Source organism: Rhizobacter koreensis, from assembly GCF_013366375.1.
Taxonomy (GTDB): Bacteria; Pseudomonadota; Gammaproteobacteria; order Burkholderiales; family Burkholderiaceae_C; genus Schlegelella_A; species Schlegelella_A koreensis.
Window position 1 is genome coordinate 1 of the sequence record NZ_JABWMJ010000013.1, and the last position, 112,855, is coordinate 112,855.

Here is a 112,855-nt window from a genome sequence, read left to right on the forward strand (position 1 = left end):
GCTTGCGCGTCTTCTTGGTCGACAGATTCAAACCCAGGCCCAACTGCTTCATGGCTTCAGCGCGCTTGGCGATCATGGGCCTCAATCATGCAAGCTGCGGGCCGGTTTTGCAGAGCTTCCCTAGGGGGTACGCGCCCCAACGGATCACAGTTCTATGTGGTTTCATCCGGCCCTGCCCCTGTGTGTTAGTGACGATCAAGCCTCCCCCGTCTAGCGAAGGCCAACGCACGCATTACAGAGTCTGTAGCGGCTCAAGAGTCAAGGGGGTGGTGCGAGCTTGCTGCGAACTCGTACCGCAAGATGGACGCGACGTCCTCCCGCGACCTCATGAGCGCCGCGGTTAGTACGACAGCATCGGCGTGACCGTGACCGGCACGACCGGCTCGCGAGCGTAAAGACGATGATTGAGCCCCGGCGGCACCATCGAAGCGCCTCTTCGTGCCAGCCAGAGCGAACAGCGGCACCAAGACAAGCACGACGGTGATCATTGCGTAGGGCCGCTCGTCAATGCGCTCGAGCATTCGGCTGCCGATAGCGCGCCCTGCTGCGCACGTGCGGGACGCACCGTGACCGACCCTGATGCAGCTCAGCTCAGTCTCAAGCACAGCGCACCGGCAAGCGAATCGAGACGGCTCTGGACGCGATCGGCATGACCGCGTGCCGGAGACTGCGGCCGAGAAGCAGGAACCTGAACCGGCCCAGCCGTAACCCGGCACCAGCAAGTTGATGACGGGCATCGCAGGCGCGGGGGTGCTGCCGAGGCGATCAACTATATGACGTGCAACGATCGGACCTGGACGGTTAACGCGCTGACACAGGTGTCGATCGCCACGGGTGGCTGGCCCACGTCGAAGAAGGCTGGCTCACGCTGACGAGCGGGATTCCGAACATGGACTCGGCCAGGCGATCGCGGTCACCGAGGGCGAGTCTGATCGGGCAGTGTCCCTAGGCTGCGATGGTCGTGATCCTGTTCGCGCTTGTCGAGGTCATCTATGCATTCTCGCTTCATCGTGCGCGCAAGGCCGTTCGCGGGCTGCTGGCGGTGGCGGCCGGGACTGCAAGTGTCGACCGAGGCACCGATCACTGGCTAGAACTCCCCGTGGCGACGTGCACCGTAGACACGATGTTCGCCGACACAATCAACGTAACGGGTCGTTCGTCTACTGCGCGACAGCGCAAGCGAACCACTCGGCGCTCGCCCGCATCATCAACCCGTAATTTACCATGTGAGCGCGTGCCCGCCGCGGCGCGGGAGTGTGCTTGTCGGGGCGGCGCCTACCTCGGGCAGCAAGGTCCATTGCTCAGGGCGCCCGCGCTGAACAAGACGGGCACTATGACGTGATTGAGCCGAAGGACTTGGCGAGCCGGTCGGGCTCGGCGATTGCTGCGTCAAGCATCGCTGTGATCGAGCGCTGTGTTTGCTTGCTTTTCTGCTGCTGCGGCGCCGATGGATTGCGGTGCCGCGTGCAGGTTCCCGAGAAGTCGCCTGCATGCGAGCGCTTGTGGAGTTCAAGCAACAGACTCCGACTGAGGAAGCGCTCCCGGTCTCTTGTACATCATTCCGTGGTTACGCAAAGGCATAAGCTCCATGGTCAAAGAGGAAGTGTTTGACGTGCTCGTTATCGGCGCCGGCTCCGGGGGCTACATCGCCTCAATCCGCGCGGGACAGCTCGGTCTGAAGGTTGGATGTGCCGAAGCAAACCCCTACGCCGATCCGACCGGCGAGCCGAGGCCAGGAGGGACGTGTTTGAACGTGGGATGCATTCCCTCAAAGGCGCTGCTCTCCTCGAGCGAAGAGTTCGAGAAGATCCAGAGGCACGCGGGGGTTCATGGCATCCGGGCTGCCGGGGCAACGATCGACGTGCCTACGATGATCTCCCGCAAGGATGCGATCGTCACGAAGATGGCGAAGGGGATCGAGTATCTCTTCCGCAAGAATGCCGTTGCTTTCCTGAAGGGGTACGCCACCATCCTGAGCGGAAGCGCGGGCGAGTTTCGCGTATCAATCTCCAGGGACCAACAGACGCAACAGGTCACGGCGCGCCACTTGGTGATCGCGACGGGCTCGCTGCCTCGGCAGCTGCCCGGCATCACGATCGACAACGTTGACGTCTGCGACAACGCCGGCGCACTGAGTTTCCAGTCGGTGCCGCCGCGCTTGACCATCATCGGAGGCGGCGTCGTCGGACTCGAATTGGGTTCCGTCTGGCGGCGTCTGGGTTCTACCGTCACGGTGATCGAAGCATTGCCGGAGTTGCTGCCCATGTGCGATGTCGAAGTTGCGCAGGAGATGCACAAGCTGCTCGCGGCGCAGGGCCTCGACTTTCGACTGGGAGCGCGCGTGACCGGTGTCGAGCGAAACCAAGACGGCGCACTGCAGCTGAGGTATGTCGATCCGAGCGGAGCCCCGCATGTGCTTGGCTGCGACAAACTCGTCGTCGCAGTCGGTCGTGTTCCGATATCCGGCGCGATCGGACTCGAACGTATAGGCGTGAAGACCACCGAGCGCGGCTTCGTGGACGTCGATCAGCACTGCAGGACCTCGGTCGAGGGGGTTTACGCGATCGGGGACGTCGTGCGTGGCCCGATGCTCGCGCACAAGGCCGAGGACGAAGGCGTGATGGTGATGGAGCGCATCGCCGGCCAGGCAGGCCACGTCAACTACGATGCGATCCCCTCGATCATCTATACGAGCCCCGAGGTGGCTTGGGTCGGCCGCACCGAGCAGGAGCTCAAGGCAGCCGGTACCGCCTACCGGGCGGGCAAGTTTCCCTTCAGCGCCAACGGCCGCGCGCTCGGAAACGGCGACACGTCCGGATTCGTGAAAGTCCTGGCGGACGCGAAGTCGGACATCGTGCTGGGCGTGCACATCGTAAGCACGTATGCGTCCGAGATGATCGGCGAGGCGACGATGGCTATCGAGTTCAAGGCCGCGGCAGAGGACATCGGCCGAATCAGCCATGCGCATCCCACCTTGTACGAGGCCCTGCGGGAAGCTGCGCTCGCCGCGGGTACGGGGGCGCTCAATCTTTGAGTCCGGTGAGCCGTGGCATCGGCATCCGCAAACGGGAGCGTCGCATGAGCACTTCGGATCCGTCCCAAAGCGACTGCCGGTCCCAGCGCAGATGGTTGGCGGTCTTCGCATTTCTGCTCGCGGTTCTGGCTGCTGCAGACTTCTCGCTCCTCGCGGCCCGACAAGCGGCCTTCGGAGACTTGGACGGCCAACGTTGGGCGAGTGCGTGGAAGTGTCCCGCGGAGGAGCTTCGCCAAGAAGGCATCACGCCACGGCAATGCCAGCTGATGGCGGCACGCGCGGAGGCATTGATTGTTTCGTTGCCTGCGCCGCAGCGCGTCATCGTCATGTACGTGGCGCTGATCGCGGCTGTCGTCGCGGTCGCCAGTGCTCTGATCGCCATGGCGATGCTGCGCGGCCGAAGACGGAGCCAGCCCGCATTGCTGGCGGCATCGGGCATCATGCTGGCTACGGACGTCGTGTTGCTCGGGCTGCTCACGCCGTACGGATCGATGATCCTCGCCGACGAGTGGGCGCGCCTGGTGGGCTGGGCGATCGCCTATGCCGCGCTTTCGGGAGCGCTGCTGGGCATGCGAGCGCAGGCAGAGGTGTCGCCGAGCTCGGGGGCGCGGGCGCTTCCGGCCCTTCACTTGGCGATCGCGGTCTCCGTCGTATTCCTCCTGCTCGAGAGCCGGTGGTTCCTGTCGTTGCCGTGGGGCTACCTGCGCGTGTTTCCAACCCAGTTGCACAAGAACGTCGGTATCACCGTCGGGCTCGCGCTGATCCTCATGGCGCTCATCAGCTGGCGCAGCCCGCGGTCCGAAGCACTGTCGCCGCGGTGGGTAGGGACGTTGGCGAAGCTCGCGCACGCTGCAATGTACGTCGCGATGTTCGGCGCATGCGCCAGTGGGTACCTGTCCTCCGCATTCAGCGGCTGGCCGACTCGGCTGTGGTGGATGGTGGACCTACCCGCGTGGGCCCCCCACAGCGAAGAGATGAACGAGCTTTTCTCATCGATGCACTCGGTTTGCAGCTGGATCCTATTGAGCCTGATCCTGCTGCATGTGGCCGGTGCGCTCTACCACGTTGCACGCACTGGAGGGGTGCTGAGGAGAATGCTTCACTGGTAACCGGGTCCTAGCCGGCTTTGATTTTCTGGCTCAATCGGCTCGGACCACGAGTGCCGCATTGCGACCAAGAATATCGCCACGGTTGGAGCAGCAGCGACAGCCATTCTGAACGGCCATGCCCCCGCGCCGTTCCGTTAGCCGAACAGGCGCGAAAGATTGACGCAGGCGACGGGAAGGTTGGCGATCCTTGCTGGGGAATGCCACAGAACGCGACGAAGGGCGGGCGCCTTGCTGCTCACACGCACTCAAAAGCAGCAGCCCACGCGCGCTCACGAGAGCCGCCTTCGTCGATCCGGCCTGTGCAGCAGGGCTGATCGAACTAACGCGACCTCGCGGCTAGCTTCGCTAGCTTGGCGCGAAGAACCAGTTGACCGCGCCTCACTCAAGCCCGCGCAAGCGCCCCAGCAAATCGAGATGATGCTGTAACAAGGGCCCGAGCGGTCCACGACCGAATCCCTGGCGATAGACGCGCTGCGGGAACATGACGTCAAGGCTGTTGTTGCCTTCAAGCAGCAGCGGCCCCTCCGGCGTCAATGCCACGTCCCAGCCGATTAGCGTACGGTGATCGAAGAGACGGTGCGCTGCTTCGGCGAGCTGGCGGACCGCCGGCCAGCCCGCAAGAACGCGGCCGGCAACGGCTCTGCCGGTCACCGGATGGTGCGACCAGCGTTCAGCGCAGCGATCGAGCCGATCGCTCGCCAGGTCCCCAAGCCTACCGGTCGCCAAATCGATCGGCGCGCCCAGCTCGTCGTCAAAGGGCCATGTCGGCTCGAGTCGACCGAGGATGCGCAGCACGCCGTGAGTTGTGACGGGTTCTCCAGCCTCGTCCAGACACGTGATGACGCGCACCGCGACCAGCGATGACGAGGCGAGGTCCGCGATGGCAGCATGATTGAAGAGGCGAGGCTGCAGGATCCACGCTTTGCGCCGGCCCCGTTCCTCGAGCCGCCGGATCAACTGCTCGAGATCGATCTCGGCGCCCGCCGCATCGCGGAACCGCTGGGGCGCGATGCGCTGATAAACCGTAACGCCCCGCGCGCCGCGCCCGTGGCGAGGCTTGACACACAGGTCACGGTCGAGCATTTGGTGTGGCGCGCGCCATTCGATGCCACGCGCCCCGCCGCACAGGAGGATCGCCGGCACCGCGATACCCGCCCGCTTGCAGCAGTCCGCAAACAGCAGCTTGTCGGCCATCTCACTGGCCGCATACGGCTGCGAACGCATGCGGTTTAGCGCGTAAAGCAGCCCGTTCTTGGTTTCGTGGCGCGTGAGGTAGAAGCCGGCTTCGGCGGGGCCGGTCGCGCGGTACAGCTCCTGGTAGTAGTAGCTCAGCGGGTCAAAGCCGTCACGCAGCCCGAGAACGAGCAGGTCGCGCAGCTGCACCCAGCCGGATGCGATTTTCGCTCCGTGCAGTCGCCGTCCCACGGTGAGAGCGAGCCAGAGGCTCGTGATCACGATCAGGACCGCGCGCACGCCTGGATAGAAGGCAGCCCGCACTGGAGGGTAACTCGCCTTTCTGAAGAGCCGGGCGGCATCGAACAGCCAGCGCGCCCGGGAGCCGACGGCGAGTCCGAACGAAGCTGCAGTCGGCGCGGGCGGCCCCACCGTCCGCAAGACCAGCGCCATCACGTAGGACTCGATCGCGAGGAGCTCGGTCCACTCGCTGATCGAAGCGACGGCCTCGCCCCCGGCAACGATGCTCTTGAAGAGCGGTCCGTTCGCAAGGTCGAAGACAATAAAGGCCGCCTGAAAGACTAGCCCCAGGTGCCACGCAGATCGCGCCCATGGCCGCTCACGCGGATGGCGGACAATGCCGTACAGCAGCCGCGTCGCCGCGAGCCACAGCAGCACGTCCAGCCAGTCGTTCCGAATCACGCTGGTGTCCACGAGCCAATCCGAGGCTTGGATCGTCGCAAGCAGCGTCATCACGAGGAGCGCGGCGCACCAGCGGCGCCGCTCGACCCGATCTGCGGCATGTACCCACAGCTGAAACGTCGCCCAAGCGAAGCCCACCGCAACAGCGAAATTCGCGTTGAACTGAACGGGCGAGTCGAATCGCCACGCCGGCACGAGTGCCTCGAGCTGAGCCAAACCCGTCGCGGCAGCATAGGCGGCCGCCACGATGACGACGCCGAAGGCACTTCGCCTCTGCGTCGCGGCCAGCGGGCGCGGCGGGTCCTTCATCGATCGCATCTCTTGGGGGAGAACTTCGTAGGAACGTCCTTCGTCGCTCCAGCGCCACGGAGCCCATGCGCACCGGCGCGCTTCCGCACATGCGGCCTTCGATCCGAGTTATCCAGCGCGAGCCGAGGCGATGTGGGCGGCCGAGGCACGGCCGGGATCGCAAGCACGCATAACCCTTCCTCTCCGAGCATGACACCCCGTGACCAGCTCGACAGCTTCACGGGTGCCTCCTCAGTCGCGTCGCGGGTTCGTTGCCCTCGGCGGGACCTCGCGTCCGGGCGTCTCGGCCCCGTTGCGCGCGGCAGCCCCGCTCCATCGACGCCGAAGCAGCAGCGGAGCAAGCCACCATAGCGCCCCCAACACAGCCATGCACGCGGCGGCAATCACCAAGCCCAGCCGCGCTCCGAGCGTTTCGGACAGCACAAGCCAGGATGAAAGGATGAGCGCGCACGCCAAGAACACCGAGCCAATGAGCATCTGGCGCGAGATAAGGTCCTTGAACCGTTCGCGCTCGGTCAAAGGCCGCATCAAGCGGTGCTGATACGCCGGCGCCGTGAACAATATCAAGCTGATCAGACTCGACACAAAGCTGAAGACGAATATCACCTTTTCAAAATCGACAATCTTCGGAAATCCGGCACTGAAGGGAAGAGTCAGGAGAAATCCGGACAGCAGCTGCGCGCCTGGAAGGACGACCCTTAATTCGGCGAGCACGTCCCCAAGCTCGTTGTCAGGGTCTGCGCGCGAGTTTTCGGGCTGAGTCATGAGGGTCTCAACGGATGGTATGCGGGCGGGTAGCGCGGGTCATGTCTTCAGTGCTCGCAGTGAAACCCCTAAGGCCACTAGCTTCCACAGAGTCAAGCTCCGCGGAGGACCCCCACCCGCCCAAACCCCTTACGTGCCTAGACGAATGGTGTCTTGGGCTGCTCGCTTCGATGAAGCGATTCGGGCCCAACACATGACTGGTTGTGGTCACCGGCGCTGCCCGCCAGTCGCGGCGTGGGGATCGCAACCTGCTCGGGCCAGCATAACTGCGGTCAAGCGTGCGGCCATCGCCGTTCTCGCAGCCTTCTTGCCATGACCGCCAGCGCTTCGGCGGGACGGCGAGTCACTGCTACCCAAGTTGCGCCGAGCATGAATCCGGCAACCACGTCCACGGGGAAGTGGGCACCCAAGGCGACGCGTGACCAGCCCACCGCTCCGGCGAGCACAAGCAGGACGCACTTCCAGGGCCATCGAACCAGCGGGAAGACAATCGCGACCACGACCGCTGTGTAGACAGCGTGCCCGCTCGGAAATGAATTCAGGCGACCCGGCGCGCTCGCGACCCACAGCAGTTCGTGCCCCAGCACGTCGGCGGGGCGCGGAAACGCGAAAAGGGGCTTCGCCACCGCCGCAGTGAGCATGGCCGCCGCGAATGCCACAAGGAACCGGAACGGAGCGATTGCGGCCGAAGCAGTTCCCACGCGTGCGCGCCAATAGAACAGAAGCAGCGCAACCACGGGAGCGCCCCAGTAGCTGCCGACCGCGCTCAACACGCTGGCCACTCCAATAACTTCGGCGATGCTCCACGAATTGATCATGAGCATCAGCTGGGTGTTCAAGCCTCCCCAGTCGTAAAGCAAGTGTCGTAGCACTCCCGCATTCCCGATCAGCATGAGGTCCCGCTTTGCACCATCTCATCATTCATCGCGTTCAAAGACCACGACAAGCTGCCGCCCTGTCGCTCGTACGTGTCCATTCGCAACTGCGCTGAATCGCGCACAAGCAGAGCCCGTTCACACGGTCTGCAATCGGGGCGCAGCTGCAGGGAAAGTCCCTCGTCTGGCTGTCGTCAACGCTATGCGCCCTTCCGCGCTCGTTCAATTAGGTACTCGGCTACCTCGAGGGACTTTGGGTTCGAGCCAGCCATTGATCCGGACGTCAGCCAGCGCCCGTTCACGCCGATCGAGGGAGTACCCGAAACTCCATAGCCGCTCACTAGTGCGGTCGCCTGCTTCACCTTGGTCAGCACTGCGAATGAGTCCAAGGCCTGCAGAAACCGTGCGCGATCGACGCCGGCGACCGCCGCGAACGCGCCGATCTGCTCGGGGGTGTCCAATCTTATTCTCTGGGTGTGGATCGCGGCGAACACCTTTGGATGCAGCTCCTCCACCAGACCCATGCCTTCGATGGCGAAATAAAGCTTTTGATGAATGACGCCATCATTGCGAAACGCAACCGGGATGCGACGGAAGAGCACGTCCCGGGGAAGCTTCCTCTGCCAGCCGTCGAGGGCCGGCTCAAATGCGTTGCAGTGCCCGCAGCTGTAGGCGAAGAACTCGAGCACCTCGACTTGCCGGGTATCGCGCGTTGGCTGGCGCGACTGCAGGACAGCATAGTGCCGCCCCTCCACCGGCCGATCCTGAGCCGATGAGGGCAGGACGAACCCCGTCACGGGCGCGGAGAGTGCGATTGCAAACAGTCGTCGTTTCATGGAGTTGCCTGGCTGGAATTCGGGACCCGCCGATTAGAGACCCTGACGTCGGTACAGAGTCAAGGGGGTCATCGTGGCTGCGCCACGGCAGGAGATCAACGCGCGCCCCTCGCGCAACGCGAAACAGGTCCTCGATCGCCGATGCGTGCGTCTGACCCTGGCGTTAGGCAACCGCCCCGTGCTGCGGCTCGGACCAACACCCTGCGTACGAACGGCACCGGAGGCCGAACACGCGCGATGGGTTCCTGGAGACACTTGAGCAGATCGGCAGTTCGTGCCGGTGCCGAGCTCGATCCCGTTTGCCTGCAGTACGGCGCCGAGGTTTAGCGAACTGCCGCTCGCCCAGCTTGTGCTTCCAAGCAGACGCCGCACCTCCAGGGACGTCGTCGCGTCAGGCGCCGTTCGGGTCCGAGGTCGATACCCAGACGCGACGTAGCGCCGTGCTGTCGAGGTGAGCCTGTTGCGCGGCGTCAACGTGAGCGCCAGCACCGCTCCATCGGCAGGCTCGCCGAATCGCCGGGAGCATGTTCACCAATTCGGCTAACGCAGACTACTCGGCCGCCAGGTCGGCAAGCAGATGCGTCAAGCGCGCACGCTCCTGTCTGGTCGCATCGCCGCCCCAGTTGCTAGCCGATCGCACCCAATGAAGGAAAGACGCGCAGGAGCCAAATCGCGAAGACGGTCAGTTGCCCACTGATCATAGCGATGCCCATCAATACCATCACCGTCCCGGCCACGACGTTTACGGGACGACTCAAGCGGCGAATGGCGGTTTGATGACGCAACATGTTAGCGGTGAATGCCGCCGCGAGCAGGAATGGCAAGCCCAAACCGGCTGAGTAGAGGGTGAGCAGCGCGATCCCGTCACTTCGCCCGGATACGGCTGCCAACGTCAGAATGGCACCTAACACCGGTCCGATACAGGGTGTCCAGCCGAAGCCGAACGCAAGTCCTAGAACGTAGGCCCCGACCGGCCGCCCGCCTTGGATGCGCGGAGAAAATCGCACGTCGCGCTGGAACCAAATCAAGCGCCGAGATGCGCCGAGCATCGCGAGACCAACCAGCATGACGATGCCGCCGCCTGCTATCGACGCTTCGCGCCGATAACGGAGCAGCGTTTCACTCAGTGCAGAAGCAGAGGCGCCAAGCGCGACAAAGATCGTCGAGAAGCCCAACACGAACAGAAGCGCCAGCCAAACTGCACCCCATGCAATGCGTTCGTCCCGAGCCTCCTTGCCGGGTAGCGATCGCCCCGCGATGTAGGAGACATAGCCTGGGACCAGCGGGAGCACGCACGGCGAGAGGAAGGATGCTGCCCCCGCCAGAAAGGCCGCCGTCGGACCTACTGTCGTTTCGAACGCCATAGAAGCTGGTCGTGCAAACGGGCACTCATGGGACGGACGGCGCGGCAATCTGACGCTGGAGAGCTGAAACCAACTCCGGGCCATCCATGCGGGCTACGCCACTCATCGATCCGATTTCGCGCCCTTCTCGATTGATCCGCAGGGCCGCAGGTACGCTCATAGCCCTAAGGACGGCTAGGTGCACGCTGAACCATCAGGTTGCCTCAACGAGGCGCCTGCTGCGGGCACTCTGGCGTCGGTTGAACCAGAAACCGACGAGGGCCACAAGCGCCACAACGATCTGCGCCGCGAGCGTTTCCGCGGTGGGATAGGTGCCAAAGAACTCGAGACGCGGGAAGGCCACCGGGTGCGCGTCCAGTAGCCCTGCCTCTTGAAGCCCCTTGGCTCCCTTGCCAACCAAGATGACAGCAAGCACGGCCACCACGACCGAGCTGGCCGAAAAGAACTTTCCGACGGGGACTCTGGCGCTCGTGCGAAGCAGCACCCAACCGATCAAAGCGAGGATGACTGCAGCCGTCCCGAGTCCGAGCAACAAAGCACCGCCATTGCCTTGCGTCCACAAAGCGGAGAGGAAAAGCACCGTCTCGAACACCTCGCGATAGACCGCGACAAAGGCCAAGCCGGCCATGGCGTACGCCGAGCGCCGATTCATGGCGCTCGACATCTTGTCCTTGAGATAGGCCTGCCAGCGGCCTGAGGCGCTCTTCTGATGCATCCACAGGCCGACACCCAACAGAACCACCGCAGCAAAGACGGACGAGACGCCTTCGGTGACCTCCCGGCTTGCGCCGCTGATGCTCACGAGGTACGTGGCAGCAAACCATGTGAGGCCACCCGCAGCCAGGGCGCTGATCCACCCCACGTGTACGTGACGCAGCACCTCGGGACGCCCGGCCTTCCTGAGAAACGCGATCATGCCCACCACAACCAATAGAGCCTCGAAACCCTCACGAAGCAAGATGGTCAGTGCACCCGTGAACGCTGTCGTTGCTTCGGCTTTGGCAGGGTCGAGCTCCGAATCGACCGCAGCAAACAAGCCTTGGATGCGCCTCGCGCCCTCTGCCACCTCGCTCGGGCGGCCGTCAGCAATGGCTGCCCGGTACTCCAGCATCGCTGACTCCACTTGCGTGAGCAACACCTTGTTCGTGCCCGACAGCGCGGGCTCCAGCGGCTCAAAGCCGTCGAGGTAGGCGGACAGAGCCAAACGCGTCGCAGCCTGCTTGTCGCCCGATTCGTAAGCCGCAAGGCTCTCGTGTAACCGAGCCTTCGCAAGGGCGAGGCCAGTCGGGGCGGATCCAAGCACCGCAGAGGGCGAGGCGCGCAGGTACGCCGTGACGTCGCGTGCAGTTTGCGCATCCACACTCTCGGCAAGCACCGCTTCACTCGAGCGCGTCAGCGCCGCCAAGCCGTCAAAGCGGCTACGAAGCGCCTGGTCGGCGGCCCAGGTCGACGCGCCGCGTTGGCGCGCTGCATCGTCGTGCGACATGGTGCCCGCAAAGAAGGCAACCGCCCAGCGATCAGCCTCGGAGAGCTGCGTGAACGCCGGCATCGATGTACCGGCAACTCCCTGGGACACTGCCTGGTAGAGCGCGAGGACGCTGCGCTGGCGGGCGCGCTCTGCGTCCGTGAACGCAATCGGCTTCGGATCGAGCTTTGCGGCCATAGGACCGTCGCCAGCGCCTTGCGAGCCATGGCACGCCGCGCACTGCTGGCTGAAGACGGCCGCGCCGCGGGCCATGTCGGGAGGCTTCAACGGCGCGAGCGGGATGGGATACAGCCGCAGCACGGCGTCTGCCAAGTTCTTGGACAGCGCGGCCACTTCCCCTCCAGGGCGCTTGCCCTCGATCGCACGCTCGAGCTCCTGCGCCTTGGCGGTCAGCGCCTCCTTGCCGGTCACGGGCGGTAGGTCGTCCAAGCGCCTGAGGGCGGTCGACGAGAACTCCCGCATTTCCGCGAACTCGGCGGGGCTTGTAACTACGCCGTCTGCAACAGCGCCCGGATAGTCGACCGCCACGTAGTCGAGCAACTGCCACAGCTGGCGAACAGCATCTTCGTTCACCGCAGGTACCGCCCCCGCCACCCCGAGCAGGAACGCCAGCGACCAAGCTAGTATCCGGTGCACAACCTGATCCTCAAATAGGAATCATTATCACCTAGCCTGGTACTCGCGACTGCGAGATGGGGGCTTGACTCTCTAGCGTCTACAGGCTCTTAAACTGCCGATCCCATCCGGAGGCGGCAAGCATGAGCGGTTCTGACGACGACGACGTGGAGCTGGATGCCAGCCGGTCAGAGGACCGGCACATCCTGTGGCTGGTGCTGCTGATCAACCTTGGTCAATGCCTGATCGGCGTCCTGGTCGGGCTCTGGGCTTCGTCCACGGCAGTCATCGGCGCAGCACTAGACAACCTCGCCGACGCTTCGGTGTACGGCGTCAGCCTCTACGCCATAGGCCGGGCACCCGCGATCAAGGTGCGCGCAGCGCGCCTTTCGGGTTGGCTGCTGATATTGCTAGCGGTGATGCTGCTGGTCGAGGTGCTGCGCCGCTTCTTCGGCGGCGAGGCGCCCGTGGGTCCCGCCATGATGGCCATGGCGGCCGTGAACGCAGCGCTGAACATCGTCTGCCTGCGTCTGCTCAAGCGTCACCGCGGCGAGGACGTCAATTTCAAGGCCTCGGCCATCTTCACCAACAACGATTCGATCGTGAACCTTGCGATCGTGCTCTCGGGCGCGCTGGTGATCTGGCTCGGTTCCAACCTGCCCGATCTGATCCTGGGCTTGGTCGTCTCCGCGATCGCCGTGAACGGCGGCCGCGAGATCCTCACGGAAGCCAGAGAGGCAGGTGAAAAGGCCGAGAGCGGGGCTGCCTGACCACTCTACGCAACGGGACATGAACGGGCGCCTTGACTCTGCAGTTGGTACAGGGTGTGCAATTGGCTAAACGACCAAGAGGTTTACGATGAAGATCGATCAAGGAAGCACTTCACCCGCCTACAGCCCCGGATCGCCTGCGCAGCGAGTCACGAAGACGCTCCTGCACATTTCGAACATGGACTGCCGCTCGGAGGAAGCGGCGATCCGCGCCCGGCTCGGCCAGCTCGACGGTATCCAAACGCTCGACTTCGATCTGCCGAAGCGGCAGCTGTCGGTTGCTCACACACTGCCGTCGGTCGACTCCATCGTTGGCGAGCTGAAGGCGATCGGCATGCAAGCGAGCCTAGGCACTGCTGAGCCGCAGCAGCCGAGCCGCCAGACGCTGCCTGACTCCAGCTGCGCCTCATGCGAAGCGCCCTCCTTCGCTTCAGCTCCGGCTGCGGCCACGGGCAACACCACCCAGTTCGTGATCACCAACATGGACTGCCCGACCGAAGAGGCGCTGATCCGCAAGCGCCTGGGCAAGGTCGAGGGCGTCGATCGACTCGACTTCGATCTGATGAACCGCCGCTTGGCCGTGCAGCACCGCCTAGCCGACCCGGCGCCGGTGCTTGCCGCGCTCGGTGAGATCGGCATGCACGCAAACGTCGAGCGCGAGGCAGGACCGAGCCCGAAAGGACAGGCCGTCTACCTGATCGAGAAGATGGACTGCCCCACCGAAGAGGCGCTGCTGCGCAAGGCGCTGCAAGGCGTCTCGGGCGTGAGCGCCCTGCAGTTCAACCTGATGAGCCGCACGCTGACGGTCAGCCATACGTTGCCGGACGAGGCGCCGATTACCGCCGCGATCGAGCGCACCGGCATGGCGCCGGTACTGCGCGACCGCAACCAGCCAGCACCGGCCGTCACGCGCGAGTTCGGTACGGGCATTTCGCGAGACCAGTGGGTTCGCATGGGCGCTGCTGGCGTCTTGGCGCTGGGCGCTGAGGCCATGGCTTTTTCGGGGATGAGCGAAACCGGCTTGCCCGTGATTGCCGCGTCCTTGACGGCTATTGCGCTCGGCGGCACCGAGACCCTCAAGAAGGGCTGGATTGCCCTACGCACGCTTTCGCTGAACATGAACCTGCTGATGACGATTGCCGTCATCGGTGCGGCCTTGATCGGGCAATGGCCAGAGGCAGCCGTCGTCATCTGGCTGTTCGGGCTTGCCGAGATGATCGAGGCGCTCAGCCTCGACCGCGCTCGCAACGCCATCCGCAAGCTGATGGATCTGGCGCCTGAGACCGCGCTCGTCAAGCAGGCTGATGGACGCTGGGAGGAGGTCAAGGCGGAGAGCGTCGCCTTGGGTGCATTCGTGCGCGTGCGCCCGGGCGAACGCATCGCGCTCGACGGCGTGGTGGTGTCGGGCGCGTCCGCGGTCAATCAGGCGCCGATTACCGGCGAAAGCATGCCCGTGGAGAAGAAGCCGGGTGACACGGTGTTTGCCGGCACGATCAATGAGCGTGGCACGTTGGAGTTCGAGGTTCGTTCGCGCAAGGGCGAGACCACGCTCGACCGCATCGCCCGCTCGGTGCAGGAAGCGCAGGGTCAACGCGCACCGACCCAGCGGTTTGTCGATCGCTTCGCCGGCGTCTACACGCCCGTTGTCTTCGGGCTGGCAGTCGCGATCGCAACGATCCCGCCGCTCTTCTTTGGCGGCGTGTGGATGGACTGGATCTACAAGGCCCTGGTGATGCTGGTGATCGCCTGTCCGTGCGCCTTGGTGATCTCGACCCCGGTGACGGTGGTCAGCGGCTTGGCTGCGGCGGCACGCCGCGGGATCCTCGTCAAGGGCGGCTTGTACCTTGAGCAAGGACGTCTGCTGCGCGCGGTGGCACTCGACAAGACGGGCACCTTGACCCACGGCCGCCCGGCGCTCACCGACACCGTACCGCTTGGCACGGTTGACGAGGCCGGCGTGCTGCGGATAGCGGCCAGCTTGGATGCCTTGTCGGAACACCCCGTCGCGACGGCGATCGTCCGCGCGTACGGCGATCGGCCGCACGCGACAGTCGAGAGCTTCGAGGCATTGGCCGGGCGCGGCGTCAAGGGCGACATCGACGGCCAGACCTACTACATCGGAAACCAGCGGCTCGCGACCGAGCTCGGCGTCGTCAGCGACAAAGTCCGTGAGGTGCTCGAGCAGCTAGAGGCGCAAGCCAAGACCGCCGTCGTGCTGGCGACCGAGAAGCATGCGTTGGCTGTGCTAGCTGTGGCTGACACGATTCGCGACAGCAGCAAGCAGGCCGTGGCAACGCTCAAGCAGATGGGGGTTGAGCCCGTAATGCTCACGGGCGACAACCGCAAGACCGCCGAGGCGGTCGCGGCACAGGTCGGCATCACCGATGCGCGTGGTGAAATGCTGCCGCACGACAAGCTCGCAGCGATCGAGGAGCTCGCCAGCCGCGGGCCTGTGGGAATGGTGGGCGACGGCGTGAACGACGCGCCTGCGCTTGCCAAATCGAACATCGGCTTCGCGATGGGAGCCGCCGGCACCGATACCGCGATCGAGACGGCCGACGTGGCGCTGATGCAGGACGATCTGCGCAAGCTGCCCGAGTTCATCGCGCTCTCGCGGCGGGTCGGCGGGGTCCTCAAGGCCAACATCGCTTTTGCGATCGGCACCAAGGCGATCTTCATGGTGCTCGCGTTCACCGGTCACGCAAGCCTGTGGCTTGCGATCCTCGCGGATATGGGCGCGAGCCTGCTGGTGGTCTTCAATGGCCTTCGTCTTTTGGGAAGGTCGCCCGCGGCCGAGCGAGCGCATGCGGACTGATTGCAGCGTTCGCCTGGCGTTTGCGCTCGCCGCGCTGGTGGTGGCAGCCGATGCCGCCACCAAGGGGATCATTGCTGCCGTGGTGCCGTACGGCTCAAGTCACGAGTGGCTGCCGGTCCTCAACATCGTGCACCTGCTCAACCGAGGCGCCGCCTTCAGCTTCCTGCACGATGCAGGCGGCTGGCAGCGGCTCTTCTTCATCGGCGTGGCATTGGTGGCGTCGGTGCTGCTCGTCTTCATGATCAGGCGCGCGGACAGCTCACGCGCCGAACGGATCAGCTTCGGCCTCATCCTTGGAGGCGCCGTAGCGAACATGATCGACCGCATCGCACGCGGCGCCGTCGTGGACTGGATCGACGTCCATTGGGCCGCGCATCACTGGCCTGCGTTCAACGTCGCCGACATCGGCATCACGATGGGCGCGGCCTTGCTGATCGCTTATGAGCTTTTCGGGCGCAAGAGGGCTCAGCAGCGGGCCGAGCAGGAACGCGCATGAGCTGCAGTCAACCCAGCCGCGCCCGCTATGGCAGGTTGAAGTCGCTGAAAGCCTCCGTGGGCGGATAGCACAAGCCGATCTGTTCGTTGCAGCCTTGGTACGTGGTGACCAAGGTGAACTTCGCCGGCTTGCCCGCCTCTCGCGCGAGCGGCACGGAGATCTGCACCACGTCGCGGTAGACCTCTTGTTCACCGAGGAACGGGTCCTTCTTGGGCAGGCCGCGCGGAAGTGCAACCGCTCCAACACGGGCTCCGACCGCGTCTTTAAGCGCGAAACTGATCTGGCTTCTGTAGAGGTAGTGGTGAGGGACCGGTGCGAACTGCGCCACGAGCGTGGTTGCGTCGACCGCCTCGACCTTCAGCGGGAACGCTTGCTCGGGTGGCAGGGGTTCGGCCGATGCACCGGTTGCGTTCGGACGGGAGGTGGGCGCCTCTTGCGTTGTGGATGGGGGCGACGGCTTTTGCTCCGAGCAGGACGCCAGCGCGAGCAACGAAAGCGTGCAAGCGGCAGCACGTGGCCAAGCCTTGACGGGAATGTTCATGCAGGTTACCCCTAGTGCTATCCGGGTATGAAGAGGGTACAGATTACAAACCCTCCAGTATATGTAGAGTCAAGAGTTTAGCCTCAGGAGAACAGGTGAAGATCGGCGAACTATCCAAGGCGAGCGGCACGGCCATCGAGACGATCCGCTTCTATGAACGCGAGGGGCTGCTCGCAGCCCCTGCCCGCACGGAAGGCAACTACCGGATCTACGGAGACGCCCACGCGGAGCGGCTGGCGTTCGTTCGGCACTGCCGTTCGCTCGACATGACGCTGGATAAGATTCGGGCACTGCTGCGGTTCAAGGATTCCCCCGCCGAGAACTGCGGAGAAGTGAACGCGCTTCTGGATGCTCAAATCGGGCACGTGGCCGATCGAATCCGGGATCTTCGAGCGCTCGAGAAGCAGCTGAATTCGCTGCGCCAGCAGTGCCTTGATCTCCAGGGCAAGGACTGTGGAGTCCTGCAGGCGCTCGTGAAGGATGCGCGATCGTCGAACCGTTCGAACCCGAAGCGACAGCACGTGCAGGGTGCCCATGGCTAACCTGCGCCCAGGCCAACCTAGCGCGCCGGCTCGAGTCGGGTCACCGCAGCCCAAGACGCAATTCGTCTAGGCACATAAAGGCTTTGGGCGGGTAGGGATCTTCGAGGGGGAGCTTGACTCTACGGCAGCTAGAGGCCTTAGGGTTCCACCATGAGCACTAAAAACATCACCCGCGGCGCTGCGGGGAAGCGCTTGTCAACGGCATTGACCGCGCTGTGCGAGGCGAAGTTGTCAAGTATGTCGATTTTCACGTACGTCGTTGGCACTGGCGTGCGTTCGAATTCGTCGACCTCCCCATCACCTTTGGGGGCGGCGTCGATCGTCCTGGCGACGGTTCTTGACCGGCCGCGCGCATTGCCGCATGACCCGCCGTACTCGCCCGCAAACCATCCGCTGAGGCCCACATGAGTCAGCCCGATAACTCGGGCGCACAACCCGACAACGAACTTGGGGACGTGCTAGCCGAGTTAAGAGTCGTTCTTCCCGGCGCGCAGCTACTCTCCGGATTTTTGCTGACTCTTCCCTTCAGTACCGGGTTTGCGAAGATTGTTGATTTCGAGAAAGTCATTTTTGTCTTCAGCTTTGTGTCGAGTCTGATCAGCTTGATCTTGTTCACGGCGCCGGCGTATCAGCACCGCTTGATGCGGCCTTTGACGGATCGCGGGCGTTTCAAGGACCTTATCTCGCGTCAGATGCTTGTTGGGTCGGTGTTCCTCGCGTCCGCGCTCATCCTCTCATGCTGGCTCGTGCTGTCCGAAATCGTTGGCGCGCGCTCCGGCTTGGTGGTTGCCGCCGCTTGTATGGCTGTGTTGGGGGCGCTGTGGTGGCTTGCTCCGCTGCTGCTTCGGCGGCGATGGAGCGCGGCTTCGGCGCGCAACGGCGTTGAGGCGACGCCCCGAGGCGAAGTCTCATCGAGGGCAACGAACCCGCGATTTGATTGACCGGCACCCGCCGCTGTCGAGCTGCTCACATGGCGAGATGTCAGCTTTGATGGTTAAAGAAGAGTTAGACGTGCTTGCGATCTCCGCCGCCCATCCGCTGCCCACATCGCCTCGGCTCGCGCTGGATAACTCGGATCGAAGGCCGCATGTGCGGAAGCGCGCCGGTGCGCATGGGCTCCGTGGCGCTGGAGCGACGAAGGACGTTCCTACGAAGTTCTCCCCCAAGAGATGCGATCGATGAAGGACCCGCCGCGCCCGCTGGCCGCGACGCAGAGGCGAAGTGCCTTCGGCGTCGTCATCGTGGCGGCCGCCTATGCTGCCGCGACGGGTTTGGCTCAGCTCGAGGCACTCGTGCCGGCGTGGCGATTCGACTCGCCCGTTCAGTTCAACGCGAATTTCGCTGTTGCGGTGGGCTTCGCTTGGGCGACGTTTCAGCTGTGGGTACATGCCGCAGATCGGGTCGAGCGGCGCCGCTGGTGCGCCGCGCTCCTCGTGATGACGCTGCTTGCGACGATCCAAGCCTCGGATTGGCTCGTGGACACCAGCGTGATTCGGAACGACTGGCTGGACGTGCCGCTGTGGCTCGCGGCGACGCGGCTGCTGTACGGCATTGTCCGCCATCCGCGTGAGCGGCCATGGGCGCGATCTGCCTGGCGCTTGGGGCTAGTCTTCCAGACGGCCTTTATCGTCTTCGACCTTGGGAACGGGCCGCTATTCAAGAGCATCGTTGCCGGCCCCGACGCCGTGGCCTCGATCAGCGAGTGGACCGAGCTCCTCGCCATCGAATCCTACGTGATGGCGCTGGTCTTGCGGACGGTGGGGCCGCCGGCGCCGACTGCAGCTTCGTTCGGCCTCGCCGTCGGCTCCCGGGCACGCTGGCTGTTCGATGCTGCCCGGCTCTTCAGAAAGGCGAGTTACCCTCCAGTGCGGGCTGCCTTCTATCCGGGCGTGCGCGCGGTCCTGATCGTGATCACGAGCCTCTGGCTCGCTCTCACCGTGGGACGGCGACTGCACGGAGCGAAAATCGCATCCGGCTGGGTGCAGCTGCGCGACCTGCTCGTTCTCGGGCTGCGTGACGGCTTCGACCCGCTGAGCTACTACTACCAGGATCTGTACCGGGCGACCGGCCGCGCGGAAGCCGGCTTCTACCTCACGCGCCACGAGACCAAGAACGGGCTGCTCTACGCGCTGAACCGCATGCGGGCGCAGCCGTATGCGGCCAGTGAGATGGGCGACAAGCTGCTGTTTGCGGACTGCTGCATACGGGCGGGTATCGCGGTGCCGGCGATCCTCCTGTGCGGCGGGGCGCATGGTATCGAATGGCGCGCGCCACGCCCGACGCTCGACCGAGACCTCTGCGTTAAGCCTCGCCACGGCCGCGGTGCGCGCGGCGTCACGATTTACCAGCGCATCGCGCCCCAGCGATTCCGCGATGCAGCGGGCGCCGAAATCGATCTCGAGCAGTTGATCCGGCGGCTCGAGGAACGGGGTCGGCGCATGCCGTGGATCCTGCAGCCGCGCCTCTTCAATCATGCGGCGATCGCCGACCTCGCCTCGTCGTCGCTGATCGCGGTCCGCGTCATCACATGCCTGAACGAGGCCGGAGAACCCGTCACAACCCACGGCGTGTTGCGCATCCTCGGTAGGCTGGAGCCGACGTGGCCCTTTGACGACGAGCTGGGCGCCCCGATCGATTTGGTGACCGGGGCGCTTGGGGAGCTGGCGAGCGATCGGCTCGATCGCTGCGCTGAACGCTGGCCGCACCATCCGATGACCGGCAGAGCCGTTGCGGGCAGCGTTCTTGCGGACTGGCCGGCGGTCCGCCAGCTCGCCGAAGCGGCGCACCGTCTGTTTGATCACCGCACCCTAATTGGCTGGGACGTGGCATTGACGCCCGAGGGGCCGCTGCTACTCGAAGGCAACAACAGCCTTGACGTCATGTTCCCGCAACGCGTCTATCGCCAGGGATTCGGTCGTGGACCGCTGGGGCCATTGTTACAGCATCATCTGGAATTGCTGGGGCGCTCGCGCGGGCTTGAGTGACGCGCCGTCAGCTGGCGGCCCTCGGGAGCGATGGAGGGCCGCTGCTTTCCTCCGACCGTTCTGCAGCCGCCAAGCTCCCCTCGGCGCCCCGTCCGCGGGTGAGAGGTACTTGATGCACGCCCCACCCAAGTCGACCGAGAAGGGCCTCCGCCATAAACGTTACGAGAGTTGGCCTCCACCTGCCAAAAAGCGTCTTCCATTCGCCGTGGTGACGTTCGCACCGAGGAAGGCCAGCCAGTCGTAGCGAGATATCGAGGAGTGCGTCGCGAGTAGGAAGGCGCCCAAAATTCCGAGGCTGGCGCCGATCCACTCAAGCGCGACGGGGTACGTCGGTCAGAGCTTCGTTGTGGCCCAGAGCACCAGCAGGTGCAGCCGCTAAAAGCTAAAAGACGTAGAACACGTGCCGCACTCGCGACTCGCGGCGTCGTGTCGGACAGTCGCGTCGCCACGAAGACGAGCGGCAGCCGGGCCACTCCTACTAGGCTCAGAACAGCCCGAAGCTCCTCTGCATCGCAAATAGTGCCCGGAATGCAGGCGACTGTTGCCCCAACCCCACACCGACACCTCCGGAGAGCGTAAAGCCATTGCTGATCTCATGCCGCAATCCGAGTTCCAGGATCGTCTGAGTAGCATTTACTTCTGGCTTGGCGCCTCGCACGACATCGGCCACGAGCGCCGTGCGATCGCTGATCAGCGCGGAAAGCGCAAGACTTGCCTCGAGCTGGTCATCGCGCTGCGTGGCGCTCGGTTGCAGCCGGTGCGTCCAGGTCAGATTCACGTGCAGGCGTGGACTCCGCTCCGAGGCGCCGAGGGATTTGGTGGCGATGCCTCGCAGGGTGTACTGGGCCGTCTTGTGCCCGGCGCCGTACGGGTGCTGATAGGAGGCTTTCAGCGCGAGCGCAGGCAGGTACGCGGTCTGCTCGGTGAAGCGGTAGAGTGCTCCGGCGCCGACGTTGCCTTGCTTCGCGCCGCTCTGGGTGCCCATGGCGTACGGCACGCTCAGGTCTAGTTGCAGCCCCGACATGGCGCCTACCTTCAGCGTCGGCTCGATGGTCCACAAATCGGACCCGCGGCGGTTGTTGTTGTCGCGGGTGAAGCGGAACACGCCCTGCAACTCGAGCGCGCCCAGGCGGGTCTCGTAGGCGTCCTCGGTCTGCACGGGCACGAACGTGCTCAAGCTTTGCGGGTCGGCCAGTGCTTTGTCTACCGACGGGAACAACAGGACGGCCGCAATCGAGGCTACGCGGGCCCAGCAGGGAACGAGGCGATGGAGCGGCCGAACGGAACCACGTTCTCGCGCGCCCGATAAAGACTTCACGTCAGATTGCACAGAACACCCCATAAAAAAACGCGTCGCAAGCTTGGGCACCCAACGCCAGGCCAGTTGCCTCGCCACCCAGCAATCAGCAGGCCATCTCTACCTCTCGCTCATGAGCGCTGACGCGAATACCCGCTGACGCCGCAACCAATCGTGAAGCGCTGCGTTCCCGCGAGCGGGCGTCGAGCCTTTCGGGTGCCAGACCGAGCATCTCGGGCATGGGATTTGCCGTCCAGCGTCACTGTAGGTGCCTGCGCTGCTGTAGGCGCTCGATCCGTTGCACCATGCCGGCTGCTTGGCTAGTCGACATGCGAGTGGCGTCGACTGCGCTGCGCGAAGGCATCGGGCTGTTCGTGCTGGTGGTGCCGTTGATGCACGCGTCTAATGGGGACATGCTGCTGGCGTACTGCCCGTGCTTTTCCGGGTTTCTTAGATCCGAACAGACGGCTCCGCATTTTCCCATCAACCTGGTCGCATTTTTGGTTGTCGTCTCCCCGCATCGGCCAACCTCGTCTTGTACTCTAATACTGCCGACCTGACCAAGTCTGATCGGACCCAGCGCCAGTTCGACGCTTTCGTGGCGCTCACAACTCCAATGACAGCAGTCGCAAGGAGACTCGTCGATGAGGCGGTTCCTGATGTTCCTCGCTATCGCGGTGGCGGCCATCATTCCTGCAGTCGTGCTGCGCCTGAGTGGCTGGCGACCGGGGCCGGTCATCGACACCGCGATATTCGGTACGGCGGTGCTGGCGGCGGGATTCATGCTGTCGTGGGGCGCCGAGGCAGCCGAGAAGCGGATTGCGCAGGGCCTGATCCTGGCACTCGTCGCATTGGTGACGGTGCTGCCGGAATACGCCGTCGACCTGTACTACGCCTATCAGGCCGGCAAGGCCCCGGATTCCAACTACGTCCACTACGCTGCCGCCAACATGACCGGCGCCAACCGGCTGCTGGTGGGCCTGGCCTGGCCGCTGATGGCGATCCTGCACTGGCTGCGCACGCGCCAGCGCGGCATTGCGATGGCGACCGTGAACGTGGTCGAGATCGGCTTCCTGCTGGGGGCCAGCCTTTATGCGTTCGTTATCGTGCTGAAGAACCGCATTGACGTGTTCGACAGCGTGGTTCTGGTGCTGCTATTCGGGGCCTATCTGTGGACGACCGGCCGCATGCCCAAGGTGGACGAGGCGCTCGCGCAAGACGACGAGCCGGGCTTGGCGGCTGCACTGTCGACGTTGTCGCCGGCGCGCCAGTGGGTCTGGATGGGCGGGCTCACCGTCGTCGCAGCGATCGTCATTCTTGCCTCTGCGGAGCCCTTCGCCGAGTCGATCGTTGCTTCAGGCCGCGTGCTCGGCATTGACGAGTTCTTGCTCATCCAATGGCTGGCACCCTTGGCCAGCGAGTCGCCAGCGGTCGTCATCGCCGTGCTGTTTGTCTTGTCCAACCGCGCCGAAGGCGCGCTGACGACGATGATCAGCGACAAGATCAATCAGTGGACACTGCTGGTCGGCATGCTGCCGCTGGCAATGAGCGTCGGCTTCGGCGGCATCACGTCACTGCCGCTCGACGCCCGCCAGCACGAGGAGTTCTTCCTCACCGCAGCGCAGTCGCTGTTCGGCGTGGCGCTCCTGCTTCGGCTGCGCTTCAGCCTGCTCTCGGCGCTCGCGCTGGCGCTGCTGTTCTCGGTGCAACTGGTCATCGCCTTCCTCTTTCGCAACGAGCCCGCACGGGCCATCGAGTCGCTGACCATGCTTGCCTGGGTGTATCTGGTGCTCGCGGCGCTGGTCTTTGTTCCCGGAGCGCCCAGCGCCTGGCGGGCTGCGGTCGGACTGCGGACGGCGGTCATCAAGAGCAGGCTTGACGCCGCCGCGAAGCCAGGCTCCGGTGCGGCGGAAGCGGCCACGAAGAGATGACCACCACAGCGAAGGAGAGCCTGCACGAGCCAATCGGCGAACACGCTGCTGTTGCGGATGGCAGCTCCTGCCCCGAGCGGCAACCTGCGGCGCCTTCGAGGTGAGCCATACGGGTTTGCTCCTTAGCGCGCTAACTGCAAGCTCCGGCGCTGAGTTGCGCGACGGAGCAAGGACGCGCAACTCCCCCGCGGCGGCTCGTGGATCTGCATGATCCGCAGTGCGCCAGCAGACGCAGGAGCTCTCGCTACATTGCGCGACAGCTTAGAGCATGTCTTTGCTGTGGTCAGGAGGATGTGGGGCTTCGGCAAGGCGCGCTATCGGGGACTGGCGAAGAACGCCACGCGGGCGTTCGTAGCCCGTCTTCCTTGCGCGCCGGCGCCTGCTGGCATGAGTACGTCCGCATGTCGGCGCACGAGGCACCCGGTCCGCGCAAATCGCGGGAAGTCGCGTCAACAGGCGGCCCAGAACACTGCAACGCCAGATAGGCGATCGGCTCCTGGTGCCACCCTCAATCCACTGGCCTTGATCAGCGTTGCCTTAGCCGCCGAAGTGAGCCGCCCTGCAATCGACGTTCCCTCCTCTCGAATCTTGATCTGAGTAGCGTTTCGCTCGATCCCGAAACCCTCCGGAGGAGCTCCGTGGCGGCCATAGCGTCAAGCAAAGGATAGCCAGCACCGACATCCACAATGGCCAGACGCCAAATCGCGAGCTCCACCAGGCGAAAGGCGTGCTGCCGGTCGCGCCCTGCACCTCCGCAACGAGCACGCCGCGGGTATGCCGCGGCAGCATCCCGGTGACTCGGCCGTAGGCGTCGATCGCCGCTGTTGCCCCGGTGTTTGTTGCGCGTATGACGGGACGACGGAATTCCATGGCGCGCATTCGGCTGATCTGCAGGTGCTGGTCGATCACGGCAGTATTGCCGAACCACGCAATATTGCTCAAGTTCACCAGGATCGTTGGAGCGCTCGGCGCATCGCGGAAGCGGACGGCCAACTCTTCGCCGAGCAGGTCTTCGTAGCAGATGTTTGGCGCGAGGCGCTGCCCTCGCCACGCAAACGAATGCTGCGCCACAGGTCCCCGTCTGAAGTCTCCCAGGGGAATGTTCATCACATGCGTGAGCCAGCCGAACATGGGTGGACTGAACTCCCCGAACGGCACCAAATGATGCTTGTCGTAGCGGTACTCGGCGGCCTTCGGGGCTAGGCCTACGACCGAGTTCGTGTAGCCCTTCTCCACACTTCCCAATGGCAATCCCACTAGCGCAGCTCGTCCCGACGCTGAGATCGAGGCTTTCAGCGCGGTCATGTAGCCTGTCGGGAGGTCCTGTGGCAACAGCGGAATGGCGGTCTCCGGCGTGATCAGCAGGTCGGCCGGCGTCTCGCTCAAAGCCCGCCCATACCAGCCGAGCGCAGTTGGAATACCGGTCTCGGAGTCGAACTTCTGCTGCTGGGCGATGTTGCCTTGGAGCAGGGCTACCCGCAGTGGCGTTCCTTCAAGTCGAACATCGACCTTCCACCGGTCTGCAGTGCCGCTGACCGCGCCCATCAGAACTACATACGCCACGACGCGACGGCAGCTCGACCCAGAGCGCGCGGCGGGTTGCGCTACCACCGACAAGAGGTATGCACTCAGGGCCGCGAACGCCGAGATGCCATAGACGCCGAGCCACGGCGCCAGCCCGCTCAGCGGTCCGTCAACGTGTGCATAGCCTGCGGCAGCCCACGGAAAACCAGTGAGGAAGGTGCCGCGTGCGAGCTCTGCCCCTAGCCACACCGCCGCGAACAGCAAGCCGTTTCGAAGCGGATGTCCTCGCACACCGGCGCGGAACACAGCTCCCGCCGCCGCGTAATACACGGCCACGCCGCCAGCGAGCGCCAGCACGCCGAGGGCAGCGAGCGGCGCAGGCACGCCGCCATGCTCATGCATCGCAATGAACAGCCACCAGAATGAGCCTGCCAGCCATGCGGTGGCGAACAGCCAGGCCATCGCCGCGGCACTGCGCCACGAAGTCGCCCGCCGGATGATTATGCAAAGGACGGCGAGCGACACAAGCTGCAACCACCACACTGGCGTTCCGCTGTCAGGCCACGCCATCGATAGGGCTTGAATCAGGCCGGCAAGGACGCTGGACGCCAGCAGGCTCAGCGGGTGCCCGAGCACGGCAGCCGCACGCGGCAAATTGGCCAACGCGCGCCTCGCTTCAGAGCGTGCCGTAGCTGTGGCGTTCCGACGGAACATGTTCACTTCGAGGAGAGCGAACGCAGTCACTGTTAGGCCCCGCGAGCGCCCACCAGGCCACCTTCGGGTTCGCCCTAGTCCTGATGGCCGTCACCAGCTGGCGGAACCCCGCTCCGAAGTACTGTCGCCCGGGTAGGTTCGCAATACGGCGAGGCTCGCGCACTTTTGCAATGTACGTGGCGATGCTCGGCGCATGGCCCAGCGGGTACCTGTCATCCGCATTCAGCGGCTGGCGGCTCGTTTGTGGTGGATGGTGGACCTGCCCGCCTCGGCCCCGCGCAGTGAAAAATTGAATGAGCTCCTCTCATCCATGCACTCGATTTTCAGCTGAATCCTCCTGAGCCCAATATTGCTTCATGTCGCTGGCACGCTGTACCACGTTGCCCGGACGGCCGGCGTGCTGAGGAGAACGCTCTAATGGTAAGAACACCACCTAGCATGACGACAACGGCATCAAGCTGCTACAGGACGGCTTGCCGATGATCGCCGCCGACAGCAGCAAACACAAACGCGATCTCGATCCGCTCATAGCCTACTACATCACTCTGGTTGCCGCGCGATCGGGCTTACCTATAGGGCTATTACACTTGTGCCAGCAGACGATGGACCGCACTTGCAGCGCAAACGCTTCTTCCGGCAAGCGACGACCTCGCAAGGCGTCGAACAGCTAGTGCAGGCGGAGTCACGGTGGCCGCGCCTTGCGGCACAATCACAGAGCGCCGGCCGCTTTCAGCTATACCGAGCGATGCAGCACTGGCTGGCGGGCAGCGACTGCGGCGAGGCAGGCGTGCTAGTCGAGACCAGGCACAGGAACAGTGCAGAACAAATCGTACAAGGCCCGCGAAATCGCCGGTAACGACGACGAGGTTTCATCGGGCTCGGCCGCGTATCCCTAGGATCTCTCCGCTGACGCCAGGACGCAGACCCGGAGCCGACGATTACAGGACTGGTCGAGTCGCTACCTGGACAGCACGCTTCCCGGAGTTGACGGACTCAATGCCGCTGGCGCGACGCTCGAGAATGCCTACATCTACGACAGCGCGACCCGGGAGCTCCGGGAACTGGCTGAGAAGGTCTGGTGTAGAGCGAAGGACGTCACGTGGTGGACAACGAAACCGACGCAGCGGGTTGCATATGACCAAGACTCTCTTCTTCGAAGTGCTTGTCGCTATGGTCGTGGGCGCGATCGGCTGTTTGGATGCAGCCGCAGCAGGGTTGAAGATCGGACAAGTAAGCAGCGGTCGTCTGCTGCGCGACTCGGCGCCAGCGAAGGCGGCGGAGGCGAGACTGGCCGAAGAATTCGCCCAGCGTGAAAAAGACCTCGAAGCGCTGGCAGATCGCCTGAAAGCTGCGACTGATAGCTTCCACGCCGACAGTCCTAGGCTCTCGTCTTCCGAACGAGCCGTTCGCCAGCGAGAGTTACTGGACCAAGAACGCGATCTGCAGCGCAAGCGCCGCACGTATCAAGATGACCTGACACAGCGTAGGAATGAGGAGGTCGCCACGGTCATCGAGCAAACGAACAACGCAATTAGGAAGATCTTCGAGGCCGAGAACTACGATCTCATCCTTCAGGATTCTCCCTTTTTCGGACCCATGGTCGACATGACCGACAAGGTGATCAATGCTCTCGGCGAGAAACCCGGCAACTAACGGCATATCTGCAATGTCTTTAAGCGTCCGCTTTTCCAGTGCAATGGCCGCACTGCGTTCGCAAAGTAGCCCCTATCACAAGCGCTTCGGCGCGCTCAAGGATCCGATCACAGCAGTCGAAATAAGGTTCTCGATGAGGCGGTTCCTCGTTCCTCGTTATCGCGGTGGCAGCCATCATGCCCGCGGTCGTACTGCGCCTGAGCGGCTGGCGACCCGGGCCCCTTGATCGACACCGCGGTCTTCGGTACCGCGGTGCTGGCCGCGGGATTCATGCTGTCTGGGGCACCGTGACCTGCCCCCCTCCAGCCGTACCAGCGTGAACGAAGTGAAGTCCGCTCACCAGGAGAATGGCGGACATGAGGAAGAGCAAGTTCAGCGAGGAACAGATCATCGGGTTCCTCAAACAGGCCGAGGCCGGCATGCCGGTGGCGGAGATCTGCCGCAAGGGCGGCTTTAGCGACGCAACGTTCTACAAGTGGCGCTCGAAGTTCGGGGGCATGGAGGCGTCCGACGCGCAGCGACTGCGAGAGCTTGAGGCCGAGAACGCCAAGCTCAAGAAGTTGCTGGCCGAGGCGCACCTGGACATGCACGCGCTCAAGAGCGTTCTCGGGGTAAAGCGCTAGCCCCACAGGTCAAGCGCGAGGCGATCACCAGGATGGTCAGCGAGCACCGCCTGTCTGAGCGCCGCGCGTGTCGTCTTGTGGGGCTCTCCCGCGACAGCTTTCGACATCCGCCCGAGCCGGACGCAGCCACGCGTGAGCTGGCTGGCCGAATCGTCGAGATTGCCCACGTTCGTCGGCGCTTCGGCTACCGGCGCATCCATGATCTGCTGCGCCCCGAGTTCCCCGGCGTCAATCACAAACGGGTCTGGCGCCTCTACAGCGCTGCGAATCTCGCCGTGCGCAAGCGCAAGAAGGCGCGCCGCCCGCCGGCCGAGCGCATGCCGCTGCAGGTGGCGCGCAACGTCAACGAGGTCTGGAGCATGGATTTTGTCAGCGACAGCCTGGCCAGCGGCCGGCGCCTGAAGTGCCTGACGGTGGCCGACGACTTCAGCCACGAGTGCGTGGACATCACGGTGGACTACGGCATCTCGGGCGAGTACGTCACGCGGCTGCTCGACCGAGCGGCAGTGTTTCGCGGCTATCCCGCGGCGGTGCGCACTGACAACGGGCCGGAGTTCACCAGCCTGTGAACGTACAAGACGTTGTATTGGGTGTTCATCCGAGCTGGGTTTGAGAGACTGGAAGTCGCCAAACACCCAAGCCCCGCAAGGGGTCCAGCCGGATGAACACGCATAAGCATGCCCGACTCACGTACGCACGTCGCATCGAGATGGTCCTCGAGATGATCGAAGGAGGCTTGAGCGCTGCTCAGGCCGCCGAGCGGCACCTGGTAACACCGCCAACCGCTCGCAAGTGGCTCAGCCGCTACCTGGCTGCTGGAGAGGCGGCGCTGGCGGACGCCTCTTCGAGGCCCGCGCGCTCGCCACGCAGCCTTGAGCCGGGCAAGGCGCTGCTGATCGTCGAGCTTCGCCGCCGCTCGATGCTGCAGCGCCAGATCGCCAAGGCTGTCGGCGTCTCGAGCGCCACCGTCAGCCGCGTATTGGCCCGGGCCGGCTTGTCCAAGCTCACTGACTTGCGGCCGAGCGAGCCCGTGCAGCGCTACGAGCATGCCGCCCCCGGCGACTTGCTGCACATCGACACGAAGAAGCTCGGCCGGATCGAGCGTCCCAGCCACCGCGTGACTGGCAATCGGCGCGACTCGGTCGACGGAGCCGGCTGGGAGATGCTCTTCGTCGCGATCGACGATCACGCCCGCATCGCCTTCACGGCCATGCATCCGGATGAGACGAAGGCCCAAGCCGTCCAGTTCCTGCACGACGCGGTGGCCTACTACGCTCGGCTCGGCGTGCAGGTCCGGCGCCTCCTGACCGACAACGGCTCGGCCTTCCGCTCGCGCGACTTCGCTCTGGCTTGCCAGGCGCTTGGCATCCAGCACAAGTTCACCCGTGCCTACCGCCCGCAGACCAACGGCAAGGCCGAGCGGTTCATCCAATCGGCTCTCAGAGAGTGGGCCTACGGCTGGACATACCAGAACTCCATCGAGCGGACGGCCGCGCTGTCGAGCTGGCAGCATCACTACAACTGGCATCGCCCGCACAGCGGCATCGGAGGGCTCGCACCCATGTCCAGGCTCCCTCCATCCAGAAAGAACCTCTTGCAGGTTCACAGGCGATCGATCAGCAGAACGTTGTATGGGTCCTTGCGGTCGCCGTACTCCATGCCCGGAGAGCCAACGGGCATGCTGGGAACGGCCAGGCCGATCGCCTGCTGTTGAGGTTCACTATTAGCGCTAGCGGCATGATCACCGCCCAGGCGCTCACGGCGCTCACGCACGCAGGTTTTACCGGGCAGGACCGTCACCGCTCCCGAGCTTAGTTGTTGTGTGGCAGCAACGGCGCCCACCTCCGTCGTGCTCACAAACCTTGCTAGCGTCCGACGCGAATTCTTTAGTCGCGCTAGCGACCGCTTACCCGCCTCCGCTGATGCCTTCATCCGACCGCGAACAGCGCATCGCCCGCGTGCTGCGGCCGCTCGGCACCGCGCCGCTTTCACGCGAACAGGCCGAGCGTGCAGGCCAGCTTCTCGGGCTGCACTGGACCAGCGTTTACCGGCTTGCGCCCACTCCCACCACCGGCGATGGAGTACGGCGATCGCAAGGATCCCCATGACGTGCTCATCATCGACCGCGATGGCCGGTCATCCGTCTACGCCCGCTATCTGAAGTAGATGACGGCCCTCGATTCCGTGCTACCCGATATCGGAAGGAGCCGGCCCGCGTTTGGGTGCGAGATATCGCGCCCCGGCAGCATTGCCTGGGTCCCAGCACTCGAGCTTCGGGGCTGCTAGCACCGCGAGTACGACCGACAGTCATGTCCGCTATAAGTCAGCTGTCAAGCTAAGGCGAAACCGCCGCGGCTCGACACGATGGAAGTGAACGTCCTCGACGCGACCGGGCGGCACGCCGGCAAGACGCGATGCGTGAGGTCGTCGATGTCGCTTGCGATCAAAGAGGTTGAACACGTCGGGCGCCAGGCGGATTTGCTGGTTTTATCTGTAGCCGACCCTCACGTAGGCCCGCGTGGTCGCGCGCGGTCGCTGATCCGCTTTGTCTCCACACCATGACTTTCGGGTTTTCGGCTGGTATCCAATCGCGTTCGGCCTGCTTGTACTTCGACCTCAGCCCTCGGCTGGCTGTCATGGCACCGTTGAAGCCTCCAGGATCACGCCGTGAAACGCTCAATGACGAAGCCCGACGCGGGGATCGCGGGCATGCGGTCCATGCGGATCTCCAGGTCCTGTGCCGGCACGTGGTAGTTCGCGCGCAGCAGCAACCTCAGCGCCAGTTCCATCAACGCCAGCACGACGCCCTCGCCGGGGCACCGGTGGTCGCTCTCCGCCGTGCTGCCGCCTTGCGGGATGAAGTCGAACCGCCCCGGCGCATGGCCGACAAAGCGCTGCGGCTGGAACTCGTCAGGATGCTCCCAGCGGCGGGGGTCCCGGTTAGTCCCGTAGATGTCCAGCATCACCCGCGTGCCTCGAGGGAACCGAAAGCCGTTCCACACGAAGTCCTCCCGCACGCGAGCCGCCAAGGCAGGAAAGAAAGGATAGAAGCGCCGCACTTCCTGCGCGAAGGAGTGCATCGCCGCCTCGCCGCCTCCACGCAACGCGTCGCGAAGCCACGGATGCCCCTGGAGCGCGTGAGCGCTGTGCACGATGTAGAGCGACGTGGCCACCGTCGGCCGCAGCACGTTCAAAAGCTCCACGGCCGCGATGCGCGGCTCGAGCGGCGCATCGTGGCCGTTCACGAGCATCGCGGCTTCATGCGCGACGCTGCCCTCGCGAAATACCCCGCGTCCAGCGCGGGCCTGCTCCACCAGCGCCGCAAGCCATGCTTCCGCGTGGTAGCGCGCCCGGCGCGCCTGCCAGTGCGCGGCGAGGCCGGAGGCGGCTTTATCGAACAGGGCCACCAAATGGCGGGTACGAACAGGTTCCTCTGCGTCGTCGAGCGGCACGCCTGCCCAGCCGCACACGCTGCGCGTGAGCCAGTGCTGGGTCGCCTCGTACAGCGAGAAGCGGCCCGCGCGCTGCCACTGTGGTGCCAGCCGCATCCACTGCGCCTCGGCCTCCAGTGCAAGCTGCTGCACCCGTTGCGGCGACGTGGCCTGAAGGAAGAAGCGCTTTCGCTGCAGGTGCGCTTCGCCGTCCAGTCCCTGCACGCCTCCCTTGCCGAACAGCGTAGCCCGCGCCGGTTCGGGTGCGGCGCCGGCCCGTTGAAAGAGGGACTTGTCGTAGAAGATCTCGGCTGTCGCCGCGCCGGTCATGCACAAGGTCCGGCGGCCGAGAAAGCGGGCCTGCACGACATCGCTGCCGGCGGTGCGACACGCCGAGCCGATGAAGCGATAGGGATCGAACCACAGGCCCAGGGTGTGATCGATGCCGGGTAACGAAGGTACGCGGCGCTCAGCCGTGGCAGTTGCTTCGCTCATCGTTAGTTGCCTAGCGGCAATTGGCGTGCCAGCGGCGCCACTCATCCAGTCGACGTACTGATGCTTCGAACGGCAAGCCACAGCACAAAGACCCGCCCCCACGGGGCGCCGCGCCATGTTCGGGCGGCGTGCCGTCTTGGGTTGCTGGCCGCTGCCGGCGCTGGCTTGGCACTGCGGCAGCTCCTGCACGGACAGCGCCGCGCCTGACGGTCACTGGCCAGCTCCCTTTGCACGCCAGCCCGCGCGTGCTGCCAAACGTCGGGTTTCTCGACGAGCGGGGAGCGCCGACCTTGCTCGAAACGATGCGCGGACGAGTCATCGTGCTCAACCTCTGGAGAATTTTGTGCCCACCTGGCCACCTGGCCGCAAGGAGATGCCCGCCCTCGATCGGCTGCAAGCGCAACTTGGTGGAGCCGACCTCGAGGTGGTTACGCGGCCTATTGACACCGGCCCAGGCGAGGCGGTGCGCTCGTTCTACTCAGAGACCCGTTTCCGCAACCTCGGATTTAACACGGGTCGCCGCCCACCTTGCAGTCGCTCGCGCAGACCGCTGTTCGGCTCCGCCACAGGAGGGCTCTCTGCCAGCAGTCGGCTGCGGCGGTCCCAAATGGTCATCGTTGCCGCGGGAACTTCCGACACCGGGTTTCGCTCGGTGGCCAAGCTCAAAGACAACCTTCCTTGATGAATCGGCTGATCTCCCCGGGAGCTGCAAACACCACCGATGCGCGATCGCCCTGCATACCTGCGCCGACGATGACCGGCTTGCCGGGAGTCGGCCCGAGACGGCTCGAATCGGTCTTGAATCGCAGGTTGAACTCCCACACCTTGTTGTTCTTGCCGTCGGCAGTGCTCACGGTGTACGTATCGGCGCAGTGTTTGATCGCCGTCACCTGTCCCTCCGCGGGGGCGGCTTTAAGGTCCGCGTGAGCGGTTTGCATGTTCATCATCATCCCGCCCCCGCGCTGTGCGAGCGTCGGCGCCTTACCCTCGGAAATCGCTTTTATATAAGCAATGACGTCTTGGCGAGCGTTGCTGTCGCGCAGGCCGGGAAACGTCATGCTGGTGCCCGGGATGAACGCCTCGGGGTCGGTGAGCCACTTGTCGAGCGTCTTCGCGTTCCACACGAAAGTGGCGCGCTTCAGTGCGTCGGAGTACCGGTGGAAATCGGCAACGGTTCCCGCCTTCCTCTCCCAGACGTTGGCGAGGCTCGGACCGGTCAGATGCTCGCCGGCTGTTGTCGAGTGGCAGGCGGCGCATTGCTGGAAGAACGCGGCGCCGCGTGCGGCGTCTCCTGCAGCCCAGACCGCGGAATGCGAAATCGAAAGTCCAAAGGTGGAAACGAGCACGAAGAGATGTTTCATGACAGGTTGCCTTCCTCATTCGGTGCAGGGCCGACTTGCAAACGCGGTAGCTGCGTCGAACACGTCCGCAATTCGCGATCGTCTCCGCGGGGGCGCGGGACCCAGGACATCTTGATGAAGCGACTGCTCGCCGAACCCTCTGGCCTTGACGAGGCTGTTGCCGCGCACGCCGATCTCGTCCAACGCTTTCTCTGTGGCCCTGAGTTTGTCGATGCGATGATTGCGGCGATCGATGCTGGTTCCATTCGAACCTCCTGTTGAAGGTCGAGGGCGACGTCGCGTATCGCGAAGCCGCGCGAGGGAGGTTCAAGATGTCTGCGATGGTCGAGATCACGGCTGACACGAATGGCGACTAGTCCTTGTTGTGCTTGTCGAAGAGCAGGTTTGTCTGGTGGCTGCAGCAATCACGAGCACGAGCACCACGACCATGAGCAACCAGGACGAAGCCCATCCCGCCCATCATGACGGCCATGCCACCGGCTGACATCATGGAGTCCATGTTGGATGAATTTAGGCGAACAGCGGATACCTGGTCAGTGCGTCTTGTGGGGGCGTCGGGGGCGTCGGGGGCGTCGGCGGGCCCCGGAGTGCGTCGGTCGCGGGGGTTCCTTGGGCTTGCCGCGACGGTGCAGATAGAACATCAGCCCGCCGAAGACGACCACCCCAATGAACCAGAGGACCCAAAGCTCATTCATCAGCTCGATCGGGATCCAGCGCCCGGCAAAAAGCATATTGGTCTCCGGCTTCAACAAGGCGGGTGAGGCCCCGACCCGATGGCTTACTTCACTTCAGTCACGACGTAGTCGGCGCCTTGCTTCTTGATTGCGACATGGACCTTGTTGCCGACAGCCAACTTCTTGAAGAGTGCCTTGTCCTTGACCGCGAACGACATGGTCATCGCCGGCCAGTTCAGGCTTTTGATCGGCTCGTGGGCCAGTGTCACGTTGCCCTTCGAAGGATCAGCAGCCTTGACGACCGCGTCGGTTCGGTGAGTCGCGGCCTGGCTGTCGTTGCTGGGCTTGTCGGCGGCCTTCATGCTCATGCCGTCGCCTGTCATCGACATACCTGCGCTCTGCGCGTAGGAACCGCCTGTGACCGAAAAGGCGATGGTGGCGAGCAAAACCAGGGAGTGGGTCGCTTTCATGATCGTGTTCCTCGAGTTAGCGGTTTGCGGGTTGAGAATGGTTCAGTCGTAAGACTGTAGGCGCGTGACCCGCTCGCGCAGAGCTAGCGATTGCATCGCAGGGCTCTCGGTGCAGCCAAACGGCGGGTTCAGGCGTCTTCACGAGCAATCCTCCACCGGACCCACTGTCGGCGCGCCAAATATTCTGCTAGCGGCGCGCTATCGCTGCTAGCGACAGTTTCGCCTGCAAGTTCCAGTCGTTGTTTGTCTTTCTCGCTCTGAGGGCAGCGATGCGGCTGACGTTTCGACGCAACGCGTGCCAGCGCTGCGCGCCAATATTCTGCTAGCGGCCAGCATTTGCGCCAATATCGCGCTACTGGACTGATGCGAGCCGCTCATGCCGCAAAGCAGGAAGGCCGGCCAGGTTGAGCCGCGGCGAACCGCCGCCGCCAAAGGTTCCGAGGGTGGCCGACAACAACTCACGGAATCCGTGCTGAAGCGCGCACTCATTCCGGCAACGCATCGCACTGCCGCACGCTGTCCCCATTAGCACCATCCTGCTGGCCAATAGCAGGATATTGGCGCGCCGACAGTGGCCGACCCGTTCGACGTGCGGGGGTTACGCAACGCACTAGCTAGAGCATCCCTTCAGGCGCCAGTGGCGCTAGCAGCTCCAATAGATACCTCATCCAAAGCTTGGCCTCCGGCTCCTTCGTGTGTACTTCGTCGTCAGCGCCGCCAGGGGTAATCCACTCCAAAGCCCCGCCTGCAGTCAGCTGCAGCCGGTGGGAGGCTTGGCGCTGGGCGAGACGGGCCAGTCTAGCGACCTGGAGGGTTAGACGGGGGCTGTGAATGAAAAGGCCAATTTCGGTGTTGTAGTGGTCGGAGCGCGGATCGAAGTTCATTGATCCGATGAATACCTCCAAGTTATCAAACACGATTGCCTTGCTATGTAGGCCACCCACTGATTTGCCAAACAGCAGCCCGCGTCCCTCGCGGCCGGCTTTGATGGGGCTCAGCTCGTAAACATCTACCCCAAGTTCGAGCAGGGAGCGCCGGTAACGTCGATATCCGCTGTGCACGAGAGGCTGGTCGGTAGACGCAAGCGAATTCGTTAGCACGCCAACTTTGACCTCTCGCGATCGCAGGTCCTTGATGAGATCCATGCCCGAACGTCCCGGTACGAAGTAGGGAGACACCAGCATGACCTCCGACTTCGCTTCGCGCATGTGTTCCACGACGGATACGCGAACGCGGTTCGAGGCAATGGACGCCTCTTCCAGACCCGGAGGTGGCGCTTCGCCCTTCGATGGCATGTCGGCCGATGCCTCGGCGTAGTCCCAGATCAGATCCAGCGTGCCGGCATCGAGCTCTTCCTCTATTGGTCTGTAGCCCAGCACGTCGCGAGTGTCCGGTTCGTGCGTCACGGGCGGTGCGCTTGGACGCGAGACCTCCTCGAAGCCCGCCCGCAGCTCGGGCCGCGTCAACCGCGGGGGCACAACCGATCCCAACGGGTATGCAAGTGCGCTGTTCCAGTATAGATCGAAGAGCCTGCCCAGCTCTGGGACCACGGCGCCGCTGACGAACAGGTCAAGGTCGATGAAGTTCGCGAGTGGATGCCGCGAGAAATACTCGTCCGCGACATTGCGGCCGCCGGTCACGGCCATGGCACCGTCCGCAATAAACAGCTTGTTGTGCATGCGGTGGTTGAGTCGCTCAACGTTAGGAAGCGAGAGCGCGAAGCGCGACAGCAAACCACCACGCGTAGGGAACGGATTGAACAGGCGCACCTCGACGTTTTCGTGCGCAGCAAGGCCGCTTAGCAGCTCGTCCTGCCCGGAGGTGTACAGGTCGTCCAGCAGCAGCCGCACGCGCACGCCACGGAGCGCCGCATCCCTCAGCGCGCGCAGCATTGCTTTTCCCGTCGCATCGTGACGGATCAGGAAATACTGAACGTCGAGCGATTTCTCCGCGCGGCGGGCCAACTCCATTCTTGCGCTTAAAGCGAATGCGCCCGAAGGCATGAGTCGGAATCCGCTCAAGTCCCGCTCTGGTGCGGAAGCCAAGGCGATTCGACCCAGCGACGTACCGGAGGAGCCTTCGATGGCTACGGAAACCGGCCGCTCGCCTTGAGAGGGCAAGCTTGCGCACGCCGTCGCCAGAGCGGCGGCGCAAAAGACGAACAGGAGGCGGCACGTGCGGCTCCAATCGAATGCACGTGCCTCCTGCCACCGCGACCTGGAAGTCAAACGCTGCCCGAGCCGCGACACCCCGACAACCGCCTGCATTCCCGAGCAGGACCGACAACGCGTCGCACCGCCCCTACTCGATCACTTCGCGACTTCAATGCTGGTGAGAGTGATCGCACCGTTCACCTTCTCCGCGCTGAATCGAACCTTGTCACCCACCTTAACCTTGTCAAGCATCGATGGATCCTGGACCTGGAACACCATGGTCATGCCAGGCATCTCGAGGTTCTTGATCTCGGAATGGCGGATCGTGATCTTCTTGGCCTCCATGTCGACCCGGCGAACCTCACCGTCGGTGGTGGCAGCCGAGACCGCCCCCGCCGATGCTCCAGCAGACGCCGAACCTGTTGAATGATTTGCGGCAAATGCCGGGCCGGCGACAAAGAGCCAGCTGGCGAGGGCGATCGTACTAACCTTGCTCATGTTCATGGATGTGCTCCGAGTTGATCGATGTCTGACACTCAATGCTTGTTCCCGTGGCCGTCGCTCTTGGCGTTCCCCTGAGCCCCAGCGACATTCACGGCTCCTTTCATGCCCGCGTCGTAGTGGCCGGGCTGAAGACAGCCGAAGTGCACTTTGCCGGCTTTCGTGAACTGCCAGACCACCTCGCCAGACTTCCCGCCCGCCAACGTGATCATGTTCGGCTCTTCGTGCTCCATCTCGGGGTTCTTCAGCATCACCTGGTAGTGCTCCCTTAGCTCCGCTTCGGTGCCGAGGACGAATTCGTGCTTGGCCTTGCCGGAGTTCTTGACCTGGAAGCGGATGGTCTCGCCCTGTTTCACGTCGATGCTGGCCGGGATGAACCGCATCGCATCGGTCATGTCGACCTTAACGGTGCGGGTCACCTTCCCCGTGGCGCCCGGCGCGCCGACGGCACTTTCGCCGGAGCCGCCATGTCCGTGCCCACCGGCGTCCCCGTGGCCGCCGGCATGGTTGCCCGAGGCAAGGCTGAGCGTTGATGCCATCGCGAGGACGGCGGCGATCCCGATATATTTGGTCTTCATAGGTTTCCTTCGTTGATGAATCAGAAAATTGGCGCCATCGGCACTGAGTAGATCAGTGTCCGCTGTGCCCTCCCCGTGGTTTGCGCACGCGCATCTCTACGCCCGGCTCGACCCGTCTTGCGACCGGCATCGACCCGCCGCCGGCAGCGAACGAGCGGGCCGGTTCCGGAAGCGTGCCGGTGAACTCATAGGCGACCTCGCCTGCAGGGTGCCGGTACCAGCCCGGATCCTTGAAGTCACCTCTTGGCTGGTCTGCGCGGACTTTGACGACCGTGAACATGCCGCCCATCTCGACAGGTCCGAACGGACCCTTGCCGGTCATCATCGGTAGGGTGTTCTCGGGGATCGGCATCTCCATCTCGGCCATGTCGGCCATGCCCCGCTCACCCATCACCATGTAGTCCGGGACGAGCTTGTTGATCTGTTTGACGACTCCGGAATGGTCGACTCCGATCATGGTCGGGGTGTCGTGCCCCATGGCATTCATCGTGTGGTGGCTCTTGTGGCAGTGGAATGCCCAGTCGCCCGGCTCGTCGGCAAGAAACTCGACAGCGCGCATCTGACCGACGCCGATGTCGGTCGTGACCTCGTTCCAGCGCGCGCTCTCGCGCGTCCAACCGCCGTCCGTTCCCGTCACCATGAACTCGTAGCCGTGTAGGTGGATCGGGTGGTTCGTCATCGACAGGTTGCCCATGCGGATGCGGACGCGTTCACCCAGCCGAGCCACCATGGAGTCGATTCCGGGGAACACACGTGAATTGAAGGTCCACAGGTTGAAGTCCAGCATCTCGCTAACGCGTGGCGTGAAGCTGCCGGGCTCTATGTCGAACGCCGTCAGGATGAACCCGTAGTCGCGGTCGACCGCCATGAACTTGGGATCTCGAGGATGCGCGATGAACATGCCGTACATGCCCATCGCCATCTGGACCATCTCGTCCGCATGCGGGTGGTACTTGAAGGTACCACTGCGGCGAACGACAAATTCATAGACGAAAGTCTTGCCAGGTGGGATGTGCGGTTGGGTTAGTCCGCCAACGCCATCCATCCCGTTGGGAAGGCGCTGTCCGTGCCAGTGAATGGTCGTGTGCTCGGGCAAGCGGTTCGTCACGAAGATGCGTACGCGGTCGCCCTCGACCGCCTCGATCGTCGGTCCGGGCGAGCTCCCGTTGTAGCCCCAGAGATGAGCCTTCATTCCGGGCGCGATCTCACGCACGACAGGTTCTGCAACGACGTGGAATTCCTTGACCCCGTTGTTCATGCGCCAGGGCAGGCTCCATCCGTTGAGAGTGACCATCGGGTTGTAGGGATGCCCGGTATTCGGTACCAGGGGCGGTGCGGTCAGCGGGTTCGTCTGGATGACGGGCTCCGGCAGGGCTGCCATCGCCACCTTGCTGACGGCCGAAGCGGCCACGGCAGCGCCGGTGGCGGCTGCACCAGTCAGAAAGCGACGTCGATTCGTCGTCATGAAGGGTTCTCCGATCAAATGTTCAATGGCCGGCGCCGGCGCCGGCACCGCCAGCCGCGGCCGGTTCAGCGCTCAGCGTCAGGCTGGCAGTGGGTCTGCCGATCAAGGCAGCCTGCAAGGCAGCGTCGGCGAGCCAGAAGTCGCGCTGGGCGTCGATTGCTTGGCTCACGCTGCCGATCTGTTCGCGCGCGTCCGCCAGAAGCTCGAAGACTCCGATGAGCATGCCGCTGTACCGCAGCTGGTTCTCATCGTGGATGGTCCTGCGCAGCGGCACGACTTCCTCGAGGTAATGACGGGCAAGGTCATGGGCCGTGCGATAAGCACCGTATCTCTCCCTCACCTGAGAGCTCGCGTCCACCGCGAGTTGGGCGGTGCGGTTGAGCGACGCCATGTAGGTCGCTTGGGAGCGGGCTCGGATCGCGTCCCCGAAGTCAAAAATCGGCAGCGGCACCTCCAGCTCGAAGCCCTTCTGGGGAGGCTCGCCCGTTTCGCTGTTGCGCACGGCGGCGATGTGCAGGCCGTTGACGAAACTCGTCACGCGCGACAGACCCAGGTCCCGGGCAGTGAACTCGAGATTGGCTCGCGCAAGGCGCACATCCAGCCGCTGATCCATCGCGCGCTGGGCGACCTCGGCTTCGCCCCTCGCGGTCTTGGGCAGCTCTGGCAAGCGATCGGGTAGCTTCAACTGGCGAGCCTGTACGTCCGAAAGCCCCAGTGAGCGCACCAGTGCCTCGCGCGTGCTCTGCGCCGTCTGCCGCGCACGAGCCAGCTGCGCCACAGCATCGGCTGCAAAGGCCTGCTCGCGGGCGCGCTGCAGCCGGCTGAAGTTGCCAGCGGCTTGCATGCGCCGCGCGAGTTCGGCGCTTGCATCAGCCACAGCCTTCACCTGCTCGAAATACTGCACCGACTGCTGAGCAGCCACTGCACGAACCCAGTTCTGGCGTGCCTCGGTTGCTGCCTGGACGACATCGCTCGCCAGCGCAAGCTGGATCTGCTGCTGTCGGAAGTCCGCCAGCCGCAGCCTGGACGGCAGCAGAAACAGATCGAAAACCGAGATTCCGAGCATGCGACCGATGTCCAGATCAGTGCCCCCGCCTTCACGCCGCACCAGTCGTTCGAACGTAAAGATAGGGTTGGGGAGCCGCGCCGATTGCGTCGCCGTGGCCGAGCTCGCCGCGCTCTCAAAAAGCGCAGCCTGCAAGGCAGGGCTGTAGGCGAGTGACAGGCGCACCGCGTCGTCCGCGTTCACCGGATTGGCGAGCACCGCCTCGACGTCGCGTTGCGCCTGCTGGCGCGCCTCCACGGTGTTTAGCCACTTGATCTCGGCTCCAGTCGAGCCGCTGGTAAGCCTCTGCACGCCCGCGAAGTTCTCGTTGATGGCAGAGGTGGCACATCCGCCCAAGAGGAGCGCGGTGGCCAGCGCCCCAGCGGCCAAGCCGCGTGGTCGACGGAGATTCTTTGACGTCATCACCTTGGGTCCTCAGTGGAGCTTGTGCGGATCGGACTTGCTGCCCGGTGCGGAGGGGGACGGCCCCGCTGAACCAGCCGAGGGCGACGTGCCCTGGGTACCGGCAGCAGCAGCCGGTGCGCCGGCTGGGCTACCTTGCGGCGTTGGTGCGGCGGTGACCTCCTTTGCGTACTCCCGCCAGCCGCCGATCCGCCCAACGTTGTCGTTTGCGGCCCTCCACGACCCCACGGGTTCGTCGGTGAAGCGCGCGTAGCCCTCGAAGGCAGAGCGGTACTGAATCGCAGAGCCTTTGGGGGGCGTCTGGCCTGCCGCATTCGCGGCGGAACTCGCCGAGGAGCCCGCCTGAGGGCCTTGGGCGATAGTCGGCATCGAGCCGACGGCGCACAGCGCAGCGAGCGCGGCGCGCGTGAGCAGCTTGTTCATTTTTCGAAGTCATCTGAGTCGCCGACGCGAACGGTCGGCCTTCCCCGTGCGGTAAACGCACGAGCCCAATCAGGCCTCGCGGGGAGGCCTCAGCGGGTCAGATGCTTCGCGGGGGCCGCTCCTGGCCGTCCGAGAGGAAGCTCGGGGCGGGAGCGAAGAAGTCAGCGAATGCGACCGTCGCGAGGTCGCCCGGCGTGAGAGTGGCCGGAGGGCTGCTCACCAGGGAGGGGACCGAACAAAAAGCGGAGCAGAGATTGCACTTGTCTTCGCCCCCCGACGAAAGCTCGCCGCCGGCGTCACTGCTCGACTCATGTACGTGCTGTGCATGGTCGTGGGCAGGCTTGGCTTGGGCGTCGATGCGGTGATGCGCGGCAACACCGCCGTCGATCGTGCGCAACTCGCTTTGGCTACCCACGCCCGACGGCGGGCAGAGCATCGCCGCAGCCATTGCACCCCTCGCGGGGATCAATACCGCCAGCAACACCAACAGCCAAATGCTAAGTGTCTTCACAGCAACTAAGATGCTAGCACAGCAGCCAATCTGCCGGCCAACCTCCGAGAATCCTAAACCTTGTCACAGTAGCAAAGTCAAGCCCCAGGAGGCATACCTGCGCAGCGCTCAGTGCTTGCCTGGCCTCAGGCCACTCCCTGCGGTACGGAGGCCGCCTGGGAGAAAAGGCTCCGCGTCCGCCAGGTTCTCGATGATCGGGCAGTCAGGACGATCGTCGCCGTGGCAGCAGTGCACCAAGTGCTCAAGCGTCGCCCTCATCGCGTGCAGCTCCTGCAGCTTGGCGTCGAGTTCCTGGATGTGGGCTTGCGCGAGCGCCTTCACCTGGCGGCTCGGCCGGCGGCGGTCCTGCCACAGCCCCAGCAGCTCGCGAATCTGCACGATCGAGAACCCGAGGTCGCGCGACTGGCGGATGAAACGCAGCGTGCTCACCTCCTTGTCGGTGTATTGGCGGTACCCCGAGTCGGTGCGCTGCGCCTCAGGGAACAACCCGACGCTCTCGTAGTGACGGATCATCTTGGCCGAGACGCCCGAGGCTTTCGCGGCTTCGCCGATGTTCATGAAGTCCATGGCCCTGCTCCTTCAAACCGTCATTGGTCGGCCGGCGTGCTCCGCCGTGGCCGTCGAGGTGTCCTGCTGCTGCAGCGAACGCCAGCGCCGTAGCATCAGCGCGTTAGTGACGACGCTCACGCTGCTGAAGGCCATCGCCGCGCCCGCGATCATCGGGCTGAGCAGGCCCAGGGCGGCGAGCGGGATGCCGAGCACGTTGTAGCCGAACGCCCACCACAGGTTCTGCTTGATCTTCGCGTAGGTGCGGCGCGACACGTCGATCGCATCGGCCACCAGACGCGGGTCGCCGCGCATCAGCGTGATGCCGGCCGTCTCCATTGCCACGTCGGTGCCGGTCGACATCGCGATGCCCACGTCGGCCGCTGCGAGGGCCGGTGCATCGTTGATGCCGTCGCCAACCATTGCCACCACCCGGCCGGCACTGCGCAGCTCCTGCACGATGGCGGCCTTGTCGCCCGGGAGCACCTCGGCACGCACCTCGTCGATGCCGAGCTCTGCCGCGACCACGCGAGCGCTGCCCCGGTTGTCGCCGGTGAGCATCACCGTCTGGATGCCGAGCTGGTGGAGCCGGCCGACCGCCTGCCGCGCCGAGGCCTTGATGGTGTCGCCGAAAGCCAGCAGACCGAGCAGTTCAGTCCGCTCACCGTCCTTGCGCACGAGCCACGAGATCGTCCGGCCTTGGCCCTCGAGGCGGTCCTCTTCAGCCGCCAAGGCTCCGGCCGCAATACCCAGCTCGCGAAGCAGCCGGCTGCTTCCCAGGGCGTAGACGCGTCCCTCCACAGCCGCTTCGAGACCTCGCCCGGGCAAGGCTTGAGCATTCCGGGTTTCGGGCAGTTGCAGGCCTTCCTTTCGCACCTTGTCCATCACGGCATGCGCCAGAGGGTGTTCGCTCGTGCTCTGCAGGGCACCCGCCAGTCGCAGCACGTCCTGGCGCGCGACGCCGGCGGCGGGAACCACCGCGACCAGCGAAGGTCGGCCTTCGGTCAGCGTTCCCGTCTTGTCGAACGCGACGGTGGTGACGGCGTGCGCCAACTCGAGCGCCTGTGCGTCCTTGATCAGGATGCCTTGTCGGGCAGCCACCCCCGTGCCGGCCATGATGGCCGTCGGCGTGGCCAAGCCGAGCGCACACGGGCATGCGATCACGAGAACGGCAACAGCGTTGATCAACGCCTGTTCCCAGTTGCCGCTGGCCAACGCCCAGCCGAGAAACGTCAGCAACGCAATCATCAGCACGACAGGCACGAAAACCGCACTCACGCGGTCCACGACGCGCTGGATCGGCGCCTTCGCGGCCTGAGCCGACTCGACCATGCGGATGATGCGCGCCAGCGTCGTCTCGGCGCCGACGGCGAGCGTCTTGACGGTCAGCACGCCCTCCGCGTTGATCGCGCCGCCCGTCACCTTGTCGCCGACCCCTTTGGCGATCGGCAGGCTCTCTCCGGTGATCAGCGACTCGTCGACATGGCTGCGGCCCTCGGTCACCTCGCCGTCCACCGCCACGCGTTCGCCCGCGCGAACCACCACCAGATCGCCGACGCCGACCTCCTCGACCGGGACTTCGATCTCGACACTCTCACGTCGGACCCGTGCGATTGCCGGGCGCAGCGCGTTCAACGCGCGGATCGCGTCTGCCGTTTGCCGCTTTGCGCGCGCCTCGAGCCACTTGCCCAGCAGCACCAACGTGATCACGGCGGCCGACGCCTCGAAGTAGAGGTGCGGCATGCCCTGGCTGGCGTGGCGCCAGAGCAGGTAGACGGAAAGCCCGTAGGCGGCGGACGTGCCGAGCGCAACAAGGAGGTCCATGTTGCCGGCGCGCGCGCGCACCGCCTTGTAGCCGGCGCGGTAGAAGCGCCACCCAAGCCAAAACTGCACGGGGGTGGCGAGTGCCAGCTGCAGCCAGCCGCCGAGCATCCAGTCGACACCCAAGAGCTGCAGAAGCATCGGTGCAACAAGCGGAATGGTCAGCATGGCGCTCACCGCTACCGGCCACCACTCAGGCAGGCGTCGGGGCGCGGGCGTCGACTCGCTTTCGCTTGGCTGTTTGACTGCATAGCCCGCTTTTTCGATCGCGGCCCTGAGCGCCATGACCGGAACCGTGCTGAGGGCTTCGACGGAGGCGTTCTCGGTCGCCAGGTTGACAGAAGCCGAGAGCACCCCTGGAACCTTGAGCAGCGCCATTTCCACGCGGGCCACACACGAGGCGCAGGTCATGCCCTCCACTCCAAGGTCCAGCCGCTGGGTGGCTACGTCGTAGCCGGCCTTGCGGACGGCGGCAGCGAGCGCGTCGGGGCTTACCGCCGCGTCGGCCTGGACGGAAGCCTGTTCCGTGGCCACGTTGACGCTCGCGTCCCGCACTCCAGGAACCGCCTTCAGCGTCTTCTCCACGCGCAAGACGCACGACGCGCAGGTCATCCCCATGACCTGCAAGGTGATCCCGTTCGGGTCGGTGACGGCTGCAGTGTTCATCCGGTGCTCCTGGTGCAAATGTGCTGCACTAAGTAATCTTCAGGCTTCCCACACTGGTAAGGTCAAGGCCAGCGGCGGAGAAGTCATCTAGGCGACACGGTTATTGGTGGCACCTACTTGACCCTAACACTGTGGAAGGGTCGACAGTTCGCTCATCAAAACTAGCGCCTAGCGGAGCACACCATGATTTCCTTTCAAGTGAGTGACATGACCTGCGGCCACTGCGTGAGCACCATCACCAAGGCAATAGAGGCTGCCGACAAGAACGCGACAGTCAACATCGACTTGGCGAGCCAGCGGGTCGCGATCGAGCCGACCGAGGCTGACGCGCAGCAGCTGCGTGAAGCGATCGAGGACGCCGGTTACACGCCGGTGGCGGTTCCCACCGACGCGGTCGCGCCAGCGAGCAAGCCGCGTCGCGGTTGCTGCGGCGGCTGAGCACATCTCCGGCCGACGGCACCCCGTCTGCCGGCCCTTTCAAAAGGAGCATCGTCATGCAGCGCAACGCGCCCGCCCCGGCCGAGCCCCACGTGGAGCACTCCCACCACCATCACAGCCACCACCAGGGGGGTGCCGAGTCGGCCACTGCCGACCGGCCGGGCGCCCCAAATGGTCACACGCCGACCAAGCCGATGGCGGCACCGGTAGGTGCGTCTGCCAACAACGCCGAATACACCTGCCCGATGCACCCGCAGGTCCGTCAGATCGGCCCGGGAAACTGCCCGATCTGCGGTATGGCGCTCGAGCCGGTGCTGGCGACAGCTCAGACAGGCGACAGCCCCGAGCTGCGTGACATGACCAGGCGCTTCTGGGTCGGTTTGGTTCTAAGCGTTCCAGTAGTGGTTCTCGAGATGGGCGCGCACCTGGTCGACCTGCATGCAGTCGTCGCACCGCAGGTCTCCAACTGGCTTCAGCTCGCGTTTGCGACGCCGGTCGTGCTGTGGGCGGGCTGGCCATTTTTCGTGCGAGCGCTCGCATCGCTGCGCAACCGCAGCCTCAATATGTTCACGTTGATCGCCTTGGGCACGGGCGCCGCCTGGCTATACAGCGTCGTAGGCACCGTGGCGCCCGGGCTCTTCCCGGCCGAGTTCCGGGGCATGGGTGGCGCGGTGGCCATCTACTTCGAGGCAGCAGCCGTCATAACCGTGCTGGTCCTGCTCGGCCAAGTGCTTGAGCTGCGGGCGCGCGAGAAAACTTCGGGGGCGATCCGCGCCCTCCTCGACTTGGCGCCAAAGACCGCCGTTCGGGTGTCGGCCGGTGGCTCCGACGAGTCGGTGCCGATCGACACGATCCAGGTCGGCGAGAGCCTGCGGGTTCGACCCGGCGAGAAGATCCCCGTCGACGGCGAGCTGATCGAGGGCAAGGGAACCGTCGACGAGTCGATGGTCACGGGCGAGCCGATGCCAGTGGTCAAGACACCGGGCTCCAAAGTCACCGCCGGCACGCTGAATCAGACCGGAGGCTTCGTGATGCGCGCCGAAAAGGTCGGCGCGGACACCCTGCTCTCGCAGATCGTCCACATGGTCGCGGCCGCCCAGCGCAGCCGGGCTCCGATCCAGCGCATGGCCGACCAGGTTGCCGGCTGGTTCGTACCAGCGGTGATCGCGGTTGCACTCGCGACCTTCGGCGCATGGCTGCTGTGGGGTCCGAGCCCGGCGTTTTCCTATGCGCTGGTCACCTCGGTGGCCGTGCTGATCATCGCGTGCCCTTGTGCGCTTGGTCTTGCCACTCCGATGTCGATCATGGTCGGCGTCGGCAAGGGCGCTCAGATCGGCGTGCTGATCCGCGACGCGGAAGCACTCGAGCGGATGGAGAAGGTCAACACACTGGTGGTCGACAAGACCGGAACCCTGACGGAAGGCCGTCCGCGCGTCGTCCATCTGGAACCGGCACCGGGCTTCGATGCAGGCGCGGTGCTCCAGAAGCTCGCGAGCGTCGAACGCGCGAGCGAGCATCCTTTGGCCGCAGCGATCGTGGCGGATGCGCAGGAGCGCAAGCTCGCGCTATCGCCGGTGATCGATTTCGACTCGCCGCTTGGCAAAGGCGTCGTGGGCACCGTGGACGGTGCGCGTGTGGTGTGCGGCAGCGCAAAGTTCCTTGCCGAACAAGCACTCGATGTTTTCGCGCTGCAGGCGGCGGCCGAGGACGTGCGATCGAAAGCGGCGACCGTCATCTTCGTTGGCATCGACGGGCGCGTGGCCGGGTTCGTCGGGATTGCAGACCCGATCAAGACCACGACCCCGCAGGCGATCGCGGCGCTTCGTCAAGCGGGCGTCCGCGTCGTGATGCTGACCGGTGATGGCAAGACCACGGCCGAGGCCGTTGGGCGCCAGCTCGGGATCGACGAGGTGATCGCGGACGTCTTGCCGGAGGAGAAGGCGTCCGTCGTGCAGCGCCTGAAGGCGAGCCGGGTGGTCGCGATGGCAGGAGACGGCGTGAACGACGCTCCTGCGCTTGCTGCCGCCGACGTCGGCATCGCGATGGGCACCGGCACTGACGTCGCGATGGAGAGCTCAGGCGTGACGCTGCTCAAGGGCGATCTGATGGGCATCGCCCGGGCGCGTGCGCTGTCGCAAGCGACGATGCGCAACATCCGGCAGAACCTCTTCCTGTCATTCGCCTACAACGTCGCTGGCATTCCGCTTGCGGCTGGGTTGCTGTACCCGTTCTTCGGCCTGCTGCTCTCGCCCGTCGTAGCAGCTGCCGCCATGGCACTTTCAAGCGTCAGCGTTATCGGCAACGCGTTGCGATTGAGGGCGGTTAACGTGTGAGCGCCCGAACGGCGACTCCCCGGCGAGCCTAAGGACCCCGCCGAACCGAGTGGGAAGGTCGTGCCCCTGACGAAGAAGCTGTAGCGGAGACCATAGCGAACGGGCATGTGGCTTGCCAGCCATACGAACCCCACAATTCCGACGCTTGCATGAAAACCGTTGCCGGCTTGCTGCTTTCCATCATCACGACGACGCTGATGTCGAGTGCCGTCGTTGCTCAACCAGCCAACGCTTCAAGCCCGGGTATGAGCGGAGCTCAGGGAGCCGGGGGAATGGGCGGAGGTCACGCACCCTCGGGCAAGGGCGGCGGCGGACACGGCTCCGAGCAGATGCATCAGTCGATGATGAGCGGAATGCAAAAGATGCAGTCGATGACGCCCACAGGCGACGCGGACGAGGACTTCGCATCGATGATGAGGATGCATCATCAGCAAGCTGTCGAGATGGCGAGGTTGGAAGTGCAGCATGGCAAGTCTTCCGAACTGAAGGCCATGGCCCGCAAGATCATCAAGGATCAGCAGAAAGAGATCAGCCAGCTAGATCGATGGTTGGCGAAAAACAAGTAAACACGGGCGGACGCCGAACCATGCTGCATCAGCTTCGACGGCGTTCCCTTCAGTGTTGGGTGCTTGCTCTTGTGCTCGGCACATTCCTGCCGGTTATCTGCGCCACGGTCGCGTGCCAGATTGACTGCGCCACCCAGTCCAACTCCGGTCACCTGGCCGAGATCGGGCACGAAATGACTATTGGGGCGACTGATACGCACGACGGCCCGGCCCATCACTTGGCGACGCACTTGACACACGCCGGCGCTTGCCACCTCGCCGCGGTACCGACCTTGGCAGCCGATCTCGGCCAAGCCGCACCCTCGTACCGGGAAGGACGATGGAACTCGGGCGGACCGCTTGCGTACGCCTCCCTCGCGTGGCCACCTCCTGAACACAGGCCCAGGGCCTGAATCTCCCTCTCGCACAACGTGCCGCCTTCGGGCGGCGACCCATTCGTGGGCGATCGTCCCGGAGACGTTCGCCAAGAGGAGATTCTGATGGCTCATGAAATCAACCAAGCCTGCATCGAGGCCTGCAACGCCTGTGCAGACGCCTGCGACCACTGCGCAGCATCCTGCCTGCAAGAGCAGGACGTGCAAATGATGGCTCGCTGCATCGCACTGGACATCGACTGTGCGGCAATCTGCCGGCTTGCCGCCGGCTACATGTCGCGGGGCAGCGAGTTCGCCGCGCGTCTATGCGCAGTCTGTGCGGACGTTTGTCAGAGCTGCGGGGACGAGTGCGCCAAGCACGATATGGAGCACTGCCAAGCGTGCGCAAGAGCGTGCCAACGATGTGCTGACGAGTGCAGGCGGATGGCGGCCTAGTCCTCGCAACCGGCGGCCCTTAGGGCCGTCTCCCTTGCAGCGGTTCGTCCTCGGCACTCACGTGCCGGGGATTCCCATTCCTTTTCTTTTTGAAGATTTCACCATGACGAACAAAACCTTGCTTGCACTTGCCGCGGCCGCCGCGATCGTCCCTTTCTCCGCCGCGGCAAACCGGCCCGGAGAAGGGCTCACCGCCCGTTTCGAAGTCGAGTTCATGCAGATGACGATAGACCACCACTTTGCTGCTCTGCGCATGACCGAACTCGCCGCGGGCACCGATACACAGCGCAATCCTCAGATCAGCGAGGCAGAGGGAACATCGCCGACGCCCGGCTTTGGAGCTTCGCCAGCGAAGGCAACCCTCGCGGACTTGAAGTCTCTGGCGCGGAGGAACAATCGCATGCAGCGTGAGGAGATCATGACGATGCAGACCTTCCTACGGGACTGGTATGGCATCCAGTATCAGCCGCGCTTGCGGGAGGACAGCAGAGCCATGATTTTTCTGCTCGAGCGGGCGCAACCAGGCGCGGACTTCAACCACGTCTTCTACGAGACGTTCAGCCGGCACCACTACACCCTCATGGAACCGGTGAACGGCTGCATGACCGGCACTGACCTGGACCACCACGAGCTAAGACAGGAGTGCCGCAACATGTGGCACAGCCAGATCTCCGACATCAACATGATGCGCCACGAGCTGAAAAAGCACTTCGGAATCGCTGACTATCAGCCCTTTAGGGGGCTCGAGCCGCTGAGAGGTGCTGCCGGCGGCCCGCGTGGGGATCACAGCGGTGGGCACGACTGATCACCGCCACATGCCGTCTTCCGACGGCTTCACAGTTTTCGATTCACATCCAACAGGACCGACCATCATGAAGACCACTTACATCCTTAGCGCTGTCGCAGCGGCGACTCTTTCACTGCTGAGCGGGGCTGCAACGTCGCAGACCACCCCCGGCACGCCGACGAGGAGCGGGGCGCTAGCCCCGGCAGGGCAAGGTCCCGGCAGCATGACTCCGCCGCCGACCGGTGCCTCGAGCAAGAGCCGGGCGGAGCGCAAGGCGGAAACGAGGCGTGAGCGCGCGACCGGTGGGCTGGAGCCTGCCGGCGAAGCCAATGAAGTGAGAGCGGACATCGCGGACAAGAGAAGGAGCAGCAGCACCGACCGTCAGACGCGCAAGGCGGCCACCAGAGCCGCAGCAAGGAGCGGGGCCATTCCGCGCGCGGGTGAAGCGCCGCTGCCCGCGGGTGCCGCAACCACGAAATGAGTTCAGTTAGCAGGGCCGTTCGGCGCCTAATCAATGAGCAGCCTACGGGTCGCTGACACAGCGCCACGGTGACTGGCCCGCCGTGGACGGGCGTGTCTGGTGGCCTCGTTGGCTCTGGTATGCCGCAGAGCCACCGACACACTTGGTGACTGGCGACATTGAGGAGGGCCGCTGAGCGGCCCTCCTCAAGTGCTCGAAGGGTTCCCAGCGGCGATGCGCTGCTCGGACCGCGGCAGTCGATGCAGTCGTCGGGGTCGATGACGAGCATGTTCCTCCCTTCACGAAAGGCATCCACAGGACAGACGGCGGCGCAGTCGGTGTACTTGCACTTGATGCAGGCTTCGGTAATGACGTGGGTCATTTTAAAAGTAGACGGCTCGTAAATTGCTCTCCCGCCTGAGGCTGCGACGGATCGACCAGGGGGCAAACTCAGAAACTCGTCATTGAACTTTCCGCCGACCCCCTGCTCCAACCCCTTCATGTTCCATCTGTTCCGGATCGCCGTGATCTTCCTGCTGCTAACTGGGCTCTCTGTCCAGGGCGCCTGGGCCGCCGCGTTTCAGTGTGCGCAAGGCCAGGAACTGCAACAGGTCGTGCAGAAGGAACCTCCCGCTGACCACGCCGCGATGCTCCTCGAGCACGACGGTGGAGCCCAGTTCGACGCTCAGGACTGCGAAAAGTTCTGGACGTCAGCCTGCACGGCCATGGCGTTGCTGCCCGCGCAGCCCAGCGTTGCTGCAGTGCATGGAGCTTTTGGGCTGGTGCCGCCCTCGGCGTCGGTGCCCGTGCTCTTCTTCACCGACGGCCCGGACCGGCCGCCGCGACTTCACTCCAGCTAGGGCTCTGCCTGCTGTCGCCCTTTTTCGGCGCAGCGGCGGTGACCCATTCGTTTCCGTTCTTTCGCCGCCACGGCGCAGCAAGCGTGCTCGTCGTGTCTGGCCCATCGAAAAACAGTCTGGAGTTGAAGATGAAATGCAACTTGAAAGTCATGCTGTCCGTGGCTGCCGCGATGGCGGCCTCCGCCGGCCTCGCCTATCTCACCTTCGAGGAAGCACGAGCCGCGATCCTCGCAAGCCTGCCCCTCCTGGCGGTGCTTCTTTGCCCCATCTCGATGCTCGTGATGATGAAACTGATGCACTCCAGCGGCGACGGTGCCCAGCGCTCCACGGGTCCGACCAAGGCCCACCGGCCTGCTGCCGACCCGGTCAACACGGCCAAGGAGGTCTCATGAAGCGAACCTGGACCTCTCATGCGACGGCACTGGCGCTGGCACTGGGTCCTTTGGCGTGGCCGGGTGCCGGCGCAAGCGAGCCGGTCACGCTGACCCATGTGCACGGCCTGAGCTACAGCGCCGACGGCTCCAGGCTCATGGTGCCGAGTCACCACGGGCTGGCGGTTTACGCGGCGGGACAGTGGAGCAAGGCGCCGGGCCCCGCCCACGATTTCATGGGTTTCTCCGGCACCCGGACGGCCCTGTACAGCAGCGGCCATCCCGCAGCAGGCTCCGGCCTGAAGAACCCGTTCGGACTGATCAAGAGCAAGGACGGCGGCAAGAGCTGGCTTCAGCTCGGCCTCGAGGGCGAATCCGACTTCCACACGATGGCGACCAGCTACGGAACGAACGCCGTCTACGTGGTGAACCCCCATCCCAACTCGCGGATGAGTGCGCAAGGCATCTACTTCACGTTAGACGATGGCCGCACCTGGCAGCGCGCCCAGGGGCGGGGCCTGGCCGGGCAGCTCCATGGCCTGGCCGTCCATCCTTCGGATCCCGCCACGGTGGCTGCCGCGACCGATCAGGGGCTCTTTGTGTCGAAGGATTCGGGAACCACCTACCGGGCAGTCGTCAGCGGCAAGCGGGTGCTGTCCGCAGCCTTCGCTTTGGACGGCAAGGATCTGTGGTGGAGCGGCTTCGACGGACGACCGACGCTGTCGGTGCTGGCCCTCCAGCAGCCGGACGCAAGTTCGCGCCTGGCGAACCTGCCTGCCTTGGGCGAGGATGCCGTCAGCTACTTCGCGCAGAACCCGGCGCGGCCGAACGACATGGCGATCGCCACCTTCCGCAAGAGCGTCTTCATCAGCCAGGACGGAGGCCGCAACTGGGTGCTCATCGCCGACGAGGGTACAACGGCAGGCAACCCGGCGGTTGCCCAAGAGAGACGTTGACCGATGGGCATACCCGCGAGGATCGCAATCGGGGTGCTGGCCGCCATCGGCGCGCTGGCAGTCATGGGTGTCGCCGCAATGGCCCTGATGCACTTTTCCATGATGGGTGGCTGGGGCTGCTGAAGCGTCGAAGCACGGACGAATCCCGATGATCAACGACAAACGCCGCCTCCTGCTGAAAGGAGGATCGGTCGCGGCCGCCCTGGCGCTGCCGGCCACCCGCGTGGTGGCAGCCGGCCGTCCCGAAGTTGCTGGGGGCGCGGATGTCCACATCGAACTGCGGGCAGGCCACGGCGAAGCGGCTTTGCGACCGGGCAAGCCGACTTCGGTGTGGCGCTACACGGGCCGCCTGCTCGCGGGCGACCCGGCCTCGCTGCAGGTGCATGCGGGCAGCTCGCTCGGTCCAACGCTACGGCTGCGTCGCGGTCAGCGCGTCCGCATCGAGCTGCTCAACGAGCTGCCCGAAGCGACCACCATCCACTGGCACGGGCTCCACGTGCCCGACGACATGGACGGCCACCCTCGCCATGCGGTCGCGCCGGGGCAGCGCTACATCTACGACTTCACGGTCCTCAATCGCGCCGGCACTTACTGGTACCACGCGCATCCGCACGGCCGGACCGGGCCGCAGGTGTACCGCGGCCTGGCGGGCCTGCTGCTGATTGACGATGACGAGGAGTCCGCGCTGGACCTGCCGCGGGGCGCGTACGACCTGTCCCTGGTGCTTCAGGACCGCAGCTTCGACAGCGACAACCAGCTGGTCTATCCCGTATCCGAGAGCGCGGAAAGCAGCATGCATGGCCGCATGCAAGGCGGCGGGATGATGGGCCGCGGCGGCATGGCGGGAATGATGGCCCGGATGATGGGCGTCCTGGGCGACGAACTCCTGCTCAACGGCCGCATGCCGCAGCGTCTGGAGGTGCGGGCTCGACCTTACCGGCTGCGCCTGGTGAACGCTTCCAACACCCGGACCTACAAGCTGGCGTGGAGCAACGGCACACCGTTGGCGGTGATCGGCACCGATGGCGGACTCCTGGACAGCCCGCAGGCGCGCGAGTATCTGATGTTGGCACCGGCCGAGCGCGCCGAGGTCTGGGTCGACTTTGCACGGTGGGCTCCCGGTGCCGCGCCGGCGCTGGAAAGTCTGGAGTTCGACGGCGCCATGACGATGGGCAGCGGCAGGTTGCCCGACGGCTCCCGCTTCGAGGTGCTCAGGTTCGCCGTGGTCGGCAGTGAACGTGCTGCGCCGCGCCAGCCGCCTCAACGGCTGACGGAGTTGCCCGCGGCCCGGCCGGCCATCGCCGTCAACGCCCGCCGCCCGAAGGTGTTCGACCTCACGATGGGCATGATGGTCTGGGGCGTCGACGGCCGGTCCTTCGAGATGCTGCAGGCCAGCCCCGAGGAAACCGTGAAGCTGGGCACCCATGAAATCTGGGAGTTCCGCAACGAGGGCCGCGGCGCCATGATGGGCATGGTCATGGCGCATTCCATGCACATCCACGGGGTGCAGTTTCGGGTGATCGGCCGCCAGGTCATGGACCGGTTCGCGGCGGCCTACCGCACGGTGAGCGGCGGGCTGGTCGATGGCGGCTGGAAGGACACGGTGCTGGTCATGCCCGGCGAGCGGGTGCAGGTGCTGGTGGGATTTTCCGACTATTCCGGCCTGTTCCTGTATCACTGCCACATGCTGGAGCACGAGGATTCGGGGCTCATGCGCAACTACCTCGTCAAAGCCTGACGTCTAGCGACGCGCGTGCTCTTGCCGCAAGCTTTTCGACTCCCTTTCTCTGCGAGACGCGAACACTTTCTCAAGCGACTCCCGTATGAGCAACACCCCAGTTGATGCCAACAAGCGGATGTGGCTGATCGCCTCCACTTGCGCCGGAGCAGTAGGGGCTGGATTCGCAGCCGTTCCCTTCGTGAGCAGCTTCCAAACATCCGAGCGCGCCAAGGCCGCGGGCGCACCTGTGGAAGTGGACATCGGTGCGGTCAATCTAGGCGAGAAGATCACGGTCGAGTGGCGGGGCAAGCCGGTTTGGGTCATGAAGCGCACGCCCGAGCAGCTCGCCTCTTTGGCCTACACGCAAGAACAGGTGGCGGATCCGATGTCTCAGCGCACCGCGTACCCCACTCCCAAGTATGCGCAGAACCAGCACCGCTCGATAAAGCGCGGGGTATTCGTCGCGGTGGGCATCTGCACGCACCTGGGCTGCTCGCCGACCGACAAACTGCAGCCCGGCCCGCAGCCCTCGCTTCCTGATGACTGGCAGGGCGGCTTTCTATGCCCCTGCCATGGCTCGACCTTTGACCTTGCGGGCCGCGTGTTCCGCAACAAGCCCGCACCGGACAACCTCGAAGTGCCGCCGCACATGTACCTGTCCGAATCGCGCGTGCTGATCGGTGTGGATCAGGCCACCTGAACCTCGGAAACTGGTGGCAAGCGGCAGCAGCGCTCCTGCCGGCTGAGCAATCGAGCCGACAATCTGCTGAGGACCAGATGCGCGAATCTCATCAAGGCTGCGGGCACACGAAGGCTGTCCTCCAAAGCAAGCCGGATTCATGCGTGCCGTCCGCTTCCCATCATCAAGTGGAGCTTGCAAAGGCGTCGGATCCATACATGCACAAAAAGTACGACTACCCCGCATGCAAATCAGACGTCGTTCCGTTGGGAGCACGATCGCCGGCTCAGAAACGCCAGACAGCCGACGGGATCGACGGCAGCACTCGCTGCAGGTACTCAACCAGTGACGTCAACATTCAGGGACCGACGGCGGCAAAGACGCAGCCAGCGCGGATCATCTCGGCACGAACGACAAAGTGGCTTTGATCTGCGTCGCGGCTTGAAGAACGTTGACGACCAATCCCGCAGCCAGGAATCTACGGCAGGGGGAAGGCCAGCGTGACCACCGTGAGGCCGTCCGGACTGCTGCTTACCTGGGCGCTACCCCCGTGCGCCTGCATGATCGACCTCACGATGGCAAGCCCGAGGCCAGATCCGCCGTCCGCTCGTGCCCGTGCAACATCGAGTCTCACAAACCTCTCGAACATGGCGTCGAGCCGGTCCGGAGCGATCGGGCGGCCTCGATTGCTCACCGCCAAGCTGGCAACGGCCTCGGTGCGCTCGACGGTGACCTGAACCGTGCTCGCTGGGTCCGCATGGCGGATCGCGTTTGTCAGAAGGTTGGTGATCGCTCGTTGCATAAGCAGGCGGTCTGCCTGGATCAAAGCGTTGCCGCTCACCTCGACCTGGATCCTCCGCTCCTCGGCCAAGAGGGACAAGAACTCGGTGACTCGGCGTGCCTCTTCGCCCAGACCGACCGGCGTTCTATCCAAGACCGCGGCTCCTTGCTCGGCCTGCGCCAGAAACAGCATGTCATGGATCAGACGCGTCAGGCGATCCAGCTCGTCGATGTTGCCAGCAAGCACGTCACGAAGCTCGACCGAAGAGCGCTCACGTGAAAGCGCAACCTGGGTGCGGCCGAGCAGCGTGGCGACAGGGGTACGCATCTCGTGCGCCAGGTCACCCGAGAACTGCGAGAGCCTGGTCACGCCCTCGTCAATCCGCTCGAGCATGGCGTTGAATGCATCGGCCAACCCCTTGAGCTCCGCCGGCACGCCGGTCCTGGGCAAGCGTTTTCCGAGCGTCTTAGGGGTGATCGACGAAGCCCGCTGGGCAAAGCTTCGCAGTGGCACCAGGCCGGCCCGTGCGATCAACCAGGCGCCGATGGCGACGAGCAACAGCAGCAGCGGCAGCCCGATCATCCCGGCGCGCGCGTAGCCGGCCAGGACGCGACGGTCGTCCCGGATATCGAGTGAGAGCACGAAGCGCACCAACTGGCCCTCGCCGGTGCTGCTTCGCCCCGACAGGGATACGTAATAGTCCTTGTCCGACGCTTGCCAGCGAATGAGCGCTCCCAGCGGGCCCTCTGGCAGGCGAACGGATTCCACTGCGATCGAGGAAAAGCTGGCGAGCAGTCGTCCGTCGCCCTGATCGACGAGTGCAAGGTGAAGGTCGTCATGCGCGATCAGGAGATCGGCGAAGTGGTAAGCGTTGGCAGGGATGTCGCTGGCCAGCCCTATCTCGAGCAGCAGGTGCTGCACGAGGTCGCGCTTGCCTTCCAACTCGACGAGTTCCCTCTGCTCGAGCTCGCGGGACAAAACCCAGTAGCCTCCGGCAGCAACCAGCCCCACGGTGAAGAGTCCGAATAGCGCGCTGGCAGCGGCGACGCGAAGCGCGAGAGAGACCTCGGTCAACCATGCGCGCGGTCTACGGACCCTCATGTGCTCGGCCGCGCCTCTAGCACGTAGCCGACTCCCCGCACCGTGTGAATCAGCTTGACGGCGAACGGGTCATCGACCTTGGCGCGCAAGCGCCGGATCGCCACGTCGACGACGTTGGTGCCCGAGTCGAAGTGGATATCCCATACGAGCGAGGCGATCTCGGTACGCGAGAGCACGTCACCGGAGCGTTCGGCGAGCAGTGCCAGCAGGGCGAACTCCTTCGCGCTCAGGTCGAGCCGGGTGTCTCCTCGCATCGCGCTATGCCGAACAGGATCCACCTCGAGGTCGGCGACGCGCAGCACCGGGTCGTGCGCGGCAGGTCTGCCTCGCCTGAGGAGGGCCCGGACGCGGCCGAGCAATTCCGGGAACTGGAAGGGCTTGGTCAGGTAGTCATCGGCGCCGAGGTCGAACCCCCGCACTTTGTCGCTCATCTGGTCGCGCGACGTGAGCATCAAGACCGGGACTTGGCTCGCGCTGCGCAACGCCGAGAGAACGGCAAACCCATCCACGCCCGGCAGCATGACATCCAGCACCACGAGGTCATGGTCGCCGGTCACGGCAGCATGGAGTCCGTCGGTGCCCGTGAGCGCCGTCTCGACGGCATAGCCACTCTCGGACAGGCCCTGGCGCAGGTACTCGAGCGCTTGCGGTTCATCTTCGACGACCAGGATTTTCACAGAACCATTTTGCCGTCGCGAGCGTCAGAGCTTCGGCTCGATCGATGACAACATTTGTAATCCTCGGGCAACCGTAGGGACCTGCGCCGCATCTACAGTGGCCGCAAGTTGAAGCCACACGCAACAACTGATCACCCCCGCAGCCCAAGTCAAAGGAATCACTATGTACAAGCACGTATTGGCCCTCGCTTCGGTGCTCGCCTTCGGAGCTGCGGGCCCGGTCCTCGCTGCTGATGCGCAGACAGCCGAAAAGAATTCCCCACCACCGCGTTCGACGGATGACACCCAGCCGTCACCGGCGGCGCGTTGCCCCGCACAACAGCTGGTTCTGCCGCTCGATCACGGCCCGCGCGCGCAGAGCACGCCCTATCTGAACCGCCTACGGGCGGAACGCCACGCCGCTCAAGTAAAGGCCTGTGTGGCGGTTGGTAAATAGATCAGCTTCGTCGACAACTGACTCTGCCTCAGCGCTAGGCACCGCAAGCGGCAGCGCTGAGGGCTGGGTGGATGACGACATCCGTAATCGAAGGGCAACCGTCCGGACGTTCGCCATCTTCTACAGTGGCCCGAGTGGGTTGCCTACGGGCGACCAATGCGAACCAACACGCTGCTCATCACCCAGGAGCTCAACATGACACTGCTCAAGCACTCCATCGCTCTCATCACTTTCGCCGTCGCCGGCGCGGCTTCGGCGGCCGACCCCGCCACCCAACCCCGCATGGACATGTCGATGCCCGGCATGGCCATGCCGGGCATGAAGATGGACGCCGCCAAGCCGACTGAAGCGGATTCCGCGACGCTGACCCGTGGCATCGTCAAGAAGGTCGACACCGACCAGGGCAAGATCACCATACAGCACGAGGCGCTCGAGAACCTGGGCATGCCGGCCATGACGATGGTCTTTCGCGCGGCTGACGCCACGGTTCTGCAGGGTGCGAAGGCCGGCGAGGCTGTTGCGTTTCGGGCTGAGAAGGTCAACGGCGCCCTGGTCGTGACGCGCCTGGTGGCTCAGTAATAATGCAAGCGCGCTGCGGCAGCTGACGAAGGTTGCTGCGGCAAGCCCTGTTTTCTCTTATGAAAGGCTTTTTTATGAAAAGGTCATTCGTCACACTCGCAGCCCTGTTCGCCTTGGCCGGCAGCGGCTCCGTGGCTTTTGCGACCGGTTCGCACGAGGGGGGCGACGCTGCGGTAGGCGCACCGGGGCAAGCTGCCATGGTGACCCGGACGATCACCGTCGACATGACCGACAACATGAGGTTCAACCCAGCGAGCGTCCGGGCCAGTCAAGGCGAGACCATCCGCTTCGTCGTCAAGAACTCCGGCCAGGTCAAGCACGAGTTCGTCATCGGCTCCGAAAAGGAGCTCAAAGAGCACTACGCCATGATGATGAAGATGCCCGAGATGGAGCATGCGGACGCCAATCAGGTCACCGTCGCGCCGGGCAAGACCGGAGAGGTGATCTGGCAGTTCACGAAGGCCGGCACGGTCAATTTCGGTTGTCTGCAGCCGGGACACTATGACGCCGGCATGAAAGGCGCAGTCGTTGTGGCAGCCGCCAAGGGCGCGGCCACGAGCGACGGGCACTCGGACCACAAGCACTGATTCCAGTCCGGTCACCCATTGACAACTGTCGGGCAGCGGGGGGTCTCATCCTGGAAGCGAACAATCCTGGCCGTCTTTGCAAGAGCCCGCCCGATCGCCTCTGGGACACGATCGTGGTGGGCGGTGGGCCCGCGGGCCTCAGCGCTGCGCTCGTCCTCGGACGGTGCCGCAGAACCGTCCTGCTCTTCGACCACGGCAAGCCGCGCAACGCCGTGTCACGTGCCTTGCACGGCTTTCTGGGCAGTGACGGAATCGACCCGGCGCGGCTGCGGGAAGTGGCGCTCGCCCAGCTTGCGCCGTATCCGTTGGTCGTGGTCCGCAAAGCGCGCGTCGTCGGTGCTCGGCGAACCGAGTCCGGATTCGCCGTGGAGACGGGAGACGGGCAGCGATTTCGGTCCCGCAAGCTGCTGCTGGCCGCCGGCGTCGTCGATGATCTGCCCGACATTCCCGGGTTTCGCCAGCTCTACGGCGCAGGCGTCTTCCATTGTCCGTATTGCGATGGCTGGGAGATACAGGACCAGCCGCTCGCGGTTTACGGTCGTCACGACGACAAAGGTGGCGGACTCTCGCTGGAGATGATGCAGTGGAGCCGTGACGTCGTACTTTGCAGCGACGGTCCCGCCGAACTGAGTGCGGACTGTCGGGCCCGCCTGGATCGACATGGCATCACGGTGCGCGAGGAAAAGATCCTCCGCCTCGACGTGACGAGCGACGTGCCGCATCGAGCCGCCTTCGCGGTCGTGTTCGAGTCCGGCCCAGCCCTGCCTCGCGGGGCGCTGTTCTTCAACACCGGGCGTCACCAGTCGACGGATCTGGCCAAGAGCCTCGGCTGCGACACGTACGACCCGAAGGGCTGCGCCGTGGACCGGCGCACGCAGATGACCCATGTGCCCGGCCTCTACGTTGCCGGCGACGCCTCACGTGACGTCCTGCAAGTCGTCGTCGCCGCTGCAGAAGGTGCTGAGGCCGCCATGGCCATCAACACGGCGCTGCTTCATGAAGATCTGACTTGATAGCAGCCTGAGCGTCTGGCGGACATTTCAAGACTTGTAACCTCGCTGTCACCCCGGCGTCCATGCCTGCTCTTTAGAGTACTTGAACCGCACTGAGACATGTGCCTTCAACGACTCGGAGATCTTTGTGAACACGAAACTTTCCTTCGGCATTGCCGCCGCCGCCCTTGCTCTGATGGCCCAGGGTGCCCTGGCCCAATCCTCCGACGCTTCCGGCGTTGGCGCCCAAGCGACGACCCAGCGCGGCCAAGCGACGCGCTCCTTGGCTCCCGCCGGCGAGGGCCCCGGTTTGGTCGGATCGCAAAACACCGGCCGGTCCACCAAGACGCGGGCTCAAAGGAAAAGCGAGACCCTCATGGAGCGAAACATGGGCGGCCTGACGCCTGCCGGCCAAGGCGGCGTCAAGCCTGACCACATGAATCCTGTGGTGCCTCAGGCGAAAAGCCGGGCTGCCGTGAAGGCGGAAACGCAGGCCGCTGCCCGGAGCGGGACTCTGCAGCCGGCCGGTGAAGCTGCCCAGCCGTCGAGCCTGCCGGCCAAGAGAGGATAGGTCCGCTCGCCGGCAAAGCACGTCTTGGATGCGATCGCGCTGCAGCGTGGCGCGTTCGGTCGATCAGCGCGACCTCATCTGCGTCGCCGGCTCTGCACCCTCGCGCCCTCCCACCTGAGCTGAAGCAGCTTGGCGCAGCAGATGACGGCGTTCGCTTCGGGCCGCCCAGACCCTGGTAAGCCGCGGCGCTCCATTCGCTTGCCGGCATGCACCCTACACCGGAGAACCGGACGGCGTGGCGGAACCGGTCGAGACGCTGAGATGCAGAGGCGATTCGGCTCCTCGCGCTCGGTGGGTATCTGCAGTACAGGAACGGATCAGGTAAAGAGGAATGATGACGCGCTGGAGTCGGGTCGCTTTGCTATGCGTGCTTGCCATCGCCTTGCCCATGCAGGGCGTGGTCGCCGCGACTATGATCACATGCGGACTGAGTGAGCATGACCACGCGGTTGCAAGGGGACCGACCTACAGCACTTCGACTTGCGCCGCGAGTGCAGGAACATGTGGCACAGTCAGATCTCCGACAGCGACATGATGCGGCACGAGCTCAAGAAGCACTTCAACATCGCCGACTACCAGCCTTTCACGAATCTGGAGCCCTTGCGCGGCAACAACGGCAGCTCGCGCGCGGCCAGCACAGCGGCAACGACTGACGTCCCAATCGGCCCGCCCCGGGCAAGCCTTCGTAATCCTCGCAACGGACATCCATGGATGAGATCAAGCATGACCGTGGCCGCCGACGCTTCGTGCAATCGGCTGCCGCGCTGGGCGTTCTCGATGCGTTCGGAGCACTGGCTCCGGCATACGCGCAAACGGCTCGCGGCGGCAACACCGAAATCCGGGTGGGCGGCGACCGGGTCGCTGATCTCGTGATCGCCCCGACGCCGATCGAGTTCGGCGGCCGATCCGGATCGGCAGTGACGATCAACGGCACGGTCCCTGGGCCGATCCTTCGCTTTCGCGAGGGCGAGACCGCGACGCTGCGCGTCACCAACCGCTTGACCCATGACACGTCGGTCCACTGGCACGGCCTCCTCGTGCCGTCGGACATGGATGGCGTCCCCGGCGTGAGCTTTCCAGGCATCCGGCCCGGCGAGACATTCACGTACCGCTACCGCGTTCGGCAGAACGGCACCTATTGGTATCACAGCCACTCGGCCTTGCAGGAGCAGCTCGGCCACTACGCCCCGATCGTCATCGAGCCCGCGGGCCGCGATCCGGTCGCGTTCGACCGAGAGCACGTGGTCATGCTGTCCGACTGGACGTTCCGCGACCCAGAGCGCGCGATCGCCAAGCTGAAGAAGGAGGGCGGGTATTTCAATTACCAGCAACGGACGCTCGGCGACTTCGTCAAGGACGTGCGCGAGATGGGTTGGAGCGGGGCGGTCAAGGACAGGGCGATGTGGGCCAAGATGCGGATGGATCCGACCGACATCCTCGACGTCACCGGGTCGACCTACACGTACCTGATGAACGGCCTGCCGGCCGCTGGCAACTGGACCGGCCTCGTCAGGTCCGGCGAGCGCGTTCGCCTTCGCTTCATCAACGGCTCTTCACAAACCTACTTCAATGTCCGCATTCCCGGACTACCGATGACGATCGTCCAGGCGGATGGTCAGAACGTGCAGCCGGTGACCGTCGACGAGTTTCAGATCGCGACGGCCGAAACCTACGACGTCATCGTGCAGCCGCAGGCGGAGCAGGCGTACACCGTGTTCGCCGAGTCGATGGACCGCAGCGGCTACGTCCGTGGCACGTTGGCGACTCGCCCGGGACTGGCCGCTCCGGTGCCAGCGTTGCGCAAGCGGCCGCTGCGAAACATGGTGGACATGGGCATGGACATGGAGTCGATGGACATGCCTGGCATGAGCCACGGCGCCAAGCCGATGGCAATGGACGCTGGCTCGATGCAGGGCATGGCTGCAATGGACCATGGCTCGATGCAAGGGATGCCGGGAATGGACCACGGTGCGCAGCCACCGGGCTCGATGCCGGGGATGGACATGGGCGCAGGCGCGGCCAAGCCGATGCCAGGCATGGACATGGGCAAGGGCAAGGAAGCCGACGCCATGCAGCAGATGGCAGGGATGGGCAAAGGCGCAGACAAGTCGATGCCAGGCATGAAGATGGAGGGTATGGAATCGATGGCCGGGATGGACAGCCCGATCAACGGCAAGCATGGTCCCGACAACCACGGACGTGGCAATACGATGACCGCCATGGTGCAGCGCAACCGCCTCGGCGAGCCTGGCACCGGCCTGGCCGACGTCGGCCATCGCGTCTTGGTCTACAACGATCTGAAGGCGCTGGAACCGTCGCGCGACCCGCGCCCTCCACAGCGTGAGATCGAGATGCACCTCACCGGAAACATGGAGGCCTTCATCTGGGGCATCGACGGCAAGAAGTTCTCGGAGTCCGGGCCGCCGCCGATGGTCCGTGTCGGCGAGCGGGTGCGTCTGACGATGGTCAATGACACGATGATGGAACACCCGATGCATCTGCACGGAGTCTTCATGGAGCTCAACAACACGGCCGATCCGGCGCATCGGCCGCGCAAGCACACCATCAACGTCAAGCCGGCCGAGCGGGTATCGCTGGATTTCACGTACGACGAGCCTGGGAACTTCGCGTTCCACTGCCACCAGCTCTTCCACATGGAAGCGGGCATGTTCGGGTTCTTCAACGTCAGCGACCCGGCCTGAGGAGAAGTCAATGAATCCCAGACCTTGGTGGTTCCCTCTCGTGCTCGCGCTTGCGTCGTCGCAGGCCGGAGCGCAGTCGGCCGATGCCGACAAGCGATTTCCCCTGCCGCCGAAAGATTGGCCGATGCCGGTCATGGACCAGCAGATCGTTCCGTTTCTCCTGCTCGATCGGCTCGAGTACCGATTGCAAAAGGGCCAGAACGCGCTGGGTTGGGACGCTCAGGCGTCCATCGGCACGGACTACAACAAGGCTTGGCTGAAGTCAGAAGGCGAGAAGGCCGTCGGTGGTTCGACGGAACAAGCCGAAACGCAGCTACTCTACGCGCGCCTGATCAGTCCCTTCTGGTATTTGCAGGTCGGGGCGCGCAACGATGCCCGGCCCGGCCCATCACGCAACTACGGCGTCCTGGCGATCCAGGGACTGGCGCCGTATTGGTTCAATGTCGAAGGTTCCCTGTTCGTTCGCGGCGGCGAGGTTGCGGGTCGCTTCGAGGCGGAGTACGACCAGAAGATCACCCAACGTTGGGTTCTTCAGCCGAGGGCGGAAACCAATCTTTCGTCTTCCTCTGATCGGGCGCGCGGGCTCGGAGGCGGCTTCCGGGATGTCGAACTCGGTCTGCGTCTTCGCTACGAGATCGTGCGCGAGGTCGCGCCATACATCGGCGTCAACTGGTCGCGTAAGCTGGGGAGCACCGCAAGCTTGGCGCGGCAGCAGGGTGACAGCGTGACGAGCCGGGGCGTCGTCGCCGGAATTCGGGTCTGGTACTAGGCGGCCCCCGGACGGCTTGCGGCAGGCAATTGACGACGGACGGTGGTCGCGTCGTCACATTCCTCTAACACCAGCATTCCAGCATTGGTCCGTTGGCCGGGCTGAGCTGCCGTCACTTGCCGCTATCGCGATGACTCGTTGCCCCTGGACGTTCAACAGCACCTGCTGGACCAAGCGTGTTGTGAACGTGACTTGCTTCGCCCGAAGACGTGCCGCCCAGCCTCTGGGTGATCGGACGCCGCCGCCACTGTGGCCGCGCCCCGGCGGATCGGCCGCGAAGCCCTCTCGTGAAGCGAGCGCCAGGTGCCAGCGGACGAGTCAGGGCGCCGAAATCGCAGCGCCTGAGGCGCGTCCGGTGACAAGGTCTTCTTCTTCGCTCACGCGGCTCCTGAGGAGGCAAATCGCGGTGAATTGCCGCGAGCGCGTTGATTGACGCCGCGCGGAGTGAGTCAGCCCGGGAACGGATCGACCGGCGTCCGCCGGCCGATCAAGAAGGCGTCGGCAGCGAGTCGAAGCGGCCGCTCGTCGACGTCCAAGACTCGTGCGTGAACGAGCTCGGCGAAGCGCCGGTAGAGCCCGGTGTATTCAAAGTATTTGCCGCCGACCTCGGTGTCCGGCAGGGCTTGCCCGGCGATCTCGAGGCGGGCGCCGCCGTCGAAGAGTCGAAGGAGCCCGTCCTGCGTGCGCGCGCGGATCTCCCAGGTTTGCGAATCCTCAGCGCGCCAATCTAAGGTCGCGGTCACCGGCATGCCGGCGTGGTCCGCCATGTCCAGCGTGGCCGCGATCGGCGTCTGCCGGTTCGCCGGAACGAACAGCTCCGCCTCATTGAGGAAGATGCGCGTCGGCGCGATGTGCGTGAGGAGCGAGAACGCGTTGACGCTCGGGTCGAAGACGCCGGGCCCGCCCCGTTCCCAGATCCAATCTTCGCTTGAGTGCCAGCATCGGACGTCTTCGCGCCATTCGATCTCCAGCCGCTCGGGCGGATGGCGGGCAAGCCAGACCCGCGCAGCTTCGACCTGCATGGCGAAGCGCGAGTGCCAGGAGGCGAAGAGCGCCAGCTTGCCGGATCGCGCCGTGGCGACGAGGTCGTCGAGAGCCGACAGCGTCGTACAAGGGCGCTTTTCCAGGAACACGGCCTTGCCGGCGGCCAGTGCCTCGCGGGCGATGTCGTCGCGCACCGCCGAGACACTCGTGACGGCGACCGCATCGACCTCCGGTCCCTGCGAGAGCAGCTCGCCGAGCGTCCGGAAGGAAGCGATGCCCGGCAGCGAAGAGTGCGGGCTCGCCGTCGCGACCAACTCGAAGTCGGAGTTCGCGGCGATGACGGGCTGATGCTGGTCGCGAACGATCTTGCCGACCCCGACAAGGCCGATGCGGATCGAAGCCATGGCGTTGCTCCCTCTCCTGTCTGCAGTCAGCGGCTAGTCAGCGGCGGCCCTTCGGCGGACGCGGGCTCGTCCGCCCAGGCAACACGCGCCCGGCGCGCGCGCTTTCGCTCGGCGAGAACACGGGCAATCGAAGGCTCACGCTCTGCGTGGGAAGCACGTTGCGCCACTCGCGCACCAGCTTTCGGTAGGCTTCTCCCACGGGGCGAATCTTGCGCTCGAGGTCATAGAGGCCGAGCGCATTGACGTTGCCGTTGGTCTCGCGCAATGCGCTGTCCCAGTCCACCTGATCGGTGAGGGAGTACCAAGTGAAGCCGACGATCGGGATGCCGTCGTTGCGAAGCCGCAGCACGTTGGCCCACTCCTTCCAGAGCCACAAGACCGCCTCGTCTCCCTGGGGTCCCTGGCGCAAGTTCGTCTCGGTGTGCATCACCGGGATCTGGAAGCGATCGTAGTACTGCCACGTGATCTCGTCGTAGCCGAAGATCTCCCCCGATGCGGTCGTACTCCCGTCGGCAAAGACCCTGTGCTCGTTGGTGACGTAGTAGTCCGTTCCCAAGACGCAGTGCTGCTTGCAACGGTTGTCGCGGAAGAACTGGTATTCCTCTCGCGCCATGCCGCTGTCCATCAGGTATTCGTACATGTCCGAGTCGACCCGCCGGCCGTAGTTCAGGTCCAGCGACAGAAACCGCTTCGAGTTGGCGATCTCGGCAGGCTTGATAGCTGCCGGGCTGTCGGCGTGGAAGTACTCGGCCGATTCGCTGCAGACGAAAATGGCATCCGGCCGAACCTCCAGGATGGCGAGCATGGCCAGCACGTTGGCTTTAACCAGGTGCTTGAGCGCCGTCACGAAGGCCCGGTCGCTGCTCAGCTGCTCATTCCACCATCCATAGGCGGCTGAGAACGTGGCGCAGATGAACATCTCGTTGACGGGCGTGTAGAGCTGGACCCATGGAAAGCGCTCCGCGAAGGCCCGCGCGTAGGCAGCGAACAGCGTCGGAAAGTCGGGATTCTGGAAATTGCCGACCCAGTCGGGCACGCCGAAATGGCACAGGTCGGCGATCGGCGTGATGTCGCGCCGAAAGAGATCGCCAAACGTTTGGTCGGCAAACTCCCATTCGATGCGTCCCGGGCCGCGCCAGGTGCAGTGAAGCGGCGGGCCGTAGCGGAGCACGTGCAGGCCGAGCTCCTCGACGCAGTCGAAGTCGGTGCGCCAGTGTTCGTAATGACCGCACTTGGCCATCTCGTCGACCCGGACCTTGCCGCCGTCAAGGGTTGGGTAGCTGTTCTCGATGCCCGTGGCAAACATGAAGGGCGGAATCAACGCTCAATCCCTTTCGGCCTTCGAGCGAACTCCGGCCATATAGCCATCCTAGCGGGCGGCGCCTCTTCTCGTCTTGTGCTAGCTGCACTCGGCTTCAGCACGCTCTCCTCGGCGTGCGCATTGAAGGCACACGTCTCGCAGATGGCACGAGGCGGGTCTGCCGTTTGCCATCAATAATCGGTCGCCACGTGTCAACTGCGCACTCATCTGGAAGGTACGATCCAACATGACCCCGAAAGGCGACATCGTTCTCGTCACCGGCTCGAACGGTCGCATCGGCACCGCCGTCATGGAGCGGCTGCGCGGGCGCTTCGACAACATCGTGGGGTTCGACCGCAAGGCGGCGACGCCGCCGCCTCCCGACTGCGTTGCGATTCCTGTCGATGTCGCCTCTGACGAGAGCGTCAGGGACGGGCTGCGCATCCTTCGCGAGCACCACGGGTCGAAGGTGGCCACGGTCGTGCACTTGGCCGCGTACTACGACTTCGGCGGTGAAGCGAGCCCGAAGTACGACCAGATCACGGTCGAAGGAACGCGCCGGCTCCTCCGCGGCCTGCGCGAAGGCTTCGAGGTTCAGCAGTTCATCTTCGCCAGCACGATGCTCGTGCACAGCCCCGGCGAGCCGGGGATCTTCATCAACGAGGACTCGCCCATCGGTCCGACCTGGGCCTACCCGGAATCGAAGGTCCGCACCGAAGCCGTTATCCGCGCCGAGCACGGGCCCATCCCGACCGTCGTCCTGCGGCTGGCCGGCGTCTACGACGACAACTGCCATTCGCCGCCGCTCGCCAACCAGATGCAGCGGATTTACGAGCGTCAGCTCGCCAGTCACCTGTATTCCGGGCCGACCTCGCACGGGCAGTCGTTCGTGCACATGGACGACGTCGTCGATGCCATCGAGCGCGCCGTCGAGAAGCGCGCCTCGCTGCCGCAGGAGACGGTGCTCCTGATCGGAGAGCCCGAGACGCTCAGCTACGACGAACTGCAGCACACGATGCAGCGGCTGATCCACGGCGAGTCTTGGGAGACGGTCGACGTTCCCGGCCCGATCGCAAAGGTCGGTGCCTGGGTCGAGGACGTCCTGCCAGGCAAGGAGGCGTTCATCAAGCCCTGGATGATCGACCGCGCCAACGACCACTACGCGCTCGAGATCACGCGCGCAAAGACGGTGCTCGACTGGACGCCCAGGCGCAGCCTGCGAGCGACGCTGCCCGAGATGGTGTCAGCGCTCAAGGCCGACCCGCTCGGCTGGTACCACGAGCAGGGGCTCGAGCCACCGTCGTCGCTGACCGATGGGGCGTCGCCGGTCGACAAGCGTGGTGCGCCCAGCGAGTCAAAGGCGGCAACCACCGCTGCGCCTGCGGGGCACGATCACGCGGCGAAGCAAATGGCGGCAGCCGCGCAGCAGTACACCTGCCCGATGCACCCGGACATCGTCCGCAGCGCCCCGGGCAGCTGCCCTAAGTGCGGCATGACGCTGGTGCCGCGCGAGCCGGCGCCAGCAACCGGGCCGGCAGCGCGGGCAACCGGGCCCGCAGCGCCGCACGGTGACATGATGGTCGAGGCGCATCGGGCGATGCTCTGGCCGCACTACCTGAGCCTGATGCTCGGCATCTGGCTGCTGACGAGCCCGTTCGCGCTCGGCTACCTGAGCGCGTTCGTCCCCGACGCCAACCTCGTGCGCGTTAGCGCAGAGCGCGGCCTGCCGTCGTTCGACTGGCGCAACCTGGCCATGACCTGGAGCGATGTCGCCAGCGGCGCCCTAATCGTGGTCTTCAGCTACCTGGCGGCGAACGCCGATCGCCGCTATCCCTGGGCGCAATGGGCCAACGCGGTGGTCGGCGGCTGGCTGCTGTTCGCGCCCCTCGTCTTCTGGAGCCCGCTGCCCGAGGCGTATGCCAATGACACGCTGATCGGCGTGCTCGTGATCGCGCTGGCGGTGCTGATTCCCATGATGCCGGGCATGAGCATGGCCGGCATGATGGGCAAGCCCGACATCCCGCCCGGCTGGTCGTACACGCCGGCGAGCTGGGTGCAGCGCGCGCCGGTTGCCGTGCTCGCCTTCGTCGGCCTGCTCCTGGCCCGGTACATGACCGCCTACCAGCTCGGTTACACCGATTCGGCCTGGGACCCGTTCTTCGCCGGCAGCGGCGGCAGGAACGGCACCGTGACGATCATCACCTCTGACGTCTCCAAGGCATGGCCGATCGCCGACTCGGGCCTGGGCGCGGTGGTCTACACGCTCGAGCTCGTGATGACGTTCATGGGCGGCAAGGACCGCTGGCGCACGATGCCGTGGATGGTGCTCGCGCTGGCGGTGCTGATCCTGCCGCTCGGCATCGTCAGCATCTACTTCATCATCATTCAGCCGATCGTCATCGGCACCTGGTGCACGCCGTGCCTGATCGCCGCGCTGGCGATGGTGCTCATGATCCCGTACTCGCTCGACGAGTTCGTAGCGATGGGCCAGTTCCTGCTCTGGGCGCACCGCAACGGCAAGCCGTTCTGGCGCACCTTCTGGACCGGCGACGCGATGGAGGGCGGCAGCGACGACACCTCCAAGGGCCTGCTCGGCTCCAGGCGCGAGATCTGGGCCGAGGCGGCGCGCGGCGTGACGTTCCCGTGGACGCTGTGGCTGAGCGTGGCCATCGGCGTCTGGCTGACATTCACGCGGGTCACCTTCGCAAGCTCGGGGGCGATGGCCAACAGCGACCACCTGATCGGCGCGCTCGTGGTGACGTTCTCAATCATGGCCTTCGCGGAGGTCGGCAGGGCGCTTCGCTTCGTCAATGTAGCGCTCGGCGCGTGGCTGATCGTTGCGCCGTGGCTGCTCGGCGGGACGGGCTCGCCGCTGGCGGCGTGGAACGGTGCCATCAGCGGCGTGCTGCTGATCGCGCTGGCCATTCCGCTCGGCGCGATTCGCAACTCGTATGCAGACTGGGATCCTTACGTCGTGTGGCGGCCGGGTCGAAGGCGCAGCAAGAGCGGGCATCCGCCAGCCGATCCCGTCCGGCCGGGCCGCGAACACGCTTCATGATTCGAGGGGCGCGCTTCGAAAAAATGCGATGCCGAGAGCGCTCGAGCTCCTGCGAAGCCCTGAGCCGGGTTGGAGTCTCTGGGTTTGCTCCTGACTATCCACTTGGTCCAGCAGACCATAGGCGCCGACGAGCTTCGGGTACTGCGTGACCGCTTCGCACTGCAGGATCAAGAGCGCTCCGGCGACTGCCCGGCGGTGGGCGTGTCGCTCCTGTCCCCCACGAGCGCGGCTGCCCAGCAGGCTAAGGCAGTGAATCTGACCGGCCGTTTGCGAGAGGCGGTCGGCATGATTTGTGCCCTCATATGTTTTACGGCCAACCGCTCGCCGGAAAAGGTCCAACTCGTGCTTCTTGGCCTTGCCGCATCACTACGACCGAGCATGGCCAGGCGTCAACTCAACCCTGCCAGTTCAACCATCAACCAAATCAACCGAACGGAGATCACGATGCCATACGCTACTTGGATGTCGATAGGCGCTATCTTGGCCAGCTTGGCCAGGCCGTGCCGGCTTCGGCCCAACAGGGACAGCATGCTCAGCAAGGCCGCTCTATGTCGGGCATGCCTGGGATGTCGGGCATGTCTGGCATGCACAACATGAGCCCCGCTCAAAAGGAGTTCATGGCCGCGATGGACAAGATGAACAAGGCGATGATGCAGGGCATGACGGATGCGGATCCGGGTCAATCCTGGATGAAGCAGATGGCCGCTCACCATCAGGGCGCCATCGACATGTCTGAGATCGTGCTCAAGCACTCCAACGACCCGGAAGTGACGAAGGAAGCGCGCAAGACCGCTCAGGAGAATGAGAAGAGTCTCAAAGAGCTTCAGGCGTAGAGCCGCTCTAGCGCCAGCCACTGCTGCGAGTTGCGAGCGGCCTTCCTTTGCGAGGAGGCCGGGGCCTGCGAATGACCGCCGACAGGCAGGCAACCCGATCCGCTACATCGACGAAGAGTGAGAGTGGATGTTGGATGAGCCAGAACAAGTGACAGGCTCTTGCGCCGGCCTCGGTTCAGAGCGCGCGTCGTACACCTTTCTGTTGTCGGACGACGGGGCGGTAAGTGCGCTCCCGCACCAGGAGTACGTGGCGCTCGCTCGCGGTGAGTTGGTTGCTCCGCAATTTGCGGCTCGCCGGTTCCGGCTCGCAGACTGGTTCGTCGAGCTAGACGCCGCTCGTCCCGGCCGAGTGCTGAACGAGTGGTACGGCTGGGTTGGCTTCGACGAAGAAGGCCGGCTCGATCCAACGCCACAGCGACGCACGCGGCCGGATGCCGCCGACAAAGTGGACGAGTCGGCACTTCCGACCAAAGCCGAGCGCGAAGCGATCCGGCAGTTGATGCATGTCGACAATCCGCCCCAGAAGCCCGCGGCTGATGCTCACGACGGCGCTGGCGGCTCGTAAGCGTCCTGTCTGCACCGCCTTGAGTTGAGTAGCCCAAGCGTGGACGATGGTGTCCACCATGTTGATGAACTGACCCCAGAACTTGGACAAGACTGAGGGGATCAGGTGACAAGGTATTCAGAGAAGCAACGTCTAGACGCGGTCAAGGCCTACTTTGGATCGCTTCAGAAAACGGCAGAAATCTTACGTTAAGCCGATCTGACCGAGCTGGTGTTCCAAATCGCTGCTGGCACTTGGCCGTTAGGCTGGCCTCGTTCCCCCGCAACGGTCGAGCGATGAACGTTGAACAGCCTAGCGGCGTCCGCGGCCGTTTTCTGCCCTGCGTTTGCGCAATGTCACATAGGGAGCAGGAGGTTGCCACCTTCGCCCCACCACACTGCTGGCAAAAGCGCCAGTCCCGAGCATGCCGTCGCCGGGCACAGCGCCAAGCATTGCTGTCCCAGGAGGAGGAGCCACGCTGGAAGCTACGACGAGCAGTTGTTCGCGCGAGCCTCGAGCGGGCTAGGTGTGAACGTACAAGACGTTGTATCGGGTGTTCATCCGAACTGGGGTTGAGAGAGTGGAAGTCGCCAAACACCCAAGCCCCGCTGGTAGTGGCGCTCGCGGGCTTTGCGTTGAACAGCCGGCGCAGCGGTCGGGGGCCGCAGCGGGGCGCCATGCATCGCTTCAAAACTGAGGCAGGCCCTTCGAAGATGGACTGCGCGTCTGAGTAAGGGCCGTGCGTGTCCACGTCCAGCACATCGAATCGATGTGGAAGATCCGGCAGACCCTCGCGCCGGATGCGCGTTCGGCAAACCCGGCCGAACAAAGAAGCGAAACCCCGTGCAGGGTGCCCTCCCTCACGTGCGACCGCGCGCTGCCTAGCGCGCCGGCTCGATTCGAGTCACCGTCGGCGGGTTCTTGACCATCTCGACGCGAAACCTGACGTTGTCACCCGTCTTTACGGCACCGAGCGCTTTCTTGTCGGCGACGCTGAAGGGCATGGTCATGGCGGGCATCTGCATGTTGACGATCTCGCCGTGCTTGAGCGTGACGACTCCCTCGCTGGCGTCGACGGCCTGAACGACACCGTTGGTCAACGTGGGCGACTGAGCGGGCCCGAAGCCGACTTCGACATCGGCATGTTCGGCGACATCTGTGCGTAGGCCGCCGAAGCGGCGATGGCGAGTGCGCAGGTCAGGTACTTCGGGGTGATCATGGAGCTCTCCAAACGTGGGTTACTTGGGATAGGTGGCGAAGACCGTGTCGCGCCCCTGCCGATCGATCAGCAGGACCTTGTAGGGGTCCTTGCGATCGCCGTACTCCATGCCTGGAGAGCCGACCGGCATGCTGGGAACGGCCAGGCCGATCGCCTGCGGCTTCAAGGCCAGAAGGCGTCGAATCTCCGGCGCCGGGACGTGGCCCTCGATGGCGTATCCCTCTACCGTCGCGGTGTGGCAGGCGCCGAATGCGTCTGGGATACCGACCTTCTTGCGGACCGCGATCGTGTCGTCCGTGGTCGTAACCTGGACGGCGAACCCGGCGCTCGAGAGGTGCTTGACCCACCCCGCGCAGCAGTCGCAGCTTTCGTTTTTGTAGACGTGAATCTTGGTCGCTGCTTGCGCCGGAAGGGCCGGCAAGACAGGCAGCGCCGCGAGGGCGTGGATCAGAGTGCGTCGTTTCATCGGGATCTCCTTGGAAAGTCTTGAGGCAACGGGTTCAGGCGGGGAGAGTCGTTCTGACCCTGCGGTGGTGCCGCTGGCGACTCGCCTCGGACCACCGCGGCCGTCATCGCCTTCGGAAACGCGCGCAGCACTGCGCCTTCGCGGATCGCCGCCACCAGCGTGGCCTCGGTGTCGGGCTCGCCGGCGTCCAGCCTTAGAGCGAGCGCGTTCTTGAGGTACACGAGCATCACCACGCCGAACTCGGCGGCGATTCCGCCAGCGCGATGAGGCCGACGGCGGAGGCGACCGACAGCGAGTGCCCGACTGCCCAGACCAGCCAGAAGCCGCCCACCAGCGAGAACGGCACGGCGGCCATGACGAGCGCGGCGTCGCCGAGCGAGCGAAAGAGCACGTAGAGCAGCACGAGGATGACCGCCAAGGTCAAAGGCACGACCAGCCTCAGCCGTTCGGTCGCCCGTTCGAGGTACTCGAACTGCCCGGACCAGGAGACGGCGTAGCCCGGCGGGAGCTTGACGGAACCGCGCACCGCCTTCTGCATGTCGTTGACCACCGAGCGCAGGTCGCGGCCACGCACGTCGACGTAGATCCAGCCGGAGAGGCGCGCGTTCTCGCTGCGCAGCATCGGCGGCCCCTCTTCGATCGAGATTCTCGAGACGTCCTGCAGCAGCAGCTGGGCGCCCTTCTCGGTCACGAACGGCAGCTCGCGCAGGCGCTGCAGCGAATCGCGGATTTCGCGCGGGTAGCGGACGTTGATCGGGTAGCGCTCGCGACCCTGGATCACCTCGCCGACGTTGTCGCCGCCGATGGCGGTCGAGACGACGCTCTGCACGTCGGCAACCGAGAGGCCGAAGCGCGCCGCCGCGGCGCGATCGACCTCGACGTCGATGGACCGGCCGCCGGTGAGCCGCTCGGCCAGCGCCGACGACACTCGGGAACTCGTTCCTCGGCGGATTTGATCCGGTCGCCAGCTTGTCGATCGTCGCCAGATCGGCGCCGGCGCGGAGCTCATGGACACGCTTGCTCCACGAATCCGCTGATCTCGCCGGGACCCGCAAAGACCACTGATGCTCGATCGCCTTGCATTCCCGCGCCGACGATGACCGGCTTGCCGGGAGTCGGCCCGAGACGGCTCGAATCGGTCTTGAATCGCAGGTTGAACTCCCACACCTTGTTGTTCTTGCCGTCGGCAGTGCTCACGGTGTACGTATCGGCGCAGTGTTTGATCGCCGTCACCTGTCCGTCCGCGGGGGCGGCTTTAAGGTCCGCGTGAGCGGATTGCATGTTCATCATCATCCCGCCCCCGCGCTGTGCGAGCGTCGGCGCCTTACCCTCGGAAATCGCTTTTATATAAGCAATGACGTCTTGGCGAGCGTTGCTGTCGCGCAGGCCGGGAAAAGTCATGCTGGTGCCCGGGATGAACGCCTCGGGGTCGGTGAGCCACTTGTCGAGCGTCTTCGCGTTCCACACGAAAGTGGCGCGCTTCAGTGCGTCGGAGTACCGGTGGAAATCGGCAACGGTTCCCGCCTTCCTCTCCCAGACATTGGCGAGGCTCGGACCGGTCAGATGCTCGCCGGCTGTTGTCGAGTGGCAGGCGGCGCATTGCTGGAAGAACGCGGCGCCGCGTGCGGCGTCTCCTGCAGCCCAGACCGCGGAATGCGAAATCGAAAGTCCAAAGGTGGAAACGAGCACGAAGAGATGTTTCATGACAGGTTGCCTTCCTCATTCGGTGCAGGGCCGACTTGCAAACGCGGTAGCTGCGTCGAACACGTCCGCAATTCGCGATCGTCTCCGCGGGGGCGCGGGACCCAGGACATCTTGATGAAGCGACTGCTCGCCGAACCCTCTGGCCTTGACGAGGCTGTTGCCGCGCACGCCGATCTCGTCCAACGCTTTTTCTGTGGCCCTGAGTTTGTCGATGCGATGATTGCGGCGATCGATGCTGGTTCCATTCGAACCTCCTGTTGAAGGTCGAGGGCGACGTCGCGTATCGCGAAGCCGCGCGAGGGAGGTTCAAGATGTCTGCGATGGTCGAGATCACGGCTGACACGAATGGCGACTAGTCCTTGTTGTGCTTGTCGAAGAGCAGGTTTGTCTGGTGGCTGCAGCAATCACGAGCACGAGCACCACGACCATGAGCAACCAGGACGAAGCCCATCCCGCCCATCATGACGGCCATGCCACCGGCTGACATCATGGAGTCCATGTTGGATGGGTTTAGGCGAACAGCGGATACCTGGTCAGTGCGTCTTGTGGGGGCGTCGGGGGCGTCGGGGGCGTCGGCGGGCCCCGGAGTGCGTCGGTCGCGGGGGTTCCTTGGGCTTGCCGCGACGGTGCAGATAGAACATCAGCCCGCCGAAGACGACCACCCCAATGAACCAGAGGACCCAAAGCTCATTCATCAGCTCGATCGGGATCCAGCGCCCGGCAAAAAGCATATTGGTCTCCGGCTTCAACAAGGCGGGTGAGGCCCCGACCCGATGGCTTACTTCACTTCAGTCACGACGTAGTCGGCGCCTTGCTTCTTGATTGCGACATGGACCTTGTTGCCGACAGCCAACTTCTTGAAGAGTGCCTTGTCCTTGACCGCGAACGACATGGTCATCGCCGGCCAGTTCAGGCTTTTGATCGGCTCGTGGGCCAGTGTCACGTTGCCCTTCGAAGGGTCAGCAGCCTTGACGACCGCGTCGGTTCGGTGAGTCGCGGCCTGGCTGTCGTTGTTGGGCTTGTCGGCGGACTTCATGCTCATGCCGTCGCCTGTCATCGACATACCTGCGCTCTGCGCGTAGGAACCGCCTGTGGCCGAAAAGGCGATGGTGGCGAGCAAAACCAGGGAGTGGGTCGCTTTCATGATCGTGTTCCTCGAGTTTGGGGTTGGCGGGTTGAGAATGGTTCAGTCGTAAGACTGTAGGCGCGTGACCCGCTCGCGCAGAGCTAGCGATTGCATCGAAGGGATCTCGGTGCAGCCAGACGGAGGGTTCAGGCGTCTTCACGAGCAATCCTCCACCGAGCCCACGGCATCACGCGTTCCTTCCGCGGTCGGCGCATCAGCAGGTAGGCCGCGGGAATGACGAACATCGACAGCAGCGGGGCGGTAATCATTCCGCCGACCATCGGCGCAGCGATGCGCTGCATGACCTCCGAGCCCGTTCCGGAGCCCCACATGATGGGAAACAGGCCCGCCAGGATGACGGCCACGGTCATCGCCTTCGGCCGCACGCGAAGGACGGCGCCCTCGCGGATCGCGCCCAGCAGATCGGCCATGCTCGTGGTCCCCTTTTCGAGCCGCACGCTCCACGCGGTTTTCAGGTACAGCAGCATGATCACCCCGAACTCGGCCGCCACGCCCGCGAGGGCGATGAACCCGACGGCGGCGGCGACGGACAGGTTGTAGCCGAGGACATAGAGCAACCAGATGCCGCCCACCAGCGCGAACGGCAGCGAAGCCATCAGCAGCAAGGCCTCGCCGAAGCGCTGGAAGGTGAGGTACAGCAGCACGAAGATGATGAGGAGCGTGAACGGCACGACGACCTTCAGCTTGGCGGTGGCACGCTCGAGAAACTCGAACTGCCCCGACCACGAGATCGAATACCCCGGAGGCAGCTTCACTTCCTTCATCACGGCGCGCTGCATGTCCTGGACCGCGCCGCGCAAGTCGCGGCCGCGGATATCCACGTAGACCCAGCCTGACAGGCGCGCGTTCTCGCTGCGCAGCATCGGCGGACCGTCCGTGATGCGGATATCGGCCAAATCGGACAGTACGAGTCGCGCGCCGCGCCCGCTGACGATCGGCAAGTTGCGCAGCTTGTCCAGCGAATCGCGGACCTCGCGCGGGTAACGCATGTTGATCGGAAAGCGCTGCAGGCCTTCCACCGTCTCACCGACGTTCTCGCCGCCCACGGCGGAGGCGATGACGGATTGCACGTCCGCGATGTTCATGCCGAAACGGGCGGCCTCGTCACGCTTGATGGTGACATCGACATATCGGCCGCCGGTCAGGCGCTCGGCAAGCGCACTGGACACCCCCGGCACGTTCTTCAGCACCCGCTCGATCTCTCCTGTGATGCGATCGAGGGTCGCAAGGTCGGTGCCCGCGACCTTCACGCCCACCGGGCTCTTGATTCCGGTCGCGAGCATGTCGATGCGATTGCGAATTGGGGGCACCCAGATGTTTGAAAGCCCCGGAACCTGCACGGTGCGATCCAGCTCTTCGATCAGCCTGTCTTGCGTCATGCCAGGGCGCCACTGATCGCGAGGCTTGAACTGGATCGTGGTCTCGAACATCTCCAGCGGCGCGGGGTCGGTGGCGGTCTCGGCCCGCCCGGCTTTGCCGTACACGCTGAGGACTTCCGGCACAGTCTTGATGAGCCGGTCGGTCTGCTGGAGCAACTCCGCTGCTTTGCCGACCCCAAGACCTGGGAGGGCGGACGGCATGTACAGCAGATCACCTTCGTCCAGTCTGGGCATGAACTCGCCGCCGATCTTCGCCAGCGGCCACAGGCTCGTCGCCAGCACCAGCACAGCCAACGCGATCGTCGCCTTCGGCCAGCGCAGTACGGCCTCCAGGATGGGCCGATATGCCGCGATCAGGAAGCGATTCAGTGGATTGGTTTTCTCGTCGGGGATGCGCCCGCGAATCAGATAGCCCATCAGCACTGGGATCAGCGTCACAGCCAATCCCGCGGCAGCCGCCATCGCGTACGTCTTGGTGAATGCGAGGGGCGAAAACAGGCGTCCCTCCTGCGCCTCCAGCGTGAACACCGGCACGAACGAGAGCGTGATGATCAGCAGCGAGAAGAACAGCGCCGGGCCGACCTCGGCGGCCGAATCGCCGATCACGCGCCAGTGCGCGCCGCCTTCCGGTGCCCGGCCGTCGTGCTCGTGTCGCCATTCCTCGATGTGCTTGTGCGCGTTTTCGATCATCACCACCGCCGCATCAACCATCGCGCCGATGGCGATAGCGATGCCGCCGAGCGACATGATGTTCGCGTTGACGCCCTGGTAGCGCATCACGATGAACGCCGCGAGGATGCCTAACGGCAGAGAGATGATGGCCACGAACGCCGAGCGCAGGTGGAACAGGAAGATGAAGCACACCACCGCGACCACGACGAACTCCTCGATCAGCTTGTAGGTGAGGTTGTCGACGGCGCGCTCGATGAGGCTGGAACGATCGTACGTCGGCACGATCTCGACCCCGCGCGGCAGGCTTGCCTGCAGCGACTCCAGCTTGCTCTTCACTGCCGCGATCGTCTCCAGTGCGTTCTTGCCCGAGCGCATCACGATGACGCCGCCGGGTGCCTCGCCCTCGCCGTCGAGCTCGCCGATGCCGCGGCGCATCTCGGGCCCGAGCTGGATGCGGGCGACGTCGCCCAGGCGCACCGACACGCCGGCATCCGTGCTGGACAGTGGGATCTTGCGAAAGTCGTCCAGGCTCTGCAGGTAGCCCGACGCGCGCACCATGTACTCGGCCTCACCGAGCTCGAGCACGGACCCGCCGGTCTCCTGGTTCGCCTTCTGAATGGCGTCAACAACCTTGGTGTGCGGGATGTTGTAGGCCGCGAGCTTGTCGGGGTCGAGTACCACTTGGTACTGGCGCACCATGCCCCCGATCGACGCCACCTCGGCCACATTGGGGACGGTCTTGAGCTCGTACTTCAGGAACCAATCCTGCAGGGCACGCAGCTGGCTTGCGTCCTGGCTGCCGCTGCGATCGATCAGCGCATACTGGTAGATCCAGCCCACGCCGGTCGCGTCAGGCCCGAGCGACGCCTTCGCGCTCGGCGGCAGGCGGGACTGCACTTGATTCATGTACTCGAGCACGCGCGAACGTGCCCAGTACAGGTCGGTTCCGTCCTCAAACAGCACGTAGACGAATGAGTCACCGAAGAAGGAGTAACCACGCACTGTCTTCGCGCCGGGCACCGAGAGCATCGTCGTCGTGAGCGGATAGGTGATCTGGTTCTCGACGATTTGAGGTGCCTGCCCGGGATAGCTCGTCCGAATGATCACCTGCACGTCAGACAAGTCGGGCAGTGCGTCGAGCGGAGTCCTCAGCAGCGAGATCACGCCCCACGTACCGATCATCAGCGTGCCCAGCAGCACGAGGAAGCGGTTGGCGATCGACCAGCGAATCAGTCGCGCAATCACGGCCTGCTTCCCGAAGCGGTTTGGGCTACCGGCGCGGCGGCCATCGGTGTCACGGCCGCGAGTTGCGGGAGGTTGTCCGGACCCATGAAGAATTCGAACTTCACCCGATCCCCCACGGCGAGCTTGCGTGGGACTCCGGTCGGCGGCAGCTTGAAGTCCATCGTCATAGGCCCCCACTTCATCGACGGGATCGGGCCGTGGGAGAGAGTCATCGCGTCCTTGCCAATGGCTTCGACCTTCGCCTCGCCGACATGCCGCGGCGCACTCGCCACTGCTGCCGCAGCCCCTCCGACCGGTGCTGCTGGATCGCCGTTCAGGCGCGCCTCGACGCCGCGCAGGCTCGCTTCGGAGTCGATGAGGAATTGCGACGACACGACCACGCGCTGACCCGGCTGCAGTCCGCGCCGGATTTCGCTCTGGCCACCCGTTTCGATGCCGACCTCGACCTCCACCGGCCGGAAGGTTCCCTTGTCCTCGGCGACCATGACCACCGTCCGCTTGCCGGTCTGGATGACGGCTTCGGTCGGCACGAGCAGCATCTTGTCGGCACGCATGTCCATGAACTGCATCTGCACGAACATGCCGGGCACCAGCCGACCGCTGCGGTTCGCAAGCTGCATGCGGGCCTTGAGGGTTCGGGTGGATGCGTTGACCTCCGGCAGCAGCGCCTGCACCTTGCCTTCGAAGGTCTCGCCGGGTACGGCCGGACTCTTGGCCTGCACCCGTGCACCCGGTCGCAACAGTGCGGCCTGGCTTTCCGGCACCTCCGCGTTGGCCCAGACCGTGGCCAGGCCATTGATGCGGAAGAGCGTCGCGCCGGCCATGACCGTCATGCCCTCGCGCGCCATCACCTCTACGACAACGCCACCGATCGGCGCAGTCAAGTTGATGCGCGGCTGCGTCTTGCCCGAGGTCTCGATCAGACGGATCTGCTCGTCACTCATGCCGACCTGGCGCATTCGCTGGCGCGCTCCGTCGACGAGCGCCGCCAGGTCGGTGCCCTGCATCCGGCGCACCGACAGGAATTCCTCCTGCGCGGCGATCCAGTCCGGCACGTACAGATCGACGAGGGGCTGCCCCTTGGCGACGTGATCGAGCGTCGCGCGTACGTGCAGCCGCTCGACGTAGCCCGTCGCCCGCGCCTGCACGATGGCCTGGTCGCGCTCGTTGAAGGCGATGCTGCCGACCGCCGCCACCTGCGGCGACAGCTTGCCTTCGGTGACTTCGGCCGTGCGAATGCCGAGCTTCTGCTGGATGCGCGGGCTGACGGTGACCTTGCCCTGATCCGAGTCGCCGTCCGCGTACACCGGCGACATCATCATGTCCATGAACGGCGACTTCCCCGGCTTGTCGAACTTGCTCGCCGGCACCATCGGGTCGTGGTAGTAGAGAATCTTCTTGCCGGTCCTCGGGTCGACGTCCCCGGCTTTCAATCCGGCCTGCATGTGGCGCCGTGTGGCGTCTTCTCCTCCTTCGACACCGGCAGGCACGCCACCGCTCGGCGCGGCAGAGGCGGTGCCCGCGCCCGCGGCGTTGGCGGCCGCGCTCATGCCGGCGCCGCGCTGCATGCCGAGCCTGTACATGGCGTAACCCGCGGCGACGAACAGGAGGGCGACGCAAAGGACGATCACGAAAGGTTTGCGTTTCACTTGCTTTGTCCCTCGTTCGTCATAGTGTTGCGGGCAGCGGTGTGGTCCTGCGGGACGAGGTAGTTCAGCTGGGCCCACACGCGGGCCGTCTCCATGGCCAGGCCAAGCCGCTCCAGCCGCGTGTCGATCTCGCCGCGCCGTGCCTCCAGAACGGCCGCCAGGGCTCCCGCGCCACCACGGTACGCTGCGATAGAAGCCCGCGTGCGCTCGGTGGCCAGAGGGATCAAGGACCGGTCGTAGCGCTCGAGTCGTTCGAGATCGCTACGCCACTCCTGCAGCATCGCAAGTGCATCGGCGACGTGCATGCGCGTCGTCTCCTCGCGCTCGGCACGCATCTGTTCGACCATCGCCAGCTTGGCGGCGAGCTCGCGGTCCTGACGATTCGCCTGATCCCACTGCAGCGGAATGGCGACATTGACTGACACCATGTTCGAGTACGCCGGCCCACGCTGGCTGTACATCAGCTCGACGCTCACGTCGGTCGTCTTGTTCGCGCGTGCAACCTCGGCGTCTGCCTGCGCCAGCGCCTCTCGCCTGAACAACACGACGATCTCGGGATGGTGCGTCAGTTGGCTTTCGAGGTCTTCGGGACGGAGGCTGACGGTCTGTACGGAAGGTGGCGAGGACGCCAGTTCATCCGCGCCAGACGTGCCGATCCATCGACCGAGCTGGGTCATGGCGGTGGCGATCTGGCGCCCGTTCCGTGCGAGGCGATCCTCGATCAGTTCGACGGCGGCACGTGCGGCAAACACGTCCGCTTGCGAACCCTTGCCCCCGCGGTAGGCCGATTCGGCCGCCTCGATCGGCAGCCTGGCTTCGTCGCGCTGCGCGATGAGCACGTCGCGCATGCGTTCCTGGTAGTAGCGGTCCAGCCAGGCGATCGCCGTGTCGCGCCTGAGGTTGGTCACCGCCAGGGCGCGGTTGGCCTCGGCGACCTCGGCTTCGCGCTCGAAGCGGGACGCTCGCGCCTTGAGCTTGCCGTCGCGGGTGAACTCCTGCATGACGCCGACCGAGCGCATGGTCATGAAGTCGTTCGTCAGGCTGAAGCGATCGGGGCCGTTGATCGGCAGGTTGTTGATTCCCGCCTTCAGCGTCGGATCTGGTCGCTGGCCCGCTGCCACGGCCATGTGGCGCGAAGCGCTTGCGGAGGCCTCCTGGGCGGTCACGAGCCGCGACCGTTCCTGGGCGAGGCGCAATGCCTGGTCCAGCGTCAGGGGACTCGCGGCATGTGAGTGAAGTGCCCAGGCGATCAGCAGCAACAGCGCTGGGCGCAGGCGGCGCAGTGAACGAACGAACATGAAATCTCCAGATGACGGCTCGGTCGAGGTCGCGCACGAGCCATGCGCGCGACCGGACATGCCGACGCTGACCTGGCGGTCAAGCGCTCAGCAGATGAGGCGGCTGGAGATCAAATACGCAAGCAGCAGTGCCGGATCGCGATCGGCGGTGCAGTCGTCCGCTGCAAGAGGAAAGCCTCTTCGGTGACTGCGCTGGGAGTCAGCAGAGCCGGCTCCATGAAAGCCGGCAACACCATGAGCAGAACGACCACCGGTCCGGCCGTTCGGACTTCATGCTTATCGAGCGACGACTTGGCGTCCTGGCAGTGGGTATGGCACAGCGCCGGGGCGCTGGAATCGGGCTGGCCGCAATCAGCCATGTCCAGCCCCCCATCCGCTGTGCCCGCCGACATGGGCGGCAAATGCTCGTTTCCGGGCTGGAGAGCCGGGCACGCGTGGGATGCGACCGCCAACTGCATGAACAGCATGCTGAACAGCGCGATCAGCACGGTCACGACACGATGTTTGCTGGAGAGCCGGAACACAGGGATGATGTCGGTAAGGACGTCGTTGATCTTACCTCCGAGAGCCGATAAGCGCCGTGCCGATGAAGCCGGTCACCCCCGTCAGTAGCACGACCCTCTGGCCGGACGCCGCACCTGCGCCGGTGCTTTCGGAAGCCGAGGCGCCTTTCCCGTCCGGTCTGCCGGGCTCCTTGGACACCTATCCGTGTTGCATTAAGTAGTGGGACTGAGTTCTTGTCACCTACGCTGTCCGCTCCGCTTCGGATCACGCCAATCGTGATCCGGGCCCGGCGCCACTGCATGCAACACATTCCACTCCGGCGAATCACGGGTCGCGCTCCGGCTCGGAACCCGGGTCCCCCCAGACCCCTTCGGCTCCGCGGATGTTCAGAACGTGCCGAAGACATTCGGGTTGGCATTCGGTGCGGGCTCCAGGGCATACACCTGCAGCGGCTTGGATTTGGGGCCTTCCATACCCGGCGCGCCAACGGGCATGCCGGGTAGTGCCAGGCCTTTGATCTTTGGGCGCTCCTGCAGCAAGCGGTGCACGAACTGCGCCGGCACCAGCCCCTCGACCACATAGCCCTGCAGCAGTGCCGTGTGGCAGCCCTCGAGCTTTTCCGGAATACCGTGACGCTGCTTGACCAATGCCATGTCGGTGGTGCTCACCAGCTCGACCTTGAAGCCGTGCTGCTCGAGGTGCTTCGCATACAGATCGCAGCAGAAGCAGCTCGGGTTCTTGAACAGCTTGACGGGAATGGCAGCCGCCATGGCGGCGCCTTGCAAGGTCAGCGCGAATACGGCGACGGCAATTCTGCTGGCGGTTTTCATCGGTTTTTCCTTTCGGTTGTGAGAGCTGGAACAGTCGTGGGGACGGGAGCCCTGCGGCTCTCCTCGCGCTGGAACGCCCGCTGCTTCGGGGTCCACTGTGTTTTCAGGTACTCGATCACGTCGTGAATCTCCTGAGCCGTCAGAGTCTGCTCGAACGCCGGCATCGTGAGCCGCTGGGTCTTGTTGAAGGGGTCGCGCCAGCCCTTAGCAACGATGCGATAAAGCATCGCGTCGCTGTGCTTCCAGGTGTGGCCGCTGCGGTCGTGCGGCGGCGCCGGCAACTCGCCGTCAGCATTCGGCCGTTCCCAAGCGAGCTGACCCTCGGCACGCAAGCCGTGGCAGGCAGCGCACTGGGCCTCGTAGATGCGCCGGCCGGGCTCGATGCGTTCCGCACGCTCACCTGTCACGCCGGCCCATGTCGGCTGGACGACGACTCCGAAGGCCGCGAGCAGCAACGCGCTACGCATCGATGCGCTCCCAACCGACGCTCGTGCGGCGCAGAACCGCATCCCCTGCCACGGCGTAGACCGTGCTGTCCCGCGCAAATGCGAGTGCATCGACCCGCGTGCCGGGGCCGGAGAGCCGAGCCCAGGCCTGCCCTGCGTCCAGGCTCTCGTAGACGCCCTCTCGCGTGCTCGCGACGACACGGGTCGGGTTCTGCGGGTCGTAGCTGATCGCCTTTGCGGGCCCGGGCAGCTCGCCTGTGGAGCGCCAGCCGCAGAAGCAGTCCATCGAGAGGCGCACGCCCTGCAGGCCGGCGGTCAAGAGCCAGCCAGTCTGCATGCTGTCAGCCATGTCCGAGTGCACGAAAGACGTGAGACCTCCGCGCGGCCCCGCATCCATCAGACGCCAGCGTTGTCCGGCGTCCTCGCTCCGGAAAATGCCACGCTCCGCGACGTAGGCGTAAACGGTATCTGCCTGTGTCGCGTGCGCCGCCACCGCGACGACGTCTTTCGAGGGCAGACCTCGAGCGGCTGCCTCCCAGCGACCACCAGGGTCGGCGCGGCGCATCACACCGAGCCGCGGACCGGCGAGGTACAACGCGCCGCCTGCCGACACGCTCAGCGAAGCGATCCCGGCGCCCAACGGCAGCGATGGCGTGGGCACCTGGTCCCAGGAACGGCCGTCGTCGGCACTGCGCCATAACCTCTGTTCGCGCGCGCGGTACAGCGCGCCCGTCTTGCGGTCCGCGGCCATCGCGGAACCCGCGAACGCCGGGGCCGCGTGAAGCGGCTTGCTAAAGATCACGGCCCCGCCGCCGAGCAGCGTCAGTGCACGGCGCCGCGACACACGAACGGGACCCTTGGCGGGGTCCTCAATAAGTTCGCTTTTCATCGCTTGTCTCGCTTGTCAAAGAACAGGTACTTCACGGCAGCGGCGGTCACCAGCACGAGCGCGAGGATCACGAGCAGGCAGAGCAGACCCATTCCCACGGCCATCGTGGAACCCATGCCGTTCATCATCATTGACACCTCAACGCTCCTTCGGCACGGTCGCAGGCACGACATCCGCGTTGACGCCATCTGCGCCCTTGCCCGTGTGGCATGAACCACCCCTGCGGGGGCTCATGCAGAGGCCAAGGCCGCACATGACGGCGCAGGGCAGGAGCGACACGATCACTGAGGCCGCGCCAATCGCGCTGAGCCAGGGCCAGCTCCAGATCAGCGCACTGGCCGACGCGAAGGCGGCGATGCTCACCCAGGTCCAGCGCGAACGCAGCCAGGGTCGCGAAGCGCCGACAAGACCGCCGAGGCTGGCGGTGTTCATGGCCTCTCCTTGATCCTCTCGGCGTAGCGCGCCGCGATCTCGCCCATCTTCTGCATCATCTCGGCGTGCATCTGGGCCTCGAGCTTCTCGTTGCCGGGCGGGAACTTCGGCGCGGTACCCATGCGCATGGCCATCCCCGCGCCGCCGCCGTCCATCATTGACTGGCACGCGCCCATCATCCCGTTGCCCATCATTCCCTTGCCCATCATTCCGTTGTGCATCGGCTTTTGATCGCCGGCCTGCGGAGCCGAGGCGTCAGCGGCGTACACCGCGCCCGCGAACGCGATCGCCGCGACGAGGACGAAGGGCTTGATTGCGAGGTGCTTGTTCAACATGTCGAACTCCTTGTCAGTGAGGTGAAAGTGAGCGCGGCAGCGCTCGGTGGAGGGAAGCAAGAAAAGGTGTCGGGCCGCTCCAAGCCGATCACACGCTCGCGCCTGCAGCCCGCCAGCAGCGCCGTGGCGAGGCCTATAACGAGTCGGCGCTGCCTCATCGCGAATGCTCGACGGGCGCAGCTGTGCGGATGGGCACGATGACTTGAAGGGTCCGCCGCCGCCCCTGCGCGTCGGCGACCGTCAACTCGAGAGGGATCGATTCACCCGCCCGCAGGGGCTGCCGGAGGTCCAGCAGCATCGCATGCGTCCCGCTGGGCGCGAGGTGCACCACTTCACCGGGGGGCAGCGGCAGGGTCGCGAGTTCGCGCATGCGCATGATGTCGCCGTCACGGGTCATCGAGTGCAGCTGCACAGAGGCGGCGGCGTCGCTGCGCAGGTCGGTCAGGGTGGCGCCTCTTTCGCTGCGGATGTCGAAGTACGCCCCGCCGACTGACTGCCCGCGCACGGTGGGACGGGCCCAGGCAGCCGTGACCGTCACGTCCTCTGCGGCGAGCGCCAAGGAGGTCAGGCCAAATAGCGCCGCACTCAGGACGGTGCTGCGGAGCTTCAGTTGGGCGCGTGCTTTCATTCTTTTGTCGACGGTGGAAGTAATCGAGATAAATCGGCAGATCAGCTTCTGCACGTCGCGGCCGTCCAGCGCACCGGGGCGAGCTTGCGGGCCACTTCGCGGCCGGCGGTATCGACCAGCAGCGTCAGCGGGATGCCGCCCATTGCGAGTTGCGCGGCGACGTCGCCGGTGTTCACGTCGGGCTTCAGGTGCCGCAGGCCGGTGCTCTAAGAAGGGCCAACACAGGGTCCAGCCCACCGCAGTCGATCGGCAGCGCGACAACCTCGAACGCAGGGCCGCCGAGCGCGGCGAAGGGCATCGCTGTAGCGCCTGAAACCTTCAGCGGCACCGGCCTTTCGGCCCCACACATCGGCGAGACTGAGCCCGGTCAGGTGCCGGCCCGGCTTGAACGAGTGGGCACGCCATGCAGGCCTTTGCCGCCTTGGCACCGCGCCGCAGGTCGCCTGTGGCGTTCGCGCCGCATGCGCCCAGGGCAAATGCAAGCGCAGCACCGCAATCGATGTGCGTCCCGAAAACGCGGAGTGCATTTGCTCTCCTTTCGACCTACACGAGGTGCAGCCGACCACGGGCGTGGGCCCGCGGAGGCATACGATATCGTCAGGCGAGGGAGCGAGGCGGGCGTTCGGGGGCGCCCGTGCAGAACGCGAGGCGCCGGGCGTGCTGAAGTGCGACCGGCAAGGTGGGTGTCACCGCCGCCAAGACGAGAGGCAGCGGCTGAGACGGTACCGCCACGACCGCACAGTGAGCCGAAAGCATGCATTTGCCGGCTGTGTGCTGCCCGTTAGTGCAGCCAGGCATGCCTTCGCAGTCGTCTGAAAATTGCTGCTGATCGTGTGCTTCGTGCTCGTGGTGAGCAACGGAAGCATGAGAGGCCATGTCGTGACCGGTCCGCACCGTCGACTGCGGTTGCGGCAAGCTCCCCGACGCAAACGCGAATCCGCCAGCAACCATGTTCCCCTGCAGCGGCAGGGCGAGCATCAGCAGCCAGAAGAGAGCGTTGCGAAAGAGCGTGTGCACGAACTGATTGTAGGGCGTGGAGTGACTTACGCAGCGGACCCAGGTTACACACACGGCTCAACGCAGGACCACCGAACGTTGGAGTCGGAGCGCTAAGCGTCAGTTCCCTGATTGAGTCGAGAAAGACTCGGTTCGCACGCGTTCTGCCCGAGCCCGGCGTCTGGAGGGCCGAAGATTCCGTCGCTGAGGTAGCGTCCCGCAAGCGCCGAAGGCATGACTGTGTCGCCTACTCGTGAACGGACGCCGGCGACCGACGGCTCCCAGCCTGTTCTTGAATAGCCGACGCGGCCTCTTTGGGCCGCCGCCGGGCGCCCCCCGCGCCGATTCGAAACTGAGGCCACGCACCTCCAAATCGGCGTCACTTGACATTCGCCGTTCCCGCCAGGTTTCCACTATACTTGTAGGGTGGACGAATCAAGGATTGTGAAGTCGCTCGCGGCCCTAGCGCAACCGATTCGGTTGCAGGTGTTCCGCGCCTTGGTGGTCGCCGGCCAAGCCGGCATGACACCTGGAACGATGGCGCAGGGACTTGGCATCCCGCCGAATACGCTTTCGTTCCACCTCAAGGAGCTCGCGAATGCGGGGCTCGTCACCCAGGAGCGCGTGAGCCGAAACATCGTCTACCGTGCCGCCTACGAGCAGATGAACGCCCTGCTCGGCTACCTCACCGAGAACTGCTGCCGAGGCGAGGCTTGCATGCCGGCCGACGCCGCAGTTGCGTGCTGCTGATGGCGCTGCGCACCCTTGCCGATCCAACCCACCTGCCGGCTCTCGATCCAGCGTACGCACATAGGACACCCGGGCAAGGACTTGGGCCTGAGCACAGGGCGCCAGGGATCCTGCTGCTGTACGGCTCGCTGCGCACGCGCTCGTTCTCGCGCCTGGCCGTGGAAGAAGCCGCCCGGCTGCTCCAGTTCTTCGGCGCCGAGACCCGCATCTTCGACCCGTCGGAGCTGCCGCTTCCCGATCAGGTGAACGGGGACGATCACCCGGCCATCCACGAGTTGCGCGAGCTGTCGATGTGGTCGGAAGGGCACGTATGGTGCAGCCCCGAGCGCCACGGCCAGATCACCGGGCTCATGAAAGCGCAGATCGACCACCTCCCGCTCGAGTTCGGCGGCATGCGGCCGACGCAGGGCCGCACGCTCGCCGTCATGCAGGTCTCCGGCGGATCGCAGAGCTTTAACGCGGTCAACACGCTGCGCCTGCTTGGGCGCTGGATGCGCATGTTCACGATCCCGAACCAGTCGAGCGTCGCCAAGGCGTTCGAGGAGTTCGACGCTGCCGGCCGCATGAGGCCGTCGGCCTACTACGACCGCATCGTCGACGTGATGGAGGAGCTGGTGCGGATCACTGTGCTCATGCGCCCCCACGTCGACCAGCTCACTGACCGCTACTCGGAACGCAAGCAGGCCAAGACGCCGATCGACGCGGCCAAGGACCTGTCTGCCATCGCTATCGCTCAACCTGCGGAGTCCTCATGACCGACACCAAGACCTACAACGTGCTGGTGCTCTGCACGGGTAACTCGGCGCGCAGCATCATGGCCGAGGCGCTGATCAACACGATGGGGCGCGGGCGCTTCAAAGCCTATAGCGCCGGCAGCCACCCGGGCGGCCAGGTCAACCCGTTCGCGATCGAGCAGGTGCGTGCTACCGGCTACCCGCTCGACAACCTTCGCAGCAAGAGCTGGGACGAGTTCGCGGCACCTGGCGCGCCGCAGATGGACTTCGTCATCACCGTTTGCGACAACGCCGCCGGTGAAGCCTGCCCGTACTGGCCAGGCTCGCCGCTCACGACCCACTGGGGCTTCGAGGATCCTGCGGCAGTCGAAGGCACCGACGAGCACAAGCGGGCGGCGTTCGAGAAGGTGTTCCGCCAGATCCTCACCCGCGTGCAGCTGTTCGTGAACCTGCCGCTGCACGTACTCGACCAGACCGCGATCAAGCGCGAGATCGACAGCATCGGGAAGGCCAAGCCGCAGTGAGCATCAGTGCCCCCGCAGCCACGCTGAAGGCGCCGCCAGCAAACGCGATCAGCTTCTTTGAACGCTACCTGACGGTGTGGGTGGCGCTCTGCATCGTCGCAGGCATCGCGCTCGGTCAGTTCTTCCCGTCGGCCTTCCAGGCCGTCGCCGCGATGGAGGTGGCGCAGGTCAACCTCCCGGTGGGGGTCCTGATCTGGGTGATGATCATTCCGATGCTGGTCAAGATCGACTTCGGCGCTCTCGGCCAGGTCCGCGAGCACTGGCGCGGCATCGGCGTCACGCTGTTCGTGAACTGGGGCGTCAAGCCCTTTTCGATGGCGTTGCTGGCGTGGCTGTTCGTGCGGCATCTGTTTGCCCCGTACCTACCGGCGGAGCAGATCGACAGCTACGTCGCTGGCTTGATCCTGCTGGGGGCGGCGCCTTGCACGGCGATGGTGTTCGTCTGGAGCAAGCTTACCGGCGGCGACCCCTACTTCACGCTGTCGCAGGTGGCGCTGAACGACCTGCTGATGGTCTTCGCGTTCGCGCCGATCGTCGCCCTGCTGCTCGGGATGTCCTCGATCAACGTGCCCTGGGACACGCTGCTGATGTCGGTGGGGCTCTACATCGTGGTGCCGGTGATCCTGGCGCAGCTACTGCGTCACTGGCTTCTAGCCAAGGGGCCAGCCAGCTTCGCCGCTGCGATGGCGCGGATAGGTCCGTGGTCGATCGCGGCCTTGCTCGCGACGCTCGTGCTGCTGTTCGCGTTCCAAGGCGAGGCGATCCTCGAGCAGCCGCTGATCATCGCCATGCTGGCGGTGCCGATCCTGCTGCAGGTGTTCTTCAACTCGGCGCTCGCCTACTGGCTCAACCGCAAGGTCCGCGAGAAACATAGCGTCGCCTGCCCGTCGGCGTTGATCGGCGCCAGCAACTTCTTCGAGCTGGCGGTCGCGGCGGCGATCAGCATCTTCGGCTTCAACTCGGGCGCGGCACTAGCCACGGTGGTCGGCGTGCTGATCGAGGTGCCCGTAATGCTGCTTGTTGTGCGCGTCGTAAACCGGTCGCGCGCTTGGTACGACGAAGGCGCGCAGAGGGGCTAAGCCAGGCTCTGCGGAAGCGAAGTCACGGACCCAAGGGAAGGCGCAGGGCTGATCCGCATGGATGCTCGTCTGGGTGTGCGCGCACCCCCCGAGCTCGGTGCGGGCGTCAACGGCTTTGCGGCGCCGCTCGCCGGGTTCTTCGCCATCGATGCGCTCGACTGACACGAGTTCGGTCAGATCGGCACCTTGTTCGCTTACACCGAAAGCTTCGTCTTGGGCAGCGGCCTTGCGATCGTGCCGTTCCTCTATGGCGGCGTGGTTAAGGAGCACGGCTGGCTCCCCGACCGCCAGTTCGTCGATGCCGTCGCCGTGGCCATGATCAAGCCGGGACCGGTCGTCATCACCACCGGCCTCTTCGGTTATCTGGTGGCCGGGTTCTGGAGCGCCGTGGTTGCCGCTCTGGCGACCTTCGTGCCGTGCTACCTGTTCACGATCCTGCCGGCGCCGTACTTCAAGAAGTACGGCAAGCGCCCGGCCATCGTCGCGGTCGTGGACGGGGTGACCGCGGCGGCCATCGGTTCGATCACGGGCGCGGTCATCGTGCTCGGCCAGCGCGCGATCACGGACTGGATCACCGCGGGGCTCGCGCTCGCGACGGTTGCGGTGCTGTGGCGGTTCAAGAAGATCCCGAGCCGCTGGTGGTGCTTGTCGCAGAGTGAGCCCTGGTAGTCCACCCACTTGTCGTTTGAGTGACCACGGGAGTCATGATGAAGCAGGCATCGATGGTCTGGTCGATCCCCTCCTCGCCACCGGCACGCCGGCTTCCCCCAGCATGTACAAGAGTCCCAGTTGGACTTCCAGGGTTCAGCGGGTCGGGCGTGGAAGCGGCGGCCAGCGGAGCGTCGCTCCACGTCTCTCCGGGCCCGCCAAGGGAACACCCGCGATGGTCGCGTGCTCCTTCACGGTCTCGAACGCTGCCAGCCCGCCGTCTTCCGCCTTGAAGAAGGTGTGGGAGACGTCCACCTCGTGCACCAGCACCTCGCCGAGGTCAAGCCCACTGCGGGCTGGCCTTGTCAAGCGCAGTCCCGCCTCCTCGCACGTGTAGTCGGTCTCCTGCTGCAGGACCGCGCGTCTCCCGCCGGCCGACACCACGAGTTGGCCGGGGGACTGACTCATCAACAGGGACACGCTGCGGGGCGGGCTGGCCGAGCCCGTCTGCGGCATGAGCAGTGAGTCCAAGCGCTTGCTCTGAGGGCTGGGTTGGTCGTTGGCATAGGTACCGCCGAGGTCCGGGCACACCGCGGGGCTCCGCACGCCGGCGCACCCGGAAAGGGCGAGCACAACCCACGCCGTCATCGATACCGAGCTCCGGCACAGGAACGAGGTGGTTGCGGCGTTCAGGCAGGTTCTCCGAAGTGTCCAGCGGACAGGGCTCCTAGTGCCGGTGCAGGTGGTGCTCGTCGGGCACGTGCGGATGGGCATGCCGGATTGGCTCGTGCCGATGCACGTGGCTGTGAGCGCCTGTGCCAACGGGATGATCGTGGTGTCCATGGTGTAGGTCGTCATGCGAGTGTGCGTGCTCGTGCTCGATAGGCTCGTGCTCGTGTTCGTGCGAATGGGTCTCCGCGAGGTGCAGCGCGATGCCGCTGACCATCAGCACAGCGCCCGCGAGCATCCACATGCTGCCGCTGCGCTCCCCCAACAGGAAGGCAAGCGCGGCTCCGACGAAAGGCGCGAACGCGAATACTGAACCGGTGCGTGCCGCTCCAAAGGCTCGCTGCGCCAGGAGATAGAAGCGAAGGCTCAAGCCATAGCCCGTTACGCCAACGGCGAGCAAGCCCAAGGCCGACCAGAACTGGGGGACCGGCTCGCCGAAGACGATCGCCAGAACCGCCGTCGCCGACGCGCCGATGACGCCCTTTAGCATGACCACCTGGCCAGGATCCCGCTCCGCCAACGCGCGTGAAAGTGTGTTGTCGACGCCCCATGCAGCGGTCGCGACCAGGACGGCGAGCAGGCCGAGAACCTGGCTGGAACCCGCCTGCGATCGATCGAGAACCAGGGCCGAACCGCCGAGCGTCAGCAAGGCCATTGCGAGGATCACGCGCCGGTCCAGCGTCTCGTGATACCAGAGCCTTGCGAGCACTGCGGTGAAGACGGCCTCCAGCGTCAGCATGAGCGATGCACTGGTCCCGCTGGTTTGCTGAAGGCCCCAGGCAAGCGCCACCGGGCCTATCGCCGCGCCGAAGAGCGCCATCAGTGCGAGCCTTGAAGCATCCCGCCGTCGAACCCGCGCCTCCTTCTCGACGGGGCGTCGTAACGTGGCACCAGTGAACGCAGCGCCGGCGTACAGCAACGCTGCCGTCGTGAGGCTTCCAACGGCGCTGCCAAAGCGCTGCACGAGAGGCGTGCTGACGCCGAAAAGAACGGCAGCTGCCAGGGCGAGCAGACCGCCCTGCAACGCCGGCCAGCGCCGCGCGCCAACTTCCATCACTTCACCGTGAAGCGAACTGTGATCACCTTCTTGTTCGGCAAGGTCACGGCAGCAACGGCCTTGGCACCCGCCTCGAGCTTGACGCCTCTGGCCTCGAGCTTGTTTTCCTCGGTGGCGGTCAAGTCTGCCTCGGACTTCTCCGCACCGTTGAGAACCGTCAGCTTGCCTGTCATCCCGGCTGTCGGGTGAGGCGTGCCGTGGTCATCGACGTACAGATGAACCACGTCGCCATGCTGGGCGAGTTCGAACCCCAGGTCGCCAGCGGCTGCGACCGTGCCGCCGTGCTTTGCGGCCTCGGGTCCATGCGCCATCGCCACATTGATCGAAACCACCGCGACACCCGCGAGCGCCAGCTTCAGGAACTTCGTCATCGTCATTCTTCACTCCATCCATCGACACGTTGAATCAGGCCGTGTCGTGTGAGCCTGTGGGATCAGTACGTTTCCTGCGAAGCCTCTGCGAGGATCTTGCGGGTTGCCGGCCCTCCGAGCCAGGCGTAGGCCAGCGGCGTCACCAGGGTGTCGAGCAGCGTCGAACTGATCAGCCCGCCGAAGATCACCACCGCTACCGGGTGCAGGATTTCCTTGCCGGGAGCGTCGGCGGCCAGCAGCAGCGGGACGAGGGCGAACGCGGCGACCAGCGCCGTCATCAACACCGGGGTCAGTCGCTCGAGCGAGCCGCGCACGATCATCTGGGGACCAAAGCTCTCGCCCTCGAACCGGCAGAGGTTGATGTAGTGGCTGATCTTGAGGATGCCGTTGCGCGTCGCGATCCCTGCGAGCGTGATGAAGCCGACCATCGACGCGACCGAGAGCGAGACCCCGGCGAGCCACATCGCGACAACGCTGCCGACGAGCGCGAGCGGGATGTTCGCCATGATGATGGCCGCCAGCACCCCTGACCGATAGCGGGAGTAGAGGACCAGGAACATCATCGCCAACGACACCAGCGACAGCAGGACGATGAGCTGGGTCGCCTGTTCCTGCGCCTGGAACTGGCCTTCGAGGCTGACGAAGGTGCCTGTGGGGAGCGCCGTCTTTGCGATCACGCTGCGGATGTCGCCGATGACCTTGGCCATGTCGGACCCGTCGGTGTTCGCATAGACGACGATGCGGCGGCGCCCGTTCTCGCGGCCGATCTGGTTAGGACCGTCGGTCTCTTCGACGGTGGCGATGCTCGACACCGGAATGCGACCGGACGGCGTGTCGAGCAGCACCGAGGCGAGGTCCTGCGGCGACCGTCGCTCGTCGGGCAGTCGCAGCACAAGGTCGTAGCGGCGGCTGCCGTCGACGATCTCGGCGCCGTGGGCACCGTCGGTCAGTGCCTGCAGCGTCCGGACCGCCTCGGCCGGCGTGAGGCCGAACTGGGCGGCCTTGCGGTAGTCGACTCGGACGCTGATCTGCGGGATCAGGACCTGCTTTTCGACCGTGAGGTCGACGAGACTCGGCACATCCGCAAGCTTGCGACGCATCTGCTCGGCCACGCCGCGCAGCCCGTCCAGATCGTCGCCGTAGATCTTCAGAGCGATCTGTGCCCGAACACCTGACAGCAGATGGTCCAGTCGGTGCGAGATCGGCTGGCCGATCGCAACCACCGCCGGCAGCGACGCCAGCTCGGAGCGAATGTGCGCCATCACCTGTTCGCGGTTGCGCTCGGAGCGCTTCAGGTCGACGTCGATCTCGGCCGAATGAACGCCCTCGGCATGCTCGTCGAGCTCGGCGCGCCCGGTGCGTCGGCCGACCTGCGAGACCTCGGGAACCTGCGCGATCAGCTTCTCGGCAACGCTTCCCATGCGGTTGGCTTCGGCCAGCGACGTCCCCGGGTTGAACATCAGCGACAACACGAGCGAGCCCTCGTTGAACGCCGGCAGGAACGCGCGAGGGAAGAACGGCACGGTGGCGGCTGCGAGAACAACCGCGAGCGCCGCCGCCGCCAGGATCGGCTTTGCACGCGGCATCGACCAGCCGAGAAGCCTTGCATCCTGCCGCTTGAGCCATCTCACGAGCGGGCTGTCGCCGTGGTCGAGCCGCTTCATCCGCGGCAGCAGGTACGCGCAGAGCGCCGGCGTCACGGTCACCGAGACCACCATCGACGCGAGGATCGAGACGATGTAGGCGATGCCGAGGGGCGTGAAGAGGCGGCCCTCGATGCCCGGCAGCGCAAACAAGGGCACGAACACAAGCACGACGATCGCGGTGGCGTAGAGGATGCCCGAGCGGACCTCGACGCTCGCGCGCCAGACCACCTCGAGCACGCTGGCCGGGCTCGCCGATGCGCGGTTCAGACGCAGCCGGCGCACGATGTTTTCCACGCCCACCACCGCGTCGTCGACGAGCTCGCCGATCGCGATCGCCAGGCCGCCGAGCGTCATCACGTTGATCGACTGGTCGAGCCAACGAAACACGAGCGCGGTCATGGCGAGCGACAGCGGTATCGCGATCAGCGAGATCAGCGTCGTACGCAGCGACAGCAGAAACGCGAAGAGCACGATCGCGACCATGATGGCGCCGTCGCGCAGCGCCTCGGTGACGTTGCCGAGCGAGGCCTTGATGAAGTCCGCCTGCCGGAACAGCACCCGCGGAGCCGACATGCCCTTCGGCAGGCCTTGCTTCAGCTCGTCGAGCGCAAGCTCGATGTCGCGGGTCAGGCGCACCGTGTCTGCGGCGGGCTGCTTCTGCACACTGACGATGACGGCCGGAGCGCCGTTGTAGCCGGCATCGCCGCGCTTCATCCCGGCCGCGAAGCGGGCTGTCGCGACCTGCTCGAGCAGCACCGGCCGGCCGTCCTTCCAGGCCACCGCGAGCTGCTGCAGATCCTCGACCCGGTTGGTACGTGCCAGGTGGCGGATCAGGAACTCACGGCCGTTCAGGTCGATGAAGCCGCCACCGGCGTTCGACGCGAAGCCGCGCAGCGCCTGCTCGACCTGGGTCAGCGTGATGCCGAACTGCGCCATCCGTGCCGGATCGGGCTCGACGCGCAGCTGCCGCACGTCGCCCCCGATAGGAATCACCTGCGCGACGCCGGCGATCGACAGCAGTCGCGGCCGCAGGACGAAGTCGGCGTACTCGCGGGCCTGCATCGCGGTGGCTGCATCCGCGCCGCCCTGCAGCGGCAAGGCGATCAGCATGATCTCGCCCATGATCGAGGAGACCGGTCCCATGATCGGCGCGATGCCCGCGGGCAACTGCTCGCGCGTCAACGCCAATCGCTCGGAGACGAGCTGCCGGTTGCGGTAGATGTCGGTGCCCCAGTCGAACTCGGCATAGGCGATCGAAAGGCCCACGCCGGAGGTCGAGCGCACCCGGGTCACGCCGGGCATGCCGTTGAGCGCCGTCTCGATCGGGAAGGTGATGAGCTGCTCGACCTCCTCGGGCGCCATGCCGCCGGCCTCGGTCAGCACCGTGATGACAGGCTTGTTGAGGTCCGGGAACACGTCTACCGGCGTGCGCCAGGCGGTGAAGGCGCCGTAGGCGAGGAGCAGCGCCGCGACCGCGAGGACGAACAGGCGGTTAGCCAGGCTGTAGCGAACGATCCAGTCGAACATCGTGCGCTTCAGCGGATCTGGTTGAGCAGCGAGGCGCCTTGCACCACGACGCGGTTGTCGCCGCCCAGCCCCTTGGTCACGATGACGGTCTTGGGATCGAGCGGCATTACGCTGACCTGCTGCGGCAGGTAGCGTTCGGCGCCGACCTTGATGTAGACCACTGCTTCATTGGCGCCATTGCGTACGACCGCCTCGGCGGGCAGCACGGCACCCTGCAGCTTGTCCCTGGTCTGGGCAAGCACCGTCACCGGCTGGCCCACAGCCAGGCTGATCGCTTCAGTCCCGCTCCCCTGCGCGCGGAAGGTGATCGGAATCCGGCCGTCGCGCAATGTGCGCGCGGCGCCGACCACGCGCAGCGTGACCCCCTCAACCCCGGAGAGCGTGGCCGACTCCAGCTTGGCGGCGAGCCCCGCATCCGCGGTCGAGGCTTCCACCATCAGACGCTGCGGATCGATGATGTCGAACAGGAGGTCCTTGGCGTCGACGACCTGACCATTCAACGCACTCGCCGTGGCGATGACGCCGGAGACTGGCGCCACCAGTGCTTCGCGCGAGCCAAGGCTCGCGCCGATGGCGCGTTCGCGCTGCTGAAGGCCGGCGAGCTCGGCTCGCGCGGCCTCGATGTCCTTCCTCGGAACGGTTCCCTCGAGCGACTCCAGCCGCTTGACGCGGTGTTCGGCGATGGTCCGGCTGGTCCGGAGTTCGGCGTGTTGCGAGCGCTGGTTGGCCTCTGCGTAGGGCTCGGCGTGGTGCCGGACGTACGCGAGCACCTGCCCCTTGCGCACCGTCTGGCCGGCAACCGGCAACCCGCTCGGACCCGGCTCGAGGCGTCCACCATGGAGAGGCTGGACGCGTCCACCCGCATTCGGATCGACCACGACTTGCCCGGGCATCTGCGCGCTGACCGCTGCCGTTGTCAGCGGGACCAGCTGCGTGCGAATGCCCATCCGCCGCTGCGCGAGCTTGGGGACGTTGATGCTGCTGTCGGGCAGGCGCATCAAGCCCGATGCTCCCGTGCTGACGGCGCCGTCGAGGTGCTCGCCGTTTGGCCCATGCGCGCCGGGCGAAGCATGGACCGTGGCCAGCCCTTGGACCAGGAAAAAGGCCACCGTGGCGATCTGAAGTCGGCACTTGATCATCGCGGCACCCCTGCGCTGCTGGCGGCGAGGCGGTTTCGTCGCCTCCACCAGAGCGCGCCGATCCCCAGAACGGCTAAGCCCGCAATGAGCAGTTCCAGCCGGCGCCAGTCGTCGTGAGCGTGTGCAGCCTGGGCGCCATGTCCGCTTGCTTCCCCGTGCGCATGGCCGTGGCCGGGATCGGCTGCCGCAACCGCGGTGGTTACCTGGAGCGTGCCTTCGAGCAGATCGCTGTCCCTGCCGGCGACGAAGGTGACCACGATCGGGTGGGACCCGGGCTGGCTCAGCGCCTTGAGCAATGCGGGATCGTCGACGGCGTAGTCGCCCTGGTCGGCGTGGAACTTGGCGCCCGCCTTCAGACTGCCCGACTCGATCTCGACGCGCGCGTTCAACACGGGCTCGTTCGTCTCGAAGCGGTCGATCAGGATGGACAGCTCGCCGCCACCCAGCGTGGCCACGAGCTCGAACTGCTCGGACTTGGATTCCATCCTGGGCGCTGACCCAGCCCTGCCGGTGACGCTCGGCGGGCCATCTAGGTGTTCCCCGTCGGGTCCGTGTGCCCCGGGGGAAGCGACGCCGGGTGACGTAGCAACGAAGAAAACGAGCGCCGCTGCGGTCATGCGGATCGTGAAGGTCGAAAGGCTCATGGTGTAACTCCCAGAGACTGATTGAGCCGCGCACGCGCCGCACCGACCGCAGCGCGTTGACGTGCCAGGGCCGCGTCTGCTTGCGCGGCGGTCGCCAGTGCACGCAGCAGGTCGGGCAACGCCGTCTCGCCGGCGCGAAATGACTTGTCGAGCAACTGCGCGCGCTCGCGCAGCAGCGCCGCTCGCGTCTGCTCCCCGGCTACTTGTTGCTGTGCGGTTTCGAAGCCTTCGCGCGCCGTACGCACGTCTGCAGCCTGACGCTCCGTCAGCCGCTCGGTCTGTACGCGCAGCACCTCGAGCTCCGACAAGGCAGCGGCTTCCAGAGGACCGCTCCGCGCGTCGGTGCCGAACGGGATCCTGAGCGCAACGCCGACGCTGTCTTGACGCCCTTGAGCGCCTCCCGAGCGCTCCTGTCGCCAGCTCACGGCAACCTCAGGCGGATCACGCCGCGAACGGCGCAGGCTCTCGAGCTGCGCCCGCGTACGCTCGCCTTCCAGCCTGGCGAGAACCAGCTCGGGATGCTCCGCGGGCGACGCCGAACGATCCGGCTCGCTGAGGTCGACCGGGTTCGCCAACCCCGTCAGCACCGTCAACTTGGTGGTGGCCGCCGCGACGCGTTGCTGCATCTCTGCCAACAACGCCTCGGCGCCTAGCACCTCGGCCCGCGCGACCAAGGCATCGGCGCGTGCCAGATCGCCCGCCAGCACCCTTCGGTCGACGTCGGCGCTGAGCGATTGCAGCACCCGGAGCTGCTCCTGCGCGGCGGCGAGGTCGGCTTGATGCAAAGCACGCGACCAAGCGGCTTCGCGCACCTCGCCGGCGACGCGCCAGCGCCCGACGTGCTGGGCGGCGCGTGCGACGTCGAGCTCTGCGGCAGCAGCCGCGCCCAGCGCCGAGCGCCGGCCGGGAGTCCAGAACGGCGCGACAACGCCGAGCTCGGTCTCGTTGGCGCCTGAACGTCCGTTTCGGCGCGCCAAGTCCACGCTTGGCGCCTGCGGGGTCAAGCCGGACGCTGCAGCTTGGCGGGCCAGCGCGACCTGTTCCCGCCCGCGCGCGTCGGCGGCTGCGGCCGCGCGCTCCCAGGCTGCGTCAACCGCTTGCGCCAGCGCGATGGCTGCGGGTTCCCCGGGCAGGGTCGTTTGGGCAAGGCTCGGCGCACAGGTCACCGCGCCGGCAAGAAGCCATGGCGCGGCCCATCGTTGATGTTTCAAGTTCGTTCCCGCAGGACTGGCAGCCCGGTTGGGGCGCCACACGCAGTGCCGGTGCGCCAGGGGCGCACCGGGGCCGATCAACTGATCAGCAAGACCGAGGAGGTCGGCGTGGTCCTTCGAGGAAGGGAGACGAACAGGGATGACCGCGAAAGGCCGGCTGGGCGGCGGACATCCGAACCGCGGCTCCCAACTGGATGGCAGCCGGCAGAACCGCCACAGCGCTCAAGTAGGCGTCAGACTGAACCGCATGCTGGATCGATTCGTCCGAATCGTCCTGGTGAAAGCCGTCGCTCTCCTGGTCATGCGCATCGTCATGGTGGTGTGCCGCCGCGGACCAATGCGCCATCGCATGGCGCCCTTCAGCGCCGGTTTCGTCTGCGAGCGAGGTCGCCGCCCACGTGAGAGCCTGCCAGGGCAGCAGGACCATCACCAGGAGCGAAGCGATCGAACGACGCATTCGCGCATTCTAATTGGCGGGTCCGCACGGCAAGGCACCATAGGTGCGCCGGCCGGGGAGCACTGGCCCGACGGATAGCAGCAGCCGGCGCTTCCACGCTGCCGCTCTGCAGCCACACGAGCACTACAACCCGCCGCTGCCTTGCCGCCGGAAGGCTCGACGTGCATCGAGGCGAACTCGCCACACTTGGCTAGCCGCAGCTGATCTTCGGCAGCCACGCGGGCAACGTGGCTGCAGCTGGGGCTAAACGAGCCAGACCCACAGGGCAACGCCGAACACCACCCAAAGCACGACGATCAGGGCTGCGCCGACTCGGCTTGCCGGCCTTGATCCTTGCGTCGTCATCCATTCATCTGCTCGGTTTCGGCAGTCGGCCAGGACCTGCGCGGGTAACAGCCTGATGGTCAACCAGATCAAACCGGGGAGCAGCAATACCTCGTCCACGTATCCCAGCACCGGGATGAAGTCGGGGATGAGGTCAATGGGACTGAGCGCATACGCCACGACGAAGAAGCCTAAGGCCTTCGCATACCACGGCGTCGCGCGGTGCTTGCGCGCAAACCACAGGGTCACTGCATCGCGTTTGATCCGCTTGGCCCAGCCTTTCAGCTTGTCCCCTAAGGTCATGCCCGAGCATGCCACGGCCGCCAAGGCATGGTTTACGTCGCGAACTCGCCCTGCGATGGCGCCTCCAGTGCAGCGTGCAGCGATGCTACAAACCGCACGAACAGGACAGGAGGGATCCACATGCTCGGAGCTTGGAGCATCTTCGGGGACCGCAACCCGCCCCGAGACGGCGAATCGATCGTGTACGTGGCGGCATCAGTGCCTGCGAGGTCGCCCCAGCATCCACTCGGTCGGGTAGTCGCGGTCGTCTATAGCGCAGGCTCGCTCTTGGACCAAGACGGCAACGTGTTCCCTGCGCCGCCGGGCCAGCCGTGGACGTCATTGCCGCCCACCGCGTGGCAGGAACGCAGGTCCGAAAGTCGATGAGCCACCCTCGCCCTCGCCCGCGCCCGCGCCGCGACGGAACTATTCGGAGCCAAGCCTCGGCGGTGCCGGGGATTCGCTGGGACGTCGACACACGAGCTGCTCCCGTCGCGTTGCGTGTTTCACTAGCGGCACACCCGCAGACGCGGTGCCCTCGCAGCGCTTTAGCTGATCCACATGGATGATAACTGTCATTATCAACAGCGCTATTCGTGGAGCTCCGAGGAGAGCCCGAGCCGGCTGACACCCGATAGACGAACCGGTCGTTGGCTGAGCAATGGTCCGTCGGGCAGCTTTCGAGCGGAGCGGTCACTCGCCTTCCGACGGCGAGTGGCTCAGTTTTAACTGGAGCCGTCCGCCCCAGTATGACGCCGGACCTTCCGCGCCGCGGCAGCCCGGTCGGCACGTCGGTGCTGCCGCCCACTCAGTACCTGTGATGCCGAGACGAGCCTCGCCTCCCCTCATCAGCCGGTAGGCAGGGTCCCTTTGCAGGCGGGATAGCCGGTGCAGCTCCAAGACTGGCTTCCCGCGTTGGGGCCGCGCTTGGCTGTCTTCAGCGTCATCGACCTCGAGCACTTGGGGCTAAGCGGCACCTGTGCCACTGACTACTGGGGCGGCACCCGCGCAGCGAGGGGCTTTCTCTGCTCGGGAGGGTTGGCGGCGCCAGCACGGCCTAGCGATGCCTTGGCGCGGCGGATTAGCTCAATGAGCGTGTTCCCGTCCCTGAACTCTAGGCTTCGGCCGTGCGCAAAGGCCTTCGCCTCATCCGTGAAGGTTCCGCAGGTCACCACGAAGCCCCCCCACGGCTCCTTGGGCCGCCATCACGCCGTAGAACTCGCTGACGACCTGGACTCCGACCTTGAAGGCTCTCCACTGTTTGCACTGGACCAGAAATGGCTGGGTGGAGTGGTGCAGCCCCTGGCGCTCTGGGGCGCTGCTCGTCCCGGGGCGGTATTCGCGGGCACCGTCGATGTTCGACTCGTCCGGTCGTCAGATGCCTACGAGCAGGCTTCAGGGAGCAATCCCGAGACCGTGCAGAAGTCACGCTCGCTCGCGAAGCCCGACCACCGGTCAGAGCCCCTAACGCACAAACCCGACACTCTGTCGGCGCGGGAATCGCCACGTCCCCGCCTCGTGCTGATGGGGATTGGCGATCGACCGAGTCGGCTCGACGCTCCGGCGCGCTGTGCGGGCGGCGGCGCTGCAATGCCTGCAGCGTGGGCCCCGGCAATCTCCAGGAGCCCCATGACGTTTCTAGATGTGGTGATGCTGACGAGCCGACGGGGAGCCGAGGTGCCGCCTGCCGGCTTCCCAACCAGGCTTGGTCTTGAAGACGAGTGGCTCGTTCCCCTTCTGCCGCAAGGGGACGCCGTGTCCACCTGGGACACCATCTGGTCCGCGCGCAGGCGAGCACCGCCGAGGCAACTCCAGGCGGCCGTGATTGGGGCCTGGGCGGAGCCGCATCGCCACTCGCGAGGTTTGCGCCGCTTTCGCGAGTGCTTGGTGAGCGTCCTGCCGTCCCATCTTGACGGCGGCGATCAGCGTGACGGTGGGTTGATCTCGTCGGTGGTCTCACCGTCTTCGTAGTACCTGGCGATGGCCTTATCCAAGCGCTTGATCAGCGCGTTGATGGATTCGCCATCGCGTCGCACCAGCATGGCAAGTGCGTTGTGGCCGTCTGATGCAGTGGCGGCGCATTCGATGGGGTAGATCGCGCCAAGCGTGATGTCTCCGCCGTCGTCGATCAGGGTCTCGATGTTCTTCACGGGCAACTTGTCTCGAGCACCGCTTGGGGCTTCCATCGGTGCGGCAGCAACTCGTCGATGCGGGTGTTGAGCTGCGTTGGCAGCCGTTGCAATACGTCGCGCAGGTAGGCCCAAGGATCGTGCCCGTTTAGCTTGGCCGACTGCACCAGGCTCATCACCACGGCCGCGCGCTGGCCGGCGAGCTCGCTGCCGCAGAACAGCCATGCCTTCCTTCCCATTGCCCAGGGCTTGATCTGCTGCTCGAGGTGGTTGTTATCGATGGCCACCGCGCCGTCATCCAAGTGCCGCGTGAGCGCCCGCCAGTGGTTGAGCGTGTAGTCGATGGCCCCCGCGATGGGGCCGCCGTCGGGCACGAGTCGGCGCTCCAACTCGAGCCACGTCTGCAGTTTGTCCCACAGCGGCTTGCTCAGTTCCTGGCGATGCGCCCGGCGTGTCTTGTCATCCAAGTCCGTGAGCGCGCGCTCGACCTCGTAGATGCGTGCGAAGCGTCGGATCGCTTCCTCGGCAAGCGGGCTTGCCCCGGCGCTGGCGAGTTCGTCGAACTTGCGTCGGGCGTGCGCGGCGCAGGCTGCGGCCGCGCGGTCGGGGTAGACACGCCCATCCAGCACCGTGTCGTAGGCCGCGTAGCGGTCGGTCAGCAGCGTGCCGGTCCAAGGGCGAAGGCCCGTGCGATCGTCGCCGGCGAGGAAGGCCACCGGGTACTGCGCCCCGCGGCCCAGGCAGAACTCGTAGACGACGCCAGGGGTGGCGTCGTGGCGGCTTCGCGCATAGCCCCAGATGTAGGCTCGCCGAGTCTTACCGGCGCCCGGGTCGAGCATCGCAACCGGCGTCTCATCGGCGTGCAGCACGCGGCAGCCGAGCACGAAGCGCTTGTGCGCGTCGTACAGCGGCTCGAGCGCCGCGCCGGTCGCACCCGCCCAGGCTGCAAGCGTCGAGCGCGGCGTGTGCACCCCCGAGCGGGCGTTGATCGCTTCCTGCCGGTAGTACGGCAGGTGATCGACGAAGCGGCTTATCACCGTATGCGCGAGCAGCCCACCGGCGGCCATGGCGGCCTATACCTCGCATAGCAGATCGTTCGTGCAGATTTGCAGTTGTTTCGGCCTTCGACAGCTGTCTCCGGAGGGGCCATTGGTACCGGTGCGCACCACATTCGTGAGAAGTACCCTAGCGGCGTAGGCAGGAGCTGGCGCTACGGGCGGAAGCCGCGTCATAGTCGCTCTTCAAGTCACGAGAGCACGAGCAGAGCACATGGGTCGCGACATACGCATCGATGGTGACTACCAAATACATGCACTCGCGATTCCGGCATCCGATCGCGCCGGATTTGTTGCCGCCGTAAAGATCAAGCGGATCCGTGGTATCCCGAACGCGCCCCAGGACGCCTTTGAAAAAGAAAGGCTCGCTGGCGGGTTCGTCTGGCCCACTGCCGAAGCGGCTCGCCTATACGCGATCGCGAAGGCCGAGGACGTCATCCGGCAGGAGCCCTTTCGGTTGCGCTGCTGACCGTCACCTGGTGCCGCGCACCATCCTTGCCGCTTCGCCCTCGTGTGCCCACCTGGCGTCTTCCATGCCATAGACCGGCAGGTCTTGTGCCCGCAGCACCATGCAAACGTCCCACCGCCGGTACCTTGACGGCCGCATGAGCGTTCTCCCTAGAAGTGCTGATCGCCCTGGCAGGTTGGAACGGTAGGACGTCGGGCCAAGTTGAGCAGCGACGAACTCTAGTCGCCTAGCGTGCGAGGGCAGCTGCCGAAGCTCCACGAGCTTACGAACGGGGAAGAGCGGCACTCAGTCACCGTTGCAGATGGCTTGGCGGCCGGGGCGTCCCTTCCGTCGTGCTCCGCTCAGCGGGCTCGAATAATTACAGCGGCTGCCCTCGGGCGCCGTCAACAGCCCGGGCAAAGGCTTGCACCATCTGAGTGTCTTCACCGGCGTGCTCTTCCAAGCCTGTCCTGATCGCAGGTAAGTAAGGGCTGGCGTGCTCGCCCCTTCGCGAAGCTGCGCCTGCCAGCAGCTTCCTAACCATTGGAACAGCGGCGACAGCGGCGCCGACCCAGAACAGAGACTTGAAAAGCTTCATTCAGTGCACCTCGGCAGCATTGCGCTCCGCCACGCAGAAACGTGGCGCCGTTATCGCGCAGGCCATGGCCTGCATCAGATCACAGCAACCGGTGTACCCGAGATTCTGCGGCAGACATCGCCATAGGTGCCTGCCAGCCGACGGGGGCACGACCCGGCGAGCCAGTGCGCTGCGCCGCCGTTATCCCCACGCCCCGCCGTGCTGGCCACTAGCAACATCATGTTGGCGCGCCGATACCTGCAGTTGCTGTCGGATCGCGGCCATCCTGCGTTCGATTTTCAGCCAGTCCCTGGCGTAGCCACTCTTCTTCAAGCTGAATGCCTTGAGCTGCTTTAGCTTTGCGAGACTTAGCTTCAGGTCTTCTATGGACATCATTAGGCGGTTGCATTGGTCACGTTCCGCCGAATCGAGCTTGCCGCCTGATTGGTCCAGGAGCTCGGCTGGATCCAGCCCCTGTGCAGTGCCCTGCTCGTCCGCGCTCTCGAAGACGATGCGCAAGACCTTGGAGGGCTTCTTGTGCGCCAGGCGCTCTTGTCGAGCTGACGGCAGGGGCGTGGGTTTGAGGGCCTCGAGAGCCCCCGAACGGCCGGCCTGCGCCAGCGAGGGGCTCACCTGGCGCTCAGGTAGACCGAAGACCACCGGCGCGACCGCGCGGAAGCCGCGAGGACCCCGCGCCCCGTCCGGCGGGCGCCCGTCGCAGCTCTGGCTCCGATCAGGAGCACTGGGAACGGCGAATCGCTTCCGCCGAACGACGATCAGCGGTTGCTGTGCCGCAGACGGCTGAACCGGCGAGCCGGAGAAAGCTGCTTCGGCGGCAAGTCTTGCCGTGCTCTTTGATGATGGCGGATCCTCGAGGGTCAGGCTCTGCAGGACGATGTTGCCCGGATCCCGTAGGAAGGTTTCAGTCGGGTTGTCGCGAAATTGCATGTAGTGGTGGGTTGTCGATCAGGAGACCGCTCACCCTCCCCTGAATGTTGAAGCCACCGTCGCATTGCGCAGAAATGGTGAAGTTGACCCAGTTTCGCGGAGCCCCGATCCTTATGAGAGGAGGACGCCGCGATGTCAAAGACCCGACCGCCGTACCCGGCGGAGTTTCGCCAGCAGATCGTCGAACTGGCACGTGCCGGTCGTACGCCGACCGAGCTCGCGCGTGAGTTCGGCTGCTCTGCGCAGACCGTCACCAACTGGATCGCACAGGCTGCGCTCGACGATGGCAAGCCGCTGCCCGGCAAGGAGGGGTTGAGCAGCGCCGAGCGTGCTGAGCTTGCGCGGCTGCGCCGTGATAACCGGCGGCTGCAGATGGAGCGCGACATCTTGGCAAAGGCTACGGCCTGGTTCGCCGCCAGAGGCGAGAAGACGCCCACGTCGTCTTCGAGCTGATCATGGCGAATCAGGCCTGCTTTCCCGTCGATGCGATGTGCCGCGCTCTGCAGGTGTCCCCCAGCGGGTTCTACAGCTGGCGTGATCGAGAGCCGTGCAAGCGCGCGATCGACGATGCGGTGATGACCGAGCGCATTCGCGCGGTGCATGCCGGGTCCGATGCGACCTATGGCATGCCGCGGGTGCGCGCCGAGCTGATGGACCAAGGCGTGGTGATCAGCCGAAAGCGCGTTGCGCCTGATGCGCCGCGCTCAGATCCGTGGCGTGAGCCGCCGCCGCGGCTTCATCGTGACCACGCGGCGCGACGCGCGCAGTGCGCCTGCGCCCGACCTGGTGCAGCGGCGCTTCAGCGCCGGCGGACCGGATCAGCTCTGGGTGGCCGACATGACCTACGTCCCGACGTGGGCGGGCTTCGTCTTCCTGGCCGTGGTGCTCGACGTGTGGAGCCGCCGTGTGGTGGGCTGGGCTATCGGCGAGCGCATGACGGGCGAGTTGGTCCTGGCGGCGCTCAACATGGCGCTGCAGCAACGCAAGCCTGAAGCCGTCGTGCACCACAGTGACCAGGGTAGCCAGTACACCGCGATCGAGTTCGGAAAGCGCTGCAGGGAGATGGGCGTGCGACCGTCGATGGGCAGCGTGGGCGATGCCTACGACAACGCCATGGCCGAGAGCTTCTTCGCCAGCCTCGAGTGCGAGCTGATCGATCGTCGCAACTTCAAAAGCAAAACCGAGGCGAGGCTGGCGCTGTTCACGTACATCGAGGGCTGGTACAACCCGCGCCGCCGCCACAGCGCGCTCGGCTACCGCTCACCGGCCGACTTCGAAAGCAGACACGGCAGACTCGAAACCGCACGCGTGCAACACGGGTTACCCACCGCCGGCGTCAGCGTGGCGTGCGCCACGCCGCCGGTGGATAACCCTGCACCGACAACCATCGAACCGGCTTGAGATCCAAGCTCAAGACTCTCCGCGGGACGGGGTCAACTCCACTTCCGGCCCAAGACATTCAGCCAACAGAGCGCGGGCGCCCGCAGGGTCTACCCCGGCTACTACTGGCTCGCTTACTCCTGGACCAACCTGCTCTACAGCTGCGAGATCTGCAACCGACGCGTCAAACGCAATCTCTTCCCATTGAAGAACCCCGCCAGTCGGGCGCGCCAGCGCACCGACGACCTAGGCGCAGAACAGCCAATGCTCATCGACCCCGCCGGACCTGAAGATCCGCGCGATCACATCGGCTTCCGGTACGCCAAGCCGTTCGCTAAGACGCGCCAAGGGCAAGCGACGATTGAGGCCTTCGCGCTCGCCCGCACGGAACTGGACGATCCGAGGTTGAGGCATCTGAAGCTCGTGCATGACCTTGCCTGGGTTTCACGTACACCCGCCTCAAGCCGCCATGAGCTTGCGCTCGAACTCGGTCGGCGTCCTGTAACCGATGCTGCTGTGCAGCCTCCGTTGGTTGTAGAAGCCCTCGATCCAGTCGACGATGTCCAGGCGGGCCTGCGCCCGTGTGGCGTAGCGCACGCGATCAACGCGCTCGACCTTCAAGGTCTTGAAGAAGCTCTCCATTGGAGCGTTGTCCCAGCAGTTGGCTCTTCTACTCATCGATTGCCGCATTCGGAAGTCCGAGAGCGCGCGGCGGTACTCCCGACTCGCGTACTGCGACCCGCGATCCGAATGCGCGATGAGCCCTGGCGGTGGTTTGCGGCGCCAGTAGGCCATGCGCAGCGCGTCGCAGGCGAGCTGCGCCTTCAGCCGCTCGGACATCGACCAGCCGACGATCCGGCGCGTGGCCAGGTCGAGCACACACGCGAGGTACAGCCAGCCTTCGGCAGTAGGAACGTAGGTGATGTCGGCAACCCACGCCTCGTCCGGTCTCCAGCCGTCGAAGCGCCGCTCGAGTGTGTTGGGCGCCACCGGATGCGCGTGATCCGAATCGGTCGTCACCCGATAGGCACGCCGGTACACGCAGCGCAGCCCCTGGCGCTGCAGGCTGCGCCGGATCCGCTCGTGTCCCGCACGAACACCGCATGCTTGCAGCGCACGCTGAATCCGCGGCCGACCGTATGTGCGGCTGCTTTCGGCATGCACCGCCGCCACCTGCGCGTCGAGATCCGCGTTGGCGAGCGATCGAGCGCTGGGCGGGCGTACCCTCCACTGCAGATAGCCGCTGCGAGACACGCCGAGCAGGCGGCAGAGCCGCGCCACCGGGTACGAGTCGCCGTGCTCTTGGATCCAGGCGTACTTCACCGCGACTCCCTCGCGAAGTACGCCGCTGCTTTTCGAAGTATCTCGTTGTCGAGCTTCTGGCTCGCGAGCTCCCGGCGCAGACGTGCGATCTCGGCCTCCAACTCGCTCACGGGCCGCTTGATCGGCCCAGACGCCCGCGGGGACTGGCCGACCGTCGCCTCCACTTCGCCCGGCTCTACGACCTTCCGCCGTCGCCTCGCCCAGTTTCCTAGCGTCGCCTTCGGAACGCCCAGCCGAGCGGCGGCGGCGTTGATGCCGACCGAGTCAGCTAGGCGTACCGCCTCGACCTGGAACTCCTGCGGGTACTGCCGCCGCCCTCGACTGTCTGTCACGTCCGCCATCTTCGTCCTCCGTCAGCCAAAGTTATCGCACTGGGGCTGTACGTGGAATACGGGCAAGGTCAGCACGCGCTAAAAACAATCGCGAGCCAGGATCCGACGGACTCCCGGCTTAGCCCAACCTTTGTCGAAGAGATCCACAACGCTCGCGCTGCGCTGCCCGAGCTGGTCAAGCCGGAAGCGGTTTTTAGGGCTATGACCGCCGACTTCCTGAACACGGCGTCTTGAAAGCCGGCGCTTCAGCACGTGTTGACTGATTAGGGCTTTCCCGAGTGGGGCGCAAGGCAGCTACGTGGCGTCTCTCTGCTTTCATTCGAAGACGCGTAGCGCGTTGGGGCTGGATATGCGGGCCGGCACCTCATCGAACCTCCCGGGCGACGGGCCGGTCAAGCAGATGCCAGCTGCAAGTCGCACACCGACACCGACACCGAGGAACTGTCGCCGACCGGTTCGAGGTGGCTGGGGTTTACCCAATGCACTAGAGCATCCCTTCTGGCGCCAGTGGCGCCAGAAGCTCGAGCAGAAACCTCATCCAAAGCTTGGCCTCCGGCTCCTTCGTGTGTACTTCGTCGTCAGCGCCGCCAGGGGTAACCCACTCCAAAGCCCCGCCTGCAGTCAGCTGCAGCCGGTGGGAGGCTTGGCGCTGGGCCAGACGGGCCAGCCTAGAGACCTGGAGGGTGAGACGGGGGCTGTGAATGAAGAGGCCAATTTCTGTGTTGTAGTGGTCGGAGCGCGGATCGAAGTTCATCGACCCCACGAAGACTTCCAGGCCATCGAACACGACCGCCTTGCTGTGTAGGCCACCCACTGATTTGCCAAACAGCAGCCCGCGTCCCTCCCGGCCCGCTTTGATCGGGCTCAGCTCGTAAAGCTCTACCCCAAGTTCGAGCAGGGAGCGCCGGTAACGTCGATAGCCGCTGTGCACGAGAGGCTGGTCGGTAGACGCGAGGGAATTGGTAAGAACGCTAACCCGGACGTCGCGCGATCGCAGGTCGGTGATGAGATCCATGCCCGAACGTCCTGGTACGAAGTAGGGAGACACAAGCATGACCTCCGACTTCGCTTCGCGCATGTGTTCCACCACGGCTACGCGCACGCGGTTCGAGGCAATGGACGCCTCTTCCAGGCCCGGAGGCGGTGCTTCGCCCTTCAGGGGCATGTCGGCCGATGCCTCGGCGTGGTCCCAGATTAGATCCAGCCTGCCGGCATCGAGCTCCTCTTCGATCGGTCTGTAGCCCAGCACGTCGCGAGCGTCCGGTTCGTGCGTCACGGGCGGTGCGCTTGGACGCGAGACCTCCTCGAAGCCCGCTTGCAGCTCGGGCAGCGTCAACCGCGGGGGCACAACCGATCCCAGTGGGTATGCAAGTGCGCTGTTCCAGTAGAGATCGAAGAGCCTGCCCAGCTCTGGGACCACGGCGCCGCTGACGAACAGGTCAAGGTCGATGAAGTTCGCAAGTGGATGCCGCGAAAAGTACTCGTCCGCGACATTGCGGCCGCCGGTTACGGCCATCGCACCATCCGCAATAAACAGCTTGTTGTGCATGCGATGGTTGAGGCGCTCAACGTGAGGAAGCGAGAGCGCGAAGCGCGACAGCAGACAACCACGGGTAGGGAACGGATTGAACAGGCGCACCTCGACGTTTTCATGCGCGGCAAGGCCGCTTAGCAGCTCGTCCTGCCCGGAGGTGTACAGGTCGTCCAGCAGCAGGCGCACGCGCACGCCACGGAGCGCCGCATCCCTCAGCGCGCGCAACATCGCTTTTCCTGTCGGATCGTGACGGATCAGGAAATACTGAACGTCGAGCGATTGCTCCGCGCGGCGAGCCAACTCCATTCTTGCGCTTAGAGCGAATGCGCCCGAAGGCATGAGTCGGAAGCCGCTCAAGCTCGGCTCCGGCGCGGAAGCCAGGGCGATGCGACCGAGCGCCGTAACGGAGGAACCTTCGATGGCTACGGAAACCGGCCTCTCGCCTTGAGCGGGCAAGCTTGCGCACGCCGTCGCCAAAACGGCGGCGCAAAACACGAGCAGGAAGCGGCACGTGCGGCTCCAATCGAATGCAGGCGCCTCCTGCCAACGCGACCCGGAAGTCAAACGCTACCCGAGGCGTGACAACCCAACAATCGCCTGCATTGCGGAGCAGCACCGACAACGGCTTGCACCGCCCCTACTTCCTCACTTCGCGGTCTCGATGCTGGTGAGAGTGATCGCACCTTCGATCTTCTCCGCGCTGAAGCGGACCTTGTCACCCACCTTGACCGCTTCAAGCATCGATGGATCCTTGACTTGAAAGACCATCGTCATGGCCGGCATCTCGAGGTTCTTGATCTCGGAATGGCGGATCGTGATTTTCTTGGCCTCCATATCGATCCGGCGGACCTCACCGTCCGTCGTGGCAGCCGAGGCCGACGCCGACGCGCCGGCCGACGCAGAACCTGTTGCATCGTTTGCTGCAAAAGCCGGGCCGGCTACAAAGAGCCAACTGGCGAGGGCGATCGTACTAACCTTGCTCATGTTCATGGATGTGCTCCGAGTTGATTGATGTCCCGACACTCAATGCTTGTGCCCGTGGCCGTCGCTCTTGGCGTTCCCCTGAGCCCCAGCGACAGTCACGGCTCCTTTCATGCCCGCGTCGTAGTGGCCGGGCTGGAGGCAGCCGAAGTGCACTTTGCCGGCCTTGGTGAACTGCCAGACCACCTCGCCTGACTTCCCGCCCGCCAACGTGATCATGTTCGGCTCTTCGTGCTCCATTTCGGGGTTCTTCAGCATCACTTGGTAGTGCTCCCTTAGCTCCGCTTCGGTGCCGAGGACGAATTCGTGCTTGGCCTTGCCGGAGTTCTTGACCTGGAAGCGGATGGTCTCGCCCTGTTTCACGTCGATGCTCGCGGGGATGAACCGCATCGCGTCCGTCATGTCGACCTTTACGGTGCGCGTTACCTTCCCCGCCACGCCGGGCGCACCGATGGCACTTTCGCCGGAGCCGCCATGTCCGTGCCCACCCGCGTCCCCGTGGCCGCCGGCATGGTTGCCCGAGGCAAGGCTGAGCGTGGATGCCATCGCGAGGACGGCGGCGATTGCAAGATAGTTGGTCTTCATAGGTTTCCTTCGTTGATGAATCAGAAAATTGGCGCCGTGGGTACTGAGTAGGTCAGTGTCCGTTGTGCCCTCCTCTTGGTTTGCGCACGCGCATCTCGACGCCCTGCTCGACCCGTCTTGCGACTGGCATCGACCCGCCGCCGGCAGCGAACGAGCGGGCCGGCTCCGGAAGCGTGCCGGTGAACTCATAGGCGACCTCGCCTGCAGGGTGCCGGTACCAGCCCGGATCCTTGAAGTCACCCCTTGGCTGGTCGGCGCGGACCTTGACGACGGTGAACATGCCGCCCATCTCGACAGGTCCGAACGGGCCCTTGCCGGTCATCATCGGAAGGGTGTTCTCCGGGATCGGCATCTCCATCTCGGCCATGTCGGCCATGCCTCGCTCCCCCATCACCATGTAGTCCGGGACCAGCTTGTTGATCTGTTTGACCACTCCGGAGTGGTCGACGCCGATCATGGTCGGGGTGTCGTGCCCCATGGCATTCATCGTGTGGTGGCTCTTGTGGCAGTGGAATGCCCAGTCGCCCGGCTCGTCGGCAAGAAACTCGACGGCGCGCATTTGGCCAACGCCGATGTCCGTCGTGACCTCGTTCCAGCGCGCGCTCTCGCGCGTCCAACCACCGTCCGTTCCCGTGACCATGAACTCGTAGCCGTGAAGGTGGATGGGGTGGTTGGTCATGGACAGATTGCCCATGCGGATGCGGACGCGTTCACCCAGCCGAGCCACCATGGAGTCGATCCCGGGAAAGACCCGTGAGTTGAAGGTCCACAGGTTGAAGTCGAGCATCTCGCTCACGCGTGGCGTGAAGCTTCCCGGCTCGATGTCGAAAGCGGTCAGGACGAAGCCGTAGTCGCGGTCGACCGCCATGAACTTCGGGTCTCGGGGATGCGCGATGAACATCCCGTACATGCCCATCGCCATCTGGACCATCTCGTCGGCGTGCGGGTGGTACTTGAACGTGCCGCTGCGGCGAACGACGAACTCATAGACGAACGTCTTGCCGGGTGGGATGTGCGGCTGGGTCAGACCGCCAACGCCGTCCATCCCGTTGGGAAGGCGCAGTCCGTGCCAGTGAATCGTGGTGTGCTCGGGCAGCCGGTTCGTCACGAAGATGCGCACGCGGTCGCCCTCGACGGCCTCGATCGTCGGCCCGGGCGAGCTTCCGTTGTAGCCCCAGAGATGAGCCTTCATTCCGGGCGCGATCTCACGCACGACGGGCTCTGCAACGATGTGGAACTCCTTGACTCCGTTGTTCATGCGCCAGGGCAGGCTCCATCCGTTGAGAGTGACCATGGGGTTGTAGGGACGCCCGGTGTTCGGCACCAGGGGCGGCGCCGTCAGCGGACTCGTCTGGATGACGGGTTCCGGCAGGGCTGCCATCGCCACCTTGCTGACTGCCGAAGCAGCCACGGCAGCGCCGGTAGCCGCTGCGCCAGTCAGAAAGCGACGTCGATTCGTCGTCATAAAGTGTTCTCCGTTCGGGTGTTCAGTGGGCCGCGCCGGCACTGCCAGCGGCGGCCGGTTCAGCGCTCAGAGTCAGGCCCGCCGTGGGTCTGCCAATCAGCGCAGCCTGCAAGGCGGCG

108 protein-coding genes and 8 pseudogenes (1 of these 116 cut by a window edge) are annotated in these 112,855 nt (G+C 65.0%); 43 read left to right on the forward strand and 73 right to left on the reverse strand.

The features are described 5' to 3' along the window. Window positions 1-1,331 precede the first annotated feature (1,331 nt). The gene (locus HQN59_RS21770) at window positions 1,332-1,517 is read right to left on the reverse strand and encodes a hypothetical protein (protein ID WP_176071232.1); all 186 of its coding nucleotides are present in this window, start codon (window positions 1,515-1,517) and stop codon (window positions 1,332-1,334) included. Between the two features lie 71 nt (window positions 1,518-1,588). Between HQN59_RS21770 and lpdA the strand changes: the two genes are divergently transcribed. After that, the gene (gene lpdA, locus HQN59_RS21775) at window positions 1,589-3,034 is read left to right on the forward strand and encodes a dihydrolipoyl dehydrogenase (RefSeq protein WP_176071233.1); all 1,446 of its coding nucleotides are present in this window, start codon (window positions 1,589-1,591) and stop codon (window positions 3,032-3,034) included. Window positions 3,035-3,078: 44 nt separating this feature from the next. Further along, window positions 3,079-4,143 carry a cytochrome b gene (locus HQN59_RS21780; protein WP_176071234.1) on the forward strand — a complete coding sequence of 355 codons (1,065 nt, stop codon included), beginning with the start codon at window positions 3,079-3,081 and terminating at the stop codon, window positions 4,141-4,143. 378 nt (window positions 4,144-4,521) lie between these two features. Here the strand turns inward: HQN59_RS21780 and HQN59_RS21785 are convergent, their stop codons facing one another. The 6 genes from HQN59_RS21785 to HQN59_RS21810 all read right to left on the reverse strand — a co-directional run bounded on the left by HQN59_RS21785 (window position 4,522) and on the right by HQN59_RS21810 (window position 12,226). After that, on the reverse strand, window positions 4,522-6,327 hold the full coding sequence (locus HQN59_RS21785; protein ID WP_176071235.1) for a sugar-transfer associated ATP-grasp domain-containing protein: 1,806 nt from the start codon (window positions 6,325-6,327) through the stop codon (window positions 4,522-4,524). A gap of 231 nt (window positions 6,328-6,558) precedes the next feature. Then, window positions 6,559-7,092: a DUF6328 family protein gene (locus HQN59_RS21790; protein ID WP_176071236.1), complete on the reverse strand. Its 534-nt coding sequence runs from the start codon at window positions 7,090-7,092 to the stop codon at window positions 6,559-6,561. A gap of 272 nt (window positions 7,093-7,364) precedes the next feature. After that, on the reverse strand, window positions 7,365-7,931 hold the full coding sequence (locus HQN59_RS21795; RefSeq protein WP_176071237.1) for a phosphatase PAP2 family protein: 567 nt from the start codon (window positions 7,929-7,931) through the stop codon (window positions 7,365-7,367). A 236-nt stretch (window positions 7,932-8,167) separates the two neighbouring features. Then, window positions 8,168-8,803, reverse strand: a complete 636-nt coding sequence (locus tag HQN59_RS21800; RefSeq protein WP_176071238.1) for a thiol:disulfide interchange protein DsbA/DsbL — start codon at window positions 8,801-8,803, stop codon at window positions 8,168-8,170. 626 nt (window positions 8,804-9,429) lie between these two features. Continuing rightward, window positions 9,430-10,167 carry a cytochrome c biogenesis CcdA family protein gene (locus HQN59_RS21805; protein WP_176071239.1) on the reverse strand — a complete coding sequence of 246 codons (738 nt, stop codon included), beginning with the start codon at window positions 10,165-10,167 and terminating at the stop codon, window positions 9,430-9,432. 193 nt (window positions 10,168-10,360) lie between these two features. Then, entirely contained in the window at window positions 10,361-12,226 is a 1,866-nt protein-coding gene (locus HQN59_RS21810) for an FTR1 family protein (RefSeq protein ID WP_342451276.1), read from the reverse strand. A 185-nt stretch (window positions 12,227-12,411) separates the two neighbouring features. Between HQN59_RS21810 and HQN59_RS21815 the strand changes: the two genes are divergently transcribed. The 3 genes from HQN59_RS21815 to lspA all read left to right on the forward strand — a co-directional run bounded on the left by HQN59_RS21815 (window position 12,412) and on the right by lspA (window position 16,349). After that, window positions 12,412-13,038, forward strand: coding sequence for a cation efflux transmembrane domain-containing protein (locus HQN59_RS21815; RefSeq protein WP_176071241.1), 627 nt, complete (start codon window positions 12,412-12,414; stop codon window positions 13,036-13,038). An 88-nt stretch (window positions 13,039-13,126) separates the two neighbouring features. Beyond that, complete coding sequence (locus HQN59_RS21820; protein WP_246295088.1) at window positions 13,127-15,853, forward strand: heavy metal translocating P-type ATPase; 2,727 nt, start codon at window positions 13,127-13,129, stop codon at window positions 15,851-15,853. Further along, entirely contained in the window at window positions 15,843-16,349 is a 507-nt protein-coding gene (lspA, locus tag HQN59_RS21825; RefSeq protein ID WP_176071242.1) for a signal peptidase II, read from the forward strand. Before HQN59_RS21820 ends, lspA begins: the two co-directional genes overlap by 11 nt. 25 nt (window positions 16,350-16,374) lie before the next feature. Here the strand turns inward: lspA and HQN59_RS21830 are convergent, their stop codons facing one another. After that, on the reverse strand, window positions 16,375-16,890 hold the full coding sequence (locus HQN59_RS21830) for a protein-disulfide reductase DsbD N-terminal domain-containing protein (RefSeq protein WP_176071243.1): 516 nt from the start codon (window positions 16,888-16,890) through the stop codon (window positions 16,375-16,377). A 95-nt stretch (window positions 16,891-16,985) separates the two neighbouring features. Between HQN59_RS21830 and cadR the strand changes: the two genes are divergently transcribed. The 4 genes and pseudogenes from cadR (at window position 16,986) to HQN59_RS21850 (ending at window position 20,416) form a co-directional block, all read left to right on the forward strand. Next, window positions 16,986-17,432, forward strand: a complete 447-nt coding sequence (gene cadR / locus HQN59_RS21835) for a Cd(II)/Pb(II)-responsive transcriptional regulator (RefSeq protein WP_176071244.1) — start codon at window positions 16,986-16,988, stop codon at window positions 17,430-17,432. Between the two features lie 194 nt (window positions 17,433-17,626). Continuing rightward, window positions 17,627-17,773: pseudogene (locus HQN59_RS26315) on the forward strand (signal peptidase II); the annotation flags it as partial. Between the two features lie 63 nt (window positions 17,774-17,836). Next, entirely contained in the window at window positions 17,837-18,373 is a 537-nt protein-coding gene (locus tag HQN59_RS21845; protein WP_176071245.1) for a DUF6328 family protein, read from the forward strand. Window positions 18,374-18,610: 237 nt separating this feature from the next. Then, the gene (locus HQN59_RS21850) at window positions 18,611-20,416 is read left to right on the forward strand and encodes a sugar-transfer associated ATP-grasp domain-containing protein (RefSeq protein ID WP_176071246.1); all 1,806 of its coding nucleotides are present in this window, start codon (window positions 18,611-18,613) and stop codon (window positions 20,414-20,416) included. A gap of 484 nt (window positions 20,417-20,900) precedes the next feature. On the opposite strand, the gene HQN59_RS21855 is transcribed toward HQN59_RS21850, so the two are convergent. Beyond that, window positions 20,901-21,593, reverse strand: a complete 693-nt coding sequence (locus HQN59_RS21855; protein WP_176071247.1) for a hypothetical protein — start codon at window positions 21,591-21,593, stop codon at window positions 20,901-20,903. A gap of 764 nt (window positions 21,594-22,357) precedes the next feature. On the opposite strand from HQN59_RS21855, the gene HQN59_RS21860 reads away from it, so the two are divergent. Both HQN59_RS21860 and HQN59_RS26320 read left to right on the forward strand, forming a co-directional pair. Further along, on the forward strand, window positions 22,358-23,644 hold the full coding sequence (locus HQN59_RS21860; RefSeq protein WP_176071248.1) for a sodium:proton exchanger: 1,287 nt from the start codon (window positions 22,358-22,360) through the stop codon (window positions 23,642-23,644). 249 nt (window positions 23,645-23,893) lie between these two features. Continuing rightward, a pseudogene (locus tag HQN59_RS26320) lies at window positions 23,894-24,035 on the forward strand (IS5/IS1182 family transposase); the annotation flags it as partial. 146 nt (window positions 24,036-24,181) lie between these two features. Here HQN59_RS26320 and lnt read toward each other — a convergent pair. Beyond that, window positions 24,182-25,882 (reverse strand): apolipoprotein N-acyltransferase, encoded by a 1,701-nt coding sequence (gene lnt / locus HQN59_RS21865; RefSeq protein ID WP_176071367.1) that lies wholly within the window; start codon window positions 25,880-25,882, stop codon window positions 24,182-24,184. A 1,134-nt stretch (window positions 25,883-27,016) separates the two neighbouring features. On the opposite strand from lnt, the gene HQN59_RS21870 reads away from it, so the two are divergent. From HQN59_RS21870 to HQN59_RS21885, 3 genes and pseudogenes are all read left to right on the forward strand, one after another. Continuing rightward, window positions 27,017-27,535, forward strand: coding sequence for an OmpH/Skp family outer membrane protein (locus tag HQN59_RS21870; protein WP_176071249.1), 519 nt, complete (start codon window positions 27,017-27,019; stop codon window positions 27,533-27,535). Between the two features lie 356 nt (window positions 27,536-27,891). Next, window positions 27,892-28,721, forward strand: a pseudogene (locus HQN59_RS26325) (IS3 family transposase); the annotation flags it as partial. A gap of 98 nt (window positions 28,722-28,819) precedes the next feature. Continuing rightward, a pseudogene (locus HQN59_RS21885) lies at window positions 28,820-29,764 on the forward strand (IS481 family transposase); the annotation flags it as partial. Here HQN59_RS21885 and HQN59_RS21890 read toward each other — a convergent pair. Next, window positions 29,761-29,865, reverse strand: a pseudogene (locus HQN59_RS21890) (DUF411 domain-containing protein); the annotation flags it as partial. The pseudogenes HQN59_RS21885 and HQN59_RS21890 overlap by 4 nt on opposite strands. A gap of 215 nt (window positions 29,866-30,080) precedes the next feature. Here HQN59_RS21890 and HQN59_RS21895 point away from each other — a divergent pair. Beyond that, window positions 30,081-30,266 carry a hypothetical protein gene (locus HQN59_RS21895; protein WP_176071252.1) on the forward strand — a complete coding sequence of 62 codons (186 nt, stop codon included), beginning with the start codon at window positions 30,081-30,083 and terminating at the stop codon, window positions 30,264-30,266. Between the two features lie 256 nt (window positions 30,267-30,522). Continuing rightward, entirely contained in the window at window positions 30,523-30,720 is a 198-nt protein-coding gene (locus tag HQN59_RS21900) for a hypothetical protein (RefSeq protein ID WP_176071253.1), read from the forward strand. 98 nt (window positions 30,721-30,818) lie between these two features. On the opposite strand, the gene HQN59_RS21905 is transcribed toward HQN59_RS21900, so the two are convergent. After that, window positions 30,819-32,084, reverse strand: coding sequence for a cytochrome P450 (locus tag HQN59_RS21905; RefSeq protein WP_176071254.1), 1,266 nt, complete (start codon window positions 32,082-32,084; stop codon window positions 30,819-30,821). Between the two features lie 662 nt (window positions 32,085-32,746). Continuing rightward, window positions 32,747-33,445 (reverse strand): c-type cytochrome, encoded by a 699-nt coding sequence (locus HQN59_RS21910; RefSeq protein WP_176071255.1) that lies wholly within the window; start codon window positions 33,443-33,445, stop codon window positions 32,747-32,749. 114 nt (window positions 33,446-33,559) lie between these two features. Here HQN59_RS21910 and HQN59_RS21915 point away from each other — a divergent pair, with 114 nt between their 5' ends. Then, entirely contained in the window at window positions 33,560-33,706 is a 147-nt protein-coding gene (locus HQN59_RS21915; protein ID WP_176071256.1) for a hypothetical protein, read from the forward strand. Between the two features lie 91 nt (window positions 33,707-33,797). Here HQN59_RS21915 and HQN59_RS21920 read toward each other — a convergent pair whose 3' ends face one another. From HQN59_RS21920 to HQN59_RS21970, 11 genes are all read right to left on the reverse strand, one after another. Next, on the reverse strand, window positions 33,798-33,944 hold the full coding sequence (locus HQN59_RS21920) for a hypothetical protein (protein WP_176071257.1): 147 nt from the start codon (window positions 33,942-33,944) through the stop codon (window positions 33,798-33,800). A 279-nt stretch (window positions 33,945-34,223) separates the two neighbouring features. Beyond that, window positions 34,224-34,589 carry a copper-binding protein gene (locus tag HQN59_RS21925; protein WP_217704259.1) on the reverse strand — a complete coding sequence of 122 codons (366 nt, stop codon included), beginning with the start codon at window positions 34,587-34,589 and terminating at the stop codon, window positions 34,224-34,226. A 614-nt stretch (window positions 34,590-35,203) separates the two neighbouring features. Then, on the reverse strand, window positions 35,204-36,592 hold the full coding sequence (locus tag HQN59_RS21930; RefSeq protein ID WP_246295089.1) for a phospholipase D family protein: 1,389 nt from the start codon (window positions 36,590-36,592) through the stop codon (window positions 35,204-35,206). 306 nt (window positions 36,593-36,898) lie between these two features. After that, window positions 36,899-37,246, reverse strand: a complete 348-nt coding sequence (locus tag HQN59_RS21935) for a copper-binding protein (RefSeq protein WP_342451278.1) — start codon at window positions 37,244-37,246, stop codon at window positions 36,899-36,901. A gap of 32 nt (window positions 37,247-37,278) precedes the next feature. Continuing rightward, window positions 37,279-37,821 carry a cupredoxin domain-containing protein gene (locus HQN59_RS21940; protein ID WP_176071259.1) on the reverse strand — a complete coding sequence of 181 codons (543 nt, stop codon included), beginning with the start codon at window positions 37,819-37,821 and terminating at the stop codon, window positions 37,279-37,281. 52 nt (window positions 37,822-37,873) lie between these two features. After that, on the reverse strand, window positions 37,874-39,286 hold the full coding sequence (locus tag HQN59_RS21945) for a multicopper oxidase family protein (RefSeq protein WP_176071260.1): 1,413 nt from the start codon (window positions 39,284-39,286) through the stop codon (window positions 37,874-37,876). A 22-nt stretch (window positions 39,287-39,308) separates the two neighbouring features. After that, window positions 39,309-40,754, reverse strand: coding sequence for a TolC family protein (locus HQN59_RS21950; RefSeq protein WP_176071261.1), 1,446 nt, complete (start codon window positions 40,752-40,754; stop codon window positions 39,309-39,311). A gap of 12 nt (window positions 40,755-40,766) precedes the next feature. After that, window positions 40,767-41,177 carry a hypothetical protein gene (locus HQN59_RS21955; RefSeq protein WP_176071262.1) on the reverse strand — a complete coding sequence of 137 codons (411 nt, stop codon included), beginning with the start codon at window positions 41,175-41,177 and terminating at the stop codon, window positions 40,767-40,769. A gap of 97 nt (window positions 41,178-41,274) precedes the next feature. Next, the gene (locus HQN59_RS21960; RefSeq protein WP_176071263.1) at window positions 41,275-41,688 is read right to left on the reverse strand and encodes a hypothetical protein; all 414 of its coding nucleotides are present in this window, start codon (window positions 41,686-41,688) and stop codon (window positions 41,275-41,277) included. Between the two features lie 108 nt (window positions 41,689-41,796). Further along, window positions 41,797-42,246 carry a Cu(I)-responsive transcriptional regulator gene (gene cueR / locus HQN59_RS21965; protein ID WP_176071370.1) on the reverse strand — a complete coding sequence of 150 codons (450 nt, stop codon included), beginning with the start codon at window positions 42,244-42,246 and terminating at the stop codon, window positions 41,797-41,799. Between the two features lie 21 nt (window positions 42,247-42,267). Next, a complete protein-coding gene (locus tag HQN59_RS21970) occupies window positions 42,268-44,721 on the reverse strand; it encodes a heavy metal translocating P-type ATPase (RefSeq protein ID WP_176071264.1) in 2,454 nt (817 codons plus the stop codon). Between the two features lie 183 nt (window positions 44,722-44,904). On the opposite strand from HQN59_RS21970, the gene HQN59_RS21975 reads away from it, so the two are divergent. The 3 genes from HQN59_RS21975 to HQN59_RS21985 all read left to right on the forward strand — a co-directional run bounded on the left by HQN59_RS21975 (window position 44,905) and on the right by HQN59_RS21985 (window position 48,058). Beyond that, complete coding sequence (locus HQN59_RS21975; protein WP_176071265.1) at window positions 44,905-45,159, forward strand: heavy-metal-associated domain-containing protein; 255 nt, start codon at window positions 44,905-44,907, stop codon at window positions 45,157-45,159. A 194-nt stretch (window positions 45,160-45,353) separates the two neighbouring features. Next, window positions 45,354-47,492: a copper-transporting P-type ATPase gene (locus HQN59_RS21980; RefSeq protein ID WP_246295099.1), complete on the forward strand. Its 2,139-nt coding sequence runs from the start codon at window positions 45,354-45,356 to the stop codon at window positions 47,490-47,492. 149 nt (window positions 47,493-47,641) lie between these two features. Further along, entirely contained in the window at window positions 47,642-48,058 is a 417-nt protein-coding gene (locus HQN59_RS21985) for a DUF305 domain-containing protein (protein ID WP_176071267.1), read from the forward strand. On the opposite strand, the gene HQN59_RS21990 is transcribed toward HQN59_RS21985, so the two are convergent. Further along, window positions 48,007-48,351: a hypothetical protein gene (locus HQN59_RS21990; protein ID WP_176071268.1), complete on the reverse strand. Its 345-nt coding sequence runs from the start codon at window positions 48,349-48,351 to the stop codon at window positions 48,007-48,009. The two genes, HQN59_RS21985 and HQN59_RS21990, sit on opposite strands and share 52 nt — an antisense overlap. A gap of 186 nt (window positions 48,352-48,537) precedes the next feature. On the opposite strand from HQN59_RS21990, the gene HQN59_RS27180 reads away from it, so the two are divergent. Both HQN59_RS27180 and HQN59_RS22000 read left to right on the forward strand, forming a co-directional pair. Beyond that, entirely contained in the window at window positions 48,538-48,867 is a 330-nt protein-coding gene (locus HQN59_RS27180) for a four-helix bundle copper-binding protein (RefSeq protein ID WP_176071269.1), read from the forward strand. 103 nt (window positions 48,868-48,970) lie between these two features. Next, window positions 48,971-49,672, forward strand: coding sequence for a DUF305 domain-containing protein (locus tag HQN59_RS22000; RefSeq protein ID WP_176071270.1), 702 nt, complete (start codon window positions 48,971-48,973; stop codon window positions 49,670-49,672). A gap of 644 nt (window positions 49,673-50,316) precedes the next feature. On the opposite strand, the pseudogene HQN59_RS26330 reads toward HQN59_RS22000, so the two are convergent. After that, window positions 50,317-50,496, reverse strand: a pseudogene (locus tag HQN59_RS26330) (4Fe-4S dicluster domain-containing protein); the annotation flags it as partial. Window positions 50,497-50,614: 118 nt separating this feature from the next. Between HQN59_RS26330 and HQN59_RS22010 the strand changes: the two are divergent. The 5 genes from HQN59_RS22010 to petA all read left to right on the forward strand — a co-directional run bounded on the left by HQN59_RS22010 (window position 50,615) and on the right by petA (window position 54,721). After that, complete coding sequence (locus HQN59_RS22010) at window positions 50,615-50,974, forward strand: hypothetical protein (RefSeq protein WP_176071271.1); 360 nt, start codon at window positions 50,615-50,617, stop codon at window positions 50,972-50,974. Window positions 50,975-51,012: 38 nt separating this feature from the next. Further along, window positions 51,013-51,366, forward strand: a complete 354-nt coding sequence (locus HQN59_RS26920; protein ID WP_176071272.1) for a DUF2933 domain-containing protein — start codon at window positions 51,013-51,015, stop codon at window positions 51,364-51,366. After that, the gene (locus HQN59_RS22020) at window positions 51,363-52,301 is read left to right on the forward strand and encodes a F510_1955 family glycosylhydrolase (protein WP_176071273.1); all 939 of its coding nucleotides are present in this window, start codon (window positions 51,363-51,365) and stop codon (window positions 52,299-52,301) included. Before HQN59_RS26920 ends, HQN59_RS22020 begins: the two co-directional genes overlap by 4 nt. 148 nt (window positions 52,302-52,449) lie before the next feature. Continuing rightward, entirely contained in the window at window positions 52,450-54,039 is a 1,590-nt protein-coding gene (locus HQN59_RS22025; RefSeq protein ID WP_176071274.1) for a multicopper oxidase family protein, read from the forward strand. 85 nt (window positions 54,040-54,124) lie between these two features. Then, on the forward strand, window positions 54,125-54,721 hold the full coding sequence (gene petA, locus HQN59_RS22030; RefSeq protein WP_176071275.1) for a ubiquinol-cytochrome c reductase iron-sulfur subunit: 597 nt from the start codon (window positions 54,125-54,127) through the stop codon (window positions 54,719-54,721). A 375-nt stretch (window positions 54,722-55,096) separates the two neighbouring features. Here petA and HQN59_RS26340 read toward each other — a convergent pair whose 3' ends face one another. The 3 genes from HQN59_RS26340 to HQN59_RS22045 are packed head-to-tail and all read right to left on the reverse strand — an operon-like array spanning window position 55,097 to window position 57,259. Continuing rightward, on the reverse strand, window positions 55,097-55,174 hold the full coding sequence (locus HQN59_RS26340; protein WP_425342764.1) for a flagellar biosynthetic protein FliQ: 78 nt from the start codon (window positions 55,172-55,174) through the stop codon (window positions 55,097-55,099). Window positions 55,175-55,178: 4 nt separating this feature from the next. Beyond that, entirely contained in the window at window positions 55,179-56,555 is a 1,377-nt protein-coding gene (locus HQN59_RS22040; protein WP_176071276.1) for a heavy metal sensor histidine kinase, read from the reverse strand. A 23-nt stretch (window positions 56,556-56,578) separates the two neighbouring features. After that, the gene (locus HQN59_RS22045; protein ID WP_176071277.1) at window positions 56,579-57,259 is read right to left on the reverse strand and encodes a heavy metal response regulator transcription factor; all 681 of its coding nucleotides are present in this window, start codon (window positions 57,257-57,259) and stop codon (window positions 56,579-56,581) included. Between the two features lie 631 nt (window positions 57,260-57,890). Here HQN59_RS22045 and HQN59_RS22050 point away from each other — a divergent pair. The 6 genes from HQN59_RS22050 (at window position 57,891) to HQN59_RS22075 (ending at window position 63,895) form a co-directional block, all read left to right on the forward strand. Further along, entirely contained in the window at window positions 57,891-58,274 is a 384-nt protein-coding gene (locus HQN59_RS22050; RefSeq protein ID WP_176071278.1) for a copper-binding protein, read from the forward strand. Between the two features lie 74 nt (window positions 58,275-58,348). After that, entirely contained in the window at window positions 58,349-58,861 is a 513-nt protein-coding gene (locus tag HQN59_RS22055) for a cupredoxin domain-containing protein (RefSeq protein WP_176071279.1), read from the forward strand. 116 nt (window positions 58,862-58,977) lie between these two features. Continuing rightward, window positions 58,978-59,874, forward strand: a complete 897-nt coding sequence (locus tag HQN59_RS22060) for an NAD(P)/FAD-dependent oxidoreductase (protein ID WP_342451279.1) — start codon at window positions 58,978-58,980, stop codon at window positions 59,872-59,874. A 127-nt stretch (window positions 59,875-60,001) separates the two neighbouring features. After that, window positions 60,002-60,424, forward strand: coding sequence for a hypothetical protein (locus HQN59_RS22065; protein ID WP_176071280.1), 423 nt, complete (start codon window positions 60,002-60,004; stop codon window positions 60,422-60,424). A gap of 707 nt (window positions 60,425-61,131) precedes the next feature. Beyond that, window positions 61,132-63,126, forward strand: coding sequence for a copper resistance system multicopper oxidase (locus HQN59_RS22070; protein WP_176071281.1), 1,995 nt, complete (start codon window positions 61,132-61,134; stop codon window positions 63,124-63,126). Between the two features lie 10 nt (window positions 63,127-63,136). Beyond that, the gene (locus HQN59_RS22075; protein ID WP_217704260.1) at window positions 63,137-63,895 is read left to right on the forward strand and encodes a copper resistance protein B; all 759 of its coding nucleotides are present in this window, start codon (window positions 63,137-63,139) and stop codon (window positions 63,893-63,895) included. 449 nt (window positions 63,896-64,344) lie between these two features. On the opposite strand, the gene HQN59_RS22080 is transcribed toward HQN59_RS22075, so the two are convergent. Further along, window positions 64,345-65,283 (reverse strand): Gfo/Idh/MocA family protein, encoded by a 939-nt coding sequence (locus tag HQN59_RS22080; RefSeq protein ID WP_176071282.1) that lies wholly within the window; start codon window positions 65,281-65,283, stop codon window positions 64,345-64,347. Between the two features lie 37 nt (window positions 65,284-65,320). Beyond that, window positions 65,321-66,604 carry a family 1 glycosylhydrolase gene (locus HQN59_RS22085; RefSeq protein ID WP_217704261.1) on the reverse strand — a complete coding sequence of 428 codons (1,284 nt, stop codon included), beginning with the start codon at window positions 66,602-66,604 and terminating at the stop codon, window positions 65,321-65,323. Window positions 66,605-66,830: 226 nt separating this feature from the next. On the opposite strand from HQN59_RS22085, the gene HQN59_RS22090 reads away from it, so the two are divergent. Next, window positions 66,831-69,641: an SPW repeat domain-containing protein gene (locus tag HQN59_RS22090; RefSeq protein WP_176071283.1), complete on the forward strand. Its 2,811-nt coding sequence runs from the start codon at window positions 66,831-66,833 to the stop codon at window positions 69,639-69,641. A gap of 458 nt (window positions 69,642-70,099) precedes the next feature. Then, entirely contained in the window at window positions 70,100-70,474 is a 375-nt protein-coding gene (locus HQN59_RS22095) for a DUF305 domain-containing protein (RefSeq protein ID WP_217704262.1), read from the forward strand. 325 nt (window positions 70,475-70,799) lie between these two features. On the opposite strand, the gene HQN59_RS22100 is transcribed toward HQN59_RS22095, so the two are convergent. The 6 genes and pseudogenes from HQN59_RS22100 to HQN59_RS22120 all read right to left on the reverse strand — a co-directional run bounded on the left by HQN59_RS22100 (window position 70,800) and on the right by HQN59_RS22120 (window position 74,407). Beyond that, window positions 70,800-71,129, reverse strand: coding sequence for a hypothetical protein (locus HQN59_RS22100; RefSeq protein ID WP_176071284.1), 330 nt, complete (start codon window positions 71,127-71,129; stop codon window positions 70,800-70,802). A 770-nt stretch (window positions 71,130-71,899) separates the two neighbouring features. Beyond that, window positions 71,900-72,118, reverse strand: a complete 219-nt coding sequence (locus tag HQN59_RS22105) for a copper-binding protein (protein ID WP_176071285.1) — start codon at window positions 72,116-72,118, stop codon at window positions 71,900-71,902. Beyond that, window positions 72,115-72,237: a hypothetical protein gene (locus HQN59_RS26615; protein ID WP_259372765.1), complete on the reverse strand. Its 123-nt coding sequence runs from the start codon at window positions 72,235-72,237 to the stop codon at window positions 72,115-72,117. Before HQN59_RS26615 ends, HQN59_RS22105 begins: the two co-directional genes overlap by 4 nt. Window positions 72,238-72,256: 19 nt before the next feature. Further along, window positions 72,257-72,703, reverse strand: a complete 447-nt coding sequence (locus tag HQN59_RS22110) for a DUF411 domain-containing protein (protein ID WP_176071286.1) — start codon at window positions 72,701-72,703, stop codon at window positions 72,257-72,259. Window positions 72,704-72,792: 89 nt separating this feature from the next. Beyond that, window positions 72,793-73,701, reverse strand: a pseudogene (locus HQN59_RS22115) (efflux RND transporter permease subunit); the annotation flags it as partial. A 7-nt stretch (window positions 73,702-73,708) separates the two neighbouring features. Further along, on the reverse strand, window positions 73,709-74,407 hold the full coding sequence (locus HQN59_RS22120) for a c-type cytochrome (RefSeq protein ID WP_176071287.1): 699 nt from the start codon (window positions 74,405-74,407) through the stop codon (window positions 73,709-73,711). Between the two features lie 114 nt (window positions 74,408-74,521). On the opposite strand from HQN59_RS22120, the gene HQN59_RS22125 reads away from it, so the two are divergent. Beyond that, entirely contained in the window at window positions 74,522-74,668 is a 147-nt protein-coding gene (locus HQN59_RS22125; RefSeq protein ID WP_176071288.1) for a hypothetical protein, read from the forward strand. Between the two features lie 91 nt (window positions 74,669-74,759). On the opposite strand, the gene HQN59_RS22130 is transcribed toward HQN59_RS22125, so the two are convergent. The 15 genes from HQN59_RS22130 to HQN59_RS22195 form a co-directional block, all read right to left on the reverse strand. Then, window positions 74,760-74,906, reverse strand: coding sequence for a hypothetical protein (locus tag HQN59_RS22130; protein WP_176071257.1), 147 nt, complete (start codon window positions 74,904-74,906; stop codon window positions 74,760-74,762). A 279-nt stretch (window positions 74,907-75,185) separates the two neighbouring features. Then, window positions 75,186-75,551, reverse strand: a complete 366-nt coding sequence (locus HQN59_RS22135) for a copper-binding protein (protein WP_176071290.1) — start codon at window positions 75,549-75,551, stop codon at window positions 75,186-75,188. A gap of 128 nt (window positions 75,552-75,679) precedes the next feature. After that, the gene (locus tag HQN59_RS22140) at window positions 75,680-78,850 is read right to left on the reverse strand and encodes an efflux RND transporter permease subunit (RefSeq protein ID WP_176071291.1); all 3,171 of its coding nucleotides are present in this window, start codon (window positions 78,848-78,850) and stop codon (window positions 75,680-75,682) included. Then, the gene (locus HQN59_RS22145) at window positions 78,847-80,433 is read right to left on the reverse strand and encodes an efflux RND transporter periplasmic adaptor subunit (protein WP_176071293.1); all 1,587 of its coding nucleotides are present in this window, start codon (window positions 80,431-80,433) and stop codon (window positions 78,847-78,849) included. Before HQN59_RS22145 ends, HQN59_RS22140 begins: the two co-directional genes overlap by 4 nt. A gap of 62 nt (window positions 80,434-80,495) precedes the next feature. Then, the gene (locus tag HQN59_RS22150; RefSeq protein ID WP_176071294.1) at window positions 80,496-81,797 is read right to left on the reverse strand and encodes a TolC family protein; all 1,302 of its coding nucleotides are present in this window, start codon (window positions 81,795-81,797) and stop codon (window positions 80,496-80,498) included. 110 nt (window positions 81,798-81,907) lie between these two features. Next, a complete protein-coding gene (locus HQN59_RS22155) occupies window positions 81,908-82,291 on the reverse strand; it encodes a hypothetical protein (protein ID WP_342451280.1) in 384 nt (127 codons plus the stop codon). A 396-nt stretch (window positions 82,292-82,687) separates the two neighbouring features. Continuing rightward, complete coding sequence (locus tag HQN59_RS22160; protein WP_176071295.1) at window positions 82,688-83,131, reverse strand: DUF411 domain-containing protein; 444 nt, start codon at window positions 83,129-83,131, stop codon at window positions 82,688-82,690. Beyond that, the gene (locus tag HQN59_RS22165) at window positions 83,128-83,598 is read right to left on the reverse strand and encodes a c-type cytochrome (protein ID WP_176071296.1); all 471 of its coding nucleotides are present in this window, start codon (window positions 83,596-83,598) and stop codon (window positions 83,128-83,130) included. The genes HQN59_RS22160 and HQN59_RS22165 overlap by 4 nt, the downstream gene beginning before the upstream one ends. After that, a complete protein-coding gene (locus tag HQN59_RS22170; RefSeq protein WP_176071297.1) occupies window positions 83,591-84,466 on the reverse strand; it encodes a WD40/YVTN/BNR-like repeat-containing protein in 876 nt (291 codons plus the stop codon). The genes HQN59_RS22165 and HQN59_RS22170 overlap by 8 nt, the downstream gene beginning before the upstream one ends. Beyond that, a complete protein-coding gene (locus HQN59_RS22175; protein WP_176071229.1) occupies window positions 84,463-84,603 on the reverse strand; it encodes a hypothetical protein in 141 nt (46 codons plus the stop codon). The genes HQN59_RS22170 and HQN59_RS22175 overlap by 4 nt, the downstream gene beginning before the upstream one ends. Window position 84,604: 1 nt before the next feature. Further along, window positions 84,605-84,898 (reverse strand): hypothetical protein, encoded by a 294-nt coding sequence (locus HQN59_RS22180; protein ID WP_176071230.1) that lies wholly within the window; start codon window positions 84,896-84,898, stop codon window positions 84,605-84,607. Then, entirely contained in the window at window positions 84,895-85,233 is a 339-nt protein-coding gene (locus tag HQN59_RS26345; protein WP_246295090.1) for a hypothetical protein, read from the reverse strand. Before HQN59_RS26345 ends, HQN59_RS22180 begins: the two co-directional genes overlap by 4 nt. 154 nt (window positions 85,234-85,387) lie before the next feature. Beyond that, the gene (locus HQN59_RS22190; protein ID WP_176071298.1) at window positions 85,388-85,915 is read right to left on the reverse strand and encodes a copper chaperone PCu(A)C domain-containing protein; all 528 of its coding nucleotides are present in this window, start codon (window positions 85,913-85,915) and stop codon (window positions 85,388-85,390) included. Continuing rightward, complete coding sequence (locus tag HQN59_RS26620) at window positions 85,903-86,037, reverse strand: hypothetical protein (RefSeq protein WP_259372766.1); 135 nt, start codon at window positions 86,035-86,037, stop codon at window positions 85,903-85,905. The genes HQN59_RS22190 and HQN59_RS26620 overlap by 13 nt, the downstream gene beginning before the upstream one ends. A gap of 421 nt (window positions 86,038-86,458) precedes the next feature. Then, a complete protein-coding gene (locus HQN59_RS22195) occupies window positions 86,459-86,878 on the reverse strand; it encodes a hypothetical protein (RefSeq protein WP_176071299.1) in 420 nt (139 codons plus the stop codon). 405 nt (window positions 86,879-87,283) lie between these two features. Between HQN59_RS22195 and HQN59_RS22200 the strand changes: the two genes are divergently transcribed. The 5 genes from HQN59_RS22200 (at window position 87,284) to HQN59_RS22220 (ending at window position 90,613) form a co-directional block, all read left to right on the forward strand. After that, window positions 87,284-87,607 carry a metalloregulator ArsR/SmtB family transcription factor gene (locus HQN59_RS22200; protein ID WP_176071301.1) on the forward strand — a complete coding sequence of 108 codons (324 nt, stop codon included), beginning with the start codon at window positions 87,284-87,286 and terminating at the stop codon, window positions 87,605-87,607. Further along, window positions 87,607-88,362: an arsenical resistance protein ArsH gene (gene arsH, locus HQN59_RS22205; RefSeq protein ID WP_176071378.1), complete on the forward strand. Its 756-nt coding sequence runs from the start codon at window positions 87,607-87,609 to the stop codon at window positions 88,360-88,362. Before HQN59_RS22200 ends, arsH begins: the two co-directional genes overlap by 1 nt. Then, on the forward strand, window positions 88,359-88,865 hold the full coding sequence (locus HQN59_RS22210; RefSeq protein WP_176071303.1) for an arsenate reductase ArsC: 507 nt from the start codon (window positions 88,359-88,361) through the stop codon (window positions 88,863-88,865). The genes arsH and HQN59_RS22210 overlap by 4 nt, the downstream gene beginning before the upstream one ends. Before the next feature lie 2 nt (window positions 88,866-88,867). Further along, window positions 88,868-89,944, forward strand: coding sequence for an ACR3 family arsenite efflux transporter (gene arsB / locus HQN59_RS22215; protein ID WP_176071379.1), 1,077 nt, complete (start codon window positions 88,868-88,870; stop codon window positions 89,942-89,944). Window positions 89,945-90,130: 186 nt separating this feature from the next. Next, a complete protein-coding gene (locus tag HQN59_RS22220; RefSeq protein WP_425342761.1) occupies window positions 90,131-90,613 on the forward strand; it encodes a chromate transporter in 483 nt (160 codons plus the stop codon). A gap of 135 nt (window positions 90,614-90,748) precedes the next feature. On the opposite strand, the gene HQN59_RS22225 is transcribed toward HQN59_RS22220, so the two are convergent. The 13 genes from HQN59_RS22225 to tnpC all read right to left on the reverse strand — a co-directional run bounded on the left by HQN59_RS22225 (window position 90,749) and on the right by tnpC (window position 103,175). Next, window positions 90,749-91,123, reverse strand: coding sequence for a hypothetical protein (locus HQN59_RS22225; RefSeq protein WP_176071305.1), 375 nt, complete (start codon window positions 91,121-91,123; stop codon window positions 90,749-90,751). A 196-nt stretch (window positions 91,124-91,319) separates the two neighbouring features. Beyond that, complete coding sequence (locus tag HQN59_RS22230; RefSeq protein ID WP_176071307.1) at window positions 91,320-92,375, reverse strand: DMT family transporter; 1,056 nt, start codon at window positions 92,373-92,375, stop codon at window positions 91,320-91,322. Continuing rightward, window positions 92,375-92,755, reverse strand: coding sequence for a hypothetical protein (locus HQN59_RS22235; RefSeq protein ID WP_342451281.1), 381 nt, complete (start codon window positions 92,753-92,755; stop codon window positions 92,375-92,377). The genes HQN59_RS22230 and HQN59_RS22235 overlap by 1 nt, the downstream gene beginning before the upstream one ends. Window positions 92,756-92,811: 56 nt before the next feature. After that, window positions 92,812-95,922, reverse strand: coding sequence for an efflux RND transporter permease subunit (locus HQN59_RS22240; RefSeq protein WP_176071308.1), 3,111 nt, complete (start codon window positions 95,920-95,922; stop codon window positions 92,812-92,814). Between the two features lie 8 nt (window positions 95,923-95,930). Next, window positions 95,931-97,061, reverse strand: coding sequence for an efflux RND transporter periplasmic adaptor subunit (locus tag HQN59_RS22245; protein WP_176071310.1), 1,131 nt, complete (start codon window positions 97,059-97,061; stop codon window positions 95,931-95,933). Further along, entirely contained in the window at window positions 97,058-97,546 is a 489-nt protein-coding gene (locus HQN59_RS22250) for a COG1361 family protein (protein WP_342451282.1), read from the reverse strand. Before HQN59_RS22250 ends, HQN59_RS22245 begins: the two co-directional genes overlap by 4 nt. Before the next feature lie 155 nt (window positions 97,547-97,701). Next, window positions 97,702-98,958, reverse strand: coding sequence for a TolC family protein (locus HQN59_RS22255; protein WP_342451283.1), 1,257 nt, complete (start codon window positions 98,956-98,958; stop codon window positions 97,702-97,704). Between the two features lie 43 nt (window positions 98,959-99,001). Next, a complete protein-coding gene (locus tag HQN59_RS22260; protein WP_176071314.1) occupies window positions 99,002-99,373 on the reverse strand; it encodes a hypothetical protein in 372 nt (123 codons plus the stop codon). Between the two features lie 243 nt (window positions 99,374-99,616). Continuing rightward, a complete protein-coding gene (locus HQN59_RS22265) occupies window positions 99,617-100,000 on the reverse strand; it encodes a YkvA family protein (protein ID WP_176071316.1) in 384 nt (127 codons plus the stop codon). A gap of 968 nt (window positions 100,001-100,968) precedes the next feature. After that, on the reverse strand, window positions 100,969-101,154 hold the full coding sequence (locus HQN59_RS26925; RefSeq protein ID WP_342451284.1) for a hypothetical protein: 186 nt from the start codon (window positions 101,152-101,154) through the stop codon (window positions 100,969-100,971). Further along, the gene (locus HQN59_RS26930; protein ID WP_342451286.1) at window positions 101,126-101,335 is read right to left on the reverse strand and encodes a restriction endonuclease; all 210 of its coding nucleotides are present in this window, start codon (window positions 101,333-101,335) and stop codon (window positions 101,126-101,128) included. The genes HQN59_RS26925 and HQN59_RS26930 overlap by 29 nt, the downstream gene beginning before the upstream one ends. 566 nt (window positions 101,336-101,901) lie before the next feature. Continuing rightward, entirely contained in the window at window positions 101,902-102,129 is a 228-nt protein-coding gene (locus HQN59_RS22275; protein ID WP_217704263.1) for a hypothetical protein, read from the reverse strand. Further along, window positions 102,126-103,175, reverse strand: a complete 1,050-nt coding sequence (gene tnpC / locus HQN59_RS22280; protein WP_176071320.1) for an IS66 family transposase — start codon at window positions 103,173-103,175, stop codon at window positions 102,126-102,128. The genes HQN59_RS22275 and tnpC overlap by 4 nt, the downstream gene beginning before the upstream one ends. A gap of 202 nt (window positions 103,176-103,377) precedes the next feature. Here tnpC and HQN59_RS22285 point away from each other — a divergent pair, with 202 nt between their 5' ends. After that, window positions 103,378-103,632, forward strand: a complete 255-nt coding sequence (locus HQN59_RS22285) for a hypothetical protein (protein WP_176071322.1) — start codon at window positions 103,378-103,380, stop codon at window positions 103,630-103,632. Between the two features lie 757 nt (window positions 103,633-104,389). On the opposite strand, the gene HQN59_RS22290 is transcribed toward HQN59_RS22285, so the two are convergent. Next, window positions 104,390-105,136, reverse strand: a complete 747-nt coding sequence (locus tag HQN59_RS22290; protein WP_176071324.1) for a hypothetical protein — start codon at window positions 105,134-105,136, stop codon at window positions 104,390-104,392. A 132-nt stretch (window positions 105,137-105,268) separates the two neighbouring features. Between HQN59_RS22290 and HQN59_RS22295 the strand changes: the two are divergent. Further along, window positions 105,269-106,420: pseudogene (locus tag HQN59_RS22295) on the forward strand (IS3 family transposase); the annotation flags it as partial. A gap of 342 nt (window positions 106,421-106,762) precedes the next feature. Here the strand turns inward: HQN59_RS22295 and HQN59_RS22300 are convergent. The 7 genes from HQN59_RS22300 to HQN59_RS22330 form a co-directional block, all read right to left on the reverse strand. Further along, window positions 106,763-106,945: a hypothetical protein gene (locus HQN59_RS22300; protein ID WP_176071326.1), complete on the reverse strand. Its 183-nt coding sequence runs from the start codon at window positions 106,943-106,945 to the stop codon at window positions 106,763-106,765. A 30-nt stretch (window positions 106,946-106,975) separates the two neighbouring features. Further along, window positions 106,976-108,180 (reverse strand): IS3 family transposase gene (locus HQN59_RS22305; RefSeq protein ID WP_217704264.1). Its coding sequence is split into 2 segments (ribosomal slippage): window positions 106,976-107,877 and window positions 107,877-108,180, totalling 1,206 coding nucleotides; the frame shifts between segments, so codons are not numbered across the junction. Between the two features lie 475 nt (window positions 108,181-108,655). Next, window positions 108,656-110,062, reverse strand: a complete 1,407-nt coding sequence (locus HQN59_RS22310) for a phospholipase D family protein (RefSeq protein ID WP_246295091.1) — start codon at window positions 110,060-110,062, stop codon at window positions 108,656-108,658. A gap of 288 nt (window positions 110,063-110,350) precedes the next feature. Next, window positions 110,351-110,695, reverse strand: a complete 345-nt coding sequence (locus tag HQN59_RS22315; protein ID WP_176071330.1) for a copper-binding protein — start codon at window positions 110,693-110,695, stop codon at window positions 110,351-110,353. A gap of 33 nt (window positions 110,696-110,728) precedes the next feature. Then, window positions 110,729-111,271: a cupredoxin domain-containing protein gene (locus HQN59_RS22320; RefSeq protein WP_176071332.1), complete on the reverse strand. Its 543-nt coding sequence runs from the start codon at window positions 111,269-111,271 to the stop codon at window positions 110,729-110,731. Window positions 111,272-111,323: 52 nt separating this feature from the next. Beyond that, complete coding sequence (locus HQN59_RS22325) at window positions 111,324-112,736, reverse strand: multicopper oxidase family protein (protein WP_176071334.1); 1,413 nt, start codon at window positions 112,734-112,736, stop codon at window positions 111,324-111,326. A gap of 22 nt (window positions 112,737-112,758) precedes the next feature. Then, on the reverse strand, window positions 112,759-112,855 hold the end of the coding sequence (locus HQN59_RS22330; protein WP_176071336.1) for a TolC family protein. The gene runs 1,343 nt beyond the window's last position; 97 of the gene's 1,440 nt are visible here — the last part of the coding sequence; the start codon falls outside the window, past its right edge; its stop codon occupies window positions 112,759-112,761.

Excerpts from the sequence above, each read along its gene's own strand:
- lpdA (WP_176071233.1), top strand. The coding sequence starts at position 1,589 with ATGGTCAAAGAGGAAGTGTTTGACGTGCTCGTTATCGGCGCCGGCTCC.
- HQN59_RS21780 (WP_176071234.1), top strand. The coding sequence starts at position 3,079 with ATGAGCACTTCGGATCCGTCCCAAAGCGACTGCCGGTCCCAGCGCAGA.
- HQN59_RS21785 (WP_176071235.1), bottom strand. The coding sequence starts at position 6,327 with ATGAAGGACCCGCCGCGCCCGCTGGCCGCGACGCAGAGGCGAAGTGCC.
- HQN59_RS21790 (WP_176071236.1), bottom strand. The coding sequence starts at position 7,092 with ATGACTCAGCCCGAAAACTCGCGCGCAGACCCTGACAACGAGCTTGGG.
- HQN59_RS21800 (WP_176071238.1), bottom strand. The coding sequence starts at position 8,803 with ATGAAACGACGACTGTTTGCAATCGCACTCTCCGCGCCCGTGACGGGG.
- HQN59_RS21805 (WP_176071239.1), bottom strand. The coding sequence starts at position 10,167 with ATGGCGTTCGAAACGACAGTAGGTCCGACGGCGGCCTTTCTGGCGGGG.
- HQN59_RS21815 (WP_176071241.1), top strand. The coding sequence starts at position 12,412 with ATGAGCGGTTCTGACGACGACGACGTGGAGCTGGATGCCAGCCGGTCA.
- HQN59_RS21820 (WP_246295088.1), top strand. The coding sequence starts at position 13,127 with ATGAAGATCGATCAAGGAAGCACTTCACCCGCCTACAGCCCCGGATCG.
- lspA (WP_176071242.1), top strand. The coding sequence starts at position 15,843 with ATGCGGACTGATTGCAGCGTTCGCCTGGCGTTTGCGCTCGCCGCGCTG.
- HQN59_RS21830 (WP_176071243.1), bottom strand. The coding sequence starts at position 16,890 with ATGAACATTCCCGTCAAGGCTTGGCCACGTGCTGCCGCTTGCACGCTT.
- HQN59_RS21845 (WP_176071245.1), top strand. The coding sequence starts at position 17,837 with ATGAGTCAGCCCGATAACTCGGGCGCACAACCCGACAACGAACTTGGG.
- HQN59_RS21850 (WP_176071246.1), top strand. The coding sequence starts at position 18,611 with ATGAAGGACCCGCCGCGCCCGCTGGCCGCGACGCAGAGGCGAAGTGCC.
- HQN59_RS21860 (WP_176071248.1), top strand. The coding sequence starts at position 22,358 with ATGAGGCGGTTCCTGATGTTCCTCGCTATCGCGGTGGCGGCCATCATT.
- lnt (WP_176071367.1), bottom strand. The coding sequence starts at position 25,882 with ATGTTCCGTCGGAACGCCACAGCTACGGCACGCTCTGAAGCGAGGCGC.
- HQN59_RS21870 (WP_176071249.1), top strand. The coding sequence starts at position 27,017 with ATGACCAAGACTCTCTTCTTCGAAGTGCTTGTCGCTATGGTCGTGGGC.
- HQN59_RS21895 (WP_176071252.1), top strand. The coding sequence starts at position 30,081 with ATGCCTTCATCCGACCGCGAACAGCGCATCGCCCGCGTGCTGCGGCCG.
- HQN59_RS21900 (WP_176071253.1), top strand. The coding sequence starts at position 30,523 with ATGGAAGTGAACGTCCTCGACGCGACCGGGCGGCACGCCGGCAAGACG.
- HQN59_RS21905 (WP_176071254.1), bottom strand. The coding sequence starts at position 32,084 with ATGAGCGAAGCAACTGCCACGGCTGAGCGCCGCGTACCTTCGTTACCC.
- HQN59_RS21910 (WP_176071255.1), bottom strand. The coding sequence starts at position 33,445 with ATGAAACATCTCTTCGTGCTCGTTTCCACCTTTGGACTTTCGATTTCG.
- HQN59_RS21915 (WP_176071256.1), top strand. The coding sequence starts at position 33,560 with ATGAAGCGACTGCTCGCCGAACCCTCTGGCCTTGACGAGGCTGTTGCC.
- HQN59_RS21920 (WP_176071257.1), bottom strand. The coding sequence starts at position 33,944 with ATGGACTCCATGATGTCAGCCGGTGGCATGGCCGTCATGATGGGCGGG.
- HQN59_RS21925 (WP_217704259.1), bottom strand. The coding sequence starts at position 34,589 with ATGAAAGCGACCCACTCCCTGGTTTTGCTCGCCACCATCGCCTTTTCG.
- HQN59_RS21930 (WP_246295089.1), bottom strand. The coding sequence starts at position 36,592 with ATGCCTTCGGGCGCATTCGCTTTAAGCGCAAGAATGGAGTTGGCCCGC.
- HQN59_RS21935 (WP_342451278.1), bottom strand. The coding sequence starts at position 37,246 with ATGAACATGAGCAAGGTTAGTACGATCGCCCTCGCCAGCTGGCTCTTT.
- HQN59_RS21940 (WP_176071259.1), bottom strand. The coding sequence starts at position 37,821 with ATGAAGACCAAATATATCGGGATCGCCGCCGTCCTCGCGATGGCATCA.
- HQN59_RS21945 (WP_176071260.1), bottom strand. The coding sequence starts at position 39,286 with ATGACGACGAATCGACGTCGCTTTCTGACTGGTGCAGCCGCCACCGGC.
- HQN59_RS21950 (WP_176071261.1), bottom strand. The coding sequence starts at position 40,754 with ATGACGTCAAAGAATCTCCGTCGACCACGCGGCTTGGCCGCTGGGGCG.
- HQN59_RS21955 (WP_176071262.1), bottom strand. The coding sequence starts at position 41,177 with ATGAACAAGCTGCTCACGCGCGCCGCGCTCGCTGCGCTGTGCGCCGTC.
- cueR (WP_176071370.1), bottom strand. The coding sequence starts at position 42,246 with ATGAACATCGGCGAAGCCGCGAAAGCCTCGGGCGTCTCGGCCAAGATG.
- HQN59_RS21970 (WP_176071264.1), bottom strand. The coding sequence starts at position 44,721 with ATGAACACTGCAGCCGTCACCGACCCGAACGGGATCACCTTGCAGGTC.
- HQN59_RS21975 (WP_176071265.1), top strand. The coding sequence starts at position 44,905 with ATGATTTCCTTTCAAGTGAGTGACATGACCTGCGGCCACTGCGTGAGC.
- HQN59_RS21980 (WP_246295099.1), top strand. The coding sequence starts at position 45,354 with ATGGCGGCACCGGTAGGTGCGTCTGCCAACAACGCCGAATACACCTGC.
- HQN59_RS21985 (WP_176071267.1), top strand. The coding sequence starts at position 47,642 with ATGAAAACCGTTGCCGGCTTGCTGCTTTCCATCATCACGACGACGCTG.
- HQN59_RS27180 (WP_176071269.1), top strand. The coding sequence starts at position 48,538 with ATGGCTCATGAAATCAACCAAGCCTGCATCGAGGCCTGCAACGCCTGT.
- HQN59_RS22000 (WP_176071270.1), top strand. The coding sequence starts at position 48,971 with ATGACGAACAAAACCTTGCTTGCACTTGCCGCGGCCGCCGCGATCGTC.
- HQN59_RS22010 (WP_176071271.1), top strand. The coding sequence starts at position 50,615 with ATGTTCCATCTGTTCCGGATCGCCGTGATCTTCCTGCTGCTAACTGGG.
- HQN59_RS22020 (WP_176071273.1), top strand. The coding sequence starts at position 51,363 with ATGAAGCGAACCTGGACCTCTCATGCGACGGCACTGGCGCTGGCACTG.
- HQN59_RS22025 (WP_176071274.1), top strand. The coding sequence starts at position 52,450 with ATGATCAACGACAAACGCCGCCTCCTGCTGAAAGGAGGATCGGTCGCG.
- petA (WP_176071275.1), top strand. The coding sequence starts at position 54,125 with ATGAGCAACACCCCAGTTGATGCCAACAAGCGGATGTGGCTGATCGCC.
- HQN59_RS22050 (WP_176071278.1), top strand. The coding sequence starts at position 57,891 with ATGACACTGCTCAAGCACTCCATCGCTCTCATCACTTTCGCCGTCGCC.
- HQN59_RS22055 (WP_176071279.1), top strand. The coding sequence starts at position 58,349 with ATGAAAAGGTCATTCGTCACACTCGCAGCCCTGTTCGCCTTGGCCGGC.
- HQN59_RS22070 (WP_176071281.1), top strand. The coding sequence starts at position 61,132 with ATGGATGAGATCAAGCATGACCGTGGCCGCCGACGCTTCGTGCAATCG.
- HQN59_RS22075 (WP_217704260.1), top strand. The coding sequence starts at position 63,137 with ATGAATCCCAGACCTTGGTGGTTCCCTCTCGTGCTCGCGCTTGCGTCG.
- HQN59_RS22080 (WP_176071282.1), bottom strand. The coding sequence starts at position 65,283 with ATGGCTTCGATCCGCATCGGCCTTGTCGGGGTCGGCAAGATCGTTCGC.
- HQN59_RS22090 (WP_176071283.1), top strand. The coding sequence starts at position 66,831 with ATGACCCCGAAAGGCGACATCGTTCTCGTCACCGGCTCGAACGGTCGC.
- HQN59_RS26615 (WP_259372765.1), bottom strand. The coding sequence starts at position 72,237 with ATGATCACCCCGAAGTACCTGACCTGCGCACTCGCCATCGCCGCTTCG.
- HQN59_RS22110 (WP_176071286.1), bottom strand. The coding sequence starts at position 72,703 with ATGAAACGACGCACTCTGATCCACGCCCTCGCGGCGCTGCCTGTCTTG.
- HQN59_RS22120 (WP_176071287.1), bottom strand. The coding sequence starts at position 74,407 with ATGAAACATCTCTTCGTGCTCGTTTCCACCTTTGGACTTTCGATTTCG.
- HQN59_RS22125 (WP_176071288.1), top strand. The coding sequence starts at position 74,522 with ATGAAGCGACTGCTCGCCGAACCCTCTGGCCTTGACGAGGCTGTTGCC.
- HQN59_RS22130 (WP_176071257.1), bottom strand. The coding sequence starts at position 74,906 with ATGGACTCCATGATGTCAGCCGGTGGCATGGCCGTCATGATGGGCGGG.
- HQN59_RS22135 (WP_176071290.1), bottom strand. The coding sequence starts at position 75,551 with ATGAAAGCGACCCACTCCCTGGTTTTGCTCGCCACCATCGCCTTTTCG.
- HQN59_RS22145 (WP_176071293.1), bottom strand. The coding sequence starts at position 80,433 with ATGTACAGGCTCGGCATGCAGCGCGGCGCCGGCATGAGCGCGGCCGCC.
- HQN59_RS22150 (WP_176071294.1), bottom strand. The coding sequence starts at position 81,797 with ATGTTCGTTCGTTCACTGCGCCGCCTGCGCCCAGCGCTGTTGCTGCTG.
- HQN59_RS22160 (WP_176071295.1), bottom strand. The coding sequence starts at position 83,131 with ATGAAAACCGCCAGCAGAATTGCCGTCGCCGTATTCGCGCTGACCTTG.
- HQN59_RS22165 (WP_176071296.1), bottom strand. The coding sequence starts at position 83,598 with ATGCGTAGCGCGTTGCTGCTCGCGGCCTTCGGAGTCGTCGTCCAGCCG.
- HQN59_RS22170 (WP_176071297.1), bottom strand. The coding sequence starts at position 84,466 with ATGAAAAGCGAACTTATTGAGGACCCCGCCAAGGGTCCCGTTCGTGTG.
- HQN59_RS22180 (WP_176071230.1), bottom strand. The coding sequence starts at position 84,898 with ATGAACACCGCCAGCCTCGGCGGTCTTGTCGGCGCTTCGCGACCCTGG.
- HQN59_RS26345 (WP_246295090.1), bottom strand. The coding sequence starts at position 85,233 with ATGTTGAACAAGCACCTCGCAATCAAGCCCTTCGTCCTCGTCGCGGCG.
- arsH (WP_176071378.1), top strand. The coding sequence starts at position 87,607 with ATGGCGCTGCGCACCCTTGCCGATCCAACCCACCTGCCGGCTCTCGAT.
- HQN59_RS22210 (WP_176071303.1), top strand. The coding sequence starts at position 88,359 with ATGACCGACACCAAGACCTACAACGTGCTGGTGCTCTGCACGGGTAAC.
- HQN59_RS22230 (WP_176071307.1), bottom strand. The coding sequence starts at position 92,375 with ATGGAAGTTGGCGCGCGGCGCTGGCCGGCGTTGCAGGGCGGTCTGCTC.
- HQN59_RS22235 (WP_342451281.1), bottom strand. The coding sequence starts at position 92,755 with ATGACGATGACGAAGTTCCTGAAGCTGGCGCTCGCGGGTGTCGCGGTG.
- HQN59_RS22240 (WP_176071308.1), bottom strand. The coding sequence starts at position 95,922 with ATGTTCGACTGGATCGTTCGCTACAGCCTGGCTAACCGCCTGTTCGTC.
- HQN59_RS22245 (WP_176071310.1), bottom strand. The coding sequence starts at position 97,061 with ATGATCAAGTGCCGACTTCAGATCGCCACGGTGGCCTTTTTCCTGGTC.
- HQN59_RS22250 (WP_342451282.1), bottom strand. The coding sequence starts at position 97,546 with ATGGAATCCAAGTCCGAGCAGTTCGAGCTCGTGGCCACGCTGGGTGGC.
- HQN59_RS22260 (WP_176071314.1), bottom strand. The coding sequence starts at position 99,373 with ATGCGTCGTTCGATCGCTTCGCTCCTGGTGATGGTCCTGCTGCCCTGG.
- HQN59_RS22265 (WP_176071316.1), bottom strand. The coding sequence starts at position 100,000 with ATGACCTTAGGGGACAAGCTGAAAGGCTGGGCCAAGCGGATCAAACGC.
- tnpC (WP_176071320.1), bottom strand. The coding sequence starts at position 103,175 with ATGGCCGCCGGTGGGCTGCTCGCGCATACGGTGATAAGCCGCTTCGTC.
- HQN59_RS22285 (WP_176071322.1), top strand. The coding sequence starts at position 103,378 with ATGGGTCGCGACATACGCATCGATGGTGACTACCAAATACATGCACTC.
- HQN59_RS22290 (WP_176071324.1), bottom strand. The coding sequence starts at position 105,136 with ATGCAATTTCGCGACAACCCGACTGAAACCTTCCTACGGGATCCGGGC.
- HQN59_RS22300 (WP_176071326.1), bottom strand. The coding sequence starts at position 106,945 with ATGCACGAGCTTCAGATGCCTCAACCTCGGATCGTCCAGTTCCGTGCG.
- HQN59_RS22315 (WP_176071330.1), bottom strand. The coding sequence starts at position 110,695 with ATGAACATGAGCAAGGTTAGTACGATCGCCCTCGCCAGTTGGCTCTTT.
- HQN59_RS22320 (WP_176071332.1), bottom strand. The coding sequence starts at position 111,271 with ATGAAGACCAACTATCTTGCAATCGCCGCCGTCCTCGCGATGGCATCC.
- HQN59_RS22325 (WP_176071334.1), bottom strand. The coding sequence starts at position 112,736 with ATGACGACGAATCGACGTCGCTTTCTGACTGGCGCAGCGGCTACCGGC.